104 protein-coding genes are annotated in these 115343 nt (G+C 63.4%); 49 read left to right on the forward strand and 55 right to left on the reverse strand.

Going from position 1 to position 115343, the window contains the following annotated elements:
- Positions 1-355: 355 nt before the first annotated feature.
- The 3 genes from BUA69_RS05480 to BUA69_RS05490 all read right to left on the reverse strand — a co-directional run bounded on the left by BUA69_RS05480 (position 356) and on the right by BUA69_RS05490 (position 2391).
- Positions 356-1147 (reverse strand): molybdopterin-dependent oxidoreductase, encoded by a 792-nt coding sequence (locus BUA69_RS05480; protein WP_046134531.1) that lies wholly within the window; start codon positions 1145-1147, stop codon positions 356-358.
- On the reverse strand, positions 1144-1992 hold the full coding sequence (locus BUA69_RS05485; protein WP_046134533.1) for a cytochrome b/b6 domain-containing protein: 849 nt from the start codon (positions 1990-1992) through the stop codon (positions 1144-1146). Before BUA69_RS05485 ends, BUA69_RS05480 begins: the two co-directional genes overlap by 4 nt.
- A gap of 87 nt (positions 1993-2079) precedes the next feature.
- Positions 2080-2391, reverse strand: coding sequence for a hypothetical protein (locus BUA69_RS05490; protein ID WP_046134530.1), 312 nt, complete (start codon positions 2389-2391; stop codon positions 2080-2082).
- Between the two features lie 168 nt (positions 2392-2559).
- Here BUA69_RS05490 and BUA69_RS05495 point away from each other — a divergent pair, with 168 nt between their 5' ends.
- Positions 2560-3111 carry a sigma-70 family RNA polymerase sigma factor gene (locus BUA69_RS05495; RefSeq protein ID WP_046134529.1) on the forward strand — a complete coding sequence of 184 codons (552 nt, stop codon included), beginning with the start codon at positions 2560-2562 and terminating at the stop codon, positions 3109-3111.
- On the forward strand, positions 3108-3746 hold the full coding sequence (locus tag BUA69_RS05500; RefSeq protein ID WP_046134528.1) for a DUF1109 domain-containing protein: 639 nt from the start codon (positions 3108-3110) through the stop codon (positions 3744-3746). Before BUA69_RS05495 ends, BUA69_RS05500 begins: the two co-directional genes overlap by 4 nt.
- Positions 3747-3749: 3 nt before the next feature.
- On the opposite strand, the gene BUA69_RS05505 is transcribed toward BUA69_RS05500, so the two are convergent.
- Positions 3750-4403 carry a ThuA domain-containing protein gene (locus tag BUA69_RS05505; RefSeq protein ID WP_046134527.1) on the reverse strand — a complete coding sequence of 218 codons (654 nt, stop codon included), beginning with the start codon at positions 4401-4403 and terminating at the stop codon, positions 3750-3752.
- Positions 4404-4664: 261 nt separating this feature from the next.
- On the opposite strand from BUA69_RS05505, the gene BUA69_RS05510 reads away from it, so the two are divergent.
- Positions 4665-6269 carry a bifunctional metallophosphatase/5'-nucleotidase gene (locus BUA69_RS05510; protein ID WP_046134526.1) on the forward strand — a complete coding sequence of 535 codons (1605 nt, stop codon included), beginning with the start codon at positions 4665-4667 and terminating at the stop codon, positions 6267-6269.
- A 69-nt stretch (positions 6270-6338) separates the two neighbouring features.
- Here the strand turns inward: BUA69_RS05510 and BUA69_RS05515 are convergent, their stop codons facing one another.
- From BUA69_RS05515 to BUA69_RS05545, 7 genes are all read right to left on the reverse strand, one after another.
- Entirely contained in the window at positions 6339-6590 is a 252-nt protein-coding gene (locus BUA69_RS05515) for a GlsB/YeaQ/YmgE family stress response membrane protein (RefSeq protein WP_046134525.1), read from the reverse strand.
- 481 nt (positions 6591-7071) lie between these two features.
- The gene (locus BUA69_RS05520) at positions 7072-8115 is read right to left on the reverse strand and encodes a Gfo/Idh/MocA family protein (protein WP_046135419.1); all 1044 of its coding nucleotides are present in this window, start codon (positions 8113-8115) and stop codon (positions 7072-7074) included.
- 155 nt (positions 8116-8270) lie between these two features.
- On the reverse strand, positions 8271-9053 hold the full coding sequence (locus BUA69_RS05525; RefSeq protein WP_046135418.1) for a ThuA domain-containing protein: 783 nt from the start codon (positions 9051-9053) through the stop codon (positions 8271-8273).
- A 248-nt stretch (positions 9054-9301) separates the two neighbouring features.
- Positions 9302-10306 (reverse strand): ABC transporter ATP-binding protein, encoded by a 1005-nt coding sequence (locus BUA69_RS05530; protein ID WP_046135417.1) that lies wholly within the window; start codon positions 10304-10306, stop codon positions 9302-9304.
- Between the two features lie 14 nt (positions 10307-10320).
- Positions 10321-11166 (reverse strand): carbohydrate ABC transporter permease, encoded by an 846-nt coding sequence (locus tag BUA69_RS05535; protein WP_046135416.1) that lies wholly within the window; start codon positions 11164-11166, stop codon positions 10321-10323.
- On the reverse strand, positions 11166-12146 hold the full coding sequence (locus BUA69_RS05540; RefSeq protein WP_046135415.1) for a carbohydrate ABC transporter permease: 981 nt from the start codon (positions 12144-12146) through the stop codon (positions 11166-11168). The genes BUA69_RS05535 and BUA69_RS05540 overlap by 1 nt, the downstream gene beginning before the upstream one ends.
- Before the next feature lie 88 nt (positions 12147-12234).
- Positions 12235-13503 carry an ABC transporter substrate-binding protein gene (locus BUA69_RS05545; RefSeq protein WP_046135414.1) on the reverse strand — a complete coding sequence of 423 codons (1269 nt, stop codon included), beginning with the start codon at positions 13501-13503 and terminating at the stop codon, positions 12235-12237.
- 489 nt (positions 13504-13992) lie between these two features.
- On the opposite strand from BUA69_RS05545, the gene BUA69_RS05550 reads away from it, so the two are divergent.
- Positions 13993-15009 (forward strand): substrate-binding domain-containing protein, encoded by a 1017-nt coding sequence (locus BUA69_RS05550; protein ID WP_046135413.1) that lies wholly within the window; start codon positions 13993-13995, stop codon positions 15007-15009.
- A 175-nt stretch (positions 15010-15184) separates the two neighbouring features.
- Here BUA69_RS05550 and BUA69_RS05555 read toward each other — a convergent pair whose 3' ends face one another.
- From BUA69_RS05555 to BUA69_RS05570, 4 genes are all read right to left on the reverse strand, one after another.
- Complete coding sequence (locus BUA69_RS05555; protein WP_046135412.1) at positions 15185-16276, reverse strand: DUF1513 domain-containing protein; 1092 nt, start codon at positions 16274-16276, stop codon at positions 15185-15187.
- Between the two features lies 1 nt (position 16277).
- Positions 16278-17384 carry an imelysin family protein gene (locus tag BUA69_RS05560; protein ID WP_046135411.1) on the reverse strand — a complete coding sequence of 369 codons (1107 nt, stop codon included), beginning with the start codon at positions 17382-17384 and terminating at the stop codon, positions 16278-16280.
- Positions 17384-18901, reverse strand: coding sequence for a di-heme oxidoreductase family protein (locus BUA69_RS05565; RefSeq protein ID WP_046135410.1), 1518 nt, complete (start codon positions 18899-18901; stop codon positions 17384-17386). Before BUA69_RS05565 ends, BUA69_RS05560 begins: the two co-directional genes overlap by 1 nt.
- 133 nt (positions 18902-19034) lie before the next feature.
- The gene (locus BUA69_RS05570; RefSeq protein ID WP_046135409.1) at positions 19035-20297 is read right to left on the reverse strand and encodes an imelysin family protein; all 1263 of its coding nucleotides are present in this window, start codon (positions 20295-20297) and stop codon (positions 19035-19037) included.
- 517 nt (positions 20298-20814) lie between these two features.
- Between BUA69_RS05570 and BUA69_RS05575 the strand changes: the two genes are divergently transcribed.
- The 5 genes from BUA69_RS05575 to sseA all read left to right on the forward strand — a co-directional run bounded on the left by BUA69_RS05575 (position 20815) and on the right by sseA (position 25925).
- A complete protein-coding gene (locus BUA69_RS05575; protein WP_425283944.1) occupies positions 20815-21888 on the forward strand; it encodes an ABC transporter substrate-binding protein in 1074 nt (357 codons plus the stop codon).
- A 156-nt stretch (positions 21889-22044) separates the two neighbouring features.
- Positions 22045-22932 carry an ABC transporter permease gene (locus BUA69_RS05580; protein ID WP_046135431.1) on the forward strand — a complete coding sequence of 296 codons (888 nt, stop codon included), beginning with the start codon at positions 22045-22047 and terminating at the stop codon, positions 22930-22932.
- Positions 22929-23720, forward strand: coding sequence for an ABC transporter permease (locus tag BUA69_RS05585; RefSeq protein WP_046135407.1), 792 nt, complete (start codon positions 22929-22931; stop codon positions 23718-23720). The genes BUA69_RS05580 and BUA69_RS05585 overlap by 4 nt, the downstream gene beginning before the upstream one ends.
- A 2-nt stretch (positions 23721-23722) precedes the next feature.
- Positions 23723-24790, forward strand: a complete 1068-nt coding sequence (locus BUA69_RS05590) for an ABC transporter ATP-binding protein (protein WP_046135406.1) — start codon at positions 23723-23725, stop codon at positions 24788-24790.
- A gap of 301 nt (positions 24791-25091) precedes the next feature.
- Entirely contained in the window at positions 25092-25925 is an 834-nt protein-coding gene (gene sseA, locus BUA69_RS05595; RefSeq protein ID WP_072866483.1) for a 3-mercaptopyruvate sulfurtransferase, read from the forward strand.
- A 326-nt stretch (positions 25926-26251) separates the two neighbouring features.
- On the opposite strand, the gene mmsB is transcribed toward sseA, so the two are convergent.
- The 3 genes from mmsB to chvE form a co-directional block, all read right to left on the reverse strand.
- Positions 26252-27493 carry a multiple monosaccharide ABC transporter permease gene (mmsB, locus tag BUA69_RS05600; protein ID WP_046135405.1) on the reverse strand — a complete coding sequence of 414 codons (1242 nt, stop codon included), beginning with the start codon at positions 27491-27493 and terminating at the stop codon, positions 26252-26254.
- Entirely contained in the window at positions 27490-29022 is a 1533-nt protein-coding gene (mmsA, locus tag BUA69_RS05605; protein WP_046135404.1) for a multiple monosaccharide ABC transporter ATP-binding protein, read from the reverse strand. Before mmsA ends, mmsB begins: the two co-directional genes overlap by 4 nt.
- 126 nt (positions 29023-29148) lie before the next feature.
- The gene (chvE, locus tag BUA69_RS05610) at positions 29149-30195 is read right to left on the reverse strand and encodes a multiple monosaccharide ABC transporter substrate-binding protein (protein WP_046135403.1); all 1047 of its coding nucleotides are present in this window, start codon (positions 30193-30195) and stop codon (positions 29149-29151) included.
- Between the two features lie 483 nt (positions 30196-30678).
- Here chvE and BUA69_RS05615 point away from each other — a divergent pair, with 483 nt between their 5' ends.
- From BUA69_RS05615 to BUA69_RS05685, 16 genes are all read left to right on the forward strand, one after another.
- The gene (locus BUA69_RS05615; protein ID WP_052950572.1) at positions 30679-31449 is read left to right on the forward strand and encodes a FadR/GntR family transcriptional regulator; all 771 of its coding nucleotides are present in this window, start codon (positions 30679-30681) and stop codon (positions 31447-31449) included.
- Between the two features lie 83 nt (positions 31450-31532).
- Positions 31533-32486, forward strand: a complete 954-nt coding sequence (locus BUA69_RS05620; protein WP_046135402.1) for a sugar-binding transcriptional regulator — start codon at positions 31533-31535, stop codon at positions 32484-32486.
- 161 nt (positions 32487-32647) lie between these two features.
- Positions 32648-33958, forward strand: coding sequence for an ABC transporter substrate-binding protein (locus BUA69_RS05625; RefSeq protein ID WP_046135401.1), 1311 nt, complete (start codon positions 32648-32650; stop codon positions 33956-33958).
- Between the two features lie 191 nt (positions 33959-34149).
- Positions 34150-35022: a carbohydrate ABC transporter permease gene (locus BUA69_RS05630; RefSeq protein ID WP_046135400.1), complete on the forward strand. Its 873-nt coding sequence runs from the start codon at positions 34150-34152 to the stop codon at positions 35020-35022.
- 8 nt (positions 35023-35030) lie between these two features.
- Entirely contained in the window at positions 35031-35861 is an 831-nt protein-coding gene (locus BUA69_RS05635; RefSeq protein WP_046135399.1) for a carbohydrate ABC transporter permease, read from the forward strand.
- Positions 35862-36035: 174 nt separating this feature from the next.
- A complete protein-coding gene (locus BUA69_RS05640; RefSeq protein ID WP_046135398.1) occupies positions 36036-37040 on the forward strand; it encodes an ABC transporter ATP-binding protein in 1005 nt (334 codons plus the stop codon).
- Between the two features lie 159 nt (positions 37041-37199).
- Positions 37200-38675, forward strand: a complete 1476-nt coding sequence (locus tag BUA69_RS05645) for a mannitol dehydrogenase family protein (protein WP_046135397.1) — start codon at positions 37200-37202, stop codon at positions 38673-38675.
- 36 nt (positions 38676-38711) lie between these two features.
- Positions 38712-39398 carry an HAD family hydrolase gene (locus BUA69_RS05650; protein WP_046135396.1) on the forward strand — a complete coding sequence of 229 codons (687 nt, stop codon included), beginning with the start codon at positions 38712-38714 and terminating at the stop codon, positions 39396-39398.
- A gap of 2 nt (positions 39399-39400) precedes the next feature.
- On the forward strand, positions 39401-40987 hold the full coding sequence (locus tag BUA69_RS05655; protein WP_072866484.1) for an FGGY-family carbohydrate kinase: 1587 nt from the start codon (positions 39401-39403) through the stop codon (positions 40985-40987).
- 213 nt (positions 40988-41200) lie between these two features.
- The gene (locus BUA69_RS05660; RefSeq protein WP_046135394.1) at positions 41201-44551 is read left to right on the forward strand and encodes a transglutaminase family protein; all 3351 of its coding nucleotides are present in this window, start codon (positions 41201-41203) and stop codon (positions 44549-44551) included.
- 4 nt (positions 44552-44555) lie between these two features.
- Positions 44556-46967 carry a circularly permuted type 2 ATP-grasp protein gene (locus BUA69_RS05665; protein ID WP_046135393.1) on the forward strand — a complete coding sequence of 804 codons (2412 nt, stop codon included), beginning with the start codon at positions 44556-44558 and terminating at the stop codon, positions 46965-46967.
- A 4-nt stretch (positions 46968-46971) separates the two neighbouring features.
- Positions 46972-47850: a transglutaminase family protein gene (locus BUA69_RS05670; RefSeq protein ID WP_046135392.1), complete on the forward strand. Its 879-nt coding sequence runs from the start codon at positions 46972-46974 to the stop codon at positions 47848-47850.
- Positions 47851-48098: 248 nt separating this feature from the next.
- The gene (locus tag BUA69_RS21400; protein WP_280136810.1) at positions 48099-48230 is read left to right on the forward strand and encodes a hypothetical protein; all 132 of its coding nucleotides are present in this window, start codon (positions 48099-48101) and stop codon (positions 48228-48230) included.
- A 34-nt stretch (positions 48231-48264) separates the two neighbouring features.
- Positions 48265-48423, forward strand: coding sequence for a DUF3309 family protein (locus tag BUA69_RS05675; protein WP_072866485.1), 159 nt, complete (start codon positions 48265-48267; stop codon positions 48421-48423).
- Between the two features lie 203 nt (positions 48424-48626).
- A complete protein-coding gene (locus tag BUA69_RS05680) occupies positions 48627-48989 on the forward strand; it encodes an ElaB/YgaM/YqjD family protein (protein ID WP_052950571.1) in 363 nt (120 codons plus the stop codon).
- Positions 48990-48994: 5 nt separating this feature from the next.
- Positions 48995-49438, forward strand: a complete 444-nt coding sequence (locus BUA69_RS05685; RefSeq protein WP_052950570.1) for a hypothetical protein — start codon at positions 48995-48997, stop codon at positions 49436-49438.
- 43 nt (positions 49439-49481) lie between these two features.
- Here BUA69_RS05685 and BUA69_RS05690 read toward each other — a convergent pair whose 3' ends face one another.
- The 3 genes from BUA69_RS05690 to BUA69_RS05700 form a co-directional block, all read right to left on the reverse strand.
- On the reverse strand, positions 49482-51002 hold the full coding sequence (locus BUA69_RS05690) for a sensor histidine kinase (protein WP_046135391.1): 1521 nt from the start codon (positions 51000-51002) through the stop codon (positions 49482-49484).
- Positions 51003-51164: 162 nt separating this feature from the next.
- Entirely contained in the window at positions 51165-52559 is a 1395-nt protein-coding gene (locus tag BUA69_RS05695; protein WP_052950568.1) for a sensor histidine kinase, read from the reverse strand.
- A 72-nt stretch (positions 52560-52631) separates the two neighbouring features.
- Entirely contained in the window at positions 52632-53387 is a 756-nt protein-coding gene (locus BUA69_RS05700) for a Crp/Fnr family transcriptional regulator (protein WP_046135390.1), read from the reverse strand.
- A gap of 101 nt (positions 53388-53488) precedes the next feature.
- On the opposite strand from BUA69_RS05700, the gene BUA69_RS05705 reads away from it, so the two are divergent.
- A complete protein-coding gene (locus tag BUA69_RS05705; RefSeq protein ID WP_046135389.1) occupies positions 53489-53860 on the forward strand; it encodes a response regulator in 372 nt (123 codons plus the stop codon).
- Here BUA69_RS05705 and BUA69_RS05710 read toward each other — a convergent pair.
- Positions 53852-54424, reverse strand: a complete 573-nt coding sequence (locus BUA69_RS05710) for an RNA polymerase sigma factor (protein WP_280136809.1) — start codon at positions 54422-54424, stop codon at positions 53852-53854. The two genes, BUA69_RS05705 and BUA69_RS05710, sit on opposite strands and share 9 nt — an antisense overlap.
- On the reverse strand, positions 54411-54623 hold the full coding sequence (locus BUA69_RS05715; RefSeq protein WP_425283943.1) for a NepR family anti-sigma factor: 213 nt from the start codon (positions 54621-54623) through the stop codon (positions 54411-54413). Before BUA69_RS05715 ends, BUA69_RS05710 begins: the two co-directional genes overlap by 14 nt.
- Positions 54624-54796: 173 nt before the next feature.
- On the opposite strand from BUA69_RS05715, the gene BUA69_RS05720 reads away from it, so the two are divergent.
- From BUA69_RS05720 to BUA69_RS05730, 3 genes are all read left to right on the forward strand, one after another.
- A complete protein-coding gene (locus BUA69_RS05720; RefSeq protein ID WP_046135387.1) occupies positions 54797-55591 on the forward strand; it encodes a response regulator in 795 nt (264 codons plus the stop codon).
- Positions 55592-55710: 119 nt separating this feature from the next.
- Entirely contained in the window at positions 55711-55875 is a 165-nt protein-coding gene (locus tag BUA69_RS05725; RefSeq protein ID WP_046135386.1) for a DUF1328 domain-containing protein, read from the forward strand.
- 148 nt (positions 55876-56023) lie between these two features.
- Positions 56024-56953, forward strand: coding sequence for a sensor histidine kinase (locus tag BUA69_RS05730; protein WP_160300130.1), 930 nt, complete (start codon positions 56024-56026; stop codon positions 56951-56953).
- Here BUA69_RS05730 and BUA69_RS05735 read toward each other — a convergent pair.
- A complete protein-coding gene (locus BUA69_RS05735) occupies positions 56938-57741 on the reverse strand; it encodes a YdcF family protein (RefSeq protein ID WP_046135384.1) in 804 nt (267 codons plus the stop codon). The genes BUA69_RS05730 and BUA69_RS05735 overlap by 16 nt on opposite strands.
- A 163-nt stretch (positions 57742-57904) precedes the next feature.
- Here BUA69_RS05735 and BUA69_RS05740 point away from each other — a divergent pair, with 163 nt between their 5' ends.
- From BUA69_RS05740 to BUA69_RS05760, 5 genes are all read left to right on the forward strand, one after another.
- A complete protein-coding gene (locus BUA69_RS05740) occupies positions 57905-58699 on the forward strand; it encodes an ABC transporter ATP-binding protein (protein WP_046135383.1) in 795 nt (264 codons plus the stop codon).
- Positions 58700-58797: 98 nt separating this feature from the next.
- Positions 58798-59550 (forward strand): transporter substrate-binding domain-containing protein, encoded by a 753-nt coding sequence (locus BUA69_RS05745; protein ID WP_046135382.1) that lies wholly within the window; start codon positions 58798-58800, stop codon positions 59548-59550.
- Between the two features lie 140 nt (positions 59551-59690).
- On the forward strand, positions 59691-60503 hold the full coding sequence (locus tag BUA69_RS05750; RefSeq protein WP_046135381.1) for an ABC transporter permease subunit: 813 nt from the start codon (positions 59691-59693) through the stop codon (positions 60501-60503).
- Positions 60503-61237 carry an ABC transporter permease gene (locus BUA69_RS05755; RefSeq protein WP_046135380.1) on the forward strand — a complete coding sequence of 245 codons (735 nt, stop codon included), beginning with the start codon at positions 60503-60505 and terminating at the stop codon, positions 61235-61237. Before BUA69_RS05750 ends, BUA69_RS05755 begins: the two co-directional genes overlap by 1 nt.
- 21 nt (positions 61238-61258) lie before the next feature.
- On the forward strand, positions 61259-62401 hold the full coding sequence (locus BUA69_RS05760) for a succinylglutamate desuccinylase/aspartoacylase family protein (protein ID WP_046135379.1): 1143 nt from the start codon (positions 61259-61261) through the stop codon (positions 62399-62401).
- A 98-nt stretch (positions 62402-62499) separates the two neighbouring features.
- On the opposite strand, the gene BUA69_RS05765 is transcribed toward BUA69_RS05760, so the two are convergent.
- From BUA69_RS05765 to BUA69_RS05780, 4 genes are all read right to left on the reverse strand, one after another.
- On the reverse strand, positions 62500-64902 hold the full coding sequence (locus BUA69_RS05765) for a putative bifunctional diguanylate cyclase/phosphodiesterase (RefSeq protein ID WP_052950566.1): 2403 nt from the start codon (positions 64900-64902) through the stop codon (positions 62500-62502).
- A complete protein-coding gene (locus tag BUA69_RS05770) occupies positions 64899-66770 on the reverse strand; it encodes an ATP-binding response regulator (RefSeq protein WP_052950565.1) in 1872 nt (623 codons plus the stop codon). Before BUA69_RS05770 ends, BUA69_RS05765 begins: the two co-directional genes overlap by 4 nt.
- Positions 66771-66910: 140 nt before the next feature.
- Positions 66911-68122, reverse strand: coding sequence for a mannonate dehydratase (uxuA, locus tag BUA69_RS05775; protein ID WP_046135378.1), 1212 nt, complete (start codon positions 68120-68122; stop codon positions 66911-66913).
- Between the two features lie 48 nt (positions 68123-68170).
- On the reverse strand, positions 68171-68788 hold the full coding sequence (locus BUA69_RS05780) for a trimeric intracellular cation channel family protein (protein WP_046135377.1): 618 nt from the start codon (positions 68786-68788) through the stop codon (positions 68171-68173).
- A gap of 90 nt (positions 68789-68878) precedes the next feature.
- On the opposite strand from BUA69_RS05780, the gene BUA69_RS05785 reads away from it, so the two are divergent.
- Complete coding sequence (locus tag BUA69_RS05785) at positions 68879-69499, forward strand: peptidase M15 (RefSeq protein ID WP_046135376.1); 621 nt, start codon at positions 68879-68881, stop codon at positions 69497-69499.
- A gap of 347 nt (positions 69500-69846) precedes the next feature.
- On the opposite strand, the gene BUA69_RS05790 is transcribed toward BUA69_RS05785, so the two are convergent.
- From BUA69_RS05790 to mdh, 16 genes are all read right to left on the reverse strand, one after another.
- Complete coding sequence (locus tag BUA69_RS05790) at positions 69847-70170, reverse strand: cupin domain-containing protein (RefSeq protein ID WP_143154432.1); 324 nt, start codon at positions 70168-70170, stop codon at positions 69847-69849.
- 16 nt (positions 70171-70186) lie between these two features.
- Positions 70187-70948, reverse strand: a complete 762-nt coding sequence (kduD, locus tag BUA69_RS05795) for a 2-dehydro-3-deoxy-D-gluconate 5-dehydrogenase KduD (RefSeq protein ID WP_082093837.1) — start codon at positions 70946-70948, stop codon at positions 70187-70189.
- Entirely contained in the window at positions 70948-71790 is an 843-nt protein-coding gene (kduI, locus tag BUA69_RS05800) for a 5-dehydro-4-deoxy-D-glucuronate isomerase (protein ID WP_046135374.1), read from the reverse strand. Before kduI ends, kduD begins: the two co-directional genes overlap by 1 nt.
- On the reverse strand, positions 71787-72548 hold the full coding sequence (locus tag BUA69_RS05805; RefSeq protein ID WP_046135373.1) for a FadR/GntR family transcriptional regulator: 762 nt from the start codon (positions 72546-72548) through the stop codon (positions 71787-71789). The genes kduI and BUA69_RS05805 overlap by 4 nt, the downstream gene beginning before the upstream one ends.
- A 4-nt stretch (positions 72549-72552) precedes the next feature.
- Positions 72553-73833, reverse strand: a complete 1281-nt coding sequence (locus tag BUA69_RS05810; RefSeq protein WP_046135372.1) for a TRAP transporter large permease — start codon at positions 73831-73833, stop codon at positions 72553-72555.
- Between the two features lie 4 nt (positions 73834-73837).
- Complete coding sequence (locus BUA69_RS05815; protein ID WP_046135371.1) at positions 73838-74365, reverse strand: TRAP transporter small permease; 528 nt, start codon at positions 74363-74365, stop codon at positions 73838-73840.
- A gap of 64 nt (positions 74366-74429) precedes the next feature.
- Complete coding sequence (locus tag BUA69_RS05820; RefSeq protein ID WP_046135370.1) at positions 74430-75407, reverse strand: TRAP transporter substrate-binding protein; 978 nt, start codon at positions 75405-75407, stop codon at positions 74430-74432.
- A 419-nt stretch (positions 75408-75826) separates the two neighbouring features.
- A complete protein-coding gene (gene lpdA, locus BUA69_RS05825; protein ID WP_046135369.1) occupies positions 75827-77236 on the reverse strand; it encodes a dihydrolipoyl dehydrogenase in 1410 nt (469 codons plus the stop codon).
- Between the two features lie 161 nt (positions 77237-77397).
- Positions 77398-78030, reverse strand: coding sequence for a LysE family transporter (locus tag BUA69_RS05830; RefSeq protein WP_046135368.1), 633 nt, complete (start codon positions 78028-78030; stop codon positions 77398-77400).
- Between the two features lie 98 nt (positions 78031-78128).
- Positions 78129-78521: an MAPEG family protein gene (locus BUA69_RS05835; protein ID WP_046135367.1), complete on the reverse strand. Its 393-nt coding sequence runs from the start codon at positions 78519-78521 to the stop codon at positions 78129-78131.
- A gap of 74 nt (positions 78522-78595) precedes the next feature.
- Positions 78596-79045, reverse strand: coding sequence for a hypothetical protein (locus tag BUA69_RS05840; protein ID WP_143154433.1), 450 nt, complete (start codon positions 79043-79045; stop codon positions 78596-78598).
- Positions 79046-79346: 301 nt separating this feature from the next.
- Complete coding sequence (odhB, locus tag BUA69_RS05845) at positions 79347-80588, reverse strand: 2-oxoglutarate dehydrogenase complex dihydrolipoyllysine-residue succinyltransferase (RefSeq protein ID WP_046135365.1); 1242 nt, start codon at positions 80586-80588, stop codon at positions 79347-79349.
- A 14-nt stretch (positions 80589-80602) separates the two neighbouring features.
- The gene (locus BUA69_RS05850) at positions 80603-83599 is read right to left on the reverse strand and encodes a 2-oxoglutarate dehydrogenase E1 component (protein ID WP_046135364.1); all 2997 of its coding nucleotides are present in this window, start codon (positions 83597-83599) and stop codon (positions 80603-80605) included.
- Between the two features lie 239 nt (positions 83600-83838).
- Positions 83839-84747 carry a succinate--CoA ligase subunit alpha gene (gene sucD, locus BUA69_RS05855; protein WP_046135363.1) on the reverse strand — a complete coding sequence of 303 codons (909 nt, stop codon included), beginning with the start codon at positions 84745-84747 and terminating at the stop codon, positions 83839-83841.
- A 53-nt stretch (positions 84748-84800) separates the two neighbouring features.
- A complete protein-coding gene (gene sucC, locus BUA69_RS05860; RefSeq protein WP_046135362.1) occupies positions 84801-85997 on the reverse strand; it encodes an ADP-forming succinate--CoA ligase subunit beta in 1197 nt (398 codons plus the stop codon).
- 214 nt (positions 85998-86211) lie between these two features.
- On the reverse strand, positions 86212-87174 hold the full coding sequence (gene mdh, locus BUA69_RS05865) for a malate dehydrogenase (protein ID WP_046135361.1): 963 nt from the start codon (positions 87172-87174) through the stop codon (positions 86212-86214).
- A gap of 254 nt (positions 87175-87428) precedes the next feature.
- On the opposite strand from mdh, the gene BUA69_RS05870 reads away from it, so the two are divergent.
- Complete coding sequence (locus BUA69_RS05870) at positions 87429-87755, forward strand: hypothetical protein (RefSeq protein ID WP_046135360.1); 327 nt, start codon at positions 87429-87431, stop codon at positions 87753-87755.
- Between the two features lie 58 nt (positions 87756-87813).
- Here BUA69_RS05870 and zapE read toward each other — a convergent pair whose 3' ends face one another.
- The 3 genes from zapE to BUA69_RS05885 all read right to left on the reverse strand — a co-directional run bounded on the left by zapE (position 87814) and on the right by BUA69_RS05885 (position 90125).
- Positions 87814-88989: a cell division protein ZapE gene (zapE, locus tag BUA69_RS05875; protein ID WP_244468757.1), complete on the reverse strand. Its 1176-nt coding sequence runs from the start codon at positions 88987-88989 to the stop codon at positions 87814-87816.
- Between the two features lie 133 nt (positions 88990-89122).
- Positions 89123-89743, reverse strand: a complete 621-nt coding sequence (locus BUA69_RS05880) for an AprI/Inh family metalloprotease inhibitor (protein WP_052950564.1) — start codon at positions 89741-89743, stop codon at positions 89123-89125.
- A 154-nt stretch (positions 89744-89897) separates the two neighbouring features.
- Positions 89898-90125 (reverse strand): hypothetical protein, encoded by a 228-nt coding sequence (locus BUA69_RS05885; protein ID WP_046135358.1) that lies wholly within the window; start codon positions 90123-90125, stop codon positions 89898-89900.
- Between the two features lie 206 nt (positions 90126-90331).
- Between BUA69_RS05885 and BUA69_RS05890 the strand changes: the two genes are divergently transcribed.
- From BUA69_RS05890 to BUA69_RS05910, 5 genes are all read left to right on the forward strand, one after another.
- Entirely contained in the window at positions 90332-91429 is a 1098-nt protein-coding gene (locus BUA69_RS05890) for a microcin C ABC transporter permease YejB (RefSeq protein WP_046135357.1), read from the forward strand.
- Positions 91426-92574, forward strand: a complete 1149-nt coding sequence (locus BUA69_RS05895) for an ABC transporter permease (protein WP_046135356.1) — start codon at positions 91426-91428, stop codon at positions 92572-92574. The genes BUA69_RS05890 and BUA69_RS05895 overlap by 4 nt, the downstream gene beginning before the upstream one ends.
- A 205-nt stretch (positions 92575-92779) precedes the next feature.
- Positions 92780-94369, forward strand: coding sequence for an ABC transporter ATP-binding protein (locus BUA69_RS05900; protein WP_046133514.1), 1590 nt, complete (start codon positions 92780-92782; stop codon positions 94367-94369).
- Between the two features lie 71 nt (positions 94370-94440).
- The gene (locus tag BUA69_RS05905; RefSeq protein ID WP_046133513.1) at positions 94441-96291 is read left to right on the forward strand and encodes an extracellular solute-binding protein; all 1851 of its coding nucleotides are present in this window, start codon (positions 94441-94443) and stop codon (positions 96289-96291) included.
- Between the two features lie 141 nt (positions 96292-96432).
- Positions 96433-97131 (forward strand): DUF1223 domain-containing protein, encoded by a 699-nt coding sequence (locus BUA69_RS05910; protein WP_046133512.1) that lies wholly within the window; start codon positions 96433-96435, stop codon positions 97129-97131.
- Positions 97132-97135: 4 nt separating this feature from the next.
- Here BUA69_RS05910 and BUA69_RS05915 read toward each other — a convergent pair whose 3' ends face one another.
- The gene (locus BUA69_RS05915) at positions 97136-101503 is read right to left on the reverse strand and encodes a translocation/assembly module TamB domain-containing protein (RefSeq protein WP_052950316.1); all 4368 of its coding nucleotides are present in this window, start codon (positions 101501-101503) and stop codon (positions 97136-97138) included.
- Complete coding sequence (locus BUA69_RS05920) at positions 101500-103350, reverse strand: autotransporter assembly complex protein TamA (protein ID WP_046133511.1); 1851 nt, start codon at positions 103348-103350, stop codon at positions 101500-101502. Before BUA69_RS05920 ends, BUA69_RS05915 begins: the two co-directional genes overlap by 4 nt.
- Positions 103351-103945: 595 nt before the next feature.
- On the opposite strand from BUA69_RS05920, the gene BUA69_RS05925 reads away from it, so the two are divergent.
- From BUA69_RS05925 to BUA69_RS05945, 5 genes are all read left to right on the forward strand, one after another.
- Positions 103946-104722: an SDR family NAD(P)-dependent oxidoreductase gene (locus tag BUA69_RS05925; RefSeq protein WP_046133510.1), complete on the forward strand. Its 777-nt coding sequence runs from the start codon at positions 103946-103948 to the stop codon at positions 104720-104722.
- Positions 104723-104767: 45 nt separating this feature from the next.
- Complete coding sequence (locus BUA69_RS05930) at positions 104768-105424, forward strand: hypothetical protein (protein WP_046133509.1); 657 nt, start codon at positions 104768-104770, stop codon at positions 105422-105424.
- A gap of 186 nt (positions 105425-105610) precedes the next feature.
- Positions 105611-106504: an aromatic ring-hydroxylating oxygenase subunit alpha gene (locus tag BUA69_RS05935; RefSeq protein ID WP_046133508.1), complete on the forward strand. Its 894-nt coding sequence runs from the start codon at positions 105611-105613 to the stop codon at positions 106502-106504.
- A gap of 113 nt (positions 106505-106617) precedes the next feature.
- On the forward strand, positions 106618-108381 hold the full coding sequence (locus BUA69_RS05940) for a Rieske 2Fe-2S domain-containing protein (protein WP_046133522.1): 1764 nt from the start codon (positions 106618-106620) through the stop codon (positions 108379-108381).
- A 202-nt stretch (positions 108382-108583) separates the two neighbouring features.
- Complete coding sequence (locus BUA69_RS05945) at positions 108584-109225, forward strand: glutathione S-transferase family protein (protein ID WP_046133507.1); 642 nt, start codon at positions 108584-108586, stop codon at positions 109223-109225.
- 31 nt (positions 109226-109256) lie between these two features.
- Here BUA69_RS05945 and BUA69_RS05950 read toward each other — a convergent pair whose 3' ends face one another.
- Entirely contained in the window at positions 109257-109697 is a 441-nt protein-coding gene (locus tag BUA69_RS05950) for a MarR family winged helix-turn-helix transcriptional regulator (RefSeq protein WP_160300082.1), read from the reverse strand.
- A 92-nt stretch (positions 109698-109789) separates the two neighbouring features.
- Here BUA69_RS05950 and BUA69_RS05955 point away from each other — a divergent pair, with 92 nt between their 5' ends.
- Positions 109790-110119 carry an antibiotic biosynthesis monooxygenase family protein gene (locus BUA69_RS05955; protein WP_052950315.1) on the forward strand — a complete coding sequence of 110 codons (330 nt, stop codon included), beginning with the start codon at positions 109790-109792 and terminating at the stop codon, positions 110117-110119.
- 101 nt (positions 110120-110220) lie between these two features.
- Here BUA69_RS05955 and BUA69_RS05960 read toward each other — a convergent pair whose 3' ends face one another.
- The 3 genes from BUA69_RS05960 to epmA all read right to left on the reverse strand — a co-directional run bounded on the left by BUA69_RS05960 (position 110221) and on the right by epmA (position 112860).
- Positions 110221-110619, reverse strand: coding sequence for a VOC family protein (locus BUA69_RS05960; protein ID WP_046133504.1), 399 nt, complete (start codon positions 110617-110619; stop codon positions 110221-110223).
- Positions 110620-110684: 65 nt separating this feature from the next.
- Positions 110685-111794 carry a lysine-2,3-aminomutase-like protein gene (locus BUA69_RS05965; RefSeq protein ID WP_082093667.1) on the reverse strand — a complete coding sequence of 370 codons (1110 nt, stop codon included), beginning with the start codon at positions 111792-111794 and terminating at the stop codon, positions 110685-110687.
- Positions 111795-111801: 7 nt separating this feature from the next.
- Positions 111802-112860 carry an EF-P lysine aminoacylase EpmA gene (gene epmA / locus BUA69_RS05970; RefSeq protein ID WP_046133503.1) on the reverse strand — a complete coding sequence of 353 codons (1059 nt, stop codon included), beginning with the start codon at positions 112858-112860 and terminating at the stop codon, positions 111802-111804.
- 151 nt (positions 112861-113011) lie between these two features.
- On the opposite strand from epmA, the gene efp reads away from it, so the two are divergent.
- A complete protein-coding gene (gene efp / locus BUA69_RS05975; RefSeq protein ID WP_046133502.1) occupies positions 113012-113581 on the forward strand; it encodes an elongation factor P in 570 nt (189 codons plus the stop codon).
- Between the two features lie 95 nt (positions 113582-113676).
- Here the strand turns inward: efp and BUA69_RS05980 are convergent, their stop codons facing one another.
- Together BUA69_RS05980 and BUA69_RS05985 are read right to left on the reverse strand one after the other, a co-directional pair.
- On the reverse strand, positions 113677-113901 hold the full coding sequence (locus tag BUA69_RS05980; protein WP_046133501.1) for a DUF2934 domain-containing protein: 225 nt from the start codon (positions 113899-113901) through the stop codon (positions 113677-113679).
- Between the two features lie 58 nt (positions 113902-113959).
- The gene (locus BUA69_RS05985; RefSeq protein WP_046133500.1) at positions 113960-114451 is read right to left on the reverse strand and encodes a YciE/YciF ferroxidase family protein; all 492 of its coding nucleotides are present in this window, start codon (positions 114449-114451) and stop codon (positions 113960-113962) included.
- Between the two features lie 136 nt (positions 114452-114587).
- On the opposite strand from BUA69_RS05985, the gene BUA69_RS05990 reads away from it, so the two are divergent.
- Positions 114588-115283, forward strand: coding sequence for a class I SAM-dependent methyltransferase (locus BUA69_RS05990; RefSeq protein WP_052950314.1), 696 nt, complete (start codon positions 114588-114590; stop codon positions 115281-115283).
- The last annotated feature ends 60 nt before the right edge of the window (positions 115284-115343 follow it).

Genomic DNA, 115343 nt, shown 5'->3' on the forward strand with positions numbered 1-115343 from the left:
TGGGGGATGGTTACGTGGGCAACAAAGAGAAGCGCATACGGAGTGGGCCCCCATCCCCCTTGAGGGGGCGGGGATGGGGTTTGTCGGGTAGCGGCCTCGATCACGATTTCATTTGCCGGGCTGCCCATGGGCCTGACCCGTGAGTCCCTGCCAGCGCGTGCCGTGGGGATAGTGGCCCACGGGTCAGGCCCGTGGGCAGCGCGGTGGATGGGGTGGGAGGGGGATGAACAACACGATCGGTGTCACACCGGCGGAAGCCGGGGGCCGGTTTGGGATGCCTGCAAAAGGAAACTGGATCCCGGCTTTCGCCGGGATGACGTGGATGGGGTATCTGGCGTCGAGCGGCACGCCCCGGCTAGATCCCGCCATACCAATCGTAGCCGAGGTCTTCCCAGTAGCCGCCCTTGCCGCGGCCGAAGGGGGTGAGGTCGTCGACCAGCTCGATGGTGTGCAGGTATTTGGGCTGCTTGTAGCCCAGCGCCCGTTCGATGCGCAGGCGGATGGGGGCGCCATTGGACACCGGCAGCACGGCGTCGTTGAGGCCATAGCTGAGGATGGTCTGGGGGTGGTAGGCGTCGATCAGGTCGGAGCTGGAATAATAGAGGATGTCCCCGGTCAGCGTGCGCTGGATATTGTCGTAGCAGTGGTAGACGCAGAACCGGGCGCCGGGTTTGACCCCGGCCTGGTCGAGCACCCCACCCAAAGGCGTGCCGCTCCATTTGGCAATGCAGCTCCAGCCTTCGACGCAATCGTGGCGGGTGATCTGGCTGCGCGCCGGCATATTGCGCAATTCATCGAGCGAAAAGCTCACCTCGCGCTCGACCATGCCTTTGACGGTCAAGCGGTAATCGGCGAAATTCTGGTTCTTGAGGAACATATACTCCGCCGTGGTCGGATCGGTGGAGCCGTTGGGGCGCTGGCCCTGGCGGATTTCGCTGGGTGCATATTCGCGCGCCAGGGTCTGCGCGCCAATCAGCCGGCGCTGCACCTGATAGGTCAGCACATTGGCCTGCTCCAGGACGGCGCGTACCTGATTGTCGCGCTGGCCGAGAAAATCGAACTGGTCGCACCCCGCCAGCACCAGGCCCGAAGCCGCAGTGGCCGAGACGCCGAGGAACTGACGGCGATTGATATTGAAGCCGCTCATGGCTTGTCTCCCGCGCTGGTGGGGGTGCCGGGGCTGGCGCGATACCAGCCGGTGATCATCGAGCGCAATTCATTGAGCGGCCCGGCGGCCAGCACCATGATGATGTGCACAATGAAGAAGGCGACCAGCAACACCATGACGCCGAAATGAATGGTGCGCGCCGTCTGCCGCCCGCCGAATAGGTCGAGCAGCCACGGCCAGGCCGCGTCCATGCCCGGGCTCATGGTGAGGCCGGTGAGGATGATCAGCGGGAACAGGATGAAGAACACCCCGAAATAGGCGAGCTTCTGCAGCGGATTATAGCTGCGGCCATGCTTGAAGCGCAGCCTGGCGTGATCGAGCGCATCGCGCGGCAGGCCTTTGATATCCTCGCCCTTGGGGATGATATCGCGCCTTATATGGCCATTAATGAAGCTGGCCAGGAACCAGACGAACAGCGCCGCCACGAACACCCAGCCAAAAAAGAAGTGGACCACACGGCCAGTCGCCAGATCCTGGAACGACGGAATGGTCACCGCCGCCGGAAAACCGCGGAATTGCGGTCGCGCCGCATCGCCGCTCATGCCCAGAACGCCGCTGGTATCGAATTCCTGCCCGAACACCCTGGTGCGACCGCGCGGGCCGGCATCGGTATTGACCGCATAGATTTCCAGCACCGCATTGTCGAACTCGAAGCCCGATTGCTGGCCGATATAGAGCGACGGATGGGCATTGAAAATCTGCAACCCGCTCAGCAGCAGGAAGAACAGCGCAATCGCCCAGATCCAGTGCGTCAACCGGGTGAAGATCGACTGGCGATAGATCAGTGGGCCTTTTTCAGGCGCCGTTCGGCTCACATCGCTCATCATTATCCCCTTGCGCGGCAGGTGCATTCGCCCCGCCACCATAAGCAACGGTAACCGGCGGGACGAATGACAGATATCACTTAAATGTTATTGCTTAGGCGCCATCGCGTCGCCGCCCATAGCCCCCATGGCATCGCCGCCCATTGCCCCCATGGCGCCGTTGTGGACGCCATGGCAGGCATCGGTTGCCGCCTGCATCGCAGCTGGGAAGGTGATTGCGGCGGACTGTTCGAGACAGAGCTTGAGTTCGGCATCGCTCATCATCGGCGCCATGGCATCGGCGGCCGGGGCCATGGCTCCGGCAGGGCTCATCGCATCCTGGGCAAAGGCCGCCGGTGCGGCGGCGAACGACAGGCTGACAAGGGCGGCAAGGGAAAGGCAGCGCAGGGAAAGGGTCATGATCGGCTCCTCGGTTCGACCACGCCCATCCGGCGCGGTTCATGCCCGGTCATTCGTCGCCGCCCCGCCCCGGGTTACAGCTTCACTCGCTCGTGATCGGCAAATCCAGGTTTCGCAAAAATGCGATGTGCATGTAACCTTTGCCCTGCAGGGAGCGAATGATGGTCAATGCAGACTGATTCAACCGAGTTGCGCTTGCGGAACCTGATGCTGGCTTCGCTCGACGGCGACGCTGCGGCATATCGGACACTGCTGGCCGAACTCGGCACGCATCTGCGACCCTATTTCACCCGAAGGCTGACGCCAGCCTTTGCAGCGCAGGCGGAGGACCTCGTGCAGGAGACTCTGCTGGCTATCCACACCCGCCGCATGACCTATGACCGGACGCGCCCGCTTACCGCCTGGCTGCATGCGGTGGCGCATCATAAATTCGTCGACCATGTGCGCCGCCAGTCCATCCGGCTGACCGTGCCGCTGGACGATGACGCCCCCTTCTTCGCACATGATGACAATGCCGATGCGCTGGCCCGCCGCGATCTCTCTGTGGTGCTGGACACCATGCCGGCCCGCACCGGCGACCTCATTCGCCGCACCCGCATCGATGGCGTCTCGGTTGCCGAAGCCGCCGCCGCCCATGGCATGAGCGAGACGGCCGCCAAGGTCTCCATTCACCGGGGGCTTCGATCGCTGGTCGCCCGCTTTGGCGGAGGTGAGAAATGACTGATGAGCTGATCGCGCGTCTGAGCGCTGACCTCAAGCCGGTGCGTCCGCGCGCCATGCAGCGCCTGCTGCTGGGGGCGGTCCTGCTCAGCGCCATCATTGCCATCACCGCGATGATTACATGGTTGGGCCCGCGCGCCGATATCGCCACCGCGCCGATGACCATGATGTTCTGGACCAAGTTCGGCTACACCCTGGCCCTTTCTATTCTGGGCGGGGCGGCAACGCTGGCGCTCGCCCGTCCGGACGGCGTGACGCGCTGGCCCTGGCGCACCGGTCTTGCCCTGCTGGCGCTGCTGCTGGTTGGGGCCGTCATCCAGCTGGCCAGCGCCAGCGCCGAGGAGATGCCGGTGCTGATCCTGGGGGGGACCGCGCTCGTCTGTCCGTGGCGGATCGTGGTGCTGTCGCTGCCGGTGCTGCTGGCAACCATGCTGGCGCTGCGCCGCTTCGCCCCCGCCAATCCGACCCTGGCCGGCTTTGCCGCCGGTATCATGGCCGGCGGCACCGGAGCCTGGGCCTATTCCTTCGCCTGCGGCGAAAACGGCATGATGTTCCTGGCGCTCTGGTACACGCTGGGCATCCTCATTGTCGGCGCGCTGGGCGCCGTGCTCGGCCGGCTGCTGCTGCGCTGGTAGCGGCTAGACCTGCTCGTCGCGCGCCGCCCAGTTGATGCCGCGCCGCAGGATCGTGGCCATTTCGGACACTTCGAACTCCTTGGCCTGATGGCCCAGCGTCGAATGGAACACCCGGCCCGCGCCATGCCGGCGCTTCCACACCACCGGCATCACCACGCCCTCGATCCAGGGCGCGTGTTCGCCGCTGAAAGTGGTTGTCGCCAGCACCTCGTTGGCGGGGTCGACATGCATGTAATACTGCTCGGAGGTATAGGGGAACGACTTGATCCCCGCCATGATCGGATCGTCCGGCTTGGCGATATCGACCGTGTAGTCGACGATATTGCCCGGATGGGCCACCCATTGCCCGCCAACCATGAACTGGTACTCGACCGCATCGCGAAACGCATCGCTCATGCCGCCGTGATGGCCGGCGAGCCCCACGCCGCCCTGCACCGCCCTGGTAAGGTTTTCGACCTCTTCCTTGGCGATCTTGGACATGGTGAAAATCGGGATGATCAGTGACAGATCATGGATCGCCGGATCGGCAAAGGCCGTGGTGTCGGTGGCCATGCGCACCGAAAAGCCGTCCTCGTGCAGCCAGCGGCGATAGATCGCCGCGCATTCTTCGGGTTCGTGCCCTTGCCAGCCGCCATAGACAATCAATGCTGTGCGCATGCCGTACCCCGCCAAATCAAACGGGCGGAGATTAGCGCACTGGGCCGGCTTTGAAACCCCGTCATGCCGCCGCAGCCCCAGGCCGGTACCTGACGGGCCCGACGAATTTGACCAAAAGGTCCACTTTCGCCCGTCACATATTCCTGATTAACTCCTGCCTCAGCGTGCAAGGGCGGGACCGGTTTGGGCGGTCCGACCTGAGAGCGGGACGCCCCGCGCGGACAAGGGAATGCAGTCGAAAATCAACAAGGGATAACAGGGATGAAGAAATTACTTCTCGGCGCCACGGCGCTGACCATGTGCGTCGGGTTTTCCAGCGCGGCCTATGCCGAATTCACACTCAATATCCTGCATATCAACGATTTCCACTCACGCTTCGATCCGATCACCGGCTCGGACTCCAATTGCGACGCCGAGACCGACGCCAAGGGCGAATGCTTCGGCGGCATTGCCCGCCTCAAGACCATTATCGACGACACCCGCGCCAAGTATGATGGCGCCAATTCGCTGCTGCTGTCGGCCGGCGACAACTTCCAGGGCTCGCTCTACTACACCACCTACAAATCCAAGGTCGTTTCGGACTTCTTCAACCAGATGGGCTTCGACGTCGTTGCCACCGGCAACCACGAATTCGATGACGGCCCCGCAGAATTCATGAAATTCATCGAGGCCGCCGAATTCCCCATCATTGGCGGCAATTTCGATGTCACCCGTGACCCCAACCTGGCTGGCAAGATCAAGGGCTCCATCGTCATCGATGTCGGCGGCGAAAAGATCGGCATCATCGGCGCCACCACCGAGGACACCCCTGAAATCGCCTCGACCGAGGACATCGAATTCCACGATGTCATCCAATATGTCCGCGGCGCGTCCGAGGCGCTCGACGCCGCTGGCGTCAACAAGATCATCCTGCTCAGCCATATCGGCTATACTATCGACCAGCAGGTCGCCGCGGCCCTGCCACTGGTCGACGTGATTGTCGGCGGCCACAGCCATACCCTGCTGTCCAACACCGCCGAAGGCGCCGCCGGCCCCTACCCCACCATGGTGACCAATCCCGATGGCGTGGAAGTACCGGTGGTGCAGGCCAACCAATATGGCAAATATCTGGGCGATATCGCCATTACCTGGGATGACAATGGCGTCGTCACCAAGGCCGAGGGCGAGCCGTTCCTGATCGACGCTTCGGTCAAGGCCGACGAGGCCTTCAAGACCGAACTTGCGGCCCTGCTGGGCCCGATCGAGGAAATGACCAGCCAGGTCATCGGCACCACCACCGCGCCGCTCGAAGGCTCGCGTGAAGTCTGCCGCGCCATGGAATGCTCGATGGGCAATCTGCTCGCCGACGCCATCCTGGATCGCGTTGCCAGCCAGGGCGCCACCATCGCCTTCCAGAATGGCGGCGGTATCCGTGCGTCGATCGACGCCGGTGAAATCACCGTCGGCGACGTGCTGACCGTCCTGCCGTTCTCCAATACCCTGGCCACCGTGCAGATCTCGGGCGCCGACGTCATCGAAGCGCTCGAAAACGGCGTCAGCGATGTCGAAAACGGAGCCGGCCGCTTTGCCCAGGTCGCCGGCCTCAAATATTCGTTCGACCTGAAGCAGCCGGCCGGCAGCCGCGTCAGCGACGTGCTGATCAAGGGCGAGGGTGACGCCTGGGTGCCGATCGATGAAGAAGCCACCTACACCATCGTCACCAACAATTACGTGCGTGGCGGCGGCGACGGTTATGGCACTTTTGCCGAAGGCGACAATCCCTATGACTTCGGCCCGCCGCTGGAACAGGTCGTTGCCGAATACATCGCCAAGCTGGGCGGCGAATACACGCCCTATACCGATGGCCGCATCACCGAGATCAAATAGGCTCTACTCCCAGGCCTAAACGGAAGGGGCGCCGCGCGGCGCCCCTTTTTTATGCCTCGATGGTGCCGATCAGACGCGGCGGGCGATCTGGGTCCAGGCCAAAAGGATGATCACTGCACCGACGATCGAGGCGATGAAACCGGCGCCGTCACCCTGCTGATACCAGCCGATGGCCTGCCCCAGCCAGGTCGCCAGCACGGCACCGACAATGCCCAGCACGGTCGTGAGAATAAAGCCGCTCGGCTTGTTGTCGCCCGGGGTGATCCACTTGGCGACCAGCCCTGCGAAGAACCCGACGATGATAGCCCAGAGAATGCTCATGGTGACGCTCCATTTTGATTACCTGGATAAGTCGTAAGTTCTTGGTTTGGTTGCAAGGGGTTGAGGGGTTTCTGTTGAGATGCGCCCGTCGCTGGACGAGATCTCCCAGTCGGCGTCCCCTCCCCCTTGAGGGGAGGGTTAGGGTGGGGGTGCTGCGGTTCTGGCTGGGCTTGGGGTGTGGGGCGGGCGCAGAACCCCCACCCTTGATCCCTCCCCTCAAGGGGGAGGGAGATGACTGCGGGCGTTGGCGTCAGATCAGGCAGCGTCCGCTACTCGTCGCCATCGGTATTTCCGCTGCTTGGTACGATCTCCCAGTCGGTCCCCTCCCCCTTGAGGGGAGGGTTAGGGTGGGGGTGCTGCGGTTCCGGCTGGACTTGGGGTGTGGGGCGGGCGCAGCACCCCCACCCTTGATCCCTCCCCCTCGAGGGGGAGGGAGATGACTGCGGGGTTTGGTGTCGAAGGACACGGCGTCCAGCATCCATCAGACCCGGTGTTCGGTCCGGTCGCGGTCGGTGACGGTGGCGAGGTCGAGCACCTTCTGGATATTGGTGGCGTGGCGGAAACTCGGCTCGAGATTCCGGCCGACGCGGAAGGCTTCGACGAAACGCATGTAATTGGTCGGGACCGGCTCGACGTCCACTTCGGTCCAGGTGCCGGTTTCGATATCGGGACCGCGGCAGGTGACCAGCTTGGACCAGTCGTGGCGGTGCTGGACTTCGACCGAACCCAGCTCGCCATAGATGCGCAGGCGCAGCTCGTTGAAATGGCCGGTGGCCCAGCGCGTCGCGTGGATCACGCCCAGCGCGCCGTTCTCCAGCTGCGCGGTCATGGCAAAACTGTCATTGGCGTCGAGGTCATATTCGCCGATGCGGTTGTTCTCGGCCTTGTCGAAGGTTTCCAGGCGGCAGAACACATTGGAGAAATCACTGCCGGCACCATAGGCGGCGAAATCGAGGATGTGCACGCCGATATCGCCGAGAACGCCGTTGGAGCCGTGCTTCTTGCTGAGGCGCCACAGCCACTGGCTTTCGGTACGCCAATCGCCCCAGGCCTTGCTGACCAGCCAGGACTGCAGATAGCTGGCCTCGAAATGCTTGACCTTGCCGATCTGGCCGGAGGCGACGATTTCGCGCGCCTTCTGCAATTGCGCGACATTGCGATAGGTCAGGTTGACCATGTTGATCAGGCCCAGCCGCTCGGCGGTCTCGGTCATTTCCATCGCCTTGGCATGGTCGGTCGCCAGTGGCTTTTCGCAGAACACATGCTTGCCGGCATTGAGCGCGGCCATGGTGGTCGGATGGTGGATGGAGTCCGGGGTGACATTGGCCACGGCATCGAACTCGCCCCAGGCCAGCGCCGCATCGAGCGAGCCGAAGCCGCGCTCGATATTATGCGCCTGGTTGAACGCCTCGACCCGCGCCGGATCGACGTCGACGCCACCCACCAGGGTTACCCCGTCAATGGCGGCAAAATGTTTGGCATGCTGGTTGGCCATGCCTCCGGTACCCAGAATGAGCAGCCGCATAATCTTATTCCCTGAGCGGCACTGGCCGCGATATTGCCTAAAACGCGGTGTCATGCCGGCGAAGGCCGGCATCCATGCTGCAGACGCACCACGCGTCCCACGCTTTCAGCATGGACCCCGGCCTGCGCCGGGGTGACCCTGTGGTTGGTATCGACTTACTTGAAGCCTTCCTCGCGGCCGTGATGCAGCTTGGGGCCGCGCTCTTCGATCTTTTCGGGGGCTTCGTCGACCGGGGTATTGGGGGCTTCGAGCAGGCCCGGATACTGGTTGGCATTATAGGCCCAGTTGACCGCATTGCGCAGCACGAGGCCGACCGTGTCGTCGTGATAGGTCGGGTAGGTTTCGTGGCCGGGGCGGAAGTAGAAGATATTGCCGGCGCCACGGCGATAGGTCAGGCCGCTCCGGAACACTTCGCCGCCCTGGAACCAGGAGACGAACACCGTTTCCAGCGGCTCGGGCACGCTGAAGGGCTCCCCATACATCTCTTCCATTTCCAGCTCGAAATAGGCCGGCAGGCCTTTGGCGATAGGATGGCCGGGATTGGTGACCCAGAGGCGTTCGCGTTCGCCCGCTTCGCGCCAGTGCAGCGCGCAGGGCGAGCCCATCAGGCGCTTGAAGATCTTGGAGAAATGGCCCGAATGCAGCACGATCAGGCCCATGCCTTCCCAGACCCGCTTGGCGATGCGCTCGACGATCTCGTCCTTGACCTCGCCATGGGCGGCGTGGCCCCACCAGATCAGCACATCGGTATTGGCCAGCGCCTCGACCGAGCAGCCATGCTCGGGGTCCTGCAGGGTGGTCGTCTTGGCCACGATATTGCTGTCGCTCGACAACAGCTTGGCGATCTGGTTGTGCATGCCCGTGGGGTAGTTGTCGGCGACGATCTTGTTTTTCTGCTCGTGAACGTTTTCGCCCCAGACCAGGGTACGGATCGGCATTGTTAGTCTCCTATGGATAGGTGCTGTCTTGTCGCCGCGCAGTCACAGGAGGGAGGCCCGTCCGCCACGGCAATGTCTCGTCGGTGCCGGTCACGGTGCCGACGTCTTTCGGTTCCCGCCAGGCCCCGGATATGTGGTTGGCGAGGTGATTAGAAATGGATCGTGGCAGGCTCGTGACCCCGCCGATCACATTGGCGGGGTGTCATCCCCCCGCCAGAGAGCACGGCGGGCAATGCCCGCCGCTTGCATCAGCGGATCGGCCTGCCGGCCGCATCGAAGCGGTGGATCTTGTCCTCCATCGGCGAGATGTGGACGGTTTCGCCACTGCGATATTCGCTCTTGCCGTCGAGGCGCACGACCACCGGCTCCTCGGTGCCCATCTCGAGATAGACATAGCTGTCGGCCCCCAGATTTTCGGTGTGGATCACCTGCCCGCTCCAGACGCCATCGCTGGGCTTGATCACCAGGTGCTCGCCGCGAATGCCGACGGTGCTGGCCCCGAACGGCTCGGCATGGCTGCCGCCGATGAAGTTCATCTTGGGCGAGCCGATGAAGCCGGCCACGAACATCGAGTCCGGGCGCTCATAGAGCTCCATCGGCGTGCCGACCTGCTCGATAATACCATCGCGCAACACGCAGATGCGGTCGGCCAGGGTCATGGCCTCCACCTGATCGTGGGTCACATAGACCATGGTGACGTTGTGCATGCTCTCATGCAGCTTGGCGATTTCGATGCGGGTGGCGACGCGCAGCGCCGCATCGAGGTTGGACAGCGGCTCGTCGAACAGGAAGACCTTTGGATCGCGCACGATGGCCCGGCCAATGGCGACGCGCTGGCGCTGCCCCCCCGAGAGCTGCTTGGGCAGGCGATCGAGATATTGCCGGATCTGCAGCATGTCGGCGGCCCGCTCGACGCGCTTGCGAATGTCGTCCTTGTTGCCCTTTTCGAGGGTCAGTCCGAACGCCATGTTGTCGTAGACGGTCATATGCGGATAGAGCGCATAGGACTGGAACACCATGGCGATGCCGCGCTTGGATGGGGCCAGGCCATTGACCAGGACGCCATCGAACACCAGTTCGCCCGAGGTGATGTCCTCGAGCCCGGCGATCAGGCGCAGCAGCGTGGACTTGCCGCAACCTGACGGACCGACGAACACCATGAATTCGCCCGAGCGGATATCGAGATCGACACCCTTGATGACCTCCACGACGCCGAAGGACTTGCGAAGATTCTTGAGCTGGATATTTGCCATTTCGTTTGTGTCCCTTAGCCCTTGACGCCGCCGGCGGTCAGGCCGCTGACGATTTTGCGCTGGAAGATCAGCACCAGCACCACGAGCGGCACGGTGACGATGACGGAGGCAGCCATGATGATGCCCCACGGGATTTCGTACTGCGAACCGCCCGACAGCAGCGCAATAGCCACCGGCACGGTGCGGGTGAGGTTGGACGAGGTGAAGGTCAGCGCGAACAGGAACTCGTTCCAGGCTGCGATGAAGGCCAGAAGGCCCGTGGTCACCAGCGCCGGCCACATCAGCGGCATGAACACGCGGGTGATGATCACCCAGGGCGTGGCGCCGTCGACAATGGCTGCCTCTTCGATCTCGATCGGCAGATCACGCATGAAGGTGGTGAGCACCCAGACGGTGAATGGCAGCGTGAAGATCGTGTAGGAGAAGATCAGCGCCCAGGGCGTGTTGTAGATGCCCAGGAACCGCACCACTTCGAACAGGCCCGCCAGCACCGCGATCTGCGGAAACATCGAGATGCCCAGAATGGTCATCAGCAGCAGTCCACGGCCCCGGAAGCGCACGCGGGACAGCGCGAACGCCGCAGTGATGGCGATGAACAGCGCCAGGATCACCGTGACCGAGGCCACAAAGATCGAGTTCCACAGATTGCGCGGGAAGCTGCCCTGGCTGAGTACGGAGAGGTAGTTTTCCCAGCTGAACGAGGTCGGCCAATAGGTGACGCGGAACAGATCCGTGCCGGTTTTGAAGCTGGTCAGGATGGCGTAGTAGAACGGGAACACCGAGACCACGACGATGAAGACCACCAGTGCGTAGAACAGCACCGTCTTGGTGAGGCCCCACAGATCGAATGTGCCGACCATCAGCGATCTCCCCCGTCAAATCGGACTTTGCCGAGCCAGATATAGAGGATCGTCATCCCGGCAATGATCAGGAACAGCAGCGTGGCTTGCGCCGATCCATAGGCGAACTTGTCGAAATCGAAGAGGTTTTCGCGCGCGAGGACCGACATGGTTTTGGTGGCGACGCTATTGGGCGTCAGCACATAGATCAGGTCGAAAATGCGCATCGCATCGAGCAGGCGGAAAATGATCGCCACCATCAGCGCCGGCCGCACCAGCGGCAGGGTGATCTTGAAGAACTGCTTGACCGGATGCACACCGTCGATCTCGGCGGCTTCGTAGATGTCCTTGGGGATCATCTGCAGGCCGGCCAGGATCAGCAGCGCCATGAACGGCGTGGTCTTCCAGATATCGACCACCAGCACCGCGGTCATCGCCGTCTCGGGCGAGGCGGTCCAGGCGACCTTCTGGCTCAACAGGCCGAGCCGCATGCCCAGGTCGTTGAGAATGCCGAACTGGTCGTTGAGCATCCAGCTCCACATCTTGGCCGAGACCACGGTGGGAATGGCCCAGGGAATGAGAATGGCGGCGCGCACAATGCCGCGCCCCTTGAACTCGGCGTTCAGGACCAGCGCCACGGCCATGCCGAACAGCGCCTCGAAGAACACCGAGGTGACCGCAAAACGGAGGGTATTCCAGACCGCGTTCCACCAGGCGGGATCAACCAGCAGGCCCTGGAACACCGTGCGGCCGCTCGCCAGCGTGGTCCAGCGCAGGTAATTGTTGAAGCCGACGAAATTGGCACCGACCAGATTGGTCAGCGACGCATCAGTGAACGAGAACCAGATGGAGCGCAGCAAGGGCCATCCGGCCACCACTGCCAGCGCAATCATCATTGGCACCAGGAACCATCGGGCGGCGCGCGCACGCTGCCGCATCAGTTCCGACTTGATGGCCCGGCCCGGCACGACTACCGGCGGTGCGATCGCTTCGGTCGTCATTGTCTACCCCCTTGATGGTCGAACATTGAGACAATGCGGGCGGCCAGGACGGTCCCAGCCGCCCGCATTGCTGGCTTGGCGGGAGGTCTTACCAGCCAGCACCCTTGAGTTCGGTCAGCTGCAGCTCGAGCATTTCGAGGTTTTCAGCAGCAGTGCCATTGCCGGAGAGGGTGTTGTGCACCGCGCTCCAGAACTGCGAGGAGACTTCGTTGTAATCGGTCTTGGTCGGAGCCGAAGGACGCGGCACCGCGTTCTGGAAGATTTCCTTCCAGTTCGGGATGATTGGCGCCGCCTTGGCGATATCGGCGTCATCATAGAGCGCAACCAGGGTCGGCAGGTTGGTCTGCTGGATGGCGCGTTCCTTCTGCACTTCCGGCGAGGTCAGGAACAGAGCCAGCTTGATGGCTTCGTCCGGGTCCTGCGAGTACTTGGACACGGCATAGTTCCAGCCGCCCAGCGTTGCGGCCGAACGTGCGCCTTCGCCTTCGCCTGCCGGCAGCGGAGCCACGTCGAACTTGCCGGCAACGGCCGAGTCGGCGCCTTCACCCAGAGCGTAGGCATAAGGCCAGTTGCGCATGAACACGGAATTTCCGAGCTGCCACACGCCGCGGCTTTCTTCTTCCTGATAGGCCAGGTTGCCTTCCGGCGAGATGGTGCCGATCCAGCTGGCAGCTTCGGTGATCGCCGCTGCGGCCTGCGGGTTGTTGATCGAGATGGAGCCATCGGCCTCGACGATCTGGCCGCCGCCATAGGACTTGACCCATTCCAGGGCGTTGCAGGTCAGGCCTTCATAGGCATTGCCCTGGAACACGAAGCCATACATGTCGGCATTGCCGTCAGCCCGCTCGCCATCCATGATTTCCTGGGCGGTTGCCTTGAGCTCAGCCCAGGTCTTGGGCACTTCCTTATTGTACTTTTCCAGCAGGTCCTTGCGGTAGAACAGGGCTGGCGCATCGGTATAGGCCGGGATCGCAACGAGCTTGCCGTCCACGGTCTGCGACTCGATGATCGAGGGGAAGTGGTCGCCGGCGACGTCCTTGGCCGCTTCGGTGAGGTCGAGGAACTGCTCGGCAAGCTGCGGTGCCCAGATCACGTCGGTGGTGTAGACGTCGATGTCGCTATTGCCGGCCGCCAGCCACAGGCGATACTGGCCGAACTGATCGGAAGTCGAAGACGGCATCGGCACAACGGTCACGGTATTGCCGGTCGCAGCCTCGAACTTGTCCAGCTGGCTGCGCAGGAACGCCAGGCCATTACCGGTATCGCCCGAAACGATCGACAGCTCGGCAGCCTGCGCCGCGCCGCCAACAAGCGCGACGCTCGTGAGCAGACCAGCAAGCAGCTTATTGATTTTCATAGAATCCTCCCGAATGAACCATGTTGCGGGGCGGATTACCAACGCAGCCGGGCGCCAATGGCGTCAGCTGATATCGGCATGTCCTCCCTCGAAAAACACAGTGGACGGTGGACTGTGCCACACGAGTTTCCAAAGCGCTTTGAACGAAAATCAACCAGAGCGCCAATTTTCTGTCAAGCACAGACTGCGAGCCTGTTTAGGAATTCTTGTCGGCATCTTTGGATTTTCTATGCATTTCAATAGCATACGAAGGTCCGCCCTGGGATTTATTAACAAGCAGCCCACCAGCAGCTGACGTACGCACCTCACCCGATTCGTGATAAATTCGGGCCTTGCGCCAAAATTTGAAATCGCTTTGAATGGCTTTGGAGGAGAGTTGCAGGAACCGCTTGTTCAACGCGGCCTGTGTGCCCTATGGCAATGCGCAGTTGAGCAGGTGGGCGCAATGGCCGCCGCATCAGCGCTAGAAACCCCGGGCCAATTCAGTCAATGAGACTCAAAGATCTCGCAGAACATCTCGGCCTGTCGCAGACGACCGTGAGCCGGGCCCTCAATGGCTACCCGGAAGTGAACGAGGCGACCCGCCTGCGCGTCGCCGAAACCGCCGCAAGGCTGGGCTATCGGCCCAATGCCAATGCATTGCGGCTGGCCACTGGCCGCACCGGCGCCATTGGCATGGTGTTGCGCGGATCGTCCGAGTTCGGCCCCCACACCAGCGAGTTTCTTGGCGGGGTCGGCGGCAGGTTGGCCGAGGAGGAGATCGACATCGTCGTCTCGACGGTGGAAACCTACCAGGACGAGATTGCCGCCTATCGCCGCGCCGCCGCCAGCCAGAAGGTGGACGCCTTCATCCTGCATTCGCCCCGGCTGGTCGATGAGCGGGCCGACCTGCTGATGGACCTCAACATCCCCTTCGTGCTGCATGGGCGCACCAATGGGCGCCGCCCCGTCGCCTGGCTCGACATCGACAATACCGGCGCCGTGGAGCGCGCCACCTCGCACCTGCTCGATCTCGGCCACCGCCGCATCGCCCTGCTCAATGGCGCCAAGGGGCGGACATTCTCCGAGCACCGCGAAATCGGCTATCTCGCGGCGCTGTCGGCGCGTGGCGTGCCCTTCGATCCAGCCCTGATGGCCAACTCGATCTTCACCGACGAAGTCGCGTTCCGGCTGGCCCAGGCCATGCTGCAGCTGAAGCCGCGCCCCACGGCGTTTCTGGCTGGCTCGATGATGACCGCCCTGGGCGTGTTCCGTGCCATCCGCCAGGCCGGGCTGACATTGGGCACCGATGTGTCGATGATCGCCCATGACGACGTCTTCCCCTATCTCAACGCCGACAACATGTACCCCACCATGTCGACCACCCGCTCTTCGATCCGCCTGGCCGGGGTGCGCATTGCCGAACTGATCCTGCAGGTGCTGGGCGGTAAGCCGGTAAGCGAGATCCATGAGCTCTGGCCGGTCGAACTGGTGCTGCGGGAGTCGTCAGGGCCGGCACCGCGGTAGTTTGTGAACGCTCCACACTGCTCAGAGCGCATCCGCACCCGCGATGTCATCCCGGCGCAGGCCGGGATCCATGCTGAGCCCTATCGAAAGACTGGATGGTGTTGATAGCCTTCAGCATGGATTCCGGCCTGCGCCGGAATGACCCGGTGGGAGAAATGGGCATAGGGCGAAGGCCCTACCCCACCCGCAACATGTGATTATCAAAGGCGAAATCGAACTTGCGGGCTTGCCGTTCCGCCCCGGCAAGGCCGATCATGTCACCCAGTCCACTGGTCGCCACGAAGCCGGCATTGTCGGCGGCCAGACCGCAGCCGCTGCGCAGGGTTTCGACCAGGACTGGCTTGCCGCCGGCCACATCGATGGCGACCAGCAGGTTCCCTCCCGGCGAGGAGATGGCGACCGTTTCGCCATCGGCTGAAACTGCAACCGAGCCGACGTAATTGCGCAGATCACGCAGCGTATCGGGGGGCAGTTCGACCAGCTGGATATCGCCATCCAATGTCGCATAGCCGACCAGTTGCGGGCTGGCGCTGGGCGCCCCCTTGTACTGGCAGCCGAACCAGACGCGGCCCCGGATATCGATTGCCATGTGGCGGATCGACAGCTGGTGCAGCCCCGCTTCGAGCCGCAATTGCCCGACCAGCGCGCCGCTGCCGGCATCGACGAACACCACTGACGGGTCCATGGTTTGAAGGTTCAGCTCGGCCTTGCCGAAATCGGGATGGGTCTCGATCCCACCATTGGCAATGACCAGCGTCTTGCCATCGGGCATCAGCAGCAGTTCATGGGGGCCGGTGCCATAGGTGGGATATTCGGCGATGCGTTTGTAGTCGCCGGTCGCGTCATAGACCCCGATGACGCCCTGCGCCGCCTCGAAATCGCTTTCGGTGGCGTAGAGCAGTTTTCCGTCCGGCGAAAACACGCCATGACCGTAAAAGTGACGGCCTTCGGGGCTGGTGAGCGTGATCGGCGCCGCCTGCCCCGCCGGATCGAACACCACGGCAAAGGTGCCCGGCTGGCGCGCGAACACCACGCCGCGCCCGGCCGCGCGGCTAAAGGTGATGTCATGCCCCCGATCCGGCAGGTCGATACTGGCGATCACATCGCCCCGCTCGCCCAGCAGCACCGCGCCGTAACCACCCGCCCTGGTCTGCACCGCCGAGGCAAACACCAGCTCATTGCGCTCCAGCGCCAGGGCCTGGCGGGGCAACAGACTGGCGGCAAACCCGGCGCCCGCAGCCTTGAGGAATGCCCGCCGCTGCCACATCTCAGCCGCCGTCGCCATCCAACGCCGAAAAGCCGACGCTGAGCCCCATGGCACCCGACAATTGCTCGCCGATCATGCCCTGCAGCGATTGGGTGACCAGCAGCAGATAATTGAGGGCAAAGGCCTGCTTTTCATCCTCGACCGCGGCCTCGACCGGCAGCGTTACGATCTCCAGCGCCCGCCCGGCATTGCGAAACTCGAAGGCAATGCTGTTTTCCAGCCCGATATCCCTGGTGCCGACCAGCTTGCCGACGCCCGAGCGCAGCAACAGGTCACGCAGACCCTCCAGATTGGCTCGCAGCATCGGCATGGTCAGCCCCGAACGCCAGAACAGCGCCTGCTTCGGCTTGGCCGCCGCATCGCCCTGCGCCAGAAACGGCCTCAACCGCTGGTCGCGCGCCGCCTCGACACCATGCGAAAGGATGCCGACCAGCTCTTCGAGTGCCTCGGTTTCGGTGCGGTAATCCGCATTGGCCGGATTGGGCGATGTCAGGTGCTGGACAATCCCATCGGGATCGTACCAGCCCACCGCCAGTTCCTGCGCGACGCGGGCAATGCTGGTGGCGATGGCCTTGCCATAGCGGCAGCGAAACGCCCCTTCGGGCCCCTGCAGCACCAGCGCATCGGTGCCGAACAGCACATATTCCAGCGCCCCCAGACCCTGTACCGCGACGCTTTTGTCGCGCAGGGTGTTTGGATCGGTCGCGGTCTCGTCGCTCTCGGCCAGGATCGCCTGCACCTGCCGCAGCGCAATGCCGCGCCGGTCCGGCCAGAACAACACCCGCTCGGCGCGATTGTCTTCCATCAGCGGGCCAATCCGGATTGGCTCGATCCGCCCATAGGCCAGAGCGGTCTGGCGGAACTGCCCCTTGGCGATCATCAACGCCCCCGGCGAGGGCACGGTGCAGAGCGCCGTCATGGCGCTGACCAGCCCGCTGGAGCGGTTCTTGAAATCCACCATGGCCGGGCGGATGACGCTGTTGACGGCAGCCTGCAGCACCGCAGTCGCCTGCGGCGTGACCGTGGCCGGCGCAGCGACCGTGGCCGGCGCCTGGGCCAGCACCGGCTGGGCGCAGAGCGCCAGGAACAAGGCAATAACGAGACGCATCAGAGCGACTCCAGGAAGGCGATGAGGTCATCGCGGGTGGATTTTTCCATGCCGGCAAAGGCATCCCGGGCCGCCTGCGCTTCGCCCCCATGCCACAATATGGCCTCGGTGGCGTTGCGCGCGCGTCCATCGTGGAGCAATTGGGTATGGCCCGAGACGGTCTGCGTCAACCCGATGCCCCAAAGCGGCGGTGTCCGCCATTCATAACCATCGGCCAGACCTTCCGGCCGGTGGTCGGCCAGCCCCTCGCCCATATCGTGCAGCAGGAAATCTGAATAGGGCCAGATCAGCTGGAATTTATGCGCCGGATTTTCCGCCGCCCGGCTGGTAACAAATTTTGGCGTGTGGCAGCTGGCGCAACCGGCGCCATAGAATGCCGCCTTGCCGCGCAGCACCGCTGGCTCACCCACATCGCGCCGCTCCGGCACGCCCAGGGTCTGCGAATAGAAGGTTACGAGGTCCAGCACCGGATCGGGGGCTTCGGAAACACCCAGCCGCGCTTGCTCGCCGGTCGGCAGGGCGAGGCATTCGGTCTGCCGCTCGGTGCAGTCGCCATGCGGCAGGTTTACCAGCGGCGTTGAAATGCCGATATCGCCGGCAAAGGCCGCCGCCGACTGGCTGCGGATCGTCGCCATGCCGGCTTTCCAGCCGAACCGGCCCAGCATGACACTGCCGCTTTCGGGATCGATGGTCCAATTGGCGCGTCCGGAAATGCCGTCACCATTGAGATCATCGGGATCGGCCAGTGCCAGGATATCCTCTGGGGGAATCTCTTCGACCAGCCCCAGCCCGATCATCTGCGGCGCCACGCGCGGCGAGAGCATCACGGCATCGGCCAGGGGACCATAGGCGAGATCGGCCACCGAATAAGCCGGTTGGCGCAGCATGACCACGCTGCCATCGCCCAGCGTCACCGGCAGGTCGGTATAGTCGACAACCATCCGCCCCTCGGCCTTCAGGCCGGGCACGGCGAAATCCTGCAATTGCGTGCCATAGACGGGATCGCCGATCTCCCCCGCCACGACGCCATCCAGCGCCAGTCGCGTGTCGTTGTCGCCCGGCGGCACGGAGAGCCGCAGGAACATCGAGACGCCGCTTTCGCGGGTGGCGTCGAACGGCGTGTGCCCGCGCCCATCCTTGAGATGGCAGCTCTGGCAGGCGCGCGCATTGAACAGCGGCCCCAGCCCGTCCGAGGCCTGCGTCGAGGAGGGCGAGCTGACCCAGAGCTTGCGGAACAGCGCATTGCCCAGCTTGAAGCTTTCTTCCTGCTCGAAGCTCAGATTGGCCATGAAATGGGAGAAGGCATCGGCATTGACGATCTTGGTCGTCGTGCCGGCGCCAGCCGATTTGGCCTCGAAGCTCTCGGGCTTGGAGAAATCTCTGGTCGGCGCCGTCACCGCCTGCACCCGCGCCAGATCCTTTTGCGTCAGGTCTGTGCGCGCGCCGGTGCCGGTCTCGGCAAAGGCGAGACCGGACGCGAGCAGGGCAACCAGGGCTATGGTGAGGCGAGCATGCATGGCAAATCCACAGTGTCATTCCCGCGCCGGCGGGAATCCATTCTTTGTCGGCTTGCCGCCGGTCCGGCAAGAGTGGATTCCCGCCTGCGCGGGAATGACTCCGGGTTTGTTTCGACGGCCGGGGCCGTGCCGATTACTGGAATACGGCATCCGGGTTGGACAGCGAGTCGCTGTCCTCGATGGTCACATCGGCCAGTTCCAACAGGGCAACGGCGCGCTCGATGCCGCGGGTCTGGGCGATCAGCCCGTCAATGGCGGCCTGAACCACCGCATTGCCCTCGACATTGCCTTCGCCGATCTGCTGGTCATAGGCCTCGCCGGCTTCGGCGCGGGCGACCATGACATTCATCCTGGCGACGGTGTCATCGAGCAGCGCGGTTATCTCGGTATCGAGCGCGGCGTCCCTGGCGGCGATCAGGTTGGACAGCGACGGGCCTTCAACCACCGTACCGTCAACGCGGGTATATTTGCCCTCATAGACATTGCGCACGCCGATGGCGTCATTGAGGTGGGACATGTGGGTATTGTCCGAGAAGCAGTCATGCTCTTCTTCAGGATCATGCAGCAGCAGGCCCAGCTTCATGCGCTCGCCAGCCACTTCACCAAAGGACAGCGAGCCCATGCCGGTCAGGATGGCCGCGATGCCCAGCTCGGGCAGCGCCGCGCGGGCGGCCCCATCGGTGGTCCAATTGCCAACCATTTCCTCAAGATCGCTGACCAGGAGGGTCGAGGCGGCCTTGAGATAGGCGGCGCGGCGATCGGCATGGTCAGCCGTCGAATAATCGGTGAACGGGCGATTGCCGGCGCCGGGGCCGGTGCCATTGAGGTCCTGCCCCCAGAGCAGGAATTCGATGGCGTGGTAACCGGTGGCCACATTGGCCTCGATCCCGGCGGCTTCCTGCAGGCTGTCCTGCAGCAGCGCCGGGGTGATCTCGGTCGCGTCGACCGCGACGCCATCGACGGTCAGGATGGGATTGGCGATGACATTGGCCACATAGAGCGCATTGCTGTCGCTCTCACTGCCATAGCTGGCATCGACATAGTCGATCAGGCCTTCATCCAGCGGCCAGGCATTCACGCGGCCTTCCCACTCATCGACAATGGGATTGCCGAAGCGGAACGCCTCGGTCTGCTGATAGGGAATGCGGGCGGCCTTCCAGGCGTCGCGCGCTGCGGTCAGCGTCGCTACGCTGGGATCGGCGATCAGCGCGTCAATGGCGGCGTCCAGTGTCCTGGCCGTGATCAGCGCATCCTCAAAGCCCGCATGGGCAATATCGGCATAGCTGGCGAGCACGGCGCTTTCGGCCGGCTGCTGCGCATAGGCAGCAATCGGGGCGACGGAAAGCGCAAGGGCGATGGCAAAGCTGCGCAGCGTGCGCTGGCCGGACGAGATCATGGGGCAGCCTCCTGAGTGATTTTTCAAACCGGACTACGCCTGTCATCTTAAAAAAGCAATTGCTTTCCAATAGTTTAGAATAAATCTAAAGTAACAGGACGACAGGCTTACCGTCAGCGGCAACTTCACCAATTGTTTCCGCGCATTGACTTGACGCGACCGGCCGGCTTGTTCGGCGTGGTCAATTCAGGGCCCTCTGTGCGGCACCTGCAAAGACAACGATATTTCCAACTCAATTTTTGACCATCTGGACGAAACTGTCACAAACGGGCACTGTCAGCTGCGCAACTGGGGGGGACGCAATGGATCGACGCGGCGGCATGACGCCAGGATAGACGGGCTTGCGAGCCCCCATCGGGTTGCTCGCTCCGCCTGCCAACGCGTCATTCGGCTGTCATGTCGGCTCACTACTCCACCGCAGTTCGCCGGGGTGCCGTCACGCGGTGCCTTCGAGAACGATATGTTTTCAGGGAGACTGAACATGACACTCAAGCATGCACTTGCTGCATCCGTCTCGATGCTCGCCGTGCTCTCCGTTACCGCCCCGTCCTTCGCCCAGACCGACCTCGCCGCGCTCTATGAAGCCGCCAAGGCCGAAGGTCAGCTGACCACCATCGCCCTGCCCCATGACTGGTGCGGCTATGGCGCCGTCATCGATGGCTTCAAGGCCAAGTATCCGGGCATCACCATCAACGAGTTGAACCCCGATGCCGGCTCGGCCGACGAAATCGAGGCCATCAAGGCCAACAAGGGCAATACCGGCCCCCAGGCGCCCGACGTGATCGACGTCGGCCTCAGCTTCGGCCCCTCGGCCAAGGCCGAAGGCCTGATCCAGCCCTACAAGGTCTCGACCTGGGACTCGATCCCGGCCGATGCCAAGGACGAAGAAGGCTATTGGTACGGCGACTATTACGGCGTGATGGCGTTCCTGGTGAACAAGGACCTCGTCTCTACCATGCCGACCGATTGGGCCGATCTGGCATCGGACGAATATGCCAATGCCGTCGCCCTCGCCGGTGATCCGCGCGCTTCCGCCCAGGCCATCCAGTCGGTTTACGCCGCCGGTCTTGCTGCCAATGGCGGCGACGACGCGACCGCCGCCGACGCTGGCCTCAAGTTCTTCGGCGATCTCAATGCCAAGGGCAATTTCGTCCCGGTGATCGGCAAATCCGCGTCGCTGGCCCAGGGCACGACCCCGATTGTTGTCGCCTGGGATTACAACCTGCTCGCCTGGCGCGACAGCTTCGAAGGCAATCCCGAAGCCGAGATCATCGTCCCCGCCAATGGCGTCGTCGCCGGTGTCTATGTGCAGGCCATTTCGGCTTATGCGCCGCATCCGAACGCTGCCAAGCTGTGGATGGAATATCTCTATTCGGACGAAGGTCAGCTCGGCTGGCTCAAGGGCTATTGCCACCCGATCCGCTTCAACGACCTGGCTGAAAAGGGCCTGATCCCGCAGGACATGCTCGACGCGCTGCCACCGGCTGACGCCTATGCCAAGGCCGTGTTCCCCACCATCGACCAGCAGAACGCCGCCAAGGCGACGATCACCGGCCAGTGGGACGCCGCTGTCGGTGCCAACGTTCAGTAAACCGATCTCGCCTCCGCCGCCCGGTGTGGCGGAGGCACCACAATTTCACCCACCGTCATTGCCCGGCTTGTCCGGGCAATCCATGGCGGCGAGATGGACCACCGGGACAAGCCCGGTGGTGACGATCGCCAAGGGTTCTGGGGCACCCAAGTCACGATGACCGATACGACCGCATCGCCGAAAGCCCGGGGCAAGAAACGGGCGATCTCGTTTGAATGGCTCGGCGTTGCGCCATTCATCGTCTTTGCCATCATGTTCCTGATCCTGCCGACGCTGTACCTGATCGGCGCCGCCTTTGTGGACCAGCAGGGCAATTTCACCCTCGACAATATCTGGGGGCTGGGCACCCCGCAGATCGTCGCCGCCTATTGGATCTCCATTCGCATTTCCGCCGCCTCGGCCTTCATTGGCGCCCTGATCGGCTTTGCCATGGCCCTGGCGCTGATCCGTGGCCGCCTGCCCGGCGGTGTCCGTTCCACCGTGATGACCTTTTCGGGCGTTGCCTCCAACTTTGCCGGCGTGCCGCTGGCCTTTGCCTTCATCTCGACACTGGGGCGACTGGGCCTCGTCACCATCATCCTCAAGACGGTGTTCGGTTTCGATATCTACAAGGCCGGCTTCAACCTCCTGAGCTTCTGGGGCCTGACCATCACCTATCTCTACTTCCAGATCCCGCTGATGATCCTGATCATCGCGCCGGCGGTGGACGGACTGAAGAAGGAATGGAGCGAGGCCGCGCAGACCCTGGGCGCCAGCCCCTGGCAGTTCTGGCGCTATGTCGGCCTGCCCATTCTGTGGCCCAGCTTTCTGGGCACCCTGTCGCTGCTGTTCGCCAATGCCTTTGGCGCCATCGCCACCGCCTACGCGCTGACCGGCTCCTCGCTCAATATCGTGCCAATCCTGCTCTATGCGCAGATCCGTGGCGATGCGCTGCAGAACCCCGGCCTCGGCGCCGCGCTGGCGCTGGGCATGATCGTCATTACCGGCTTCGCCAATGTCATCTACCTGGTCATCGCCAGCCGCGCCGAGAGGTGGATGAAATGAAGCCCTCCCGCTTCTGGCCCTGGTTCACGCTGCTCTTGGGTGCCAGCTATTTCATCATCCCGCTGATCGCCACCTTCGAGTTCTCACTGCGCATGCGGCGCGGCTATTACAGCTTCGACGCCTATCTCTCGGTATTTTCCGATCCGCGCTTCCAGGCCACCTTTGGCTATTCGGTCGTCATCGGCATCTTCGCCATCATTGTCGGCGTGCTGATCGTGGTGCCGGCGGTGTATTTCGTGCGGCTGCGCCTGCCCTGGCTGCGACCCTTCGTCGAATTCCTAACCCTGCTGCCGCTGATCATCCCCGCCATCGTCCTGGTCTATGGCTATATCCGGCTCTACAATTCGTCCTCACTGATCCCCTTTACCGGCTCTGCCCTGGGCACCGACGTGCTGCTGGTCTTTGCCTATGTGACGCTGGCGCTGCCCTATATGTATCGGGCGGTCGATACCGGCATGCGCACCATCGACGTGCAGACGCTGACCGAGGCGGCGCAGATTATGGGCGCCAATTCGGCCACCATCATCGCCCGGGTGATCCTGCCCAATGTGCTGGTCGCAGTGCTGTCGGGGGCCTTTTTGACCTTTGCCATCGTCATCGGCGAGTTCACCATTGCCAGCCTGCTGAACCGGCCGGCCTTTGGCCCCTATCTGCAGAATATCGGCGCCAACCGCGCCTATGAGCCGGCGGCCCTGGCCATCATTTCCTTCATCATCACCTGGGGGGCCATGGGCATGATCAACCTGCTCGCGCGCTTTGCGCCACGCACCTCCGCCCGGACGGACTGACCATGGCAGCAGAATTTCTCCGCGTCGAAAAACTGACCAAGCGCTTTGGCAACAATACCGTGGTGCATGGCGTCGACTTCGCCTTTGCCAAGGGCGAGTTCATCTCCCTGCTCGGCCCCTCCGGCTGTGGCAAGACCACGATCCTGCGCATGATTGCCGGCTTTGAAACGCCCACCAGCGGCTCCATCGAAGTCGAGGGCCAGGACATTACCCACCTCAAGCCCAACCAGCGCCAGCTCGGCATGGTGTTCCAGGCCTATGCGCTGTTTCCCAATCTCAATGTCGGCGACAATATCGGCTTCGGCCTCAAGATCGCCGGCATGGGCCGCGAGGAACGCCGCGCCCGCACCGATGAAATGCTGCGTCTGATCGGCCTGCCTGGGTTCGAGAAGCGCTTTCCCTATGAAATGAGCGGCGGCCAGCAACAGCGCGTCGCCCTGGCCCGCGCCATTGCCCCGCGTCCGCGCATGCTGCTGCTCGATGAGCCGCTGTCGGCGCTGGACGCCAAGATCCGCGTCTCGCTGCGCGAGGAAATCCGCGCCATCCAGCTCGATCTGGGCATCACCACGGTGTTCGTCACCCACGACCAGGAAGAGGCACTGTCGATCTCGGACCGCATCGTGGTGATGAATGCCGGCCATATCGAACAGCTCGGCGCGCCCCACGAAGTCTACAACAAGCCGGCCACCCGCTTCGTCGCCACCTTTGTCGGCACGCTCAACACCATCGAGGCATCAGTCGCCAGCGCTGCCAATCATCAAGTCACCATTGACGGCCAGACCGTCGCCCTGCCCAGCCTGCCCTCCGGCGCCGTCGATGGCAGCGCCATCTCGCTGACCCTGCGCCCCGAAGTGCTGAGCGTCGGCAATCGCCCGGGCAATGACATTGTCCTGGCCGGCACCGTTGCCGACGTCACCTTCCTGGGCTCCGTCATCCGCCTGCGGGTCGCGCTCGGCCAGAACACACTCAGCCTCGACACCTTCAACGACCAGCGCACCGCCCCACCCACCCGCGGCGAGCCGGTGACCATCAGCCTCGCCAGCAAGGACCTGCTGATATTGGGGGAATAAGGGGGCGGGCACGAACGGCAGTATCTGAGCCACAGAAATACGCCACCCACCGGGCTGCCCACGGGCTAGACCCGTGTGCCAATCGCCACACCTACAGCATCGCGGCGCTCCCACAGACCCGCGGGTCAGGCCCGCGGGCAGCTCCGTGGTCGAAAGACCTCAAGGGATGCCCTCCCTCCGGCCGTCATCCCGGCAAAGTCCGGGATCCATTTTTGCCACGCACCACCGCCATGCGGACGTCACAGCGATTGACCCCCGCTTCCCCACACGCCATCCTGCCGGATCACTTGGAGCAAGCGTCTTGACCACCCCCTTCGTGACCACCGACTGGCTCGCCCAGCATATGTCCAATCCCAATGTCGTCATTGTCGATGCCAGCTGGCACATGCCCGCAGCCGGCCGTGACGCCCATGCCGAATATCTCTCGGGGCACATTCCCGGGGCCGTGTTCTTCGATATCGACGCGATCGCCGACACCACCTCCGAGCTGCCCCATATGCTCCCCGCCCCGGCTGATTTTGCCCGCATGGTCGGCGCGCTGGGGATCAGCGAAGGCATGACCATTGTCGTCTATGACGAACTCGGCCTGTTTTCGGCACCGCGCGTCTGGTGGACCTTCAAGACCATGGGCGCCAAGGATGTGCGTATTCTCGAAGGCGGCGGCCCGAAATGGCGCGCCGAAAAGCGCTGGGTGGAAAATGGCCCGGTCGTGCGCGCCCCGCGCCAGTTCGAACCCAGCTTCAACCGCGCCCGGGTCGCCCACTTCGCCACGGTGCGCGATCGCAGCATCGACCGCGCCGCCCAGATCGCCGACGCCCGCCCGGCACCCCGCTTCAACGCCGAAGTGCCCGAACCCCGCGCCGGGCTCAAATCCGGCCATATCCCCGGCAGCCTCAACGTGCCGGTAAGCCTGCTCACCACAGACGGCAAACTCAAGCCGGCGGCGGAACTGCAGGCGCTGTTCGCCGAGCGCAAACTCGACCTGAGCAAGCCCATCATCACCACCTGCGGCTCCGGCATCACCGCCGCAACGCTGGCCCTGGCGCTGGAACAGGCCGGCGCCAAGACTGTCGCGGTTTATGATGGGTCGTGGACGGAATGGGGCGGACGCGCCGACGCGAAAGTCGAGAGCTGAGGGGCTCCCCTCCCAATCCTCCCCACCCACCGTGCTGCCTTCGGATCAAGTCCGAGGGCGGTCTGGTGGTTTTTGACGCGACCGAGAGAGCACTGGGATCGCCGGCATTCCGTCTTACCCACCGAGACATTCCCGCGCAGGCGGGAATCCATTCTTGCTCGTTTCTGCGCCCGTAAGAGTGGATTCCCGCCTGCGCGGGAATGACTCCGTGGTGTTGGAAATGTGTGGTTTAGGGTGCTTCCATCGCCCTCCCCTCGACCCCGCCTCCAAACAAAAAAGGCCGCCACGATCCCTCGTGACGGCCCCAATCCAAAAAACCCCAAAAATCAGGCCTTGTTCTTGTTGTAGACGTCGAACACCACGGCGCCGAGCAGGACGAGGCCCTTGATGACCTGCTGCCAGTCGATATTGACGCCCATGATCGACATGCCGTTATTCATCACGCCCATGATGAAGGCGCCGATGACAGCGCCCGCCACCTGGCCGACGCCGCCCATGGCGGAGGCGCCGCCGATGAACACGGCGGCGATTACGTCGAGCTCGAAGCCCTGCCCGGCCTTGGGCGTGGCGGTATTGAGGCGGGCTGCAAAGATCAGCCCGGCCAGCGCCGACAGCATGCCCATGATGACGAAAATGTAGAAGGTCAGCCGCTCGGTCTTGATGCCCGAAAGCTGCGCCGCCTTGGCATTGCCCCCCAAGGCATAGATGCGCCGGCCCAAAGTGGTTCGCTTGGTGAGGAAGACGAAGCCGGCGATCAGGATCGACATCACGATCAGCACATTCGGCAGGCCCTTATAGGAGGCCAGCAGATAGGTGAAGAACAGGATCAGCGCGCCGATCAGGGCGGTCTTGATCGCGAACACCGCGAAGGGCTCGGCCTCATAGCCGTGTTGCTCGCGGCGGCGGCGGGTGCGGATCCCGGAAAACACCATGGCGACAACGATCAGGATGCCGATGATCAGCGTTGTCGAATGCAGCGAAATCGGCGGCACGCCCTCGCCCTGCGGGATGACGATGGGACCGATGAAATCGGGAATGAAGCCGGCGCTGAGCAGCTGGAACTCCGCCGGAAACGGGCCGACCGAAGCGCCGCCGAGAACGGCCAGGCTCAAACCCTTGAACACCAGCATGCCCGCCAGCGTCACGATGAAGCTGGGGATCTTGAGATAGGCGATCCAATAGCCCTGCGAGGCGCCGATGACGCCACCAGCCAGGATGCACAGGATCGCGGCCGGGATCGGCGCTATGCCATAGCGCACCATCATGATGGCGGCGATGGCGCCGATAAAGCCCGACACCGAGCCCACCGACAGATCGATATGGCCGCCCACGATGACCAGCAACATGCCCAGCGCCATGATGATGATGTAGGAGTTCTGCAGGATCAGATTGGTCAGGTTGACCGGCTTGAACAGCACGCCATTGGTCGTGAACTGGAAGAACACCATAATGGCCAGCAGGGCGACGACGAGGCCATAATCGCGCAGATTGGTCTGCAGGATCGTGCGCATCGTCGAGGTCTGCGCCGGCGCGGGCGCGGGCGCGGGGGTAGCGGTTTCGGTGGTCATGCGGTTCTTCCTTCTGCACGCACGATAGCGCGCATGATCTTCTCCTGGCTGGCCTCGCTGCCCGCGAGTTCGCCAACGATGCGGCCTTCGTTCATCACATAGATGCGGTCACAGATCCCCAACAGCTCCGGCATTTCCGAGGAGATGACCAGGATGCCTTTCCCCTCCTCCGCCAGCTTGTTGATGATCGTGTAGATTTCATACTTGGCGCCGACATCGATGCCGCGCGTCGGCTCGTCCAGGATCAGCAGCTCGGGATTGGAGAACAGCCACTTGCTGAGCACCACCTTCTGCTGATTGCCGCCCGACAGATTCCCGGTGACCTGGAACACGCTGGACGAGCGGATATTGGTCTTCTTGCGATAGTCATTGGCGACATTCATTTCGGCGATGTCGTCGATCACCCCGCCCCGCGACACGCCCGGCAAATTGGCAATGGTGATGTTGTGCTTGATATGGTCGATCAGGTTGAGGCCATAGGTCTTGCGGTCTTCGGTGGCATAGGCCAGCCCCGCATCGACTGCCCGGCGCACGGTCGACGTATCGACCTTCCTGCCATGCATGAACACGTCGCCGGTGATGTTGCGCCCATAAGTGCGCCCGAACACGCTCATGGCGAATTCGGTCCGCCCGGCGCCCATCAGCCCGGCAATGCCAACCACCTCGCCCTTGCGGACCTGAATATTGACGCCCTTGATCACCTGGTGATCGGCATGCAGCGGGTGGTGGACCGACCAGTCCTTCACCTCGAGCAGCATTTCACCGATCTTCGGCGCGCGGGCGGGATAGCGATCATCGAGCGAACGGCCCACCATCGAGGTGATAATGCGGTCTTCGCTGATCTCGGCCTTGTCCATGGTCTCGATGGTACGGCCATCCCGGATCACGGTGATGCGGTCGGCCACCTTGCTGATTTCGTTGAGCTTGTGCGAGATCAGGATCGAGGTGATGCCCTGCTTCTTGAACTCCAGCAGCAGCTCCAGCAGCGCCGCGCTGTCCTTTTCCGAAAGGCTGGCCGTGGGTTCGTCCAGGATCAGGAGTTTGACCGCCTTGCTCAGTGCCTTGGCGATTTCCACCAGCTGCTGCTTGCCCACCCCGATATGGGTGATCAGCGTGTCGGGGTCCTCGTTGAGCCCGACCATCGACAGCAATTTGCGGGCGCCGTTGCGCGCCTCGTCCCAGTCGATAATGCCGAACCTGGCCTGCTCATTGCCCAGAAAGATATTCTCGGCAATCGACAGCAGCGGCACCAGCGCCAGCTCCTGATGGATGATGACGATGCCGCGATGCTCGCTGTCCCTGATGGATTTGAAGTGAACTTCCTCGCCCCGGTAGACGATCTGGCCGTCATAGCTGCCCGCCGGATAAACCCCGCTCAGCACCTTCATCAGGGTGGATTTGCCAGCGCCGTTTTCACCCACAATGGCGTGAATCTCGGCTTCCCGCACATCCAGGTTCACGTCCTGCAGGGCCTTTACCCCGGGGAAGGTCTTGGTGATGCCACGCATCTCCAGAATAGTGGTGTTCATTGACGACCCTTGTGAACTTGGGTTCAGGCGGCGGCACGAACAAACTGACCAGCCGCAGCCTACAAGAACGGGCATAAACCCGAAAGGGCCCCGCTTTGTCGCGAGGCCCCGGAGATATCGGCGCGCTTACTTCAGGTCGTCGGCCTTGATGTAGCCGCTGTCGACGACGCGCTGGACGTAGTTGTTGATGTCCACTTCGTACGGGGTCAGCAGGATCGACGGCACAACCTTGACGCCATTGTCATAGGTGGCGGTGTCCAAGCCGGCCGGGGTTCCGCCCGACAGCACGGTGTCGACGAGTTCGGCCGTGATCTTGGCCAGCTCGCGCGTGTCCTTGAACACGGTCGAATACTGTTCGCCGGCAATGATCGCCTTGACCGAGGGCACTTCGGCATCCTGGCCCGAAATGATCGGCCATGGCTGATCGGCGGTGCCATAGCCAACGCCACGGAGCGAGGAGATGATGCCGCGGCTCAGCCCGTCATAGGGCGACAGGACCGCATCGACGCGGCTGCCATCCGAGTAATTGGCCGAGAGCAGGTTATCCATGCGGGCCTGGGCAACCGCACCATCCCAACGCAGGGTACCAACGGTTTCCATACCGGTCTGGCCGGACTTCACCACCAGCACGCCCTGATCGATCAGTGGCTGCAGGACGCTCATGGCGCCATCATAGAAGAAAAAGGCGTTGTTATCGTCGGGCGAGCCGCCGAACAATTCGATATTGAACGGACCCTTGTTCTCGGGATAGCCGAGCCCCTTGAGCAGCGAGCTCGCCTGCAGCACGCCCACTTCGAAATTGTCGAAGGTGGTGTAATAGTCGACATTGCCGCTATCGCGGATCAGGCGGTCATAGGCGACCACGGTGATGCCGGCATCCTTGGCCTGCTGCAATACGGCGCTGAGCGTGGTGCCATCGATCGAAGCGATGACCAGGGCCTTGACGCCCTTGGTGATCATGTTCTCGACCTGCGCCAGCTGGTTTGGAATGTCGTCTTCGGCATATTGCAGATCGGTGCCATAGCCCTTTTCGGTCAGCGCGGCGACGAGCGCATCACCATCGCTGATCCAGCGCAGCGACGACTTGGTCGGCATGGCAATGCCCACGGTGCCCTTGTCCTGCGCGAAGGCAGAGGACGAAGCTGTCAGCGCCATGGCGCCCACTGCCAGCATGGTTGCGATTGTTTTTAGAACCTTCACGTCTCGACTCCCTTTGTGTCTTCGAATTCAGAAGCTCTGGATGGAAACTTATCGGCAGGGCAGCAGCGAGCAGTCATGGGCGAATGCGAACGCACCCGACCCGGCACGGCAGCCCGCCAGATCGCGTCGCTTTCGCGTCACGAACCTCCGTACGGGCGCCCCGAGGCGCACCGCCAGATTGTCTTGCATGAAAGTCCTCCTGCGTGACGGCATCGCCGCCAGGGCCCTCCCAAGCCCACGCCGGCAACGCTAGGATAATCAGATACCCCTGTAAAGCTGGATAAACTCGCACCAGCACTTTTTTCGAGTATCGAAAGTTAATGATACGGCTGTGAACTGGGCGTTGCACATCCGGTTCTCCGCCGTTATCGTGCCCTGACGAGGCAGAGCAATCCAACCGCATGAGCCTGGAATGGCAGCATTGGATGCTAGGGTATCAGATACCTTGGAGGGGACGTGGCAAATCAGGATCCGGAGCGGATCGATCAATCGAGCGCGGCGAGCAGCGTTGCCGACAGCCTGGCGCACCTAATTCTGACCGAATTGCCCCCCGGATCGAGCCTGCCCAGCGAAGCCGAGCTAGCGACACGCTACGATGTCAGCCGCCTGACCATCCGCGAGGCAGTCAAGATGCTGGAGGGGCGCGGGCTGCTCGAGATCGCTCGCGGGCGCAGGGCCGTGGTGCGCCAACCCGATGGCTCCGCTTTCACCGATTTTCTGAGCTCGGTCATCCGCTACGACCCCAAGGGCCTATTCGACCTGATCGAGGTGCGCCTGTCACTGGAGGTGCAATCGGCAACGCTGGCCGCCAAGCGCTCCGGCCGCGCCGGCATTGCCGCCATCGAAAATGCCTTGCAGGGCATGCGCGACGCCGCCAGCGCCGCAGACGGCATTGACTCCGAGGCGGGCGAACTGCGTTTTCACACCTATGATGTCGGCTTCCATGAGGCCATTGCCCTGGCCAGCGGCAATCGCGTGCTGGGCTATCTGTTCGAGGCCATGGCAGTGCCGCTGCGGGAGGGGTTTTACATCAGCCGCCGCGGTCACGAGCAGCGTGGCCACAGCATTCAGGACACCATCGAGGCGCACCAGCGCATCCTCGATTGCATCAAGGACGGCAATGGCCGCGCCGCTGCCGAGGCCATGCGGCTGCATCTCAAGGACACCGAGCGCGACATCCGCGCGGCGCTCAGCACCCTGTCCCATTCCACGACGCCCCGCACCTGATGCCGGAGCAATTGACCGAGAAACGGCTTGCAGCTTGGCGCAGCATGGCCGAATAATCCGCCCGAATTTATCGGGACCCGGATATGGCGCCACGACAGGACAGCAACAGCCACCGGCTGGACGACGCAGCTCGCGCCGGCTGGCTCTACTATGTCGCCGGCAATACCCAGGAAGAGATCGCCACCAAGCTGGGGATCTCCCGCCAGTCGGCACAGCGCCTCGTCTCGCTCTCGGTCAGCGAAGGCCTGATCAAGGTCCGGCTCGATCATCCCATTGGCCGCTGCATGGACCTGGCCAGCCGGCTCAAGTCGCGCTTTGCCCTCGACCTGGCCGAAGTCGTCCCCTCCGATCCGACCAGCGATTCCACCACTATCGGCCTGGCCGAGGCCGCTGCCACCGAGATCGAACGCTGGCTGAAGCGCTCCGATCCCATCGTCATGGCCATCGGCACCGGCCGGACGCTCAAAGCCGCCATCGAACAGCTGACGCCGATGGAATGCCCGCACCACAAAGTGGTTTCGCTGACCGGCAATATCGCGCCCGATGGTTCCGCCGCCTTCTACAACGTCATCTTCAACGTCGCCGATACGGTCAAGGCGCGCAGCTTTCCCATGCCGCTGCCGGTCATCGCCTCCTCGGCCCGCGAGCGCGAATTGCTGCATGCCCAGCCCATGATCCGCGAAACCCTGGCGCTCGCCGCCAAGGCTGACATCACCTTTGTCGGCATTGGCGATATCGGCCCCGATGCACCGCTCTATCTCGATGGCTTCATCACCGACAGCGAACTCAAAGCCCTGCAAAAGGCCGGCGCCGTCGGCGAGATCTGCGGCTGGAGCTTCGATGCCGAAGGCAAGCTGATCGATGGCCTCACCAATGAGCGCGTCGCTTCGGCCCCGATGCCGTCGCGCGAACGCTCGCTGGTGGTGGCAATTGCCATGGGAAAGAAGAAATTGCCCGGCATCCGCGCCACATTGAACCGACGCCTGGTCAACGGCCTGATCACCGACGAGCGGACCGCCGAAGGCCTGCTGGCTTGAGCTAAACGCCTGCTACTGCTGCGTTTACAACGAAAATCTGCACATTGCCGCATTATCCACGCGCCCATCTGACGCATGGCACACTTGACTCCTGCGCATAACGTGTGAGTATTTGCCCATCTTCGTGACAAATGCTCGATACGACTACTGGGAGGATTTTAATGAAACTGACACCCCTTTTTGTGGGCGCCTTCAGCTTGGCGCTTGCCGCTTCTGCTTCTGCACAGACCCTGACCATCGCGACCGTCAACAATGGTGACATGATCCGCATGCAGGGCCTGTCCGAGGCGTTCACTGCCGATACCGGCATTGGGCTCAACTGGGTCGTGCTTGAGGAAAACACGCTCCGCCAGAATGTCACCACCGACATTGCCACCAATGGCGGGCAATATGACGTGATGACCATCGGCACTTATGAAGCCCCGATCTGGGCCAGGCAGGGCTGGCTGGTCCCGCTCGATGCGCTGTCCGGCGATCCCGCCTATGATGTCGATGACCTGCTGCCCGCCATTCGCGACGGCCTGTCGGTCGATGGCAAGCTCTATGCAGCGCCGTTCTATGGCGAAAGCTCGTTCGTCATGTACCGCAAGGACCTGATGGAAAAGGCTGGCCTGACCATGCCGGAGGCCCCGACCTGGGAGTTCATCGGCGAAGCCGCCCGCGCCATGACCGACCGCGCCAATGACATCAATGGCATCTGCCTGCGCGGCAAGGCGGGCTGGGGCGAGAACATGGCCTTCCTGACCGCCATGTCGAACTCCTTTGGCGCCCGCTGGTTTGACGAGGCCTGGCAGCCCCAGTTCAACACGCCGCAGTGGAAGGACACACTCGACACCTATCTCGCCCTGATGGCCGATGCCGGCCCGACCGGCGCCTCGTCCAATGGCTTCAACGAAAACCTCACCCTGTTCCAGCAGGGCAAGTGCGGCATGTGGATCGATGCCACCGTCGCCGCCTCTTTCGTGACCAACCCGACCGATTCCACTGTCGCCGACCAGGTCGGCTTTGCCCTGGCGCCCGACAATGGCCTGGGCAAGCGCGGCAACTGGCTGTGGGCGTGGTCGCTGGCCATTCCCACCAGCTCGCAGCAGCAGGACGACGCGGCCAAGTTCATCAACTGGGCGACCAACAAGGCCTATCTGGAAACCGTCGCGGCGCAGGATGGCTGGGCCAATGTCCCTCCCGGCACCCGCACTTCGCTCTATGAGAATGCCGAGTACCAGGCCGCCGCGCCCTTCGCCAAGATGACGCTGGACTCGATCAACTCGGCCAATCCCAGCCAGCCGACAGTCGATCCCGTCCCCTATGTTGGCGTGCAGTTCGTCGCCATTCCTGAGTTCGCCGGTATCGCCACCAATGTGGGCCAGCTGTTCTCGGCGGCGCTTGCCGGCCAGATGTCGGCCGACGATGCCCTGGCCCAGGCCCAGGACGCCACCCTGCGCGACATGACCCGCGCCGGATACATCAAGTAGCTCACCTCCTGAGAACTATGCGGCCGGGCGCTCCGGCAACCGGCCGCAGACTTTTCGGGGAGGTTCGGACGCGTCGGCAGGTAGATACTCCTCCCTTGCGCTGCGTCCCACGCTGGAGCCGCCCGGCCAACGCCCCCCCCTTAGAGGTCGGGCGGCTCTGACGGATCGATGCAACCCTTGGGGATGACGAGATGGCGACCCAGCAAACCAATACGCTTGCCCGCGTGATGATGGCCCCGGCCGTCATCGTGCTGCTGATCTGGATGATCGTGCCACTGGTAATGACCATATGGTTCTCGTTCCAGAATTATAGCCTGATCAACCCGATGATGACCGGCTTTGCCGGCTGGGCCAATTACATCTACGTCATTGGCGACCCCTCCTTCACCCAGGCACTGGTCAATACCCTACTGCTGGTGGGAGGCGTACTGATCATCACGGTGATCGGCGGCACCTTCATTGCGCTGCTGCTCGATCAGCCGATCTGGGGCCAGGGGATCCTGCGCATCCTCGTGATCTCGCCCTTCTTCGTCATGCCCCCGGTCGCGGCGCTGATCTGGAAAAACGGCTTTCTGCATCCCGGCTATGGCATGTTCGGGCACCTGTTCAAGATGCTGGGCCTGCAGCCGGTGGACTGGTTCGCCCAATACCCGCTGTTCTCGATCATCGTCATCGTCGCCTGGCAATGGCTGCCTTTCGCCACCCTGATCCTGCTGACGGCGCTGCAATCGCTTTCCGAGGAACAGCGCGAGGCCGCCGAAATGGATGGCGCCAATGCGATCAATCGCTTCTGGTACATCATCATGCCGCACATGGCCCGGGCGATCACCATCGTGATCCTGATCCAGACCATTTTCCTGTTGGGCATTTTCGCCGAGATCCGCGTCACCACCGGCGGCGGCCCCGGCTATGCCTCCACCAACATCGCCTTCCTGGTATTCCGCACCGGTATCCTCAGCAATGACATCGGCGCCGGTTCGGCTGGCGGCGTGGTTGCCGTCATCATCGCCAACATCGTCGCATTCTTCCTGATGCGCGCTGTCGGCAAGAACCTCGACGCGTAGGAGGGATCATGGCCCGCAAAGTCTCGACGCAAACCCGGATCGGCTTCACCATCGGCGCCTGGGTGGTCGCGCTCCTCCTGTTCTCGCCCATTCTGTGGACGGCACTCACCGCCTTCAAGACCGAGGCCGAGGCCATCGCCTCGCCACCCACCTTCTGGCCGCAGACCTTCACCCTCGAGAACTTTTCGGCGGTGCAGGAGCGCTCCGACTACGTCAAGCACGCCATCAATTCGATCATCGTGGCGCTGGGCTCGACCCTGCTCGGCCTGGCCATCGGCATTCCCGCCGCCTGGGCCATGGCCTTCGCCCCCACCAAGCGCACCAAAGACGTGCTGATGTGGATGCTCTCCACCAAGATGATGCCGGCCGTCGGCGTCCTGATCCCGATTTACCTGATTTTCCGCGACCTGCGCCTGCTCGACACCGTGCATGGCCTGACCATCATCATGACGCTGATCAACCTGCCGATCATCATCTGGATGCTCTACACCTACTTCAAGGAAATCCCGGTCGATATCCTGGAGGCGGCGCGCATGGACGGGGCCGAGCTGTGGAACGAGATCGTCCATGTGCTGGTGCCCATGGCCATCCCCGGCATTGCCTCGACCCTGTTGCTCAACGTCATCCTCGCCTGGAACGAAGCCTTCTGGTCGATCACCCTGACCTCGGGCCGCGCCGGCACGCTCACCGCCTTCATCTCTTCGTTCTCGAGCCCGCAGGGCCTGTTCCTCGCCAAACTCTCCGCCGCCTCGTTGCTGGCCATCGCACCCATCCTGCTGATGGGCTGGTTCAGCCAGAAGCAGCTGGTCCGTGGCCTGACTTTCGGGGCGGTGAAATGATCTGGGCTCCCGCACCCCCACCCAACCTCCCCCTCACAGGGGGAGGAGCGCTCCTGTGGCTCACCGCCATCTCGACAAACACGGTTAGTCCCTCCCCTTCCCAGGGGGAGGCCAGGTGGGGGGCACGACAAGCTCTGACCATTCCACAATTGAACTCGACCAGAGGACTATGAAATGGGTTCCATCTCGCTCGAACACGTCAACAAGTCCTTCGGCGACGTCCAGGTCATCCCGGACATTTCGCTCGACATCAAGGATGGGGAATTCGTCGTCTTTGTCGGCCCCTCGGGCTGCGGCAAGTCCACCCTGCTGCGCCTGATCGCCGGGCTGGAAGACACCAGCAGTGGCACTATCCTGCTCGATGGCGTCGACATGACCGACGCACCGCCGGCGCGACGGGGCCTGGCCATGGTGTTCCAGTCCTACGCGCTCTATCCGCATATGAGCGTGCGCGACAATATCGCCTTCCCGCTCAAGATGGCCAAGCTGCCCAAGGAAGTGATCGACCAGAAGGTCGACTACGCCGCCCGCACGCTGAACCTCTCCAGCTATCTCGACCGGCGCCCGCGGGCGCTCTCGGGAGGGCAACGCCAACGCGTTGCCATCGGCCGCGCCATCGTGCGTGAGCCCAAGGCGTTCCTTTTCGATGAGCCACTGTCCAATCTCGACGCCGCACTGCGCGTCAACATGCGCCTGGAAATCACCGAACTGCACCAGCAGCTCAAGACCACGATGATCTATGTCACTCACGATCAGGTCGAGGCCATGACCATGGCCGACCGCATCGTCGTGCTCAATGCCGGCAATGTCGAACAGTTCGGCTCCCCGCTCGACCTTTACAAAAAGCCCGCCAACCGCTTCGTCGCCGGCTTTATCGGCAGCCCCAGGATGAACTTCGTCGATGGCGCCGAGGCAGCCAAGTATGACGCCCATTCCATCGGCGTTCGCCCCGAGCATTTCGTACTGACCCGCATCCCGGCACCGGGTTCGTGGGAAGGCGTGGTCAGCGTCGCAGAACAGCTGGGCTCCGATACGTTCCTGCATGTGCAGGTCGGCGAATTCGGGCTGATGACCATTCGGACCGATGGCGAGGAAACCTTCTCGCATGGCGACGACGTCTACCTGACGCCCGACGCCACCCGCATCTACCGCTTCGACGCGGACGGCAAGGCGCTCTAATATGCCCAAAACCCTCCATCCTTCGGTGCTTTTGCTCCCCTCCCCCTTGAGGGGAGGGGTAGGGGGTGGGGGTCCGTCAGCTGTTCACAAGACCACCCCCTCCCCAACCCTCCCCTCAAGGGGGAGGGAGGCCCGTGCCGAGGCACCGAGGACTAGACCATGACCACCAAGCTCTCCGCCGCCAACCTGCCCGAGATCACCACCGCGTCCGTTCCGGCCTATGGTCGAGGCGACCTCGCCGCGGGGATCCTGCATTTCGGCGTCGGCAATTTCCACCGCGCCCACCAGGCGGTCTATCTCGATGACCTCTTCGCCACCGGTGCGGATCGCGATTGGGCCCTGATCGGCGCCGGGGTGCGCGACGCCGACGAGGCCATGCGCCAGAAATTGCTGGCCCAGGACTGGTTGACCACCGTCGTCGAGCAGGAAGCCGGTGGCAGCAGCGCCCGCATTACCGGCGTGATGATCGACTATATCCGCCCCGGCGACAGCGCCGCCGTGATCGAGCGCCTCGCCGATCCCGCCATCCGCATCGTCTCGCTGACCATTACCGAGGGTGGCTATTACATCGATCCGGCCAGCCAGAAATTCGATCCGACCCATCCCGACATTGCCTATGACGCCGCCCATATGGATGCGCCCAGAACCGCGTTCGGGCTGATCCTTGCCGGCCTGCTCCGCCGTCGCGCCGAGGGCACGCAGCCCTTCACGGTGATGAGCTGCGACAACATTCCGGGCAATGGCCACGTCACCCAGAACGCCGTCGCTGGCCTCGCGGCCCTGGTCGATCCGGCACTGGCCAAATGGGTCCGCACCAGTATCGCCTTCCCCAATGGCATGGTGGATCGCATCACCCCCGCCACCTCCGACCGCGAGCGCCAGCTGCTGGCTGAGCAATTCGGCATCGAGGACAATTGGCCGGTATTCTGCGAGAGCTTCCGCCAATGGGTGCTGGAGGATAATTTCCCCGCCGGCCGCCCGGCACTCGAAACCGTCGGCGTGCAATTCGTCCGGGACGTGGCGCCCTACGAGCACATGAAGATCCGCATTCTCAATGGCGGCCACGCCACCATCGCCTATCCGGCCGGGCTGATGGACATCCATTTCGTCCACGAGGCCATGGAACATCCGCTGGTGCGTGCCTTCCTCGCCAAGGTCGAGCGCGACGAGATCATCCCGGTCGTGCCGCTGGTGCCCGATACCAATCTCGACGAGTATTTTGCCCTATGCGAACGCCGCTTCGCCAATCCCAAGATCGGCGACACCATTCGCCGCCTGGCACTGGATGGCTCCAATCGCCAGCCCAAATTCATCATCCCCTCGGCCGCCGACCGCCTTGCCGCCGGACAGTCCGTCGTCGGGCTGGCGCTGGTCTCCGCCCTCTGGTGCCGCTACTGCTTCGGCACAACCGATAGCGGCACCGTCATCGAACCCAATGATCCCAGCTGGGCCCGCCTCACGGCCCAGTCCCAGCTTGCCAAAGATGATCCCAAAGCCTGGCTGGCCATGACCGATATCTATGGCGACCTCGCCCGCAACCACACCTTCGTCACCGCCTTCACCCACGCCCTGACCTCGCTCTGGGCCATCGGCACCAAGGCAAGTCTGGAGCATTATCTGGAAGACCGGCTGTGACATGCCCTGTCTCATCGACATAGTTCGTTTCGCTGCATGACCAAGCCAGACCTCATTATCTTCGATTGCGATGGCGTGCTGGTGGATAGCGAGCCACTCGCCATGCGCGTGCTGATCGCCGCCATTGCCATGCAGGGCATCGATATCGATCCGGCCGTTGCCTACCGCGATTATCTCGGCCGCTCGCTGCTCTCCATCTCGGCCAGCCTGCGCGACAGCCACGGCATGCCGCTCGGTCCCCCGGCGCTGCAATCGATGCGCAATGACCTTTATGCACTCTATCGGCGGGAGCTGCGGCCGACGCCGAATATTGCCGAAACCCTGACCGCCCTCGCCATTCCCTTCTGCGTTGCCTCCTCCAGCCAGCTGGAACGCATCCAGCTCAGTCTCGAATTGACCGGCCTGCGCCCCCATTTCGGCCGCCGCATCTTTTCGGCCAGCATGGTCGAACACGGCAAGCCGGCGCCCGACCTCTTCCTCTATGCCGCCCGCCATATGGGCGTAGCGCCCGAGCGCTGTCTGGTCATCGAGGATAGCCCCGCCGGCATTCAGGCGGCCCGCGCCGCTGGCATGGCCGTGTTCGGCTATATCGGTGGCAGTCACATCGCGCCCAGTGGCCTGCGCCCTGTTATCCAGGCCCTGCAACCCAATGCCGTTTTCGACGATATGCAGGCCCTGCCCGATCTTGTAAGCTCGCTGCGAACCGACAAGAAGGCGCAGTAGCGTTGAAGCAAAGCCTGCTGGTGGCAGTGGATGTGGGCACGGGAAGCGCCCGGGCGGGCGTGATCACGACCGCGGGCGATCTGCTGGGTCGCGCCGAGCGCCCTATCGCCATGAACCGCACCGACGCCAATCATGCCGAGCATGACAGCGAACAGATTTGGGCCGCCGTCTGCGGCGCCGTGCGCGATGCCATGTCTGCCGCCTCGGCTCAGCCTGCCGATGTTGTCGGCATCGCCTTCGACGCCACCTGCTCGCTGGTGGTGCGCGACCGCGCCGGCGACCCGGTCACTGTCTCCACCAATGGCAGCGACAATTGGGACACCATTGTCTGGCTCGACCATCGCGCCCTGGCCGAGGCCGGGGAATGCACCGCGACCGCCCATGAGGTGCTCAATTTCATCGGCGGCGTCATGTCGCCGGAAATGGAAGTGCCCAAGCTGATGTGGCTCAAGCGGCATATGCCAGCGAGCTGGAGCCGCGCCGGCATGATTTTCGATCTGGCCGATTTCCTGTCCTGGAAAGCCACGGGCTCGCAGGCGCGCAGCCAATCGACCCTCACCTGCAAATGGACCTATCTTGCCCATGCCGAGGCAGGCTGGCGTCCCGATTTCCTCGCCCAGGTCGGGCTGGCCGATATGCTTGAACGCGCCGCTCTGCCCGATGCAGCAAGCCCTGTCGGCACCGATCTCGGCCCGCTGACCTTTGCCGCCGCCGCCGATCTCGGCCTCACCACCGATTGCCGCGTCGGCGCCGGATTGATCGATGCCCATGCGGGAGCGTTGGGTGTGCTCGGCGCCTTCACCCGCGAAGTCGATACCATCGACCGCCACCTGGCGCTGATCGCCGGCACCTCCAGCTGCGTCATGGCGCTCTCGGCTGAAGCGCGCCCGACCAATGGCGTCTGGGGCCCCTATTTCGGCGCCGTGCTGCCCGGCGTCTGGCTCAATGAGGGCGGGCAATCGGCCACCGGCGCACTGCTCGATCACATCATCCGCTGGCATGGCGCCGGCGGCGAACCCGACGCTGCCATGCATCGCCGCATTGCCGAGCGCGTCATGGAACTGCGCCGCCACGAGGGTCTCGCCCTCGCCAATCGCCTGCATGTCCTGCCCGATTTTCACGGCAATCGCTCGCCGCTGGCCGATCCGCAGGCGCTGGGCGTCATTTCCGGGCTCACGCTCGATAGCGATTTCGACAGCCTCTGCCGGCTCTATTGGCGGGCCGCCGTCGCCATCGCGCTCGGCGTTCGCCACATCCTCGAAACCTTTAACACCCGCGGTTACGCCATCGATACGCTGCACGTCACCGGTGGTCACACCAAGAACCCGCTGCTGATGGAACTCTATGCCGACGCCACCGGCTGCACCGTAGTCGAGCCCGCCGCCAAGGATGCGACACTGCTCGGCATGGCCATGGTCGCCGCCACCGCCGCCGGGCTTTATCCCAGCCTCGACCAGGCCTGCGCCGCCATGCAGCAAGGCGGCTGCGCCCATGCCCCCAACGCCGCCGCCCGCCCCCAATTCGACAAGGACTACGCGATATTCCTCGAGATGCACCGCCAACGCCAGGTGATTGAGGCGATGGCTTGAGACGGTGCCTCAAGGCCCGGCCACGCAAGCGGTGCCATCCCGGCGAGAGCCGGGATGGCACCGCGTGCGTTGAAAACCTGGGTGACACCCCACCCCATAGCAGCAGCGCCCCCAGCATTGCACCGAACCTGCCTAGCGGCGTCACCCAATCCCCGCTAAGCTCCTCTTTGGGAAGTCATAATTCGTGGCACTTGAAGCGAGCGACGCGTAAGCATGTCGATCAAAGCCGCCGTCTACCATCTGACTCACTATAAATACGACCGTCCGGTCGTTCTGCAGCCTCAGATCATCCGGCTTCAGCCGGCGCCTCACTCCAAGACCAAGGTGCTGAGCTATTCGCTGCGGGTGTCGCCGGGCAATCACTTCGTCAATGTGCAGCAGGACCCCTACGGCAATTTCCTGACGCGCTTCGTCTTTCCCGAGCCGGTTTCCGAGCTCAAGATCGAAGTCGATCTGGTTGCCGATATGACGGTCTATAATCCGTTCGATTTCTTCGTCGAAGAGTCGGCCGAGATTTGGCCGTTCCAATATCCCGAGGATATCCGCAGGGATCTCTCCATCTATATGCAGCCCGAGCCGGCCGGCCCGCTGCTGGGCCAGTTCCTTGCCAATATCGACCGCACTTCGATGAACACGGTCAATTTCGTCACCGGCCTCAATGCCTCGCTGCAGCAGCACATCGCCTATATCGTGCGCATGGAAACCGGCGTCTGGTCGCCCGAGGAAACCCTGGGCAATCGCCGCGGCAGCTGCCGGGATTCCAGCTGGCTGCTGGTCCAGCTGCTGCGCCATCTCGGCCTCGCCGCCCGCTTCGTGTCCGGCTACCTGATTCAGCTCAAGCCCGACCTGGTCGCGCTCGATGGCCCGGCCGGCACCGATCATGATTTCACCGACCTGCACGCCTGGTGCGAGGTCTACCTGCCCGGCGCCGGCTGGGTCGGCCTCGATCCCACTTCGGGCCTGCTCACAGGCGAAAGCCATGTGCCGCTGGCCGCCACCCCGCATTATCGCAATGCCGCGCCGATCTCGGGCTTTGCCTCCTATGCCGAAGTCGATTTCGCCTTCGACATGCGCGTCGACCGCGTTGCCGAACATCCGCGTATCACCAAGCCCTTTTCCGACGCCGCCTGGGACGAACTCAACGCACTGGGCAAGCAGGTCGATAGCGTCCTCGCCGCCAATGACGTCCGTCTCACCATGGGCGGGGAGCCGACCTTCGTCTCCGTCGATGATTTCGAGGCCGATGAGTGGAATACCGGCGCTGTCGGCCCCACCAAGCGCGCGCTGGCCGATGACCTGATCCGGCGCCTGCGCACCCGTTTCGCGCCCGCCGGTCTCCTGCATTACGGCCAGGGCAAGTGGTATCCCGGCGAAACCCTGCCGCGCTGGACCTTCTCGCTCTATTGGCGCGTCGACGGCAAACCGGTCTGGCAGGACGAGGCGCTGGTGGCCCGCGAAGGGGTCGAAACATCAGCAACCCACCACGATGCCCGCAAATTCCTCGAGGCCTTTGCCCGCAATCTCGGCCTCACCGGCGACACCATCGACGAGGCCTATGAGGACCCCGGCGAATGGCTGCTCAAGGAGGCCAATCTGCCGGTCAATGTCGACCCGGCCAATTCCGAGCTGGCTGATCCCGAAGCCCGCTCCCGCATCGCCAAGGTGTTCGAGCGCGGGCTGACCAATCCCACTGGCTATGTGCTGCCGGTGCAGCGCTGGAACGCCGCCGCCTCCAGCCCGTGGCTGACCGAGAAGTGGAAGACCCGCCGCGGCAAGCTGTTCCTCGCCCCCGGCGACAGCCCGGCAGGCTATCGCCTGCCGCTGTCCGCGCTCAAGCATATCGCGCCCACATCCTATCCCCATGTGGTGGCGCAGGACCCCGGTGCGCCGCGCGGCGTGCTGCCCGATCCCGCTGATATGCTGGCCCCGCGCCAGCTGGGACTTCAGGCCGATCCCCGCGCTCAGGCCCAAGCCGATTTCACCGCCGCGACCGAACAGCAGGAGCGGATCGAGCAGGAAATCAGCGAAATCGAAGGCGAGGTGCGCACTGCCGTCACCGCTGAAATCCGCGATCATCGCCTCTGCGTCTTCCTGCCGCCGGTCGAAAAACTCGAGGACTATCTCGAACTGATCAGCGCCGTGGAAGCCGCCGCCCGAACCATCGGCCAGCCGGTGCATCTGGAAGGCTATGCGCCGCCACACGATCCGCGCCTCAATGTCATTCGCGTTGCCCCCGATCCCGGCGTCATCGAGGTCAATATCCATCCCGCCTCCAGCTGGGATGATTGCGTCGCCACCACGTCAGCCATCTACGAAGAGGCCCGCCAGTCCCGGCTCGGTGCCGATAAATTCATGATCGATGGCCGCCATACCGGCACCGGCGGCGGCAATCACGTCGTGGTCGGCGGCGCGACCCCGCATGACAGCCCGTTCCTGCGCCGGCCCGATCTGCTGAAATCGCTGGTGCTGCATTGGCAGCGTCATCCGGCGATGAGCTATCTGTTTTCCGGCCTGTTCATCGGCCCCACCAGCCAGGCACCGCGTTTTGATGAGGCGCGTCATGACAGCCTCTACGAACTCGAAATCGCCATGGCGCAGGTGCCCCATCCGCAATCGGGGGAGCCGGCGCCGCTGCCCTGGCTGGTCGATCGGCTGTTCCGCAACCTCCTGGCTGACGTCACCGGCAATACCCATCGCTCCGAGATCTGCATCGACAAGCTGTTCTCGCCCGATGGCCCGACCGGACGGCTCGGCCTCGTTGAATTCCGGGGCTTTGAAATGCCGCCCAATGCCCGCATGTCGCTGGCCCAGCAGGTGCTGATCCGGGCGCTGATTGCCCGCTATTGGGCAAACCCCGCCGATGGCAGCTTTGTGCGCTGGGGCACCACGCTGCATGACCGTTTCATGCTGCCCCATTATGTCTGGGCCGATTTCCTCGACGTACTGGCCGATCTCGACCGCCACGGTTTCAAACTCGATCCGGCCTGGTTCGCCGCCCAGCTCGAATTCCGCTTCCCGTTCTGCGGCGAGATTGAATATGAGGGCGTCAAGCTCGAACTGCGCCAGGCGCTGGAACCCTGGCACGTCATGGGCGAACAGGGCGCCATCGGCGGCACCGTGCGCTTCGTTGACTCGTCGGTCGAGCGCCTGCAGGTCAAGCTCGACGGCATCAATCCCGAGCGCTATGCCGTCACCTGCAACCAGCGCCCCGTGCCGCTCCGGCAAACCGATACCGCCGGCACCGCCATTGCCGGCGTGCGCTTCAAGGCGTGGCAGCCCGCCTCGGGCCTGCATCCCGCTTTGCCGGTCAATACGCCGCTGGTATTCGACATCTATGACAAGTGGAGCCAGCGCCCGATTGGCGGCTGCGTCTATCACGTCGCCCATCCGGGCGGGCGCAGCTACGATACCTTCCCGGTCAATGGCAACGAGGCCGAGGCCCGCCGCCTCGCCCGCTTCGTACCGCAGAATTACACCGGTGGCGGCTTTGTGCTCCGCGACGAAAGACCCGCGGACGAATTCCCGCTAACGCTTGACCTGCGGCGTCCGGCGCGGTTCACGTAGCGCCATGACCACCCGCAGCCAGCAGACCCGCGGCAAGCCCCCCTTCGGCCCCAGCATTATTGCTGATTACCAGCTGAAGCCCGGCGTGCCCGACGAAATGATCGACCCAGACGGCAAGATTCGGCCGGGCTGGGCGGCGCTGATGGCTGCCTTCGATGCGCTTGGCCCCACCGAGCTCAGCGCCCGCTTTGAACGCGCCGATCAATATCTGCGCGATGCCGGGGTGTTCTATCGCAAATATGACGGCGCTGCCGGCAAGGAACGCGCCTGGCCGCTGGCCCATATTCCGCTGCTCATCGGCGAGGATGAATGGACCCGCATCAGCGAGGGCCTGGTGCAGCGCGCCGAACTGCTCGAGCAGATCGTCGATGACGTCTATGGCGACAATACCCTGGTCAGCCGCGGCCTGCTGCCGCCCGAACTGGTCGCCCGCAATGCCGAATTCCTGCGCCCCCTGGTCGGGGTCCCGCCAGCCAGCGGCCATTACCTGCATTTCTGCGCCTTCGAGCTGGGCCGCGGCCCCGATGGGGCCTGGTGGGTGCTGGGCGATCGCACGCAGGCGCCCTCCGGCGCCGGCTTCGCCTTGGAAAACCGCGTCGCCACCACCCGGGCGCTGTCGGAAATCTATGCCGATCTCAATATCGAGCGGCTGGCGGGCTTTTTCCGCGGCTTCCGCGATCACCTCTTCGCGCTGGGCAAGCGCGACGGCGGCGGCGTCGGTATCCTCACGCCCGGCCAGCTCAACGAAACCTATTTCGAACACGCCTATATCGCCCGTTATCTCGGGCTGATGCTGCTCGAAGGCGATGACATGGTCATCGAGGGCGATCAGGTCATGGTGCGCACCGTGGCCGGCCTCAAGCCGGTCAGCGTGCTCTGGCGCCGCATGGACGCCTCCTTCGTCGACCCGCTCGAACTGCGCTATGACAGCCGCATCGGCACCCCAGGCATGGTCGAGGCGCTGCGCCATGGCTCGATCTCGATGATCAATGCCATGGGCACCGGCATACTCGAAACCCGCGCCCTCGCCGCCTTCATGCCCGCCCTCTCCAAGGCCCTGCTGGGCGCGCCGCTCAAGCTGCCCGCAATCGCCACCTGGTGGTGCGGACAGGAAAAGGAGCGCAACCACGTCATCGCCAATTTCGACAGGCTGATGATCGGCCCGGCCTTCGCCACCACCCTGCCCTTTGACGATGTCCGCGGCACCGCCTTGGGCTCATCGATGACACCAGAGCAGAAGGCCCAGCTGATCGAGCGCATTCGCAGCAATGGCGCCGATTATGTCGGCCAGGAACAGGTGCAGCTGTCGACTGCCCCCGTCTATGTCGATGGCAAGCTGCAGCCGCGCCCGATTACCCTGCGAGTCTATGCGGCACGCACCGAGGCCGGCTGGACCATCATGCCCGGCGGCTTCGCCCGCGTCGGCTCCACCGAGGACACCAGTGCCATTGCGATGCAGCATGGTGGCCAGGCCGCCGACGTCTGGGTGGTCTCATCCAAGCCGGTCGAGCGCGTCTCGCTGCTCCCCCAGGATGGCCAGAAGCTGGTGCGCAATTCGCCCGGCAGTCTGCCCAGCCGCGCCGCCGACAACCTGATCTGGCTGGGCCGCTATGCCGAGCGCTGCGAAGCGACGGTGCGCATCTTGCGCGCCTACAATGCCCGCCTTGCCGAGCTCAGCAAGCCCGACCTGCCCATTCTTACCCATACCCGAACCTTCCTCGAAAGCATCGACGTCGATGCCACCGAGCCGATGCCGCAGGGCCTCTTGTCGAGTATCGACAGCGCCGTGCACAGCGCCGGGCAGATCCGCGACCGCTTCTCTCCCGATGGCTGGCTGGCGCTCAACGATCTGCAGAAAACCGCGCAGCGCTTCGCCGTCATCATCGATTCTGGCGATGACGCTACCCGTGCCATGACGGTGCTGCTGCGCAAGCTGGCGGGCTTCTCCGGCCTCGTGCATGAGAACATGTACCGCTTTGCCGGCTGGCGCTTCCTCGAACTCGGCCGCCGTCTTGAACGCGCCATCCAGATCGCGCGCATCACGGCCTGGCTGACCGATAAGGACGCCCCCGAAGGCTCGCTCGAAATGCTGCTGGAGATCGGCGACAGCGTCATGTCGCATCGCCGTCGCTATTCGGTCAGCGCCGGCCCCCAGAGCGCCATTGATCTGCTGACCCTCGATCCGCTCAATCCGCGTTCGGTGCTGTTCCAGCTGACCGAATTGCGCGCCCAGATCGAAATCCTGCCCGGCGGTGTCGATGACGGGCAACTTTCCCCGGCGGCCAAGGCGGCGCTGCAATTGCACACCGATCTGGTCATCGCCGAACCCGAAGACATGACGCCTGAGCGCCTCGACAAGCTAGCCGCCGATATAGGCCTGCTGTCCCGCCTCGTGGCCTCCGCCTATTTTGTCTAGCGCCATGCTCTACGATGTCCGCCTCGCCCTCAAATACGAATATGAAGCGCCGGTGCAGGGCGGCCGTCACCTGATCCGCGTCGCGCCGGTCTCGATTGCCGGGGTGCAGCGCGTCATTGCTGCCGGGCTGTCTTTCGATCCCACGCCGCAGCGCAAGAGCACGTTCACCGATTTCTTCGGCAATTCGGTCACCACTATTTCCTATCATGCGCCCCATGATCACCTGACCATCCGCCTGACCGCCCGCGTGCAGGTCGAAGACACCCAGCCGCCCGCCGACCTGTCGCCGAACCGCATGGCCCTGCGACAGGAAATCGCCCGCACCTGGTCGGTGGCACCCGATAGCCCGCACCATTTTCTGGCCGCTTCGCCGCGCGCGCCGCTGATCGCGGAAATCTCCGCCTATGCCGAGACCGCCGCCACCGGCACCGTCTCTGTGCAAGCCGCCGCCATGGCGCTCTGCCTCGCCATCCACCGCGACTTCACCTATGACCCACGCGCCACCGATGTCGAAACCAAGCCCGACGAAGCCTTCGCCCTGCGCAAGGGCGTCTGCCAGGACTTTGCCCATGTGATGATTGCGGGCCTGCGCGGCCTCGGCATTCCCGCCGGCTATGTCTCGGGGTTTCTCCGCACCATCCCGCCCGCCGGCAAACCGCGACTGGAAGGCGCCGATGCCATGCATGCCTGGGTGCGCGTCTGGTGCGGCCAGCATACCGGCTGGATCGAGTTCGACCCGACCAATGCGATGATCGCCGGACCCGATCACATCGCCATCGGCCACGGCCGCGACTACGCCGATATTTCCCCGATCATCGGCGTGCTGCGCACCCATGGCTCACACGAGACCACCCAGTCCGTCGACGTCATCCGCGTCGAATAGGGCCACCCGGCCGCAACCCATCGGCCTGCGTCCCCTTCTCCTTGAGGGGAGTGGCCAGGGGGCTGCGGCTTCAACCCGCGCGACCCCACCACTCGAGCATCTGCCAACTCAATAAAATCCACGCAACTGGTCGATGGAACCAAAGTCCTTCTCACCCCGTTCAATTGGCAAGCGCAACAACGCGCCGGTCAACTCAAACGTAGCGCCTGTCAATGCTTGGCAGTGACAGCAGAACGGTGGGGGATGGAATGCACCAGACACGGACGATTTCGGCTCAGGCCTATGATGGCCGTACGCATTACGCGCAGGTTCTGATCGCCTTGACGCCTGCATTCCTCATCCTGCTCGCCGCCACAGGTTTGATGCTGGCCATTCTTTAAGCGTCTCTAGACACGTCAAAAGAAGGGGAACCCCATGACGTTAGGTACAATTCTCATCATCGTCCTGATCCTGCTGTTGATCGGGGCACTGCCGAACTGGGGCTACTCGCGTGGATTTGGCTACTTCCCCTCCGGCATTCTGGGCGTAATTCTCGTGGTGATCCTGATCCTGGTTTTGATGGGTCGAATTTAGCGAGTGCAGGTAATGGGCGCACCGGTTTACCGGCTTCACTTTAGTGGAACGCGCCCAGCGGGTCGAAGGTCGCCCCCCTTTCGTCCCGCCCCTTGCCACCCCGGTGCGCTCAATGCGTGCCGGGGTGTCTTTTAGCTTGGTAATGGGGGTGCGGCCGACCGTATCCCGTTCAGTCTCGAATTGATCATCAAGGAGCGTCTCTCATGGCAACTACCCCCGATCTCGCCCCCACCGCACCAACCCGTCGCAAGCCTGCCGCCCCGCGCAACAACCGCGCCAAGGAACAGCAGCTTGAAGACCAGGTCGCCCAGTTGCAGAACGATATCAAGGCCATAGCGAACACACTGGCCCGTCTCAGCAATGAGAAGGTGGCCGAAGCCCGCGAAGTCGCCAAGTCGGAGGTCAAGAACCTGCAGCAGCAGTCGCAGCACGTGATTGACGATGTGCAGGAACAGGCCGGGGCCCTCGAACAGCAGCTCAAGGATACTATCCGCGAAAAGCCGCTGGCCGCGGTAGCCACCGCCATCGGTCTCGGCTTCGTCCTGGCCCTGCTGTCGCGGCGCTAGGAACCATGAACGCCCTCTTCCCCCAAATTGCGGCCCTGCTCGGCTTCGAAATAGAAGCGATTACCGACCGCGCCAAACGGCTGACGGTAGCCTATGGGATCATCGGCCTGTTCGGGGTGATCGCGTTCGTGTTCCTGCTGGTGGCAGGGTTTCTTGCCCTTGCCGATTGGCTGGGCCCGATCTATGCGGCCCTGATCCTTGCCGGCAGCTTCTTGCTGCTGGCCCTGGCGACGTTTCTGGGCACCAGGATCGGCGAAGGCGAGCGCAGGCGGCGCGAGGCCGAACGCCGGCGCGCCAATCAGACCAGCGCTGCGGTGACCACGGCTGCGATGACGGCCCTGCCGGTGGTGATGAGTTCGCCAACCGCACGCATCATCGCCCTGCCGGTCGTGGCGCTCGGCGTCTATTACCTGCTGCGCGGCGGCTCAACGCCGCCAAAGCGGGACTGATAGCGACCGCCTCCCTAGGCCGCGGAGGTCGGCTCCGCGCGCCTCAATAGGCCAGTGCCGGCAGTGGCATCCAGATATCGGCCGCTACGCCGTCGGGTGCAAAGTCCAACTGCACGCTGCTGTCGAGCACCTTGGCGAGGCTCCGCTCGATCAGCTTGGCGCCCAGCCCATATTCCTGCGGCCGCTGAACCGCAGGCCCACCGCGTTCGCGCCAGCGCAGCGACAATCCGCGACTGGGCTGGCTGCGCACTTCCCAGTCGATGCTCACCACGCCGTTCTGATCCGACCAGGCCCCATAACGATGCGCATTGGTCGTCAGCTCATGCAGGATCAGCCCCAGCCCCAAAGCGTGGTCGGCCGGCAATGTCATGTCCTCGCCGCGGATCTCGGCCCGATCCGGATTATCCAGGAAGCGCGGCCCCAATTGCGAGGCGACCACTTCATAGAGCTGCACCCCGGACCAGTCGCGGTCGGCCAGCAGCACATGGGCATCGGAAATGGTGCGCAACCGCCCCGAAAACGCATTGATGAATTCGCGCGGGTCCGGATTTTGCCGAATGGTCTGACGCGCCACCGACTGGATCATCGCCAGCGTATTCTTGACCCGGTGATTGAGTTCACGCAGCAGCAGCCGCGTCTGCTCGGCACTGTGCTTGCTTTCGGAGATATCCAGGCTGACCCCCATCATGATCAGCGGGCGCCCCTCGGCATCGCGTTGATAGACCCTGCCCCGCATTGTCACCCAGCGGTTGTTCTCGGCCAGCCGGGCCTCCACGTTGAAATCATAGCCATCCCGGAAGCTGGCGCCGAGCGCCCGCCGCATCATGTTGCGGTCATCGGGGTGCGTTGTATCCAGCACCTGCTTGACGTGGATGGGCCCGGCCTCGGGCAGCTCATACATGCGCCGGAATGTGTCATTGCACGACACTTCGCCGCTGCGCAGTTCCCACACCCAGCTGCCAACCTTGCCGGCCTCGAGCGTCAGGGCATGGCGCCACTCTTCCTGAAGCAGAGCCGCCGCCGTGCGGGCCCGCACCCGCGCTTCGTCCTTGAGCGCCAGAAGGCTGGACGCCACTTCCGCCAGGTCTTCCAGTTGCACCAGCAGCGCCGGATCGACATGGTCGCGCGCCTTGGAACCCAGCACGCACAGCGTACCGAGCCGCTGGCCGTGCACTGTCACCGGCACCCCGGCGTAAAACCGGATTGCCGGCCAACCGGTCACAAAGGGATTGGTCTGGAAACGCGCATCGCGCTGCATGTCGAGCACGACCATATGGGGGCTATCGGCAGCGAGGGTATGGGCGCAAAAGGAAACGTCGACATCGGTTTGCGCCGGGGCGCCAGGTAGTCCGAAGCAGGAGCGAAACCATTGTCGTTCGGCATCGACCAGGGTCACCTGCGCATATTCAGTGCCGAACAGCCGGGCCGCGATGCGGGTCAGTCGATCAAAGTCGGCATCCGCCTCGGAATCAAGAACATTGAGAGCGGCTAAAACTTCGAGCCGCCCGGGATCGTCTAATACCCTGCGGACCTTATCCGGTAAGGGCTTATTCAGGTCTGTCACTTCTCGTCCTGACGCTTACGCGGCAAAAATGCCCTGATATTCCAGCTGAAATGCTATCCTTAACTTCCAGCAACGCCCGACCTTGGTTTTGGTTGCGCGCTGCGGCGATTTTTTTCCCTGCGGTGCGGGCCAATGCAAAGGCGGCCCCGATATCGTCCGGGCCTATGCCCCGGCGGCTGCCAGTTCAGGCAGTGCCACGGTCACCGCCAGGCCCCCTTCAGCACGTCGCTCATAGAGTGGCGCGCCACCAAACTGCTGCGCCAGCTGCCTGATGATCACCGAGCCCAGCCCACCCTCGCCCAGATCCTGCTTGTCCGGCACGCCGATGCCATTATCAAGCACGACCAGCGTGGCCACACCCTCGGTGTTGCGCTGCAGGCGCACGATAATATTGCCACTGCGTCCATCGGGAAAGGCGTGCTTCATGGCGTTGGTCACCAGCTCGCCCACCACGATGCCCAGGGTCGTCGCATCGCGCGCACCAATGACGATCGGCTCGACCTCGCCGACCAGCGTTACATCGCCAATATCGGTGGCCCCGGTTTCCAGATCCTCCAGCACGGCCGTCAGGAACTCGTCGGCCTGCGTGGTTTCAAGATCGCCCCCCAAGCGCAACCGCCGATGCGCCGACGCCACGGCATGCACCCGCGATCGCGCCGCCTCCAGAGCCGCGCGTACTTCTGCGGAATCCGAACGCATCAATTGCAGCCCCAGCAGCGACGATACCGTCGCCAGCGAATTGCCGATCCGGTGATTGGTGTCCTGCAGCAGCGCTTCCACCCGTTCGCGTTCCCGCTCGGCATGGGCGGTCGCCTCGGCCAGGGCCTGCGTCCGCTCGCTCACCCGCGCCTCGAGGCTTTCATTCTGGTCCTTCAATTCACTCTGGCTACGCGACAGCGCCGTCACCTGCTGCTGGGAGCGATTGAACAGCGAAAACGCCAGGATCGCCGCCCCTGCCAGCGCCGACAGCACCGCCGCCACCAGCCAGCGCCGCGAGCGCTCGATCGCCTCGTTGCGCGCCAGCAACTGAGCGTCTTCATTGGCAATGAAGCGCGCCAGCGAGCCGCGCACATCGTCCATCAGCCGCATGCCCATGCCCGTTTCCACCAGAGAGCGCGCTTGCGACGGACGGTTGGCGGCAACCAGTCCGATGCTGTGATCCATCTCGGCGGTCTTGGCCCTGATCTCCTCGCCGATGCTGGCGACCTGGGCCGCCTTGCTGGCATCGTCCGCAACCAATGCGCTCAGCCCCGCCAGATCCTGTTCGATGTCGCGGGTCGCGTTGCGATACGTCGCCAGATATTCATCGTTCTGGGTCAGCACATAGCCGCGCTGGCCACTCTCGGCCTCGGCCAGGCCGATCGACACTTCACGCGCCTGCAGCCGTGTGTCGTAGGTCCCGATCACATCCTGCAATTGCCGGTCGACGCCCTGGACCAGAAACAGCGCTGCCGCGACCGCTACCAGCACGAGAGCCAGCGAAACCAGAACGGCAAAGCGCTGCCCGCTGCGCGGCGGCGACAATGCAAAGCTGACCGCTTCGGTGGCGTTGGTCACGACAGGTACCCTTTGTCTGGTGGCTGCATCTATTGGGCTAACGTGGAGCAATGGCGGTTTTGAGGCTGGTTTCTAGATCAATGGGCGCTTGATGTCGGGCAGCCCCTCCCAGCCGGCCACCGCCATCAAGCCCTCGACATCGAGGACCTCGCAGGCCCGGTCCAGCCATCTGATATATTGACGCTCCGCCAGTTTGCGCAGGGTCTTGTTGGTATGAACGATGGACAGTCCCAGCGTATCGGCAACGTGCAATTGCGAGATCGGAATATGCAGCCGGCTCGTCGCCGATAGCCCGACGCTGGCTGCCCGTTGATGCAGGAAGGCCAACAGGTAAGCTGCCCGCTCGATTGCCGTCCGGCGCCCAAGGCTGAGCAGATGATCGTCGAGCATGCGTTCTTCGCGCGCCGCCAGCCAGGTAATGTCAAAGCCCAGCCCCGGATGGTTGCGGAACAGCGTATCAAGCCGATCGCGCTGGAACACGCACAGCACCAGCGGCGACAGCGCCTCCACCGAATGCTGCATCTCCCCGATCACCGAGCCCTGCAAGCCAACGAGATCGCCCGGCAGCATGTAGTTGAGGATTTGCCGGCGCCCATCCGGCAGCAGCTTGTACCGGAAGGCCCAGCCGGACAGCACCGTGTAGAGATGGGCGCTATGCGCGCCTTCCGACAGCAGCGTCGCGCCGGTTTCCGCCTGCAATTCCCCGGTTTTGAACGAGGAAACGAACTTGAGCTCGGCCGGTTCGAAGGCGCGAAACTGCGCCATCGTGCGCAGCGGACACTGCTCGCAGGGCACGCGACGCGCTGAGCTGGGCAGGACCACGCTCATGCCACGCCCCCACTCATATCTTTTCCGGCGCATGTCTTTGTTAAATGACGCCCGTCCGCCAAACGCGCAGGAAAGCCCCCTTCTGTATCGAGGGACATGCTGTGCCGATCAATAAAATCGCCCTGTTGGTTGAGGAAGAATTCCTCATCGCCATGGACCTCGAGCGCGTTCTGGAACACTTCGCAATCACCGAAACCGTGATCGCCCGAACCGCCCAGGAAGCATTGGCGCTCCAGACCGATTGGAATGCCTTCGCCCTCGCCATCGTTGACGTCGGCCACGCCCCTCATGCCGGCCTTGAACTCGCGCACCATTTGCTCTCCACCGGTGTACCGCTGGTGCTGACCACCACTGACCTGTCGCTGGCCGGCGGGATACCCGACCTGCCAAATGTGCCCGTTGTCACCAAGCCGGTGCCTGAAACGGTGCTGGTGGGCGCCCTGCAAAGGGCGCTCTCCGTGATTTCAGAATGAGTGATTGTGCGTCGTCACCTGCGTCGACACGGCATCGGGACCGTAATCGGCCTCGCCGGTGACCTGAAGAATATCCTGCAACCGCGTTCTTGCCCGGCTGACCCGGCTCTTCATCGTGCCAATCGCGCAGGAGCAGATCTCGGCTGCCTCCTCGTAGGAGAACCCGGACGCCCCGATCAGTATCACCGCTTCGCGCTGGTCATCGGGAAGCTGCGCCAGGGCCTTCTTGAAGTCCTGCATGTCCATCGAGCCATATTGGGCTGGATGCACGGACAGGCGCTCGGTGAATGCACCATCGCTATCCTGCACTTCACGGCCACGCTTGCGCATCTGGCTGTAGAATTCATTGCGCAGGATGGTGAACAGCCACGCCTTGATATTGGTGCCCATTTCAAAGCTGGATTGCTTGGCCCAGGCCTTCATCACGGTGTCCTGCACCAGATCATCGGCCTTGTCGTGCTTGCCCGTCAGCGATACCGCGAAAGCGCGCAGCGATGGGAGGGTAGCCAGCATCTCGCGCTTGAACGTCGTCGGCTCGCCGGTCACGTCCTTATTCTCCGCCACGAGCGCTCTTCCCTTTTTGCGCGTCGACCTGCGCAGCTTCGGCATTATCGAGTTTTTCGAGCAGGTCGAGCAGCTGGTCCGGGACGCCCTCGTCCTGTACCGAGCCATAGAGAGCACGCAGACGCGCGCCGATGTCCGAATTGGGACCCAGCCCGTCGTCAGCCCGCCCAGCCTGCATTCGTGTACGCTGCTGGGACACCAGTTTATCCTTTATCATACCTTTTGAGACCGCCAGATGTATGTTTCAGCCCATGCTTGCCGGAGAAATGCCCGGCGCAACAAAAAGTTCCGTGCGCATTGGAACTTTTGCTGACCGATCCCGTTAATCGGGCTCATGAACTCGAATTCTGTAGCGTCACTGGGGAGTATACCATGACATTGTCGACGCGGATTGCACCGCACCTGCCGTATCTGCGGCGGTTTTCCCGCGCCACGACCGGCTCGCAGACATCGGGCGACGCGTATGTCGCGGCCACGCTTGAGGCGCTGATCGCCGATGTGTCGCTGTTCCCTGAAGCGTCCAACGACCGGATCGCCCTGTACAAGCTGTTCTCGGCGCTATTCTCCAGCTCGGCCGTCAAGGTGCCCGAGCCCACCTCCACTTTTGCCTGGGAAAAGCGGGCCGCCCACAATCTGGCAACGCTCTCCCCGCGTCCGCGCCAGGCCTTCCTGCTCGTTGCCGTAGAGGGTTTCACTCACGGCCAGGCCGCCGAGATTCTCTCGGTTTCCGAACCCGAATTCGCGGCGCTGCTGGATGAGGCCTCGGTCGAGATTTCCCGCCAGGTGGCGACCGAAATCATGATCATCGAGGATGAGCCGCTGATCGCCATGGATATCGAGCAGCTGGTCGAAAGCCTCGGTCACAAGGTCGTTTCGGTGGCCCGCACCCATAAGGAAGCGGTCCATTTGTTCGGTCAGACCCATCCGCGCATGATCCTGGCCGATATCCAGCTCGCCGATGGCAGTTCAGGCATCGACGCGGTCAACGACATCCTCAATACCCACTCGGTACCGGTGATCTTCATTACCGCCTTCCCCGAGCGTCTGCTGACCGGTGAACGTCCTGAACCGACCTTCCTCGTGACCAAGCCGTTCAATCCCGACATGGTCAAGGCGCTGATCAGCCAGGCGCTGTTCTTCAATGAAGGCTCGCGCGCCGCAGCCTGATCCCCCGCCGATCACAATCGCTTCAAAAGGCCGGGTTTTCCCGGCCTTTTTTGGTTCTGTCCGGAACTCCCCCATGGGCTGACCGTTGTCATTACACGCGCTGAAATCGGAGATTTGACATGCTTTATTACGCACTGGTCTTTCTCGTCATCGCCCTGATTGCCGGGGTTCTTGGATTTAGCGGCATTGCCGGTGCCTCCGCCGGCATCGCGCAGATTCTGTTCTTCCTGTTCCTGGCCTTCCTGGTGATCTCGTTGATCGTCGGCCTCATTCGCCGCGTTTGATATCCCATCGTCGGCTCATCCTTCGTGTACAGCAGCCTTGCCTGAGGTGGGGCTGTTGTCGTCTGCGCAGGGTCCCGCAAGTGATTAAGCAATAGCCCTGATGTTTCCTGAGTCCGACCACCTCCCGCCCCAGACCCGATTGCGCGCCATGAGCGTGGGATTGCGCCAGACTGGCACGGGCCTTTTGCATCAGGATCAGGACTGTCGCTACGATCTCGCCGAAAACCTGCCCTCGGCCTGGCCAGTAAGCGCCACGCTCGGACTGACCGACGCCGAGATCCTGCCCCCCGACATTGCCGAATTGTTCACGGCCACGGGCGCGCTCTGCCGCAGCAGCCAGGAAGAACAAAGCATCGAATTCCATCTCAGTGTCGGCAAGCGCCGCCAGCTGATCGAAGCGCGCTTCGTGCCGGACGGCGACGGCCTCATTATCGTGCTGGTCGACGTCACCGATGAGCGCAGCCGTGAAGCCGCTGTTAACGCGCTGCTGCGCGAAGTCAGCCACCGGTCCAAGAACCTGCTGGCCATTGTCCAGTCGGTCGCCATGCAAACGGCCCGTCACAGCGACAGCATCCAGGACTTTCTCGACAAATTCCGGGGGCGCCTGCACGCCCTCTCGTCAACCCAGGACCTGGTGACCGAGAGCAATTGGCAGGGCACCCATTTCCAGTCGCTGGTCACCTCGCAACTGTCGCGCGTCGTGCCCTCATTGCTGCGCGAATTGCGCATCACCGGCGACAATCCCCTGCTCGGCCCCAATGCCGCGCTCCATATCGGGCTGGCGATCCACGAACTGGCCGCCAATGCCGTCATCCATGGCGCGCTGTCCACCGGATCGCCTGGCCATGTCTGGGTCGATGCCAGGATCGAAACCCGGCCTGGCCGGCCGCGCAATCTGACCATCGAATGGCAGGAAACCGGCATCGAGACCGGAAAATCCCCGCAGCCTCCCCGCTTCGGCACCATGGTCCTGGAGCGCATCGTGCCGCTGTCGGTTGGTGGCAAGGCCAGCTTCAGTCTTGATCAGGACCATCTGAGCTATCGGCTGACGGTCCCCGGCGATCAGTTCGAGATATGAGGCGCCGGTAGCAGTTCATCGATCTTGCCGGTCCAGTGATAGACCAGCAGGCCGATCCATTCCTTGAGCGCTGTCGTCGCCGTGGACAGGTTGTCGACCGGATTACGGATGTCAAACCCCACGCTCTCCTGGCCGGTACTGCGATAGTCGGTCGGCCAGGGCAGCATTTCCAGGCCGACCTTGCGGAACAACCCCATCGATCGCGGCATATGGAATGCCGAGGTTACCATGATCGCCGGGCCATCGAGTTCCCCCAGCAGCGCCGCAGTGAAATCGGCATTCTCGGCCGTATTGCGCGCCTGATCCTCCAGCACCAGCCGCTCGGGCGCGATGCCGAGCCCGATAAAGAACCGCTCTGCCGTCGCCGCTTCGGTTTCGCCCTCGGACTCGATCGAGCCGACTCCACCGGTTATCACCACCTTAGCCTGTGGATAAAACTGGGCCAGCCGCAGCGTCTCGACAAAGCGGTCCCCCGCCACCGTCAGCTCCGTTGTGCCACGCGCCGCGCTGACCGTGCCGCTCGATGCCCCGCCGAGCATGACGATGGCGCTGACAGTTTCGGGCAATTGGGCCGGCCGCCCGAACCGGTCCTCGAGCGGGCCAATCATCAACGCGCCCAAGGTGGTAAAGCCCGCCAGGCCCAGAACCAGCGCGCCCAGCGCGCCCGTGACCAGCCCCATCCGGCGCTTGCCGAAAGCGATGAGGATGCCCCCAAGAACCACCAGCAACAAGGCGGCGCTCAGCGGCTGGACCAACGCCCAGAAAACTTTTGAAATCACAAAGAACATCGCGCGACATTGCTGAGGCGGGCCCACCCGCGCAAGTCTCTGCGTGATTTACGCTTGCTAAACTGCTCACTTCTGCTTTTCTAGGGAGCGGTCAAGATTGCCAGCCTCAAAAAAAGGCAGTCGCCGGACGGAAACTGGCCTGCGCAGCAGGCACACGGAACATATGACGCAAGCCGAGCCCCTGGTCAGCAAACCATCTGTGGTGGCCATCCGCGACCTGCATAAATCCTTTGGGGCGCTCGAAGTGCTCAAAGGCATCTCATTCGAGGCCCGCGAAGGCGAGGTCGTATCGCTGATCGGCTCGTCCGGCTCCGGCAAGTCGACACTGCTGCGCTGCATTAACATGCTCGAAGTGCCCGACCAGGGCAGCGTCAGCATCGATGCTGAAGAAATCCGCCTGCGCGGCAGGCCGCCCCACCGCCAGATCGCCGATGAGCACCAGATCCGCCGCATCCGCTCCGAACTGGGCATGGTGTTCCAGTCATTCAATCTGTGGGCGCATCTGTCCATTCTCGACAATGTAATGGAAGCGCCGCTGGTGGTGCAGAAGCGCCCGCGCGCCGAGGTCGAAGCCGAAGCCCTCGCCATGCTGGCCAAGGTTGGCATTGCCGAAAAAGCCCATGCCTATCCCAACCAGCTCTCGGGTGGCCAGCAGCAGCGAGCCGCCATTGCACGCGCCCTCTGCATCAACCCGCGCGTCATGCTGTTCGACGAACCCACCTCGGCGCTCGATCCGGAGCTGGAAGTGGAAGTCCTGCGGGTTATCAAGCTGCTGGCCGACGAGGGCCGCACCATGATCCTGGTCACCCACGACATGGAATTCGCCCGCTCGGTGTCTGACCGGGTAATCTTCCTCCATCAGGGGCTGATCGAAGAAGAGGGTACGCCCGACCAGGTGTTCGGGGCCACCCGCTCGGCCCGCCTCAAGCAATTCCTCAACGCCGCCAGCCATACCTAGACGACAACGTCCGCGTGAGCGGGCAGCATGATGACAAGGCCCCGCCAGTGGGTCCGCCAAGAACAACCAACAACAACAAGACTAAACGGAGAACCACGATGAAGAAGATCATCCTTGCCGCTGCAGCGGTTCTGGCACTGAGTGGCGCCGCCACCGCGCAGGAAACCGTGCGGATCGCCACCGAAGGCGCCTATGCGCCCTGGAACTTCCTCGATGACGCCGGCAAGCCGGCCGGCTTCGAAATCGAGCTGGGCAATGCCATCTGCGAAACCGCTGGCCTCACCTGCGAATTCATCATCAATGACTGGGACTCGATCATTCCCAACCTGCTCGCTGGCAACTACGACGTGATCATGGCCGGCATGTCGATCACCGACGAGCGCCTCGCGACCATCGACTTCACCGCCAACTACTTCCCGCCCGATCCGTCCAGGTTCGTTGCCGCCGGCAGCGATCAGATCGATATCGCCGCCCTGTCGGGCAAGCGCGTCGGCGTCCAGGGTGGCACCATCCAGGCCGCCTATGCCGAGGAAAACCTGGCTGGCGCCAACACCGTCGTCTCGTTCGGCACGGCTGACCAGGCCATGGCCGACCTTGCCGCCGGCAATCTCGATACCATCATCGCCGATGGCGCCTATCTCGAGCCCGTCGTCGCGGCCTCCGGTGGCGCCATCGTCTTCGTCGGCGAGGATGTGATGATCGGCAATGGCGTTGGCGCCGGCCTGCGCAAGGACGAAGCCGGGCTCAAGACCAAGTTCGACGACGCCCTCACCGCCCTCAAGAAGGACGGCACCGTCGACACCCTGATCGCCAAGTGGTTCGAAGGTCGCGGGCCGTACTTCGCCGAGTAATCAATCCCCCACCTCGCCTAACAGGGGTGGGGCTCTCGTCACGGGTGAGGAGGTCGCGACACCTCCTCACCAACCCGCCCTCAAGGGGGAGGGCACTGCTTTGGGGATAACCAGATGATATTGCCCACCAGGACCAGTCCATGAGCGACGACCTCGCCTTCTGGCTGGGCTATCTGACCAATGGCAAGCACCTCACCTGGTATGCCAGCTTTCAGTTCACCATCTTCGCCGCCCTGCTCGGGGGGAGCCTCGCCGTCATTTTCGGGCTGATCGGCGCCACCCTCAAGAATTCACGCTACCTGCCGCTGCGCCTCATTGGCAGCTTCTATTCCTCCATCGTGCGCGGCGTGCCCGATGTGCTGTTCTTCCTGTTCTTCCCGCTGGCCTTCGAGCAGGCCGTCGAATGGCTGGTCGCCACCCAGGTCTGCACCCCCGAATTGATCGCCGCCCAGTCTGCCGCCTGGCCCCCCTGCCAGGCCGCCAACTGGTATCTGGGCACGCCCGAATACCTGATCCTGGCCAGCGTCTCGCTCGGGCTTGTCTATGGCGCCTTTGCCACCAATGTCATCCATGGCGCGCTGCGTGCCGTACCCAGGGGCCAGCTGGAGGCCGCCCGCGCCTATGGCATGAGCGCCAGCCAGGTGCTGTGGCGCGTCCATATCCGCCAGATGTGGGTCTATGCACTGCCCGGCCTGTCCAATGTCTGGATGCTGGTGGTGAAGGCGACATCGCTGCTCTCGCTGCTGCAGATCGCCGATATCGTGCTCTGGGCCGACCGGCTCGGGGCGCCCAATTTCCTGCCCACCGTTGGCCTCGTCCATGATGACTGGCGCTGGCGCTATTATCTGGTGCTGTTCGTCTTCTACATCATCGTCACCCTGCTCTCCGAACGCGGCTTTGAAGCCCTGATGCGCCGCGCCGGTCGTGGCATTCTCAGCGAGAGGACCAACTGATGCAGGTCCTCCTCAACGAGATCGTCGCCTTCTGGCCGGCCGTATTGTTCAATCTCTATTTCGCCGCTGCCTCGATCCCCTTCGGCTTCGTTTTCGCCGTGCTGCTGGCGCTGGGCAAGGCATCCACCAATCCCTGGATTTCGCGGCTGTCGCGCGGCTACATCTATGCCTTCCGCGGCTCGCCGCTTTTCATCCAGTTTTTCATGTTCTATTCGCTGGCCCTTTCGCTCAATATCAGCGTCTGGAAGCCCATGGGCGTATCCTGGTTCGTGCTGCACCCGCTGTTCATCGGCCCGCTGGTGCTGATGCTCAATACCGCCGCCTATACGGCCGAAATCTTCTATGGCGCCCTGCGCGCCGTGCCGCGCGGCGAGGTCGAAGCGGCCCGGGCCTACGGCATGAGCCGGTTTCAGCAATTTCGCTCGGTGATCTGGCCCAATCTGATCCGCCTCGCCTGGCCCGCCTACACCAATGAGGTCGTCTTCCTGTTCCACGCTACCGCCATCGTCTACTTCGCCCTGCCGGTTATCGGCGCGCAAAAAGATCTGATGATCACCGCCAAGGAATTCTTCGAGCGCGACTACAATGCCTTCCTGCATTTCTCGGTCGCGGCGCTGTATTTCCTGGCGGTGACGCTGGTGGTGTTCTTCCTGTTCGGGCTTGTCTATCAGCGCCTGATGCGCCACATGCCCGCCCCACCCCGCCTGCGCTACGCTCCCAGATGGATGCGTTAGGCCCCTCAATCGAGTTTTCAGATGAGCTTTCAGCAACACCGTATCGCGCTGGCCGGCGACACCCCCGGCACGTCAACCGATCTCTATTCCTACACAGCCGGCCCCGATAGCGCCGACACCAAGGTCTATCTGCAGGCTGCGCTTCACGCCGATGAGCAACCCGGCACCATGGCGCTGCATCACCTGCTGCCAATGCTGCGCGATGCCGATGCCGCCGGCACGCTCAGGGCCCGCTTCGTGGTGTTCCCCTCGGTCAATCCGCTGGGTCTCGCCAACCGCTCGCTGCGCCACCATATCGGGCGCTACGACACCGAAAGCGGCGTCAATTACAACCGCCGCTGGCCCGATCTCTATCCCGCCATCGCCGACACCATTGCCGGCCGGCTGACTGCCGACCCTGCGGCCAATGTCGCTGTCATCCGCGCCGCCGTCGCCGCCTGGATCGATGCGCAACGCCCCGGCTCGGCCGCCCAGCAATTGCGCATGCTGACGCTCAAGGCGGCCCATGATGCCGACCTGGTGCTCGATCTGCATTGCGACGACGAAAGCCTGATGCACATCTTCACCTCGCCCGACCTGATGCCGGGCCTCCAGGACCTCGCCGACTGGATGGGCGTCGCCGCTACTCTCACCGCCGAGGACAGCGGCGGCGGCTCCTTCGATGAGGTCCTGCCCGCGCTTTACCGCAAGGCCCAGCGCGCCAATGCCGACCACCCGATCCCGCTCGCCACGGCAGCCGCAACCCTCGAATATCGCGGCCAGGCCGATAGCTTTGACCATTTCGGCAAGACCGACGCCGCCGCCCTGTTCGGCTTTCTCGCCGGTCGCGGACTGATCGCCGCCGATGCCGGCCAGCCGCCCCAGACGGCGCCGGGCCCCACCGCGCTGGAAGCGACCGAAGTCCTGCGCGTCGACCGCCCCGGCCTGCTTGCCTATCGCGTTGAGCTGGGCGAGCATGTCACCGCGGGTCAGCCCGTCGCCGATCTCATCGCCATGGACGGCCCCGAAGCCTTCCTCGCCCGGACCCCGATCCTGGCCGGCACCGATGGCTTCATCCTGTCGCGCTCATCGGCCAAATATGTTCGCCGCGGCACCAGCATCGCCAAGATCGTCGGCACGCAGATTATCCCCAGCCGCGCCGGTGGGTACCTGCTGGAGGACTGAAGCGGTAGTCGCGCTGCGCTGGCTGGGTCAAGCCAGCGCTTCCAAAACCCATGGCGCCATTCCCGCGCAGGCGCGAATGACCGCTGAATGGGCGGGCTCTACGCCCGCAGCGCCGCCAGCGTTTCCTCCACCTCGGCTTTGGCTGCATGGGTGCGCGCCAGCACATGGGTCAGCAGGTAGTGCGGCAGATCGACCGGCTCGATCGGCCGGGCGAAATAGAACCCCTGTAGCTGGTGATAGGCCATGTCGCTGAGCAGCTCCGCCTGTTCGCGCGTTTCCACGCCCTCGGCGGTGATCTTGAGCTTGAGCGTCTTGCCCATCAACGCAATCGCCTTGAGCGTATCGCGCGCTACCGCATCGACATTGGACGCCGCCACGAACGAGCGGTCGATCTTGATCTTGCCGATTGGATATCGCAGCAGATAGCCGAGGCTGGCATAACCAGAGCCGAAATCGTCAAGCGCGATGGTCACCCCCAGTGCATGGATTTCCGCCAGTTTCTCGGCGACCCCATCGGAGTTCTCCATCAGCAGGCCCTCGGTCACCTCGATCTCCAGCCGCTCCGGTGCGATGCCCGAGATCGACAGGGCCCGCTTGATCACCATGGCAATGTCCGAGCGGCGGAAGTGCCGGCTGGACAGGTTGACCGCCACGCTCAGATGCGCCGGCCAGTCGGCTGCGGCCAGACACGCCTGCGCAATGCTCCAGTCGCCAATCTCGACAATCAAGCCGGACTGTTCGGCCAAGGGGATGAAATCGGCTGGGCACACCAGCCCGCGTGTCTTGTGGTTCCACCGCAGCAGCGCCTCGAAACCGGTCGGCTCTCCATCCACCGCCGAGACCAGCGGCTGATAATGCAGCACCAGTTCGCCTTGATCGATCGCGTCACGCAATTGAGCTTCCTGCTGGCGCCGCTCGGTCGCCAGCATATCCAGACCACTCTCGAAGAACCGATAGCCTGAGCGTCCGTCCGCCTTGGCCCGCGCCAGCGCAATATCGGCATTGCGCTGGATCAGGTCGGGCCTTTGCCCATCCATCGGAGCCAGCGCGATGCCGATGCTGGTGCCGATCTGCAGCGCCTGGCCATCGACCACAAAGGGCTGGTTGATCGCCGCGATCAACCGCTCGGCGATCATCGCTACGCTTTCGGCGACCCCGACACCGGGCAGGATCACCGCAAATTCGTCGCCCCCGATCCGGGCCGCCAGGTCGGTCGCCCGCACCGAGCCTTCAATCCGCCGCGCCACATGCTCCAGCAGACGATCGCCCGCCTGGTGCCCGTGCCGCTCATTGACCTGCCGGAACTGGTCGAGATTGAGCACCAGCAGCGTAAACGGCGCGCCATAACGCTCCAGCCGTCCGACGCACTGGCTGAGTTGATCGACGAATTTGGTGCGGTTGAGCAACCCGGTCAGCGGGTCGTGATGCGCCAGGATGGTAATCCGGCGCTCGGCCGTCCGCCGCTCGGTCACGTCCGACCCCGTCCCGATATAGCCCAGATACCAGCCGGACTCATCGAATGCCGGCTTGCCGGTCAGCGTCCACCAGCATTCGCGCCCATCGGCGATGACCCGCAATTCGATATCGCGAAACGACTGCCGCGCCGCAATATCGGCTTCCAGATGTGCCATCAGCGGATCATCCGGCACCGTCAGTGCGCGCAGGAAATGCACGAAACCCGCCCCGGTCAGCGCCGCTTCGCTCACACCCGTCGCCGTATTGAAGCCCGCAGAAATCCGGTTGATCCTGCCTTGCTCGTCAAAGCCCCAGATCCAGTCCGACGTCGTCTGCTCGAATTCGCGCAGCAGCAACGCAATGATCTCGCGCTTCTCGGCGACCTGGGTTTCGGAGGCACGATGCGCGACGAACTCGGCGGCATGGCGCAGTGAAACAATGAACATGCCGATGGCCACGCCCAGGATCATCGGCACCTGGATCCAGCTGGCCGCCTCGCCCGTCACCTCGGCGAGCGACAGCATCGCCCCCACGACCAGCGGCCCGGCAAAGGCCAGCATGGCCTGCGGATAATTGACCACTGCGGTCATGGTGATGCACAGCAATCCACCAACCCCGACAATAGCCGCCGATTGAATTGCCAGGCTCCCATCGACCGGCAGGATATTGAGCATGATGCCCCAGAGCGCCCCCTGCACCATGCAGGAAACCATGGTCCAGACAGCCGCCGCCACGATCCTGTTGTCGCTCTGCGGCGCTGGCCGGCGCGTCCGCTGCACCCCATACAGATAGAGCGCGTTGATCAGCAGGCCGCACAGGACGGTCGGTGCCAGCTCCTTCTGCCCCCAGGTCAGCAACGCAAAGCACAGCGTCACCACCAGCCCGCTGACAAATAGCGCCGGTGTCATCTGGGCGATCGAAGCCAATTGCTGCCGCATCAGCGCCTTGCGCACATGCGGTGCAAGGCCACCGGCACCGATGCCGTCGTCGATCCGGCGGTCAACTGCCTGCGCCCAGCCAACCAGGATTGCCAGGATGCGATTCATGCCGACACCATGCTGCGGCGTTGCCTGTGGCCGCGCGTCGCCGCCAGCCCGGCCAGCGCCGCCTTGATCTTGGACGCATCGAGCGGCTTGGCTATGACGCCTGCCGCCCCGGCATCCAGCGCCGCTGCACGTTCCGACTGCACGCCCAACATGAATACCGCAATATCGGCGGTTTCAGGATCGCCCTTGAGCGCCGCCAGCACGTCCCAGCCGCCGAAGCCGGGCATCAGCGTATCGAGGAAAATCACCGTCGGCTTGCTCGTCCGCGCCATCTGCAGCGCCGCATGGGGCGCGTCGGTGCAGATCGGCGTATAACCGGCCGCCACGAACAGCCGCTCCGCCGTTTCGAGAAATGCCAGGTCATCGTCGATGATCAGCGCCAGCACCTGCGCCGGCTCGAGGATCGGCCGCGACACCGCATCGCCCTCGGCCTCGACCGGGAGGGCCCGCGCGTCACTGATCGAGCGTCGATGCAGCAGGCGCGCCGGGACCGGATCCGCCGTTTCCGTCTCGGTCTCCAGTTCGCGCACCGGCAGACGGATGGCAAAGCGGCTGCCCCGTCCCGGCTCGCTCTGCATCTCGATGCATCCGCCCATCAGCCGGCAGATATTCTGGCTGATCGCAAGCCCCATGCCACCGTCACCGGCGTTCGCCGCCATGCCCTGTGCCAGCGTGGCCGTCAGCGCCAGCTGCAGGTCATGCGTCAAGCCGGTGCCGGTATCGGCAACCGCAATCTCGATCCACGCCTCGCCAGCCACCACCTGGCGGACCCCGCTCAACGTAATCTGCCCATCCCGGGTAAACTTGCCCGCATTGGCCACAAGGTTGTCGATGGCCTGCCGCAGGCGCGTCGCATCGGCCGCCATGAAGCCCAGCCCGCCGCGCTCCAGCACGAACGTGTTGCCATTGCGCTCGGCCAGTGGCCGCGCGTCTGCCGCCACCCTATCGAGCAGTGCGTCGACATCGACATCCTCCAGATGCAGCGTCATCTGCGCGCGCTCGATCCGCCCGATATCGAGAATATCGCTGACCACCCCCAGCATGTGCTGGCTGGCACCGCTGATCATCTGCAGGTCGCCGACCCGCCCTTTGTCCGGCTCGGTCGCAATCAACAGGTCGGAGTAACCGATCACCGCATTGAGCGGGGTGCGCAGTTCCTGGCTGACTTTGGCGAGGAATTCGGACTTGGCCAGATTGGCCTGCTCGGCCCGCTGCCGCGTCTCCTCCAGCCCGGTGATAACGCCCTGCTGCCGCGCGATCTCGGCCAGCAGGTCCGATTGGCTGGCCACCACATTGGCGTAGTAAATCCCCATCATGAAAACGAAGAACGTGATACCCGGTGCCGAAACCATCCCGGCCAGCAGCAGGTCCCCTGGCGCAATGTGCTGGGGCATGACAGTCCAGCTCTGCAGCCCGAACAACAGCGCCAGCCCACCCAGCAACATCAGGAAGATATGCAGCTGCGAGGCCCGGTTGGAGCCCAGCGTCATGAAGCCCAGCAGCGGCGTCAGAACCAGCCACATGAGGAAGGGCGAGCCGCTGCCGCCATAATGATAGGCCGCCCAGATGATCGTCGCCGTCAGGTTGAACCCCGACAGCATCGCCACCGCGCGATAGGCGCCGGGAAACAGCCGCACCAGGGCGATCAGCCCCCAGAACCCATAGATCGCCGCCGCCAGGATCGGCACATGTGGGTTTGGATTGGGATCGACGCTCCACAGCAGGATGGGAATTGGCGTCGCCAGCAGCGGCCCAAACAGATGGCTGACGACAAACAGCTGCATCCGTTGCCGGAGGTACAGATCGCCAGTCACCTTGCTTGGGGTCAACCAGGCGATAAAGCGCCCCACCCCAGCCCGTTCCGCCATGCGCCCGCCTCATGCGCTGCTGTCGGACGTTAGACTGGGCTCAACACTTTGATAACTCGTAAAATTTGGTTCCGAACTTAGTAAATTCGTCCAGCGGCGGGCGAATGGCCCCTCCCGAGTAAGGGAGAGACCCGAACCGGCTAAAGCCCCAGTTCCCTGTGCTCGAACGCCGCCATCACGCCGCGTAGTTCCGCCAGGCCCTTCATTCGGCCAATGGTCGGGTAGCCCGGCTGCGAGCGGCGATTGAGATCATCGAGAATATCCTGGCCGTGGTCGGGGCGCATCGGAATGGTGTGGTCCTTGCGGCCCGCCGCCTTGCGCTTGTTTTCCTCGCGCACGATCGCGGCAATCACCGCCACCATATCGACATCGCCAGCCAGATGCTCGCTCTCGAAGAACGAGCCGATGACATCGTCATTGTCGCGCTTGACGTTGCGCAGGTGCAGGAAATGCACCCGGTGCCCCAGCCGCTCCATCATGCCGGGCATGTCATTGTCCGGGCGCGCGCCGAGCGATCCCGTGCAATAGGTCATCCCGCTGGCCGGGCTATCGACGGCATCCAGAATGTACTTGTAGTCCGCCTCGGTCGACATCACCCGCGGCAAGCCGAGCAGCGCGAACGGGGGATCATCCGGATGGCAGCAAAGCCGCAGACCGAGATCTTCCGCCGTCGGCACCACGGCTTCGAGGAAATCGACAAAATTGGCCCGCAGCCGCTCGCGGCTGATGGCGCCATATTCGGCCAGGTGATCACGCACATCGTCCAGCGTCATCGCTTCGGTCGAGCCGGGCAGGCCCATGGTCACATTGCGCGCCAGCCGCTTGCGGGCCGGCTCGTCCATCGCGGCAAAGCGCCGTCCGGCCTCGTCGACGATCGCATTGGTATAGTCGGCGCCCGCGCCTGGCCGCTCCAGCACATTGATGTCGAAGGCAGCGAAATCATTGATGTCGAAGCGCATGCAGGAGGCGCCATTGGCCACACTGTAGCGCAGGTCGGTGCGGGTCCAGTCCAGCACCGGCATGAAATTGTAGCAGATCACCTCGATGCCGCTATCGGCCAGGTGGCGCAGCGAAATCTTGTAGTTCTCGATATGGGTGCGCAAGTCGCCCTTCTGCTTCTTGACGTCTTCGGAAACCGGCAGGCTTTCCACCACGTCCCAGGTCAGGCCCGATGGCGTGCCATCCTTGCGGGTGCCGATCTCGCGATGCCGCTTGGCAATCTCTTCGGGCGTCCACACCGCCCCATTGGGCACATGGTGCAGCGCGCTCACCACGCCAACGGCACCCACCTGAGTGATGTCATCGATGCTGGTCAGGTCATGGGGCCCGAACCACCGCCAGGTCTGTCGCAAGATCAGTCTCCGTCCTTGTATGGTAGACCCATGCCACAAGCCGCGACCCTAGCGCCAGTCCTTTTCATAGACGAATTTCGGCATGCTCCACTTGTAGATGATCGAGAGCAGCCGCAGCGGGAAACCCACCGCGAAAGCCGCAATGATCAGCAGGTCTGACTCAAAGCCCAGATGACGCCCCAACAGGTAAATCGCCCCGGTCACAATCGACACGGTGGCATAGAGTTCGCCCGAAAACACCAGCGGCACGTCATTGCACAGGATATCGCGGAGAATGCCGCCAACGATCCCGGTCAGCATACCGGCAACGATGACGATGACAGGATGCAGGCCCATCTCGATACCGATATTGCAGCCGATAATGGTCAGCGCCACCAGCCCCAGCCCATCCAGCACCAGGAACGGCCAGCGCAGCCGGTCCACCACGCGCGCTATGGCAATCGTGGCCATGGCCGCCCCGCAAACCAGGATCAGCAGATACGGATTTTCCACCCAGGTCAGCGGATAGTGTCCCAGTAACACATCGCGCGCCGTACCACCGCCGAGCGCAGTGACGCAGGCCAGCATGCAGACGCCGAACCAGTCCATCTGGCGCCGCCCTGCCGCCAGTGCCGCCGTCATAGCTTCGACCGTCACGGCGATATAGAATACGATTGTCAGTAACATGGGGGTCCCGCTCCGGTGGTGGAAACCGGGTTGTGCCACCGCGGTCATGGCCAGACACTGCCACGCCCGCACTGATCCCGGAAGGCCGCCATGCACAAGCCCCAAAGCGTCAAAGCCCTTGAGCGCTTCGGTCGCGTTCGCCTGTCCGAGAGCTTCTTCATGCGCGATTTTCTCTATTCGGAAATCGCCGCCGTCAATGGCTTTGCCAATATCCCCGACGATCCCGACCTCGCCATCGCCGCAGGCACGGCGCTGTGTGAAAACCTGCTCGAACCGCTGCAGGCACGCTTTGGGCGCATCTCGGTGCGCTCATCCTATCGCTCGCCCGAAGTGAACCGCTTCGGCAACGAACACGACCTCAACTGCTCGATCAACGAAAAGAACTTTGCCGGCCACATCTGGGATCGCCGCGACGCCGAGGGCCGCATGGGCGCCACCGCCTGCGTCATCATCAACGCCGCCATCCCCTATTACGAGCGCACTGGGGACTGGGAAGCCATCGCCTGGTACGTGCACGATCACCTGCCCTACCACGACATGGAATTCTTCCCCCACTATGCCGCCTTCAACCTGCAATGGCGCGAAGCCCCCACCCGCTCCATTTACAGCTTCATCCCCCCTCGTCGCGGCCGCCTGACCAAGCCGGGTCTGCCGAACTGGGAAGGCAGGCATGAGGGGGCATATGCGGGACTATTGGAGGAGATTGGGTAAGGGGGGGCCCTCGGGGTCATTCCCGAAAGCATCGGGCGGTCCACATTCCTGCAGAAAACCACGGGAATGACTCCGTGAGACTGTCTACGACCCAGCGGAACCAGCCCCCCATCTCACCCACCCACAGCGCTGCCCCCGGACTTGATCCGGGGGCCACTCTCCCCCCGGTCGCGCGACGAGTGACCCGCGGGTCAAGCCCGCGGGCAGCCGGGTGTAGGACTGAGACGACGACGACCAACACCCACCAGCCGTCATCCCGGCGAAAGCCGGGATCCAGTTTCCTTGCTACCCGTCGCTCAGGACTGGAACCTGGCTTTCGCCGGGGTGACGCGGCGTGCCTTACGTCCCTACAAAAAATCCGCCCGCATCGGCGTAAACACGTCCACCAGCCGCCCGGCCTCCAGAGCGACGACGCCATGCACCAGCCCGCTCGGCACGATGAAGCTGCCACCCTGCCCGACCACTTCGGTCACCCCATCGATCGTGACTTCAAACGATCCCTCGGCGACATAGCTCACCTGAATATGCGGATGCGAATGCAACGCGCCGACCGCCCCCTTGTCGAAGCCGAATTCCACCTGCATCAGCTCGGGCGTATGGATCAGCACCCGGCGCCGATTGCCCGGTGCCAGTTCGATCCAGTCGCTGGCATTGGCTTGTGCAAAGACCATGTGTTCACTCATCTCGTTACCGCGCCAGCCACCCGCCATCGACGGGGATGACAGCGCCATGCATGTAGTTGGAAGCGCGCGACAGCAAAAACACCGCCGCATCGCCAATGTCGGAAGGCTCGCCCCAGCGACCCGCCGGGATGCGCCCGAGAATGGCGGCCGACCGGTCAGGATCGGCCCGCAACGCCTCGGTATTGTTGGTTTCGATATAGCCGGGGGCAATCGAATTGACGTTGATCCCCCTGGCCGCCCATTCATTGGCCAAGAGCCGCGTGATCCCCAGCACCCCGCTTTTAGAGGCGGTATAGCTGGCGACACGAATACCGCCCTGAAAGCTCAGCATCGAGGCGATATTGACGATCTTGCCAGCGCGACCGGCACCCAGCGCCTTGCGCCCGAACGACTGGCAGAGAAAGAACATCGCCTTGAGGTTGACGTCCATGACGCTGTCCCAGTCATCCTCGCTGACATCGACCGCATCGACCCGCTTGATGATCCCGGCATTGTTGACCAGCCCGTCGATAGGCCCGTGCTGGTCCCAGGCCGCGTCGAACATCGCCTGCGCCACCTGGGTCGAGCCGATATCGGCACTGACCGGCACCAATTCCGCCCCGATCTCGTCAAACAACCGCGCCGTCTCTGCCATCGACGAGCGCGCCACCCCGATCACCCGCCCGCCAGCCCGACCGATCGACAGGGCGATGCCCTGCCCGATCCCGGTATTGGCGCCGGTCACCATCACGCTCTGGCCGGCGAGGCTGAAAGCCGAATTGTCCATCAGCGCAGCTCGTCCATCCCGACCTTGTCGACATCGGTATAGTCGACATTGTCGCCCGCCATCGCCCAGATGAAGGTGTAATTGGCGGTGCCGACACCCGAATGGATCGACCAGGATGGCGACAGGATCGCCTCTTCGTTCTTGACGATCAGGTGGCGGGTTTCGTCATATTCGCCCATCAGGTGGACGACGCGCGCATCCTTGGCCAGGTCGAAATAGAGGTAAGCCTCCGAGCGCCGGTCATGATAATGGCTCGGCATGGTGTTCCACACCGATCCGGAGGCCAGCGTCGTCATCCCCACCACCAGCTGGCAGGTCTTGGCGCCTTCGGGGTGGATGAACTGGAAGATCGAGCGCTCGTTGGAGGTTTCCTGGCTGCCCAGATCCACCCGCTTGGCATCGCCGATCTTGATCAGCTTGGTCGGATGGCTGGCATGCGCGGGCGCGCTCAGCAGATAGAACTTGGCGGGATTGGCGACATCATTGGAGGCAAACTGCACATCCTTGCTGCCCATGCCGACATAGAGCATGTCGCGATTGGCCAGCCCATGGTCCTGCCCGTCGACGCTGATGCTGCCATCGCCGCCCACATTGACCACGATCATTTCGCGGCGATCGAGGAAGTTCGGCGTACCGGTCGGTTTGATCGCTTCCAGCACCAGCGCCGTCTCGCCCGGCACCGCGCCGCCGACCGACAGGCGATCATAATGGCTATAGGTCCAGTTGACCCCGCCCAGCAGGAACAGGTCCTCGATCAGGAAATGCTCGCGCAGTTCGTCAGTGTTCATCGTCGCCGCCGTGACGGGGTCGATGGCGAAGCGGATGTCGAAATCGGTGCTCATTGGTCACTAAATCCTAATTCATGTCGGTATCGGTCCCCGCACAGCCGGGCGCGGTAGCGCTCCTGGCTGAGGGAGAGGTGCTGGCGCATCGCTTCGCGTGCGGCCTCGGCATTCTGGGCTGAAATGGCGCCGAGAATTCTGAAATGCTCGCGCTGCAGCCCCGCCTGATACTCGTAGGTGAGCACGCTTTCGGTGCCCCAGGGCGAGGCGACATCGCACGGAATGGTGCGGCTCCCCAGCGCGTCGAGCACTTCGATATAGAACGGATTATTGGTCGCTGCCGCGATCGCCCGGTGAAAGGCGAAATCGGTCTTGCCGGTCGGCGTGCCATTTTCGAGCAGCCGCTCGAATTCGTAATAGGCCTCCTGGATCGCCGCATCCTGGGACGCACTGCGCCGCAGTGCCGCCAGCCCCGCCGACTCGATCTCGATACCCATGCGCACCTCGAGCACATTGAGCGCTTCGGAGATCTTGTTGCCGCGATCCCCGCCAATGGCGTTGAAGGTCGAAGTGGCATTGGCGATGACGAACGCGCCTGCGCCCTGGCGCGATTGCACCAGCCCGTCGGCCGCCAGCGCGGCCAGCGCCTCGCGCACCACCGTCCGGCTGACCCCGAACTGCTTGGTCAGCTGGCTTTCGGTGGGCAGTTTCTGGCCGGCGACATATTGGCCGGCCATGATCGACTTCCGCAGGCCACCGACGACCAACTCCGCCAGCTTGGGCTTGCGCGTCGCAGGGGTGACATCATCAACACTCATTGGATCACCTGAACACGCTGGGCAGCCACAAGGACAGCGCCGGGATATAGGTCACCAGACCCAGCACCACCAGGCCGGCCACATAGAACGGCCAGACGCTCTTCATCGCCTCCCAGACTGATATTTTTCCCACCGCCGCCGCCACGAACTGCACCGGTCCCAGCGGCGGCGTATTGAGCCCGATGCCGAGATTGAGGATCATGATCACCCCGAAATGCACCGGGTCGATACCGAATGCCTTCACGATCGGCAGGAAGATCGGCGTGGTGATGATGATCAGCGGTCCCATATCCATGAATGTGCCGAGCAGCAGCAACACGATGTTGATCATCAGCAGCACCAGTAGAGGATCGGAGGAAATCGCGGCAATGCCGGCCGTCAGGTGCGTCGCCACCTTGAGATAGGCCATCAGCCAGGCAAACGAGGCCGCCGCGCCGATGATGAACAACACCATCGCCGTGGTCCGCACCGCACCCAGCACCGAGTGAATGAACGCCTTCCAGCTGAGCGAGCGATAGACCAGCAGTGTCACCAGCAGCGCATAAATGACCGCGATGCACGAGCTTTCCGTCGCCGTGAAAATCCCCGACCGCACGCCGCCAAAGATGATGGCAATCAGCATCAGGCCGGGGATGGACACGATGAAGAAGTACCCCGCCTTGCGAAAACCCGGAAAGGTCTCGGTGGGATAGCCGCGCTTCACCGCCACGACATAGGCGGTGATGCTCAAGGCCAGCGCCAGCAGCAGGCCCGGAATGATGCCGGCGGTGAATAGATCGGCGATGGAAATATTGCCGCCGCCCGAAAGCGAATAGATGATCATGTTATGGCTGGGCGGCAGCAGCAGGGCGATCAACGCCGCCATCGAGGTCACGTTCACCGCATAGTCGGCGCCATAGCCGCGTGCCTTCATCTGCGGGATCATGATGCCGCCAACGGCTGCAGCTTCCGCCACGGCCGAGCCGGAAATCCCGCCGAACAGCGTCGATGCCGCGATATTGACCTGTCCCAGCCCACCCCGCACATGCCCGACTACCGCGCTGGCGAACGAGATGATCCGCGCCGCGATGCCACCCCGCATCATCAGGTCGCCGGCGAAAATGAAGAAGGGAATCGCCAACAGGCTGAAGGCCGAAACGCCCGAATTGAGCTGCTGGAACACCACGATGGCCGGGCGCCCCAGATAGACGATGGTGGCAAAGCTGGCGATGCCCAGGCAATAGGCGATCGGCGTGCCGATCAGCATCAGCAGGGTGAATACGCCAAACAGAATCCAGTATTCCATAGCCCTACGCCTCGGTAATGGTGGGTTCGGCGGCGATCTCGTCGACCGGCTCGCCGGCGAGGCGCAACACCAAGCGTTCAAGGGAAAACAGGCACATCAACACGCCCGACGTCACGATGGGCAGATAGGTGAACGATGTTGGCAACCCGAGCACGGGGATGCGGGTCGACCAGTAGCGGATGACCAATTCCCCACCATAGAACACCATGCCAAAGGCAAACCCGAAGACGAAGACGTCGCTGATGCCGCGCAGCCAGGGCTTGGCCCCGGGCGGCAGCACATAGAGCAGCACGTCAAAGCCCATATGGAAGTTTTCGCGCACCCCCACGGCGGCGCCCAGGAAGATGAACCAGGTCATGATCATGATCGAGCCGCTCTCGGTCCAGGCCGGCGAGGCGTTGATCACGAAGCGCATGAACACCTGGTAGGCGACAACAACGGTCATCGTGACCAGGCCCAGGCCTGCCAGCCACAATGCCAGATTTGATAGAAGTCCCAGCCCGCGGCTGATGGACAAAAGCCTGTCTCTCACGACATGTCTCCCGGCAAGCCAGTCCGGACCGGCGCCTTGCGGCCCCGGCCCGGGGATGACGTGATTACTCGGTGGCCTGGATGCGGGCGACCAGGTCCTGCAGCTTGGGATCGGTGACATACTTTTCGTACACCGGCTTCATCGCGTCGATGAAGGGCTGCTTGTCGACGGTATTGATCTGGGCGCCGAGCGCTTCGACCGCAGCCTTGGATTCCACTTCCTTGGCAGCCCAAAGCTCGCGCTGCCTGGCCACGGATTCCTTGGCGGCTTCACGGAACAGCACCTGATCCTCGGGAGTCAGGCCATCCCAGACGACCTTGGAGATCACCAGCACTTCGGGCACCATCAGGTGCTCGTCGAGCGAGTAGAACTTGGCAACTTCCGCATGGCCGGCAGTGTCATAGCTGGGATAGTTGTTTTCGGCGCCGTCGATGACGCCGGTCTGGATACCCGAATAGACTTCGCCATAGGGCATCGGGGTGGCGTTGCCGCCAAAGGCGGCGACCATGTCGACAAAAATGTCCGATTGCATCACGCGCAGCTTCATCCCAGCCATGTCGGCCGGCGAGTTGATCGGCTTTTCGCTGTTGTAGAACGAGCGGGCGCCGCCGTCATAGTAAGCCAGCGCCACCACGTCCACGGCGTCGAAGGCGGCCAGGATTTCCTCGCCAATCGGGCCATCGAGCACAGCGTGCATATGGTCGGCGGAACGGAAGATATAGGGGAGCTGCGTCACGGTGGCTGCGGGCACCTGGGTCCCAAAGGCGCCGATCGAGATGCGGTTGAGATCGATCACGCCGAACTGGGTCTGCTCGATCGTGTCCTTTTCTTCGCCCAGCTGGGCGGAGTGAAACACTTCGACCGAATAGCGGTCGCCGGTCTTTTCACTCAGGAGCTCGCCGAAATGCTTGACCGCTTCGACGGTTGGATAGCCATCCGGATGGGTATCCGAAGAGCGCAATACGGTTTGTGCGCTGGCGGTCCCCACCATCAGCGCTGCAGCGACGATGGCGGTCACCGCCAGTTTAGGCAGATGAAACATGTAGTCCTCCCAAAGGTCCTCGCCCACCGCCGGCTCGGCGCCTTGCTGGCGCTCCTGACGGTGCCTGTTGCCCGGCCACCGGCCTTGCCGGCAGCACACAAGGCCAGCAGCGCCCTCCTCTGGACTCGGCTTTGCCTTGGTGCAAAACTGGTATGGAAGATGAAAAAGGAAGTCAACATACAATAATACCGAACTTGTATGATGACTTTTCGGAGCCCTAAGCCGTCATCCCGGCGAAAGCCGGGATCCAGCTCCTCCCCCTCGCAGCATCACCGCCATCAGCCCGCGTCCCCTCCCCCTTACGGGGGAGGGCCAGGGTGGGGGTGCTGCAGTTCCCTCGCACCCATCCCAGCCAATCCCAATAACAAAAAGAGCCCCGGCATCAGCCGAGGCTCTCGTCATCAAAAGCGCATCCAGCCCTAGATGTGGATCGCGCCATCGCCCAGCGACAGGGCCGCTTCGCGCACCGCTTCCGACAAGGTCGGATGCGCATGGGTGGAACGGGCCAGATCCTCGGCCGCACCGGAGAACTCCATCAGCACCACCAGTTCATGGATCATCTCGCCGGCATTCTTGCCCACGATATGGGCGCCCAGCACCCGGTCGGTTTCCACATCGGCAAGGATCTTCACAAAGCCCTGCGTCGCCAGCATCGCCTTGGCCCGGCCATTGGCGGTAAAGGGGAACTTGCCGATCTTGTAGTCGATGCCTTCGGCCTTGAGTTCGTCCTCGGTCTTGCCGACCGTGGCGATCTCGGGATTGGTGTAGACCACCGCCGGCATCGCCAGATAGTTCACATGGCCAGCCTGGCCATTGAGGATCTCGGCGACGGCAATGCCCTCGTCCTCGGCCTTGTGCGCCAGCATCGGGCCGGCGATCACGTCGCCAATCGCATAGATGCCGTCGACCGAGGTCTTGTAGTGCCCGTCAACGCGCACGCGGCCACGCTCGTCCAGCGCCACGCCGACGATATCCAGGCCCAGCCCTTCGGTGAACGGCTTGCGGCCAATGGCGACCAGCGCCACGTCGGCGTCGAGCAGTTCCATGTCGCCACCCTTGGCCGGCTCGATCCGCACCTTGAGCGAACCGTCGTCCTGCTTGTCGATGCCGGCAACCTTGCTCGACAACTTGAATTCCATGCCCTGCTTCTGCAGCATGCGCTGGAACTGGCGTGCCACTTCGCTATCCATGCCCGGCAGGATGCGGTCGAGATATTCGACCACGGTGACCTGCGCGCCCAGACGCGCCCAGACCGAGCCCAGCTCCAGCCCGATCACACCGGCGCCGATGACTAGGAGCTTGCCCGGCACCTTTTCCAGCGTCAGCGCGCCGGTCGAGGTCACGATCTGCTTCTCGTCGATCTCAATGCCCGGCAGGTTGGCCGAAACCGAACCCGAGGCGATGACGATATTCTTGGTTTCCACTTCCGTGGTCGGCCCGCTCTGCGGCGTCACCAGCACCCGGCCGGGCGCAGCAATCGAGCCGATGCCACGGAACACGGTGATCTTGTTCTTCTTGAACAGATAATCCACCCCGCCGACATTGGCCGCGACGGTTTCTGTCTTGTGGTTCATCATCTGCGGCAGGTTGAGCTGCGGCGTCGGAATGTCGATACCCAGCGCCTTCATGCCATGCCCGGCTTCTTCGAACATCTCGGACGCATGCAGCAGTGCCTTGGACGGAATGCAGCCAATATTCAGGCAGGTGCCGCCCAGCGTTGGCCACTTCTCGACCACTGCGACCTTCATCCCAAGCTGCGCCGCGCGGATGGCGGCGACATAGCCGCCCGGGCCCGAGCCGATGATGGTGAGATCGAAAGCGTCTGACATGATTGGATGCCTCAAAAAGGAAGGTGTGTTGAGATTTAGGTCAGGGTGAGTCGAGAGGGACGGTCTTCGAGAACCGGAACGCAGCGTACGTTCGGTACGTGAGTACCGGAAGCGCAGAAGACTGTCACTCGCAGGCCACCATCACCTAAATCCCAATACACCTAGTGCTGCTGGGCGAGTGCGACACGCACCGCCAACAAGATGAATGTAATGCCGGTCACACGATTAAACCACCGGCCGAAGCGGAAAAAGCCCTGTCGGACACTGGCCGTTGTAAAGAAGAGCGAGACCAGTGCGAACCAGGCAAAAAGCATAAGGCTCATGCACAGCACGTAGATCACCTTGACGTGGCCGCTCGTGCGCGCCGAAACCAGCGTGGTGAACAGCGCCAGGAAGAACAGCACCGCCTTGGGATTGAGCAGATTGGTCAGAAAGCCCAGCGCAAATGCCGCTGCATCGCCGCGCCGCGCGCCGGCGAGGTCACCCTCTTCCGGCGGCGTCGGCGGCGGACTGCGTAGCGCCGAAATCGCCAGCCAGACGAGATAGGCGGCCCCCGCCCATTTGAGCAGGTTGAACAGCATCAGCGACTGCCCGACAATCACCCCGACGCCCAATAGCGTGTAGCTGCCGTGCACGAGGATCGAGGTGGCAATACCGGCCGAGGTGAACAGGGCTGCCCGCCGGCCATGGGCAATGGATTGCCGCAGTACCATGGCGAAATCGGCGCCCGGGATGACCGCATTGATGCCGAAGGCCAGCATCAGGCCGGCAAATTCAAGCCAGGGAAAGCTCATCGCGACGTCTCACATCGGGCGCCTGACCGCGCAGGGTCAGCCCCGCGGCTGCGGGACCTCCTGTTTAGCGAATACTACGGATTTTCCAATCGGAATCCCTAGCTGACCGCGCCCACGAACATCAGCACCAGCCCGATGGCCGACACCATCCATATCCCCGAGCGCAGGAACGGGATCGCCGAGAGATAGGCCGGCAGATAGGCGACACGCGCCCAGAAATACAACTGGCTGCCCCAGACGGTCAGCCCGTCCGAACGCCCAGCCAGCTCGATCACCACCACAAGGGCAATGAACGCCGCATAGGTCTCAAGGAAATTGCGCAGCGCCCGCTCGGCGCGCGAGGTCAGCAGGCTCTTGGGCGCCCGCTCATTGTCGCGCGCACCACCGGCATGGATCACGCCATATTCGATTCGATAAAACAGCGATTGCGCCGCAATATAGAGGACCGCGAGCGCAAAGCTCCACAGCAACAGGGTCAGTTCAAGGCTCATGGGGAATCGGCTCAATCGGGTTTGGGGTCAATCCGCCCAGGCTAGACGATCCTGCCCGGAAGCCAACGCAATAACTACTCGGCGGCGATGGCCTGCGCCTGTTTCAGCGGCCCCGGCAATTGCTTGTCGATATCGAGCGCGCCAGTGTCGACCTGTTCCAGAAAGCCGCGGCAGAAGCTGTCCTTGTCGCCAGCCTGGTTATAGGCGCTCATGATCTGCTCGCCGCCATAGGTCTCGGCCGCCTGTTGCGCTCCGGCATTGCCGCCGCCCAGCCGCGCCACCACCCGATCGGCAAGGTCGAGAAACCCGATATTGCGCAGATACCAATTGTCGTAGGCGCTGTGATAGGCCGGATCGAGCCCGGTGGTTTCATAGCAATGCGTGGTCATCGCCGAAACAATGGCCTTGGAGCCATGGAAGGCCATCAACTCCCCGACCAGTTCGGGATTGGCTTCCTGCGCCTGCGCCGCGCTCGCTCCGAGCGCCAGCAGCACCACACCGGCAAAACACCTAAAAACCGTCAACCAAACAACTCCAGAATTCACCGTGCATCCCAAACGAATGCCGCGTCATAGCCGCAAAATTTTGGCTGCGCCCCGTCCTATATACGTCTCGCCGATCACTTTCGGCGGAGCCCGGGGGATTGTGCCCATTGTCACCAGTATCCACCGCCCACAAAAAATCGGGCCCGCCAGAGCGGACCCGATGCAATTCTTTAACCTGTCTCGGTTTTCGCGAGCCCCGATCTGTTCCCTCCCCCTTGAGAGGAGGGCCAGGCTGGGGGTGCTGCGGCAACCGCGGCGCCAGGATTCCGGCTGGTCGAACCTACAGGTCCAGCACCAGCCGCTCGGGCGCCTCGAGGCTTTCCTTGACGCGCACGAGGAAGGTCACCGCTTCCTTGCCGTCGACGATCCGGTGGTCATAGCTGAGCGCCAGATACATCATCGGGCGGATCACCACCTGGCCACCGATCGCAACCGGACGCTCCTGGATCTTGTGCATGCCCAGGATACCCGACTGCGGGGCATTCAGGATCGGCGTCGACATCAGCGAGCCATACACGCCACCATTGGAGATGGTGAAGGTGCCGCCCTGCATGTCGGCCATCGACAACTGGCCGTCACGGGCCTTCTTGCCTAGGCCATTGATCGACTTTTCGATCTCGGCAATCGACATCTGGTCGGCATTGCGCACCACCGGCACGACCAGGCCCTTATCGGTGCCAACGGCCACCCCGATATGGGCATAGCTCTTGTAGATCAGCTCGTCGCCATCGATCTCGGCATTGATCGAGGGGATTTCCTTGAGCGCGTGGACCACGGCCTTGGTGAAAAAGCCCATAAAGCCCAGCTTGACGCCATGCTTCTTCTCGAACAGGTCCTTGTAGGATGCGCGCAGGTCCATCACCGGCTTCATGTCCACCTCGTTGAAGGTGGTCAGCATGGCGGCGGTGTTCTGTGCGTCCTTGAGGCGACGCGCAATGGTCTGGCGCAGACGGGTCATCTTGACGCGTTCTTCGCCCTCGGCATCGGCCGCATTGGACGGCGCACGCGGTGCAGCCGGAGCCTTGGCAGCGACCGGAGCGGGCGCAGCAGACGGAGCCGCCGCCGCACGGCTGACAGCCGCCTGCACGTCTTCCTTCAGCACCTGGCCGCGCTTGCCCGAACCGGCAATGGCGGCTGCGTCGAGATTGGTCTCGGCCAGCAGCTTGGCAGCCGACGGAGCCGGCGGCATCGTGCCAGTGGTGGCCGCGGCAGGCGCAGCAGCAACCGGCGCAGCGGCCGCAGCGGCGGCCTTGGGCGCTTCGACCGGCTTGGCGGCAGCGGCGCCGGCTGCGGCAATCGCGCCCAGCAGCGCGCCGACATCGACGGTCTCGCCCGGCTTGGCCATGATGGCCTCCAGGACACCGGCAGCGGGGGCCGGCACTTCGATGGTCACCTTGTCGGTTTCCAGCTCGACGATCGGCTCGTCGGCTGCAACGCTATCGCCAACCTGCTTGAACCACTGGCCGATCGTCGCTTCGGTAACGCTTTCGCCCAGCGTCGGCACACGGATTTCTGTCGACATTTGCTTGGTCCTTTTTAGTTCGCGAAGGCTTCGTCGAGGAAGGCTTGCAATTGTGCGAGGTGGGTCCGCATCAACCCGGTGGCGGTCGAGGCCGAAGCCGGCCGGCCGATATAGCGCACGCGCTGGCCCGTACGACCCATCTGGTCGAACACCCATTCCACATAGGGCTGGATAAAGGCCCAGGCCCCCATATTCTTGGGTTCTTCCTGGCACCAGACGATCTCGGCGTTCGGGAACCGGTTCAGCTCATCGAGCAGCGCCTTGGCCGGGAACGGATAGAGCTGTTCCAGGCGCAGCAGATACACATCGTTGATGCCGCGCTTCTCGCGATCTTCGAGCAGGTCGTAATAGACCTTGCCGGTGCACAAGACGACGCGGCGGATCTGCTCGTCGCTGGTCAGCCGGATCGTGGTCTTGGGCGCGCCCGGTGCCTCGGCATCGTCCCAGAGCAGGCGATGGAAGCAGGAGTCGAGACCCATTTCGGCGAGACCAGAGGTTGCCCGCTTGTGGCGCAGCAGGCTCTTGGGCGTCATCAGGATCAGTGGCTTGCGGAAGGCGCGGGTCACCTGCCGGCGCAGGATATGGAAGTAATTGGCCGGCGTGGTGCAGTTGGCGACCTGCATATTGTCCTCGGCGCACAGCTGCAGGAAGCGCTCAGGACGCGCGGAGGAATGCTCTGGCCCCTGCCCTTCATAGCCATGCGGCAACAGCATCACGAGGCCCGACATGCGGAACCACTTGCGCTCGCCCGAGGAGATGAACTGGTCGATCACCACCTGAGCGCCGTTGACGAAGTCGCCGAACTGGGCTTCCCAGATCGTCAATGCCTTGGGCTCGGCCAGCGAATAGCCATACTCGAACCCCAGCACGGCCTCTTCCGACAGCATCGAGTTGATGACTTCGTAGCGGCTCTGGTCGGGGCTCAGATTGTTGAGCGGGGTATAGGTATGATCGTCCTTCTGGTCGTTCAGCACCGAGTGGCGCTGGCTGAACGTGCCGCGTTCGCAATCCTGGCCGCTCAACCGCACCGGATGACCTTCGGTCACCAGCGAGCCGAACGCCAGCGCTTCGGCGGTCGCCCAGTCGATCCCCTCGCCGGCCTGGATGGCCGACAGGCGGTTGTCGAGGAAGCGCTTGACCGTCTTGTGGACGTTGAAGTCAGCCGGAACCTTGCAGAGATCGGCGCCAATCTGGGCCAGGTCTGCCACGGCGACGCCGGTGTCGCCCCGGCGCGGGCCTTCCTGCTCGGCCGGGCGGAAATCCTTCCACGCGCCATCGAGCCAGTCGGCCTTGTTCGGGCGATAGTCCTGCCCGGCCTCGAATTCGGCTTCCAGCTTGGCGCGCCATTCAGCCTTGAGCCCTTCGATGGCCTCGGCCGTCATCAGGCCCTCGCCGACGAGCTTTTCCGAATAGAGCTCGAGCGTGGTCTTGTGCGCCCGGATGCGCGAATACATCAGCGGCTGGGTGAAGCTTGGCTCGTCGCCCTCGTTGTGACCGAAGCGGCGATAGCAGAACATGTCGATGACCACCGGGCGCCCGAAGCGCTGGCGGTACTCGATCGCCACCTTGGCGACAAACACCACGGCTTCCGGATCGTCGCCATTCACATGCAGCACCGGCGCTTCGATCATCTTGGCGACGTCGGTCGGATAAGGCGACGAGCGCGAATAGAGCGGCGAGGTGGTGAAACCGATCTGGTTGTTGATCACGAAATGGATCGACCCGCCGGTGCGGTGCCCCTTGAGACCCGAAAGCCCCAGGCACTCGGCGATCACGCCCTGGCCGGCAAACGCGGCATCGCCGTGCAGCAGCAGCGGCAGCACCATGGACCGGTCGGGCCTGCCATCGGCGATGTTGACCAGCTTGCCGTCGGGGGCAATGTGCTTGTCCTGCTTGGCGCGGGACTTGCCCAGCACCACCGGGTCGACGATTTCCAGATGGCTTGGATTGGCCGTCAGCGACAGGTGGACCTTGTTGCCATCGAAGTCGCGGTCCGACGAAGCACCCAGATGGTACTTCACGTCACCCGAACCCTCGACGTCCTCGGGGTAGAAGGCCCCGCCCTTGAATTCGTGGAACAGCGCCCGGTGCGGCTTCTGCATCACCTGGGTCAGAACGTTCAGGCGACCGCGGTGGGCCATGCCCAGCACGATGTCCTTGATGCCCAATGCGCCACCGCGCTTGATGATCTGCTCCAGCGCGGGAATCAGCGATTCCGAGCCATCCAGACCGAAGCGCTTGGTGCCGGTGAACTTGACGTCGAGGAACTTCTCGAAGCCCTCGGCCTCGATCAGTTTGCTGAGGATCGCCTTCTTGCCCTCGGGCGTGAAGCTGATTTCCTTGTCCGGACCTTCAATGCGTTCCTGAATCCACTGCTTGGCTTCCGGATCGGAGATATGCATGAATTCGATGCCGACGGTGCCGCAATAGGTGCGTCGCAGGATCGCCAGCATTTCCGGGAGCGTGGCGTATTCCAGACCCAGATAATTGTCGATGAAGATCTTGCGGCTGTAATCGGCTTCGGTGAAGCCATAGGTCGCCGGATCGAGTTCGGGCGCCGGCTCGTCGGCCTTGAGCTTGAGCGGATCGAGATCGGCGTGCAGGTGACCGCGCATGCGGTAGGCACGGATCATCATGATGGCGCGGATCGAGTCGCGCGTCGCCTGCAGCACGTCGGCGGCCGAGGCTGCGGGTGCACCGGCGGCTTCGGCCTTCTTGGCGATGGCCTTCTCGGTCTTGACGGCGATCTCGCCCCAATTGCCGTCCAGCGCGCTGACCAGCTCGCCGGTCACGGCCTGCGGCCAGTCCTTGCGGCCCCAGCTCGGACCGTCGGCGCTTTTCTGCGCGTCGCTCTGGCTATCGTCGAGCTTGGCGAAGAAGGCCGCCCAGGTGTCATCGACACTTTCGGGATCGGTCTTGAACCGGGAATACAGCTGCTCGATATAGTCGGCGTTTCCTCCATAGAGGAAAGAAGTCAGCAAGAACGTGTCGTTCTTTTCCTGTCGTGTCATCGCTTTTGTTGCGAGGCCCACGCCCCGCCTTCCTTCTCAACGAACTGGCCTGGGCCAGTCTCAAACGCGGTCAAAAAACAGTTTCGACGATATTGACCGCTGATCCTTTGTATCCTGTTAAGACTTGCGGCGCCCCCCACGGCGCCACGGCTTTCTCGGTAATGTGATCGTCAACCCCGGGGAGGGATGGCCGACCATCCCTGTATCCCCGAAGCATGACAGACCTTCGGCCTACTGGCTTAGCCCTTGAGGACTTCGGCCAGCGTGCGACCGATGCGGGCTGGAGACTTCGACATCCTGATGCCAGCCGCTTCCATCGCCGCGATTTTGTCTTCGGCCCCGCCCTTACCGCCTGAAATTACGGCGCCAGCATGGCCCATGGTGCGCCCCTTGGGCGCAGTCAGGCCGGCGATGAAGCCAGCCATTGGCTTCTTGCGGCCCTTCTTGGCTTCATCGATCAGGAACTGGGCGGCGTCTTCTTCGGCCGAACCACCGATTTCGCCGATCATGATGATCGATTTGGTCGCATCGTCAGCCAGGAACATTTCCAGCATGTCGATGAATTCGGTGCCTTTGACCGGATCGCCACCGATACCGACGGCCGTGCTCTGGCCCAGGCCTTCATTGGTGGTCTGGAACACCGCTTCATAGGTAAGCGTGCCCGAGCGGGAAACAATGCCCACCGAGCCCTTCGAGAAGATCGAACCGGGCATGATGCCGATCTTGCATTCTTCCGGCGTCAGCACGCCCGGGCAGTTTGGCCCCAGCAGGCGCGACTTGGACTTTTCCAGCCGGGCCTTGACCCGCACCATGTCGAGCACCGGAATGCCCTCGGTGATGCACACGATCAGCGGGATCTCGGCATCGATGGCTTCGATGATCGCGGCGGCGGCGCCGGGAGGCGGCACATAGACCACCGAGGCAGTGGCGCCGGTGCGCTCCTTGCCTTCGGCAACCGAGGCGAACACCGGCAGCGAGGCCGAAGCATCGAGCCCGCTGGTCCAGGTTTCCCCGGCCTTCTTGGGGTTCACGCCGCCCACCATCTTGGTGCCGTAATAGGCCAGCGCCTGTTCGGTATGGAATGTCCCGGTCTTGCCGGTCAGCCCCTGCACGAGAACCTTGGTGTCTTTGTTGACGAGGATCGACATTACTTCTGGTCCTTCAGGATGTGTTTGATTTCGTGGAACTCAAGGCGCATGGCCTAGTGCCCCTTGACCGCCGCCACGATCTTCTGGGCGGCATCGTCGAGATCGTCTGCCGAAATCACGTTGAGGCCGGACTGGTCGAGGATTTCCTTGCCTTCCTTGACGCGGGTGCCTTCGAGGCGAACCACCAGCGGCACCGTCAGCCCGACTTCCTTGACCGCGGCGATCACGCCTTCGGCGATGACGTCGCAGCGCATGATGCCGCCAAAGATGTTGACCAGGATGCCTTCGACGGCGGGATCGGCCGTGATGATCTTGAAGGCCGCGGTGACCTTTTCCTTGGTGGCGCCGCCACCAACGTCGAGGAAGTTCGCCGGCTCGGCGCCGTAGAGCTTGATGATGTCCATGGTCGACATGGCCAGGCCCGCGCCATTGACCATGCAGCCGATATTGCCGTCGAGGGCGACATAGGCCAGGTCATACTTGGACGCTTCGATTTCCTTGGCGTCTTCCTCGGTCATGTCGCGGAGCGGCTTCAGCTCCTCGTGACGGAAGGCCGCGTTGTTGTCGAAGCTGACCTTGGCATCGAGAACCCGCAGGTGACCGTCCTTCATGACGATCAGCGGATTGACTTCCAGCATGCTCATGTCGGTTTCGACAAAGGCCTTGTAGAGCACCGGGAACAGGCTCTGCGCGTCGCTCGCAGCCGCGCCGGTCAGGCCCAGTGTCTCCACCAGCTTGGCGGTATCGGCAGCGGTCACGCCGGTATCGGGATCGATCGACAGCGACACGATCTTGTCGGGCGTATGCTCGGCGACGGCCTCGATGTCCATGCCGCCTTCGGTCGACACCACGAACGCCACGCGACCGGTTTCACGATCGACCAGCAGCGAGCAATACAGCTCGCGCTCGATATCGGCACCGTCTTCGATATAGAGGCGGTTGACCTGCTTGCCGGCGTCGCCGGTCTGCTTGGTCACCAGGGTATTGCCCAGCATTTCCTTGGAGAAGGCAACGACTTCCTCGACCGACTTGGCCAGGCGCACGCCGCCCTTGGCATCGGGACCGAGTTCCTTGAACTTGCCCTTGCCGCGGCCGCCGGCATGAATCTGGCTCTTGACCACATAGAGCGGACCCGGCAGCGACTTGGCCGCGGCTTCCGCTTCGTCAGCCGAAAAGATCGCCACGCCAGCGGCAACCGGGGCACCGTAGGTCTTCAGCAGCGCCTTGGCCTGGTGTTCATGGATGTTCATTCAAAGTCCCCTTGGATGGGTAAAACTTGGCCAGTCACGGAGCGCCTTGCTCCCACCGGGTCATTCCCGCCGAGGCGGGAATCCATTCTGATCTCGCGCCATCACCCCGATCTTGCCGGGGATATGATCCCCGCGCCAGCGGGGACAGAACCCTCGCCTTTGCGGGGGTGAGGTCGCGAGAAGGGCCCCACCTTGCAGTGGAGCCCCGATTTCCTTACGCCAGCTTGGGCGCGATTTTCTTGCAGGCCTCGATCAGCCCTTCGACCGATGCGACCGACTTGTCGAAAGCCTTCTGCTCGGCCGAGTTCAGCGAGATCTCGATGATCTTCTCGGCGCCACCGGCACCGATAACCACCGGCACGCCAACATAGGTCCCCTTCACGCCATATTGGCCATCGAGGTAAGCAGCAGCTGGCAGCACGCGCTTCTTGTCCTTGAGATAGCTTTCGGCCATGGCGATGGCCGAGGTGGCCGGCGCGTAGAATGCCGAACCGGTCTTGAGCAGGCCGACGATTTCGGCGCCGCCATCGCGGGTGCGCTGGATGATGGCGTCTAGCTTTTCCTTGCTCATCCAGCCCATCTTGACGATGTCGGTCAGCGGAATGCCGGCAACGGTCGAGTAGCGGGCCAGCGGCACCATGGTATCGCCATGGCCGCCCAGCACGAAGGCGTTGATGTCTTCCACCGACACGTTGAGCTCGTCGGCAATGAAATGCACGAAGCGCGAGCTATCCAGCACGCCGGCCATGCCGATCACCTGGCTGGTGGGCAGGCCGCTGAACTTCTGCAGCGCCCAGACCATGGCGTCCAGCGGGTTGGTGATGCAGATGACGAAAGCCTTGGGCGCGTATTTGGCAATGCCTGCGCCAACCTGCTCCATCACCTTGAGGTTGATTTCCAGCAGATCGTCGCGGCTCATGCCGGGCTTGCGCGGCACGCCGGCGGTGACGATCACCACGTCGGCATCCTTGAGGTCTTCATACTTGGACGTGCCCGAGATCTTGGCGTCATAGCCTTCGACCGGAGCCGACTGGGAGATATCGAGCGCCTTGCCCTGCGGAACTCCATCGACGATATCGAACAATACGATGTCACCGAGGTCCTTGAGAGCCGCCAGATGGGCCAGGGTTCCACCGATCTGTCCCGACCCGATAAGAGCGATCTTCTTGCGCGCCATAAGCTGTCATCCCCGACTGCGTTGAATTGGCGCACCTCTTAGCCTCTCGGTCCCCCGCGAGCAAGTGAACCCTTCGTCTAAACGCGGCATCACCCCATGCTGATGGGCGATGGGGTGATGCCGGCCGGGCAAGGAGCGCAGGCACGGATGGCGGGCGAACCGGGCCCGGCAAGTATATTTCAAATCACGGCTTGCGGATGTCCGTTGGGTTGAACTAAGCAAACCGCCGGGCGAGCAACGCCCTGAGGAACAACATGAAAAAGATTGCAGCGGGCCTTGCGCTCGTCTTGGCGATGGCCAGCGTCACTGCGGCCTCGGCCCTGGATCGGCGCGTGCAGATCAACAATGTGTCGTCATACGACATCTATGAATTCTATGCCTCCAATACCGGCACCAGCGCCTGGGAGGAAGACATTCTGGGCAAAGACGTTCTGCTGGCCGGCAGCAGCGTCATGATCAATATCGATGATGGCAGCGGCTACTGCAAATACGACTTCAAGGCCGTGTTCGAGGACGGCGACGAGGTCGTCTCGGAAAACAACAATGTCTGCGAGCTGGCCGAATTCGACTTCACCGACTGACGCCCATGCATGGCGGTCCCTGTCCAATCCGGGGCCGCCATGCCCGCAGTGCCGCCGATCACCCGTTCGGCGCCAGGACCGGCTCGGATGCGCCATCGTCACGCAGACCCTGCGCCAGGTAGTCAGCCGACTGCATCTCGATCAGCCGCGAAATCGTGCGCTCGAATTCGAACGCCGTCCTGTCGTCCTTGCCCAGTTGTTCGAGCGGCACCGCGAAACTGGCGCCCAGTTTGACGCCGCGGTCATAGAGATTGTCGATCAGCAGGATGAAGCGTTTGGCCGCATCGGACCTGCTGCGGTCCATCTGCGGCACGGCATCGATGATGAGACTGTCAAAGACATGGGCCAGCCGCACGAAATCACGCGAGCCCAGCGGCACCTCGCAGAGATCGGCAAAATTGAACCGTGCCGCGCCCATTGCCGCAAGTGGCACCGGAATGTGCCGCCCGACGCTCTCGACGCTGGTCGGCGCGCCGCCTTCGCCACCGGTGATGCGCAGCCACAGCCGGTCCATCGCCGCCCGCGCCTCGGGCCCGGTGCCGATATGGTAGACATCCTGCCCGGCAAATTTCAGCCGCCGATAATCCTGCGCCGCCGGCAGCGCCGCCACGATCGTCCGCTGTTTCAGCAGCTTGATGAAGGGCAGGAACAGCGCGCGATTGAGCCCATCCTTGTAGAGCCCGTCCGGCGTCACATTCGATGTCGCCACCAGCACCACGCCCGCCGCGAACAGCTTGTCGAACAGCCGGTAGAGCAGCATCGCATTGGTGATGTCATGCACATGGAATTCATCCAGGCACAGCAATTGCAGCCCTGACTTGATGATCGGCTTGACCACCGCCTCGATCGGATCCCCGCTATCGCCCTTGGCCTTGGCCTTCTTGCGGAAGGCGGCGATGCCGATATGGATCTCGTCCATGAATTCGTGGAAGTGCACGCGCCGCTTGTGCCGTGTCGGCGCGGCGGCAAAGAACAGGTCCATCAGCATGGTCTTGCCACGCCCGACTTCGCCATAAAGATAGACGCCCTTGATTGGCTCCGGCTTGTCCAGCAACCGCGCCAGCAATCCAGCATGCTTGCGCTTCGCCAGCCCCTCGGCCACCCCATTGAGCAGCGCCGCCGCCTCCCGCTGCGCCGGATCCGCACTCAGCACCCCGCGCTCCACCAGCGCCGCATAAGCAGCACTGACTGGCCCGTCAGCTTTGGGAGATGTCTTCTTGCTGGTCACTGGCACGAGGAACTCGGTCCGTATTTGGGTCAGGCCGAGCCGAAAATGGTGGCTTTCGAGAACCGGAGCGGAACGTACTTTCGTACGTGAGCACCGGAAGCGCAGAAAGCCGCCATTTGCAGGCCGGCATCACCCAATACTAGCGCTGCATCGAGATGCCCTGGCCGCCGGCCAAAGTACCGATATAGCGGCCGCCGCTCTGGGCGACTGCAGCGACGATATTGTTGTTCTCGTCGAAGATCTGGACCTGGTTGCCGATCTGCTGCCAGGAGGACACGGTAGCCAGACCCGGCAGGGTGCAGCCCGGAGCCGAAGCGCGGTAGCGCGACGTGCCTTCCTTGGTCGTCAGCGGCAGGTTCAGGCGGCACTGGTTGGCGCCGGACACCACGGTCCACACGCCTTCAGGCCCGGTGCTGACGCCGCCGGCAGCCGGCTGGGCCAGCGGATCGAGGGTCACGAACGAACCATTATTGGCCGTCTGGGTGGTGGTGCCCATGGCGGGAGTGCCGAAACCGGCCGGCGTGGCCGGGACGCCGCCGAGCACGGGCTGGCCCGAAAGGCCGGGAGCCGGCGTGCCGGTTGCGCCAATCGGGGGAAGCGTCCCTTGCGCGACAGTCGAGCTCTGCACCGGCTGCAGCTGCTGCGGCGCGCCGATTGTATTCAGGTTAGAGGTATTGCTCGTCGAGGAACAACCGGCGACGACCAACGCCATTGCCGCAAATCCCGCAACGGACATCGTTCCGCGCTTCCAAACCATCATCGGCCTGCTCCTGCCCAAAGGCTTAATATTGGTTAATAGTTTGGCTGGCTTATAGCCAAACCCCGCCTTCTGTTCAACCGCCGGCACCCATTGTACGTCAACTGATCAATGTGGCGGTTTTACGCGCCGGCGCTGGTGTTCCCGCTGCGAACGACTACGGGGCCAGCATTTCTTTCAACAACTCATTGGCCAGAACGGTTGCATCTTCAGCCTCTTCGTCTGGCACCTGCACCGGCACGCCCTTGTCGCCAAACACTGCGGGCACCCCCGGCAAGCCGCCATCGCCACCCTCCAGCGGATGAAAGCCATGGGCCCTGAGCGCCACCACCAGCACCCGCGCCATGGACGGATCCTCAACTTGGGCGATGGTCTGAAAGGTCATGGCTGGCTCCGTCCGCGTTCCCGGCAATCCTGAACAACATGGCCCGCCTGCGCAAGGGCGGCGCTGGAATGGCCTGTGGAGCCGGACGCTTGCGTTACCATCGTCAAAATGATGCACTTCGCGCTAAGCTGTTTCACTGTATGGTGATTTGCCGCCACCGCCGACGGTGCGTTTAGCTCACGCAATGCTTGCCGCCTGGAGACCGAATGGGCGCCTATATTCTACGCCGTCTGCTGCTGATGATCCCGACCGTGCTGGGCATCATGGCCATCTCCTTTCTGGTGGTCCAGTTTGCTCCCGGCGGCCCGGTCGAACAGGCTTTGGCCAATATCAGCGGCCAGAACGCCTCCATTTCCGATCGCATTACCGGCAGCCAGGCCGGCGACTTTGCCGGCCAGCCTGGTCAGGGCGGCAATGGCGCCTCCTATCGGGGCTCGCGCGGCCTGTCGCCCGAGCTGGTCGAGCGCATCGAAAAGCAGTTCGGCTTCGACAAGCCCCCGCTTGAGCGCTTTGGCCTCATGCTGTGGAACTATGCCCGCTTCGATTTCGGCGAGAGCTTCTATCGTGACATATCGGTGATCGATCTGATCAAGGAGAAAATGCCGGTCTCCATCTCGCTGGGTTTGTGGATGACGCTGATCGCCTATGGCATCTCCATCCCGCTCGGCATTCGCAAGGCCATTTCCGATGGCTCGCGCTTCGATGTCTGGACCTCCACGGTCATCATCATCGGCTATGCCATTCCCGGATTCCTCATCGCCATTGCGCTGATCGTATTGTTCGCCGGCGGCAGTTTCTGGTCGATCTTCCCGTTGCGCGGTCTCACCTCGCCCGGCTTTGACAGCTTCCCCTGGTATCGCCAGATCGCCGACTACTTCTGGCACCTGGCCCTGCCGATCACCGCCATGGCGTTGGGCGCCTTCGCCACGACGACGCTTTTGACCAAGAATTCCTTCCTCGACGAAATCGGCAAGCAATATGTCGTCACCGCCCGCGCCAAGGGCCTCACCGAAAATCAGGTGCTTTACCGCCACGTCTTCCGCAACGCCATGATGCTGATCATTGCCAGCTTTCCCGGCGCCTTTGTCGGCGCCTTCTTCGGCGGCTCGCTGCTGATCGAAACCATTTTCTCGCTCGATGGCCTGGGCCTGCTCGGCTTCCAGTCGGTCGCCAATCGCGATTATCCGGTGGTCTTTGCCACCCTCTATATCTTCTCGCTACTCGGCCTCGTCATCGCGCTGATTTCCGACCTCGCCTATATGTGGGTCGATCCGCGCATTGATTTCGAAAGCCGCCAGGTATGAGCGCGCACGCCCCCGATGCCGCCGCCGCCGAACCTGCTGCGCCACGCCGCGACTGGCTGTCGCCGATGAATCGCCGCCGGCTGGAAAACTTCCGCCGCAACCGGCGCGGACATTGGTCCCTGTGGATCTTCCTCATACTCTTCGTCGTCACCCTGGGCGCCGAATTCATCGCCAATGACCGCCCCATCGTCGTCAGCTATCGTGGCGAACTGCTGTTCCCAGCCTTCAACGATTATCCCGAGGCCAAGTTTGGTGGCTTCCTCGCCACCACCAATTTTCGCGACCCGTTCATCGCCGACGAAATCGCCGCCAATGGCTGGGCCATCTGGCCGCCGGTCCGCTTCAGCTACGACACCGTCGATGGCACCCTGCCCTATTCCGGCGCCGTGGCCCCCAGCTGGACCATGGACCGCGCCGAAATCTGCCAGAACTTCCCCATGGGCGTCGAAGACGTCGATTGCCACTGGGGCAATTTCCACTGGCTGGGCACCGATGATCGCGGCCGCGACGTGCTGGCCCGCCTGATCTATGGCTTCCGCCTCTCGATCCTCTTTGGACTGGTGCTCACCATCGCCTCCTCGGTCATCGGCGTCGCCGCCGGCGCGGTGCAGGGCTATTTCGGCGGCTGGACCGATCTGTTGTTCCAGCGCTTCATCGAGATCTGGACCTCCATTCCCGCCCTCTATCTGCTGCTGATCATCTCCAGCGTCATCGCGCCCAGTTTCTGGGTCCTGCTGGGAATATTGCTGCTGTTTTCCTGGGTTGCGCTGGTGGGCATCGTGCGCGCCGAATTCCTGCGCGGCCGCAATTTCGAATATATCGCCGCAGCCCGCGCCCTCGGCGTGTCCAATGCCAAGATCATGTGGCGGCACCTCCTGCCCAATGCCATGGTCGCCACCCTGACCTTCATGCCCTTCATCATGTCCGGTTCGGTCGCCACCCTGACCTCGCTGGATTTCCTCGGCTTCGGCCTGCCGCCCGGCTCACCCTCGCTGGGCGAATTGCTGGCCCAGGGCAAGAACAACCTCCAGGCCCCCTGGCTCGGCCTCACCGGCTTTTTCACCATCGCCATCATGATGACCCTGCTGGTCTTCATCGGCGAAGCCGTCCGCGACGCCTTCGACCCGCGAAAGACCCTGGCATGAGCCTCCTGACCGGCACCGCAATCCGCCAGCCCCGATCCGCTCCCTCCCCCTTGAGGGGAGGGCCGGGGTGGGGGTGCTGCGCTACCCCTCTGCCCCATGCCCACCATTCAGCCCAACCCGCCTTCAGCACCCCCACCCTAACCCTAACCCTCCCCTCAAGGGGGAGGGGACCAGATCGCGGCCATGACCCGGATCGAGAAGTGGCATGAGCGCCCCCCTGCTCTCCCTCCGCGACCTCTCCGTCCGCTTTGGCGCTCACACCGCAGCCAAATCCATTGCCTTTGACATCGCCCCCGGCGAAACCCTGGCGCTGGTCGGCGAAAGCGGCTCCGGCAAATCCGTCACCGCGCTCTCGGTCCTCAAGCTCCTGCCGGCCACCGCAGCCCTTTCCGGCCGCATCCTGTTCAAGGGCCAGGACCTGCTCACCGCGTCCCCGGCCGAATTACGCGCCGTACGCGGCAATGACATTTCAATGATTTTCCAGGAGCCGATGAGTTCGCTCAATCCGGTCCACACCATCGAGCGCCAGATCGGCGAAGTGCTGGCCATTCACAAGGGCATGCGCCCCAATGCCGCCCGCGCTCGCACCCTCGAACTGCTCGACCAGGTCGGGATCCCCGATCCGCAGGGGCGTCTCGCTTCGTTTCCGCACCAGCTTTCGGGCGGCCAGCGTCAGCGCGTCATGATCGCCATGGCCCTCGCCAATGAGCCCGACCTGCTGATCGCCGACGAGCCCACCACCGCGCTCGACGTTACCGTCCAGGCACAGATCCTCCTCCTGCTCAAATCGCTGCAACAGCGCCTCGGCATGGCCATGCTGTTCATCACCCACGACCTTGGCATCGTCAAACGCATCGCCGACCGCGTCTGCGTCATGACCAATGGCGAGATCGTCGAGACCGGCCCGGTCGATACCGTCTTCGCCGATCCCCAGCACGCCTATACGCGCCACCTGCTTGCCGCCGAACCGCACGGCACCCCGCCCGCCACCGATCCCGCCGCCCCGACCGTGCTCGAAGCAACCGATCTGCGCGTCTGGTTCCCCATCAAGCGCGGCCTGTTCCGCTCGGTCGTCGGCCACATCAAGGCTGTCGATGGGGTCAATCTTTCCATCCGCCAGGGCGAAACCCTCGGCGTTGTCGGCGAAAGCGGCTCCGGCAAATCCACCCTCGGCTATGCGCTGCTGCGCCTGATTTCCTCGCAGGGCCGGATCGTCGTCCTCGGCAATGAGGTCCAGCAGCGCTCGTGGAAAGCCATGCGCCCGCTGCGCGCCGATATGCAGATCGTTTTCCAGGACCCCTATGGCTCGCTCAGTCCCCGCATGTCGGTGGCCAGCATCATTGCCGAAGGGCTGGAAGTGCACGCCCCCCATCTCGGCCAGGCGGAGCGCGATGCCAAGGTGATCCGCGCGCTGGAGGAAGTCGGCCTCGCCCCCGAAACCCGCTTCCGCTATCCCCACGAATTCTCCGGCGGCCAGCGCCAGCGCATCGCCATCGCCCGCGCCATGGTGCTCGAACCCAAATTCGTCGTGTTGGACGAACCCACTTCGGCGCTCGATGTCTCGATCCAGGCCCAGGTCGTCGACCTGCTGCGCGATATCCAGCAGCGGCGCGGCCTCACCTATCTGTTCATCAGCCACGATCTCAAGGTCGTCCGCGCCCTCGCCAATACACTGATCGTCATGCGCGATGGCAAGATCGTCGAACAGGGCCCAGCCGCCGATATCTTCGCCGCCCCGCAAAGCGACTACACCAAGGCGCTGATGGCCGCCGCCTTCGACGTGGCGGTGATCTGATGCCCCTGTTGCGCCGGCTCCATTCCGCCTAGTCTGTCCGTCAAAACCGAAATCTGCCCTCGGAGTTCACCATGAAATTCGCTGCCCTCCTCGCCGCTGGTTGCGTCCTTCTCGGCCTCGCGGCTCCCGCCATGGCCCAGACGCCGACCGACACCTGGACCCATGCCTTCACCATGCAAGGGCAGCCCAAATACGGTCCCGACTACACCCATTTCGATTACGTCAATCCGGATGCCCCCAAGACCGGCACCGTGCGCATGGGCGCCATGGGCGGCTTTGACACCTTCAATCCGATCCTGCCCAAAGGCGAGCCCGCTGGCGGCATCGGCCTGCTCTACGAAACCCTGATGACGCCATCTCTGGATGAGCCCAATACCTATTACGGGCTGCTGGCCGAAAGCCTCAAGATCGCGCCGGACTATGGCTCGGTCATCTTCCGGATCGACCCCGCCGCCCGATGGAACGATGGCGTGCCGGTATCGGCCGAAGATGTCGTCTGGTCCTTCACCAAGCTCACCGAGCTCAATCCCGACCGCAAGCAATACTATATCAACGTCACCAGGGCCGAGGTCACCGCCCCCGGCGAAGTGACCTTCACCTTCGACCAGACCGGCAATCGCGAACTGCCGCTGATCCTGGGGCAATTGATTGTACTGCCCCAGCATTGGTGGGAAGGCACCGACGCCGCCGGCAAGCCGCGCGACATTGCCAATTCCACGCTTGAGCCGCCTTTGGGCTCGGGCCCCTACGAGCTGACCAACTTCGATGCCGGCCGCACCTTGACCTTTTCGCGCGTCCCCGATTACTGGGGCCTCAACCAACCCACCCAGGTCGGCACCAACAATTTCGACACCTACAAGATCGAGTATTTCCTCGACCTGACGGTGCAGTTCGAAGCCTTCAAGGGCGACCAGTTCGATTGGTGGTGGGAGAATACCGCACGCCGCTGGGCCACCGGCTTCGATTTCCCCGCCGTCAAGGAAGGTCGCATCGTCCTCGAGCTCTTCCCGCAGGACTATAATGGCAATGGCATCGGGCTGGGCTTCGTCCCCAATCTGCGCCGGGAAAAGTTCCAGGACCAGCGCGTCCGCGAAGCGCTCAACTACGCCTTTGATTTCGAGGAGCTGAGCAAGACCCTGTTCTTCGGTCAATATGCGCGCATCGACAGCTATTATTTCGGCCTGCCCTTCCGCTCCTCCGGCCTGCCGGAAGGCGAGGAACTGGAAATACTCACCTCGATCAAGGATCTGCTCCCCGAACGGGTTTTCACCACGCCCTATACCAATCCGGTCAGCGGCACACCGCAGAAGCTGCGCGCCAACCTGCGCACTGCGCTCGGCCTCCTCACCGAGGCCGGCTACAGTCTCGATGGCAACCGCCTCGTCGATGCCAATGGCCAGCAGCTGGCCTTCGAGATCCTGCTCAATGGCCCCACCATCGAGCCGGTGGCGCAGAACCTGGTCACCAATCTCGCCCAGATCGGCGTCGCAGCTACCCTGCGCACCGTCGACAGCCCGCAATATATCAACCGCCTGCGCTCGTTCGACTACGACGTGATCTATACCGGCTGGACCCAGTCCTTCTCGCTCGGCAACGAGCAGCGCTTCTTCTTTGGCTCATCCACCGCCAATGAACAGGGCTCCCAGAACTATGCCGGGATCGCCGATCCGGGCGTCGATGCCTTGATCGACAAGCTGGTCTTGGCCGATGACCGCACCACCCAGGAAGCCATCAGCCGGGCACTCGACCGGGTCCTGCTGGCCCACCACTTCATCGTTCCCAGCTATTCCCTCCGCAATTCACGCATTGCCCGCTGGGATCGTTTCAGCCACCCCGATCCCCTCCCCGAATTCTCCAGCGCCTTTCCTACCATCTGGTGGTGGGACGAAGCCAAGGCCACCAAAACCGGCGGCGCCAGCTAGCCGCCGTCTGGGATCGCAGCAATCAACCCGGAGTCATTCCCGCGCAGGCGGGAATCTCCTTGCCGCGCACAAACCCTGTAACCATCCCGGGCTTCCCCGCGAATATCTCCCCGAGACCGTTCAGTCCCGCGGAGAACCACCATGACCCGAACCTCAACCATGCTGTCCGGCATCGTCCTGGCCCTGACCGCCGCCGGCATCGCCCCCGCCCTTGCCGGCCCCACCCCTCCCGTGGTGATCGAGCTGTTCACCAGCCAGGGCTGTTCGTCCTGCCCGCCCGCCAATGCCAATCTGATCACGCTGAGCCAGCGCCCCGATGTGCTGGTGCTGAGTTTTTCGGTGACCTATTGGGACCGGCTGGGCTGGAAAGACACATTCGGCAAGCCCGAATTCACTGACCGGCAGGTGGTCTATGAACCCGCCCTCAACCAGTTCGGCCCCTATACCCCGCAAATGGTGGTCAATGGCCGCGCGACCGTGGTCGGCAACCGGCTCGACGCAATCGATGCCCTGATCGCCAGCACGGCTCCACTGGATGGGCCCGCGCTCGATCTCGGCACCGCCATGCTGACCATCGGCACCGGCACGGCCCCGGCCAATGGCGCCGATATCTGGCGCGTCACCTATGATCCCAATGTTGTCGAAGTGCCCATTGCCCGCGGCGAGAATACCGGCAGCACCCTGGCCCATACCCATGTCGTGCACACGCTGGAAAATCTGGGCACCTGGACCGGCGCCATGCTCGACCTGCCCCTGGGCCCGGCAGCGCAGGGCCTGCGCACGGCGATCCTGCTACAGGGCCGCAATGGCGGCCCCATCCTGTCGGCGACGACGAATTGAGCCGCTAGTAATCCCGTTCGTAGAACACGCCGAGACTGGAATTACCGTCCTGCCCGGCCGCCCCGGTGATCTTGAGATCATTGGTCACGTCGAGATTGATCGTCACCTTGCTCTGGCCATTGCCGCCGGCGGTGACGCCCAGATAGATATTGTCGCTGAGATAGGTGCCGGCCTGCACCGCCACATTGCCCTGCGCATCGGTGACGATGTCGAGGTCATCGAGCCCGATGGCACCGCGCAGGCTGTCCATCAGCGAGCCATTGCCGCCACCGCCCACCAGTTCTGCCGCCGCCGCTGCGAGCCGCGCCAATTGCAGCGGCGTCAATTCGTTCATCGAGCGATTGAAGATCAACCGCGCCAGCACTTCGTCCTGCGGCAGCGGCGGATTGGAGGTGAAGTTCACATCGATATTGGAGGCGCGGCCCGACACCGTCACGAACACGGTGATGCCTTCGCCTTCGGTGCGCGCCACGAAATTGAGTCGGGGATCGAGATCGCCGACCAGCGTCACCTCGCCGCTTTCAAAGGTGATGCGCTGCCCCAGGATCGAGAGCCGGCCACGATTGAGCGAGAACCCCCCCACCGGCTGGATATCGTTCAGCGGACCGAGCAGCCGCACCGAGCCCCCCACTTCTGCATCCAGCCCACGGCCACGAATGAAGATCTGGTTGGGCGCATTGACCATCACATCGAGGATCACGCCCGCCGGGCGGCTCTGCGGGATCGGCGCGCCGGTACGATCATCGACCTGCGCCCGCACCAGCGTTTGCACTACGGGCCGCGACGGCTTGATATGGTCGACATCGATCAGCGTGGCGCCACCGGCTAGGTTTTCCGGCACGGTGATATTGGCCTCCTGCACCAGCACTGTGCCCGACAGCAGCGGATTGGCCGTCAGGTTGCCGGTCAGCGCCAGATTGCCCGAGACCGTCGCCACAAACAGCGCACCATCGGCATAGCGCGCCGAATTGAGCGCCACCTGCAGATTGGCGGGGAAGCCATTGGTCAGCCCGATTGAGCCGGTGGCCGAAACCGAGCCGCCCGTCGACAGGCCGGCCGAAAGGCTCTCGATCACCACGCGGGTGCTGTCGAGCCGCGCACGGCCGGTAATATTCTGCAGCCGCAGATTGAGGATCGGGTCGACATAACCAGCCCCGCTCGTCGCTACCGTGCCGCTGAACTGCGGCGCGTTGATGCTGCCGCTGACGCGCGCATCGAGCTGCACGGTGCCGCCGAACTGGCCGCCCCGATCAGCCACGAACTGATTGGCCAGCGCCAGGGGTGCCGAACCATTGAGGCTGACATTAAGCCCGTTGCCAGACAGAGGTACCGTGCCGGAACCGGTCACCCGCAGACCCTGCGCCCCAGAGGCCGAAACCGAAGCCAGCGTCACCACATTATTGGCAAAGGTGCCATTGGCCGCCACCGTCAGTGGCGCAATGCCGAACGGGGCAATCGCCGTCGCATTGATCCCCGCACCACGCGCGTCGAACGCCACCCGCGGCGCGCCCCGCGCCCCGCTGACGGTCGCGGTGCCATCAATCGTACCAGCCAGACCCAGGTCAGGCATGATCGCATTGGCGATCGACAGCGGCAGCGCCCGGACATCAAGCCGCACATTCAGCGCCTCGCCCGCCGTGCCCGTCGCAGTAATGCTGCCCGATCCGACATCGAAGCGCAGCGCATCCAGCGACACATCCGAACCACTGACCGTCAGCACCGTCGGCTGCGCCAGTCGCGCCGTCAGCGTGCCCTGTTGCAGCAGCACCCGGTCCAGCGCCAGCCGATAGCCCTTGTCGATCGGCGTCAGCGAACCGGCCAGGTCCAGATCGGTCCCCGTCGCCAGCCGCGCCTGGGCGTCGAATGCTGTCGTATCGCCGGTCTGCGTCGCCTTGGCATTGAGCGTATTGATGACCACGCCGGCCGCCGCCACATCGCTGGCATTGGCCGAGCCATTGATGACCGGCACGCCAAACAGATCGCTGATCGTCGCATTGATATCGGCCGCACCAACCCGGATGTCGCTGACCGTCAGGCCCTTGACGTCGCCGCGCAGCGTCGCACCCTGCTTGCCATCGAGCGGCGTCAGCGTCAGCGCTGCATTGACCGAACCCTGCGCATCCAGCAGCGCCAGCGCCGCCGCAACCGACACGTCGGGCGAAACCATTTCCAGCGAACCGTCCATCAGCCCGGTGGTGACATTGCGCGTCACCCCGCCGGTGATCCGCGTGCCCGCCGCCTGGAAGTCAATATCGCTCACCACCTGCTGTTCCGGCGTGACGATAAGGCCGGCCGCCAGAGAGGTGCGATAGCCATCAAGGCTTCCCTCGCCGGCAATGCTGCCATTGAGCGAGCCGGCATTGTACTGCCCGGTAAAGCCGATCTGGCCATCGCGCAACGCCCGATCTGCCAGCTTGCCGCTCGGCACCTTGGCGGTCAGATTCAGATTGATGACGTCTTCGACGCCCTTGGCCGTGCCCACCACCGCCAGCGCGCCGCTGGCCTGGTCCGACAGCAGGGCCAGATCGGCCAGATTGAGATTAAAGGTGAAGTCGGCTTCGGCACTGGAATAGGTGCCATTGGCCAGGAGCTGCACCTGCTGGTTTTCGATGCGGAACTGGTCCGCCTTGAGCCCGTCCTCGGTGCGCGCCACCAGGCCCGATAGCTGCACAGTCCCCTCCAGCAGCCGATCCGCAGTTTCCTCGCCGATGGAAAGATTGGTGCCCGTGCCGTCCAGCGTCAGGCTGAACCCGCCCGAAAGCGGCATGATCGAGCCCGATGCCTTGAGCGACAGCGCCCCATCCAGCTGGCGCCCGGCGATGTCCGAGAACGGCGCGATGCTGCTGGTTTCCAGCGCGATATCGCCATTGAAATCCAGGCCATCGAGCTGCCCGTTCATCACCGCCGTCAGCGCCTTGCCGACCACGCGCAATTCCGCCAGCTGTACCGGCTCACCCGCATTCCACAGGCCCGCAATGCCAAAGCCGATACTGTCACCCAGCGCCGCTTCCACTTCCGGGGCCGCCGAAATGCCGGCCACCGTGCCGTCGCCGTTGAACGTTACCCGCCGCGTTGCCGGATCGGACAGATTGGCCGCCACGCCGCCAACGCTCAGCGCCACGCTATCGGCGGCAAAGCCCGTGGTTTCGAGCTGGCTGATGGCCAGGTTGGACGTCCAGTTTTCCGAATTCTCGGCCCCGAAATCGATCGACAGCTGCGCCGAACCAACCCGTGTCGCGTTCCCCGGCACCGGCAGCGTCACCGCCTCACCGGCGGGATCGGCAATCACCGCATCCAGCGTCAGCTGACGCAGGAAATTGTCCGGCGTCGTCTCGGCCGCCGCTTCCAGCGACAGCTGGCCGCCTGTCACCCGCAGCCCGCTGATCGACACCCCGCCGCCATTGCGCACCAGCGCATTGGCCGACAGCGCCGTCTCGGCGCCAAAGAATTTGCGATACTGCTCCGCCATCAGGATCGACAGCGGCCCGCGCAGGTCGGCCGCCACCGAAAAGCCCTCGGCCACCTGGTTGATTGTCGCCACGCCCGCCAGCGCCACCTGGCCATTGGCCTTGAGCTCCAGCTCGGTGCGCAGATCGGCAACCGGTCCGCTGCCTGCCAGCGTCAGCTCCACGGCCGGACGGCCCTCGATATTGAGCAGATTGGCGATAACGCCATTTTCGGGCTCGACCAGCGTCAGGCCGAGATCGATGGTATTGCCTTCGCGCTGATAATTCAGATTGAGGTCCAGCGTGCCCCCGGGGCCATCGAGGCGCACGATATTGAGCTGGGTGACAAGATTGCCCCCCTCCAGCCGGAACGAGCCATTGAGCGAGATCGCCGAGCCCAGCCCGAACACGTCCTCGCCGAAATTGACCTGTGGCACCGCGATTTCGTCGACGATGATCGCCACCGGAAATTCGGGAATGCTGAAGCCACCCGCTTCTGGCGAGGGCAGGTCCGGCTGGTCGCTGGGAACCGCATTGCGGATGTAATCGATGCTGTCGGCGCGCAGCGAGCGCACCTGCAACCGGCCCAGGAACAGCGCCGCCTGGTTCCAGTCCAGCACTGCATTATTGACCCGCAGCCAGACGCCCTCGGCGTCCGAAATGGTGATCTGGCGGATCGAAACTTCCGAGCCCAGCACGCCATCGATATTGGAGAGGCGGATCTGCCGCTCTGGCGTCGACAGGCGGTCCTGCACGAAACTCGTCAGCCAGTCCTTGTCCTCGTCGCTGCTCTGCCCGGTTGCGGCTTCCGCCTGCGCCTGGTCCTGTCCCTGCACCACCATGGCGGGCACGATGATGGCCAGCGCCAGCAACGCAATGATGACGGCGACGAAGCGGCGCGGCAGTGAGACGAGGCGGGCGATCAAAACGACTGTCCTATACCGACATAGATTGCATAGTTCGGATCGCTTTCCCGCTTGTTGAGGGGAAAGGCCAGGTCGAGCCGCAGCGGCCCCAGCCCGGTAAAGTAACGCGCACCGATACCGGCGCCGAGCCGCAATTCGTCAAAGCTGGGGAACCTGTCCGCCGCGACATAGCCGCCATCGAGGAAGGCCACGACGCCGATATCCTCGGTCACCTTGGCCCGCGCTTCGAGCGATCCTTCCAGCACATAGCGCCCGCCGGTCACCGTGCCATTGCCGTCATCGACGCCGATGGACTTGAACGCATAGCCACGCACCGAGCCACCGCCGCCGGCAAAAAACAGCTTGTCGGGCGGGATTTCACCGAGCGAGGGCCCCACCAGCGCGCCGGCCTTGAGCCGCCCCGCCAGCACGAAATCGTCATTCTCGCCAAAGCCGAAATAGGTCCGCCCTTCCAGCACGAGCCGGGCGGCCGGGTTGCCGTAATGGAATTCGTAGAATGGCTCGACATTCCCCGCGAGGTAGAAGCCTTCCGTCGGGTCGACGGAACTGTCGCGCCCGTCATAAACCGCCCCGGCATAGACACCCAATGTCGAGAAGTCGCGGGTGCCGAACACATCATCGAACCGGCTGCGTTCGAACACCGCCCCGCCCTCGACCGTCAGCTGGTCGGAGAACACATGGGTCAGCCCCAGCCGGCCATTGGCCGAGGTTTCGGTATAGGTCGGATAGATCGTCCGCTCGGCCGAAATTGCCGCCACAAGGTCGGTATCGGGCGTGAACACCCCCGGCTTGGTAAAGGTGCCGCCGAAATAATAGTCGAACTGGGCAGTATCGATCGGGAAGGCAATGCTGGCCAATCGCGCGTCCAGCCGCAGGCGCTCGGCCTGTCCGAACAGGTTCCGCCACAGATGGAAGGCTTCCAGCCCCAGTCCGTCGATGGTCGAATAATTGGCGCCAGCGCCGAAGCGCGCGCCCGGCAATTCCTGCACGATCAGCTCGAACGGCAATTGTCCGTTCATGTTGATGGCATCGGCCGCCTGCAGCCGTGCTGAACGGAACACTTCGAGCCGATCGAGGCGCTTCTGCGCCAGCGTCAACGCATCGGGGTCATATTCTTCGCCCACGGTCAGCCCGGTCTGGCGCCGCACGAAATCGGGGTCCATGCGCTCGGTACCGGTGACGCGCACGTCGCCAAACGTGGCATGGCGGCCCGGATTGACCGTAATGGTGACATCGACCGTGTTGGTCGGGTGGTCAGCCACCACATCGCGGCTGACAATCGCCGCCTTGGGATAGCCCAGCTGCCGCCAGGCTTCGAGCAGCAATTGCTCGGCGCGCAGAACGACGCTGGAGCGCGCCACTTCGCCCGAGCCGAAACCGCGCATCGAGGGCAGGTCGACAAAATCATTGGGATCGTCGGTCGGCGGCGCCTGATTGACGACGTTGAGACTGTTGAACCGGAACAACGGCCCCGGATTGACCGAAATCGCCACATTGATCGGCTGGGTCAGCCTGGTATCCGGCTGCAGTTTGGACGCTTCCGCGCCATTGACGGCGATGCTGATGACCGGGCCGTAATAGCCTTCATTATACAGCGCCGCCAGAATCCGCCGGTAATCGCCCCGCGCCATCGCCAGAAGGCCCGCCGCGCCGGAGGCCGGCTCCGCCTGATCGGCAACCAGCACCGAGGCATTGTTCACGACGCTTTCCAGCGCCGGATTACTCACCGCGACCGTCACACTAAAGGGCTGTGGATCGACAATGACGGCTTCGGCGTCCTTGTCGCTCTGATCTTCGAACAGCTTGATGCCAAAGATCTCAAAGGCATGAGCAGCGGGGGCCAGCATCGTGCTTGTCAGCAGGACACCAACACAGAGAGCGCAGAGACTCGATACAAAACGCGCGCGTTGCAGTTGACCAGTTCCCGCCTGTTACGCATCAACCCACCAAGGGGCGGAAGACGTACCCTAATACAAGAGCCAGAAGATTCCGTTAAGCGACTGCACTTTAGCGCCGCCTGCCCGCCCAGGATCTCCTCACCTGGCCAGCAGTGTAAGGCGGCAAGCAGTATGCGACAACCTCATCGGCGATTTGCTGTAAATTGTCATGACCGCCGTTGCCGATGGGCTACAGTTACCCAAGCGTTAACCCCGCCGCGCCCCCCCTGACGGCCCAGCCGCGCAAGCCGCCTGATCGGCGCTCCAGCCCTGCCCCGCGCACTCTCGCCCTTGCGCTGATCGCCGGTGATCATCCCGTCGACATTTTTCCCGCCGATCCGCGTCATGGGCGGCGCCCCGTGCGAAGTGGCGCCAGAACGTGTAAGGTTGCAAATGCCCCGCCGGGCTTGCTGCCCGCGGAAACAAAAGCATAGGCCGCCCAAAGGCTTGACGCAGAAGCCCCACGGGGTTCACCTAATGGCATCTGCCCTCGAAGGACCTTCAAATGTATCAGACGCTCGACCCCAAAACCCTGACAGTCTTCATCACCGGGGCGACGTCCGGCTTTGGCGCCGCTGCTGCGCGGCGCTATGTCGCCGCTGGCGGCAAGGTCATCGCTACCGGCCGCCGCGGCGAGCGCCTCAAGGAACTGCAGGACCAGATCGGCGCTGAAAACTGCCACATCATCGAGTTGGACGTGCGCGACCGCGCCGCCATCGACGCCGCCATATCAGCCATCCCCGCCCCCTTCGCTGGCATCAATGTCGTGCTGGCCAATGCCGGCCTGGCGCTCGGCCTGCAGCCCGCCGCCGAGACCGACATCACCGACTGGGAAACCATGATCGACACCAATGTCACCGGCTTTGTCTACACGGTGCGGGCCCTGCTGCCCGGCCTGATCGAACGCGGCGGCGGCCATGTCGTCACCCTGGGTTCGGTCGCCGGCGACTATCCCTATCCGGGCGGCAGCGTCTATGGCGCCACCAAGGCCTTCGTCAAGCAGTTCGCCCTCAACCTGCGCGCCGACCTGCAGGGCAAGAATGTCCGCGTCACCAATATCGAGCCCGGCCTGACCGAAACCGAATTCTCGCTGGTCCGCTTCAAGGGCGACGAGGGCCAGGCCAACAAGCCCTATGAAGGCACCACCCCGATGAACGCCGACGACATCGCCGAAGCCATCTTCTGGTCCACCACCCTGCCGGCGCATGTCAATATCAACCGCCTGCAGATGATGGCCACCACCCAGGCCTTCGCCCCCTTCGACATCTACCGCCGCGGCTGACACGTCGGGGGGCCCGGCCACCCCCAAAAAACAGCGGAGACCCCCATGAAACTGCCCCTGCTCGTCGTCGCCACCTCCCTGCTGCTCGCCGGCGGCCCCAGTGCCGCCGCGCCGCTCAAGCTCGCCGAGATCGCCACCACCTGCCTTGCCAGTCCCCTCACCGACTGCACCGTGCAGACCGCCGGCTTCATCAATGCCGACTATGCCGACCTGCCATCGCGTCTCGCCTGGCAAACCCAGGCGGGCATCTCGGCCACCGATGGGAGCGTCGGCGGCTTCGTGCTGTTCCAGAATATCGATGGCGAATGGACGGTGCTCGATTCCGCCTTTGATGCGGCCGTTTTCCTGCTGCCCCGCCAGGCCAATTGGGGCCTGCTGCACATCCCCGGCTACACGGCTGGCACCGGCAGCTTCAATGCCGACCGGCTCTACCAGCAGGGTGAGACGGGCTGGACCGCCATCGATCTGGACAGCTGGCAGAGCGCTATCGGCCCCTTGCTCCCCAAGGGTCTCGAAATCTGGAAGGGCGTCGCCTACGACTTCACCAGCTTCTATGACGATCTCAACGCCCATACAGCGCTATGGGCCTCCGACGACGCCAATTGCTGCCCGACCGGCGGCGATGCCGTCATCCACTTTGTCATCGAGGATGGCGCGCTGGTCGCCACCAAACTCGATTACACCGCCTCCAGGACGGAGTAACTGCAGCGGGCTGGCTTCACGTCAGCCCCACAAGCCCGGCCCGCAAACCCATGGGCGTCGGGGTCGATGGCTGTTGCTGGCGCCCTGCACCCACCCCTGCGACCCAAATGCGCGGCCTGAACTTTATGCTGGCGACAGCGCGCCCTGCCGCACTATTGTGGCAGGCAGACAAAATGGAAATGCCCCATGACCGCCATTGACAAAGTAACCCGCGACCTCTGGCAAGTGATTGCCGCTATCGATGAAACCCCGCCCGGCATCGTCCAGGTGACGCTGCTGCTCGACCAGCAGCTGGCCTTTACCCGCGACGCCGCCCTGCGCCCCGTGGTCTGGCGCCGCAATGGCGAGCAGATCGGCGATGTGGTGGATTTCGAGGCCATTGGCGAGCGCCTGCCGGTCATCGAGGGCTATGGCTATATCTGGACCAGCTTTGGCAATCCGCCCGCCGAACTGTTCCCCATTCCTGAATATGCCGAAGCCGACCGCAAGAATATGAGCTGCGGCTCCATCGGCCTGCATGTCTCGGCGCCCCGCGCCGTCGAAAACTTCCTCGATATGGGCCACTTCCCCTATGTCCATACCGACATTCTGGGCGCCGAGCCGCATACCGAGGTCAAGGAATACGACGTCGAGGTCTCCGAGGAGCGCGACGAAGTGCTGGCCACCCGCTGCCGCTTCTTCCAGCCCCGTGCCGCCCTCTCGGCCACCGAAGGCCAGGAAGTGGAATATGTCTATCGCGTGCCGCATCCATTCTGCTCGGTGCTCTACAAATCCTGCCCCGAGGACGACACCCGCCGCGACGTCATCGCCATCTTCCTGCAGCCCATGACCGAAGAACGCTGCCGCGCCCATTTACTGCAATCCATGGTGGACTCGGTTTCGACCATCACCGAGCTGCGCCGCTTCCAGCAGACTATTTTCGGCCAGGACAAGCCGATCCTGGAAAACCAGTATCCCAAGCGCCTGCCGCTTGATCCGCGCTCGGAAACCCCGATCCGCGCCGACAAATCCGCCATCGCCTACCGCCGCTGGCTCAGCCAGAAAGGCATCACCTACGGCGTCATTCCCCAGGCAGGCTGATGCTGACTGCGGGGCGCCCCACAGATAGAAATGCACCCCGCCCCGTACGCCAGGGCGGCTGACCCGACCTCATCCGATCGTGGCGCGATCCCAATATTTCTCGGATGACCAATATGGCTCTCAGTGTTTCCGACCCCACCTGGTTTCCCATCGCCAGTTCGGCCGATCTGCCGCTCCGCCACGTCTATCATGGCCAATTGCTGGGCCGTGAACTCGCCGTCTGGCGCGCCGACGACGGCAATGTGAACGTCTGGGAAAACCGCTGCCTGCATCGCGGCGTGCGCCTCTCCATCGGCGTCAACGAGGGTGCCGAGCTCAAGTGCCAGTATCATGGCTGGCGCTATGCCAACCGTTCGGCCGGCTGCACCTATATTCCCGCCCATCCCGCCGATGCTCCAGCCCGCCGCATCACCAACAAGACCTATCCGGCCGTCGAGGCCTTTGGTCTCGTCTGGTCGGCCGGCAATGAGGACGTCCCCTTCGCGCCCTTCCCCGGCGCCGACAGCGGCGACTGGTTCGCCCTGCGCCCGATGCCGCTCAATGCCCCGGCCGAAGCCGTGATGGCCGCGCTCCTTGGTTACGCCTTCCAGCCCGCCACTGCCCTCGATGCACCGGCAGCCGACATGCAGGCCGAGCCCCTGCCCGGCTTTGCCGTCCGCCTCACCGCCCATGCCGGCGCCGAGCGTCAGGCCGCAATCTTCTTCGTCCAGCCCGTCGATGCCGCCCGTTCGGTCATTCGCGGGCTGCTCGATACCACCCCCGCCGACCGCCTTGCCGTGCTGCGCCACCACAATGAACGTCTCGACAAGCTGCGGACGCGTCTCGAGCGCGAAGCCGCCCGCCAGCCGGCTCCCGCGCCACTGCAGCCCAGCTTTGACAAGGTCTCGGTCGAACTCTCCACCATGCCCGAAATCGCCATTCCGCGCGGCACCACGCTCAATGTCGTGGTCAAGCGCAAATGGACCACCGCCGATGGCATTATCGGCTTCGAGCTGGCCGGGATCGACGACAACCACCTGCCCACCTTCCAGCCCGGCGCCCATATCGACGTCCACCTGCCCAATGGCCTGATCCGGCAATATTCGATCACCAATGGCCCCGGCGAACTGCTGAGCTATGTCATCGGCGTCAAGCAGGAGAATGCCGGCAAGGGCGGCTCCAAGGTGCTGGCCGAAACCGTGCGCGAAGGCGACGTGCTGGCCATTTCCGAGCCACGCAACAATTTCCCGCTGCGCCGCGACGCCACCCGCACCGTGCTGCTGGCGGGCGGCATCGGCATCACCCCGCTGCTGTCGATGGCCCGCTTCCTCGACAAGTCGAGCCTGCCCTATGAGCTGCATTACTTCGTCCGCTCGGGCGAACATGTCGCCTTCCGCGAGCAGCTCGATCTGCTGGTCGGCAAGGTCATCATCCATACCGGCCTGCCGCCCGACGCGGTCGGCACCACCATCGCCACGACGCTTGGCGCCCATAGCCGCGCCCAGCACGTCTATGTCTGCGGCCCCGGCCCCATGCTCGAAACCGTGCGCAATACCGCCGCCGGTCTCGGCTGGCCCGAAGAGGCCGTCCACTTCGAATATTTCAAGAACGACAAGGTCATCGACGCCTCGTCCACCTTCGAAGTCGAATTGGCCCGCTCGGCCATGACTCTGCAGATCCCCTCGGGCAAGACCATCCTCGAAGTCATGCGCGACAATGGCCTCATCGTCCCCAGCTCCTGCGAACAGGGCGCCTGCGGCACCTGCCTCACCACCGTCATGGAAGGCGAGGTCGACCATCAGGACGTCTATCTCAACGAGAGCGAAAAGCGCTCCAATACCTGCATGATGACCTGCGTCTCCCGCGCCAGATCCGCCCGCCTGGTACTGGATATCTGATGATGCTCATCTCAACCGTACCGTCAGTCGCCTCCCCTTCACCTCTCCCCCCGGGGGAGAGGTCGGCGGCTTTGCCGCCGGGTGAGGGGGCCTTCCTGCGCCCACTGCCTCACAGGCCCCCTCACCCCACCCCTCTCCCCCCAAGGGAGAGGGAGCCACATCGTGGCGTGACCGGACCATCGAGCAATGAGGAGCGCCTGCAATGACCACGCTTTACGATTTCGAACTCTCGGGCAATTGCTACAAGCTGCGCCTGCTGATGAGCATCCTCAGGGTCCCCTATGACGTGGTGCCGGTGGATTTCTATCCCGGCCGCCAGCACAAGGCCGACTGGTTTTTGAAGCTCAATCCCTTCGGCCAGCTCCCGGTGCTGGAAGACGACGGCCTCGTGCTGCGCGATAGCGGCGCGATCCTGGCCTATCTCGCCCGCAAATATGACCCCAGCGGCCTGTGGTTCCCCACCGATCCGGCGACGCTGGCAGACGTGCTCAAATGGCATGCCGTGGCCGATGACATTACCGCCACGTCTTCGGCGGCGCGCCTCAATCTGGGCATGTTCTATGATTTCGATCTGGAAAAGGTCCAGCAGGGTGCCCACCGCATCTTCCGCATCATGGACGAGCATCTCTGGTTCGGCGAACAGCAGGGCCGCGACTGGCTTTGCGCCCCGGCGCACCCCACCACCGCCGATATCGCCTGCTTCCCCTATGTGATGTTGAGTGAAGAGGGCGGCATATCCCGCCAGGACTATCCGGCCATCCGCCGCTGGACCGATCGCGTCCGCCGCGTTCCCGGCTTCGTCGTCATGTCGGGCATTTTCCCCGCCGGTCGCGCCGCCGAGTAATCCGGCTGCAGGGGGGATGCGCCCCCCGCGCCTATCCCCGCAGCTTGCGCAGCAGCCCCCGCAGCACATCACGCTCGGCCGCATCCAGCGGCGCCATCGCCTGCGCCTGCGCCACCTCCAATGCTGCCGCGAGTTCGGCCAGCCGGGCACGCCCGGCCGCGCTCAGCGCCACCACATTGCGCCGGCGATCCGTGGCATCCACGTCCCGCACCACCGCACCCGCCGCTTCCAGCCCGCTCAGCGCCGCCACCATATCGCTGCGGTCGATCCGGGTGCGGCGCGCCAGGTTCGCCTGACTATCGGGTCCATACTGGTCCAGCGTCGCCAGCACCGCAAAGTCGTGCTTGGTCGCGCCCCGCGCCTCCAGCGCCGCGCCCACCTGCCGGCCAACAAGAACAGCCACCTGGCTCAGCAGCCGGGAATCCTGGCGCTCCAGCAAATCGGCGGTCTCGTGCGGGTCGGTCATGTCCATCATTCACCCCTAGCAAAAACCGTTGACAGCACCAACGAAATATAATTCGTTGGAAGCGCCAATGTTGGCTAAACCAACGAATGAGCCAAACCATGACTTCACCCGTCTTCCGCATCGACAGTTTCGCCGTCCCCGCCGCTGCCATGGCTGATTTCCAGGCCCAGGTCAGCCAGACCCTTGCCGTGCTGCGCACCCAGCCGGGCTTTGTTCGCGATCAGGCTTTCGAGCGCATTTCCGGCCCCGGCCGCTTCAACATCGTCACCATGGTCGAATGGCAGGACGAAGCCTCCCAGGCCCCCGCCATCGCCGCCGTGCAAGCGCTCCATCGCCAACTCGGCATCAATTCCACCACCCACAGCCAGCTCGGCATCGAAGACAGCAAGGCCAATTACGTCCCCCTGACCCTCAACCCCGCCGCCTAGTCCGGCAATGCCGGGATAGTGGAACGCCTCCATCTCTCCCCACCGTCACCACCCGGCTCGTCCGGGTGGTCCATACGATGCCTCGAACCAGCCTGCCCTGATCAGGCGAACCGCCCACCCTGCTGGATCACTTCAATCTTGTAGCCATCGGGGTCCGTCACGAAGAAGAACTGCGCGAAGAGCTTTCCCTCATGGTTGAAATCCCGCAGTGGCCCGGGGTTCAGCCCCTCGGCCACAAAGCGCTGATGCTCACCCGCGAGATCGTCCACCACCACCGCCAGATGCCCATAGCCATCGCCCAGCTGATAGGGCTCGGTCCGGTCGAAATTGATCGTCAGCTCCACCTCGAAGCTCGATGCCGTCGGGTGCCGCAGATAGACCAGCGCGAACCCCTCGAACCCCAGCCGCTGCGCCACCTCGAGTCCAAATGCCCGCCGATAGAAATCGCAGGACCGCGCCTCATCGAGCACGCGGATCATCGAATGAACAGGTTTTGCCATGGGAGAGCCAATCAGGTTGAAAGAGAAGGCCGACAGTTACCGAAAACCACCGGCTCAGTTCAACCCTAAACCTCCGGCGGATACCGGTGTTCGACGCCGCGGAAGTCGCGGACGCTGAAGCAGCCGTCACCATTGGCGGCAATGCTGGAGGCGCCGATATCGGCCTTGCCGTGCCCGCCGGGAATATCGAGGATATAGGTCGGCTGGCACAGCCCCGAAATCCGCCCCCGCAGCGCCGCCACCAGCGCCTGCCCCTCGGCAATGCCGATGCGGAAATGGCTGGTGCCCGGTGCCAGGTCCGGATGATGCAGGTAATAGGGCTTCACCCGGTTCTCGACAAAGCCGCGCATCAGCGCCGCCAGTGTCTCGACATCGTCATTGACGCCCTTGAGCAGCACCGATTGGCTGAGCATCACCACGCCCGCATCCACCAGCCGCGCGATCGCGCCGCTCGCCGCGCCGGTCAATTCGCGCGGGTGATTGGCATGCAGCGCCAAATACGTCGTCTTGCCGCTGGCCTTGAGCGCCGCGATCAATGCGCTATCCACCCGCTCCGGCTCCACCACCGGCACCCGGGTATGAAACCGCACGACCTTCACATGCGCAATATCCGCCAGCCGCTCCATGATCGCGCTCAGCCGGCGCGGCGACAGCACCAGCGGATCGCCGCCGGTCAGGATCACTTCCCAGATTTCCTCATGCGCCGCGATATAGGCAAAGGCCGCGTCCATTGCCGCCGGCGCCAGCGTACCCAGCCCCTGTGGTCCCACCATTTCGCGGCGAAAGCAGAACCGGCAATAGACCGGGCAGACATGCACCGCCTTCAGCAGCACCCGGTCGGGATAGCGATGCACGATCCCCTCGACCGGACTATGGGTCAGATCGCCAATCGGATCGGCCCGTTCGTCCGGCGTCGTCACCAGCTCCGCCAGCTCCGGCACGAACTGGCGCGCAATCGGATCATTGGGATCGCTAGGGTCAATCAGCGCCGCAATCGTCGGCGTTATCGCAATCGCATATTTCTGCGCAACGGCGTCGAGACCGCTGGCTTCCGGTACCAGTCCCGCCTCAACAAGGCTCTCCACGGTCTTTAAAGACTGGGCGGATCGTCCCCTCCCCCTTGAGGGGAGGGCCAGGGTGGGGGTGCTGTGGCCCGTGTTGATCACGTCACTCATTCCGCACTCATTCCGCCACCGGCGCCCAGATCACCTGGTCAATCCGCGGCGCGCCCGTCGCCAGCATCACCAGCCGGTCAAAGCCCAGCGCCACGCCGCTCGCCGGCGGCATCAGTTCGAGCGCCCGCAGGAAGTCCTCGTCCAGCGGATAGCGCTCATCATAGAGCCGCTGCTTCTCGTCCATTTCAATGGCGAAACGGCGGCGTTGCTCGTCCGGATCGGTCAGCTCGCCAAAGCCATTGGCCAATTCCACCCCGCAGGCATAAAGCTCGAACCGCTCGGACATCCGCCGGTCATCGCTCGCCCGCCGCGCCAAAGCCGCCTCAGCCGCCGGATAGCGATCAAGGATCGTCACCCGCCCCAGCCCCAGATTGGGCTCGATCTTTTCCACCAGCACCCGGCTGAACAGGTAGGACCAGGTCCGATCCTCCGGCACGTCGATCCCCACAGCCGCCATCTGCGCCGCCAGTGCCTCGCCATCGGTGCGCCCCTCGGCATCCATCGTCGCCAGCAGGTCGATCTGCCCATAGCGCATGAATGCGTCGACCACGCTCAGCCGCTCCGCCTCGGCAAACGCATCGGCTTCGCGGTCGCGATAGCGCAGCTTCTGCGTGCCCACCGTCTCCGCTGCCAGCCGGATCATCGCAAGGCAATCGGCCATGATCGCCTCATAGGGCTCCTCCACCCGATACCATTCCAGCATGGTGAATTCGGGATGGTGCAGCGGCCCGCGCTCGCGATTGCGCCAGACATGGCCAAGGCTGGCAATCCGCCGCTCCCCCGCCGCCAGCAGCTTCTTCATGGTGAATTCGGGCGAGGTGTGCAGATACATCGTCTGCCCCAGCCCATCATTGCCGATGGCCGTGGTGGCAAAGGCATGCAGATGCGTCTCATTGCCCGGCGAGCGCTGCAGCCCCGGCGGATCGACCAGCAAAAAATCTTCCCTCGCCAGGTAACCGCGCAACGCCGCCTCGACACGATTGCGCGCCAACAGGATCGGCCGGCGGTCGGCATGGATACTGGGCATCCACCACGGGGATTTTTCGCTCTTGGAATGGCTGCTCATCACGATGAACCCACGATGCGCCGGTGACCTTTATGACGGTCGGGCTGGAGATTTTCCCAGAACTAGGGTAGTTGGCGCACGAAACCGCTATTCTGGCGTCGCGACGGCCCTGCCTCTACGACGCGTCTACTGATCGAACAAGGAAGAATTCATGGTCAAGGTCATCGCCTCGTCGCTGCGCAAAGGCAATGTTGTCGAGCAGGACGGCAATCTGCACGTCATTCTGACGGCGGAAAACGTCCACCCCGGCAAGGGCAACTCCATCACCAACGTCAACATGCGCCGCATGTCGGATGGCGTGAAGGTGGTTGGTCGCTGGCGCACCGTCGAAATGGTCGAAAAGGCCGATGTCGATGAGCGCGAATATGACTATCTCTATTCCGACGGCGAAGGCCACCACTTCATGGAGCCGGTCAGCTACGAGCAGATCACCGTCCACGATGACGTGATCGGCGATCAGAAGGCCTATCTGACCGACGGCATGAAGGTCTATCTCAAGACCTTTGAAGGCAATGCAATTGCCATGGAACTGCCGCAGCGCCTGACCTTTGAGATCGTCGAGACCGAGCCCGTAGTGAAGGGCCAGACGGCCTCCTCGTCCTACAAGCCCGCCGTGCTCAACAATGGCCTCAAGGTCATGGTTCCGCCCCATATCGGCGTCGGCACCCGCATCGTCATCCTCACCGAAGACAATTCCTACGTCGAGCGCGCCAAGGACTGATGAGCGGAGCCTGCCCCGGCGAAGGCCGGGCTCGCAGGGCTCAGGCTATCCCAGCATTCGATCCATACCAAAACGGGCCCGTACGGGCCCGTTTCTCATTGATTGTTGTCGATCTCACCGGCAGCATCGCGCCAATGCGCTTCGGCTCGATCCGGCGGCGCCCCTTCCGCCAGCCACTTGTCATAGGCGATCTGGCGCAGGTGCATGTCCTTGGCGCGGAGCCAGTAGTCGAAGCTCCGCCCCTCTGGACGCCCATCCTGCTCCCACAGGAAATAGGCTGTATTTCGGATCATCTCGGCCAAAGCCGTGTTCTTGTACATAAGATGGTTCGCTGGCTACGACCCCATTCTGGCTCGCCTGGGGTCGCGCAACCTTCCGTCATGCTGCCTTGCGATTGGCGTCGGCGACCGCCAATTGCGAGAGCTTGTTGTCGGTCGCCACCTCTTCCTTGAGCGTGGCGTCGAACAGCGCGACGGCTTCGGTCATGCCCAATTGCTCAGCCCAGCTTTTGAGCGTGCCGTAGCGGGCAATTTCGTAATGCTCGACAGCCTGCGCCGCCGATACCAGCCCGGCATCAAGCGCAGCCGTGCCCTTGAAGTCGTCCATGATCGACTTGCCTTCTTCGAGAATGCCCAGGATCGCGTCGCAGGTCTTGCCGCGCGGGGCTTTCCCCAGCAGCTCGAACACCTGTTCCAGGCGATCAACATGGCCTTCGGTTTCGGCCATATGCTGTTCAAAGCCGGCCTTGAGGTCAGGCGATTGCGCCGCCTTGGCCATTTTCGGCAGGGCTTTCAGGATTTGCCGTTCGGCAAAATAGATGTCCTTGACGGTATCGAGAAACAGATCGTTCAGGGATTTGTCTTCAGCCATTTGTTTGCTCCAGTGATAGGTAGGACGCTGCAGCGATGAACGGCCACACCCCGCTGAAGTTCCCCGATTGTGAAGCACACTTTGCCGCGATTTCGCGACTGCCCTATAAGGGTCTGCAATCACAGCAGGAACCGCCATGACCGCGTCCGTCTATCCTCCCGGCTTCTATGAAAATCGGCGCGCCCAGACGGCCCATGCCGCCACGACCATCCTCGCCACCCTGCCGGATTTCCTGCCCCGCGCCTCCCTTGCCGATATCGGCTGCGGCACCGGCACCTGGCTGGCCGCCGGTCTCGCCAGCGGCGCTACGGATGCTTTCGGCATCGAAGGCGATTGGGTGAAAACCGAAATGCTGGACGATCCGCGCATCGCCTTCCAGCCGCACGATCTCGAACAGCCCTTCACCGGTCCGCGCGTCGATCTCGCCATGTCGCTGGAAGTGGCCGAGCACCTGAGCCCCGCCCGCGCGCCAAGCTTCGTCGCCGATCTGGTGGCGCTGGCGCCAGCCGTATTGTTCGGCGCTGCCATCCCCGGCCAGGGCGGCGTCAATCACCTCAACGAACAATGGCAATCCTACTGGGCCGGCCTCTTCGCCACCCATGGCTATCAGCCCTTCGACGTCGTCCGCCCGGCGATCTGGACCGATGCGGCCATCCCCGCCTGGTACAAGCAGAACACTTTGCTCTACCTCAACCCGGCTCTCGCTGCCGAAAGCAACCTGACACCGGAAACCGCCCGCCTCGACCTGGTCCATCCCCTGTTCTGGGAACGCGCCAATCGCGAACTCAAGCACGCCAATGCCCTGCCCGAGTCAGCCTATCTCGAGGGCTAGAGGCATCTCCTCGATCATCGGGTGATGCCCCCGCAGGACCCCCCCATTTGCAGGCCAGCC

Source organism: Devosia limi DSM 17137, assembly GCF_900128975.1.
Lineage (GTDB): Bacteria > Pseudomonadota > Alphaproteobacteria > Rhizobiales > Devosiaceae > Devosia > Devosia limi.

Bases quoted from the DNA above. Each gene is read 5' to 3' on its own strand.
- BUA69_RS05650 (WP_046135396.1), top strand. From the start codon at position 38,712: ATGACCAAGCCAGACCTCATTATCTTCGATTGCGATGGCGTGCTGGTG.
- BUA69_RS05895 (WP_046135356.1), top strand. From the start codon at position 91,426: ATGAGCGCGCACGCCCCCGATGCCGCCGCCGCCGAACCTGCTGCGCCA.
- BUA69_RS05520 (WP_046135419.1), bottom strand. From the start codon at position 8,115: ATGCGGCTGCTCATTCTGGGTACCGGAGGCATGGCCAACCAGCATGCC.
- BUA69_RS05820 (WP_046135370.1), bottom strand. From the start codon at position 75,407: ATGTTTCATCTGCCTAAACTGGCGGTGACCGCCATCGTCGCTGCAGCG.
- BUA69_RS05935 (WP_046133508.1), top strand. From the start codon at position 105,611: ATGACCGCCATTGACAAAGTAACCCGCGACCTCTGGCAAGTGATTGCC.
- BUA69_RS05510 (WP_046134526.1), top strand. From the start codon at position 4,665: ATGAAGAAATTACTTCTCGGCGCCACGGCGCTGACCATGTGCGTCGGG.
- BUA69_RS05685 (WP_052950570.1), top strand. From the start codon at position 48,995: ATGAACGCCCTCTTCCCCCAAATTGCGGCCCTGCTCGGCTTCGAAATA.
- BUA69_RS05740 (WP_046135383.1), top strand. From the start codon at position 57,905: ATGACGCAAGCCGAGCCCCTGGTCAGCAAACCATCTGTGGTGGCCATC.
- BUA69_RS05930 (WP_046133509.1), top strand. From the start codon at position 104,768: ATGAAACTGCCCCTGCTCGTCGTCGCCACCTCCCTGCTGCTCGCCGGC.
- BUA69_RS05585 (WP_046135407.1), top strand. From the start codon at position 22,929: ATGAAGCCCTCCCGCTTCTGGCCCTGGTTCACGCTGCTCTTGGGTGCC.
- BUA69_RS05565 (WP_046135410.1), bottom strand. From the start codon at position 18,901: ATGCATGCTCGCCTCACCATAGCCCTGGTTGCCCTGCTCGCGTCCGGT.
- BUA69_RS05555 (WP_046135412.1), bottom strand. From the start codon at position 16,276: ATGTGGCAGCGGCGGGCATTCCTCAAGGCTGCGGGCGCCGGGTTTGCC.
- BUA69_RS05745 (WP_046135382.1), top strand. From the start codon at position 58,798: ATGAAGAAGATCATCCTTGCCGCTGCAGCGGTTCTGGCACTGAGTGGC.
- BUA69_RS05495 (WP_046134529.1), top strand. From the start codon at position 2,560: ATGCAGACTGATTCAACCGAGTTGCGCTTGCGGAACCTGATGCTGGCT.
- BUA69_RS05770 (WP_052950565.1), bottom strand. From the start codon at position 66,770: ATGGCGGAACGGGCTGGGGTGGGGCGCTTTATCGCCTGGTTGACCCCA.
- BUA69_RS05835 (WP_046135367.1), bottom strand. From the start codon at position 78,521: ATGAGCCTTGAACTGACCCTGTTGCTGTGGAGCTTTGCGCTCGCGGTC.
- BUA69_RS05665 (WP_046135393.1), top strand. From the start codon at position 44,556: ATGACCACCCGCAGCCAGCAGACCCGCGGCAAGCCCCCCTTCGGCCCC.
- BUA69_RS05575 (WP_425283944.1), top strand. From the start codon at position 20,815: ATGCTCGCCGTGCTCTCCGTTACCGCCCCGTCCTTCGCCCAGACCGAC.
- BUA69_RS05940 (WP_046133522.1), top strand. From the start codon at position 106,618: ATGGCTCTCAGTGTTTCCGACCCCACCTGGTTTCCCATCGCCAGTTCG.
- BUA69_RS05645 (WP_046135397.1), top strand. From the start codon at position 37,200: ATGACCACCAAGCTCTCCGCCGCCAACCTGCCCGAGATCACCACCGCG.
- BUA69_RS05640 (WP_046135398.1), top strand. From the start codon at position 36,036: ATGGGTTCCATCTCGCTCGAACACGTCAACAAGTCCTTCGGCGACGTC.
- BUA69_RS05750 (WP_046135381.1), top strand. From the start codon at position 59,691: ATGAGCGACGACCTCGCCTTCTGGCTGGGCTATCTGACCAATGGCAAG.
- BUA69_RS05485 (WP_046134533.1), bottom strand. From the start codon at position 1,992: ATGAGCGATGTGAGCCGAACGGCGCCTGAAAAAGGCCCACTGATCTAT.
- BUA69_RS05515 (WP_046134525.1), bottom strand. From the start codon at position 6,590: ATGAGCATTCTCTGGGCTATCATCGTCGGGTTCTTCGCAGGGCTGGTC.
- mmsA (WP_046135404.1), bottom strand. From the start codon at position 29,022: ATGAACACCACTATTCTGGAGATGCGTGGCATCACCAAGACCTTCCCC.
- BUA69_RS05620 (WP_046135402.1), top strand. From the start codon at position 31,533: ATGGCGCCACGACAGGACAGCAACAGCCACCGGCTGGACGACGCAGCT.
- BUA69_RS05500 (WP_046134528.1), top strand. From the start codon at position 3,108: ATGACTGATGAGCTGATCGCGCGTCTGAGCGCTGACCTCAAGCCGGTG.
- BUA69_RS05900 (WP_046133514.1), top strand. From the start codon at position 92,780: ATGAGCGCCCCCCTGCTCTCCCTCCGCGACCTCTCCGTCCGCTTTGGC.
- BUA69_RS05925 (WP_046133510.1), top strand. From the start codon at position 103,946: ATGTATCAGACGCTCGACCCCAAAACCCTGACAGTCTTCATCACCGGG.
- mdh (WP_046135361.1), bottom strand. From the start codon at position 87,174: ATGGCGCGCAAGAAGATCGCTCTTATCGGGTCGGGACAGATCGGTGGA.
- efp (WP_046133502.1), top strand. From the start codon at position 113,012: ATGGTCAAGGTCATCGCCTCGTCGCTGCGCAAAGGCAATGTTGTCGAG.
- BUA69_RS05505 (WP_046134527.1), bottom strand. From the start codon at position 4,403: ATGCGCACAGCATTGATTGTCTATGGCGGCTGGCAAGGGCACGAACCC.
- BUA69_RS05760 (WP_046135379.1), top strand. From the start codon at position 61,259: ATGAGCTTTCAGCAACACCGTATCGCGCTGGCCGGCGACACCCCCGGC.
- BUA69_RS05905 (WP_046133513.1), top strand. From the start codon at position 94,441: ATGAAATTCGCTGCCCTCCTCGCCGCTGGTTGCGTCCTTCTCGGCCTC.
- sucD (WP_046135363.1), bottom strand. From the start codon at position 84,747: ATGTCGATCCTCGTCAACAAAGACACCAAGGTTCTCGTGCAGGGGCTG.
- BUA69_RS05550 (WP_046135413.1), top strand. From the start codon at position 13,993: ATGAGACTCAAAGATCTCGCAGAACATCTCGGCCTGTCGCAGACGACC.
- kduD (WP_082093837.1), bottom strand. From the start codon at position 70,948: ATGGACAATTCGGCTTTCAGCCTCGCCGGCCAGAGCGTGATGGTGACC.
- BUA69_RS05790 (WP_143154432.1), bottom strand. From the start codon at position 70,170: ATGGTCTTTGCACAAGCCAATGCCAGCGACTGGATCGAACTGGCACCG.
- BUA69_RS05675 (WP_072866485.1), top strand. From the start codon at position 48,265: ATGACGTTAGGTACAATTCTCATCATCGTCCTGATCCTGCTGTTGATC.
- BUA69_RS05625 (WP_046135401.1), top strand. From the start codon at position 32,648: ATGAAACTGACACCCCTTTTTGTGGGCGCCTTCAGCTTGGCGCTTGCC.
- BUA69_RS05805 (WP_046135373.1), bottom strand. From the start codon at position 72,548: ATGAGTGTTGATGATGTCACCCCTGCGACGCGCAAGCCCAAGCTGGCG.
- BUA69_RS05880 (WP_052950564.1), bottom strand. From the start codon at position 89,743: ATGATGGTTTGGAAGCGCGGAACGATGTCCGTTGCGGGATTTGCGGCA.
- BUA69_RS05870 (WP_046135360.1), top strand. From the start codon at position 87,429: ATGAAAAAGATTGCAGCGGGCCTTGCGCTCGTCTTGGCGATGGCCAGC.
- sucC (WP_046135362.1), bottom strand. From the start codon at position 85,997: ATGAACATCCATGAACACCAGGCCAAGGCGCTGCTGAAGACCTACGGT.
- BUA69_RS05700 (WP_046135390.1), bottom strand. From the start codon at position 53,387: ATGAGCGTGGTCCTGCCCAGCTCAGCGCGTCGCGTGCCCTGCGAGCAG.
- BUA69_RS05910 (WP_046133512.1), top strand. From the start codon at position 96,433: ATGACCCGAACCTCAACCATGCTGTCCGGCATCGTCCTGGCCCTGACC.
- BUA69_RS05670 (WP_046135392.1), top strand. From the start codon at position 46,972: ATGCTCTACGATGTCCGCCTCGCCCTCAAATACGAATATGAAGCGCCG.
- BUA69_RS05830 (WP_046135368.1), bottom strand. From the start codon at position 78,030: ATGAGCTTTCCCTGGCTTGAATTTGCCGGCCTGATGCTGGCCTTCGGC.
- BUA69_RS05885 (WP_046135358.1), bottom strand. From the start codon at position 90,125: ATGACCTTTCAGACCATCGCCCAAGTTGAGGATCCGTCCATGGCGCGG.
- BUA69_RS05985 (WP_046133500.1), bottom strand. From the start codon at position 114,451: ATGGCTGAAGACAAATCCCTGAACGATCTGTTTCTCGATACCGTCAAG.
- BUA69_RS05660 (WP_046135394.1), top strand. From the start codon at position 41,201: ATGTCGATCAAAGCCGCCGTCTACCATCTGACTCACTATAAATACGAC.
- BUA69_RS05720 (WP_046135387.1), top strand. From the start codon at position 54,797: ATGACATTGTCGACGCGGATTGCACCGCACCTGCCGTATCTGCGGCGG.
- BUA69_RS05990 (WP_052950314.1), top strand. From the start codon at position 114,588: ATGACCGCGTCCGTCTATCCTCCCGGCTTCTATGAAAATCGGCGCGCC.
- BUA69_RS05850 (WP_046135364.1), bottom strand. From the start codon at position 83,599: ATGACACGACAGGAAAAGAACGACACGTTCTTGCTGACTTCTTTCCTC.
- BUA69_RS05920 (WP_046133511.1), bottom strand. From the start codon at position 103,350: ATGCTGGCCCCCGCTGCTCATGCCTTTGAGATCTTTGGCATCAAGCTG.
- BUA69_RS05785 (WP_046135376.1), top strand. From the start codon at position 68,879: ATGCACAAGCCCCAAAGCGTCAAAGCCCTTGAGCGCTTCGGTCGCGTT.
- BUA69_RS05730 (WP_160300130.1), top strand. From the start codon at position 56,024: ATGAGCGTGGGATTGCGCCAGACTGGCACGGGCCTTTTGCATCAGGAT.
- BUA69_RS05570 (WP_046135409.1), bottom strand. From the start codon at position 20,297: ATGATCTCGTCCGGCCAGCGCACGCTGCGCAGCTTTGCCATCGCCCTT.
- BUA69_RS05560 (WP_046135411.1), bottom strand. From the start codon at position 17,384: ATGCGTCTCGTTATTGCCTTGTTCCTGGCGCTCTGCGCCCAGCCGGTG.
- BUA69_RS05490 (WP_046134530.1), bottom strand. From the start codon at position 2,391: ATGACCCTTTCCCTGCGCTGCCTTTCCCTTGCCGCCCTTGTCAGCCTG.
- epmA (WP_046133503.1), bottom strand. From the start codon at position 112,860: ATGAGCAGCCATTCCAAGAGCGAAAAATCCCCGTGGTGGATGCCCAGT.
- BUA69_RS05630 (WP_046135400.1), top strand. From the start codon at position 34,150: ATGGCGACCCAGCAAACCAATACGCTTGCCCGCGTGATGATGGCCCCG.
- BUA69_RS05755 (WP_046135380.1), top strand. From the start codon at position 60,503: ATGCAGGTCCTCCTCAACGAGATCGTCGCCTTCTGGCCGGCCGTATTG.
- BUA69_RS05535 (WP_046135416.1), bottom strand. From the start codon at position 11,166: ATGGTCGGCACATTCGATCTGTGGGGCCTCACCAAGACGGTGCTGTTC.
- BUA69_RS05955 (WP_052950315.1), top strand. From the start codon at position 109,790: ATGACTTCACCCGTCTTCCGCATCGACAGTTTCGCCGTCCCCGCCGCT.
- BUA69_RS05945 (WP_046133507.1), top strand. From the start codon at position 108,584: ATGACCACGCTTTACGATTTCGAACTCTCGGGCAATTGCTACAAGCTG.
- BUA69_RS05980 (WP_046133501.1), bottom strand. From the start codon at position 113,901: ATGTACAAGAACACGGCTTTGGCCGAGATGATCCGAAATACAGCCTAT.
- BUA69_RS05950 (WP_160300082.1), bottom strand. From the start codon at position 109,697: ATGGACATGACCGACCCGCACGAGACCGCCGATTTGCTGGAGCGCCAG.
- BUA69_RS21400 (WP_280136810.1), top strand. From the start codon at position 48,099: ATGCACCAGACACGGACGATTTCGGCTCAGGCCTATGATGGCCGTACG.
- BUA69_RS05810 (WP_046135372.1), bottom strand. From the start codon at position 73,833: ATGGAATACTGGATTCTGTTTGGCGTATTCACCCTGCTGATGCTGATC.
- BUA69_RS05680 (WP_052950571.1), top strand. From the start codon at position 48,627: ATGGCAACTACCCCCGATCTCGCCCCCACCGCACCAACCCGTCGCAAG.
- BUA69_RS05960 (WP_046133504.1), bottom strand. From the start codon at position 110,619: ATGGCAAAACCTGTTCATTCGATGATCCGCGTGCTCGATGAGGCGCGG.
- BUA69_RS05765 (WP_052950566.1), bottom strand. From the start codon at position 64,902: ATGAATCGCATCCTGGCAATCCTGGTTGGCTGGGCGCAGGCAGTTGAC.
- odhB (WP_046135365.1), bottom strand. From the start codon at position 80,588: ATGTCGACAGAAATCCGTGTGCCGACGCTGGGCGAAAGCGTTACCGAA.
- BUA69_RS05545 (WP_046135414.1), bottom strand. From the start codon at position 13,503: ATGAAAATCAATAAGCTGCTTGCTGGTCTGCTCACGAGCGTCGCGCTT.
- mmsB (WP_046135405.1), bottom strand. From the start codon at position 27,493: ATGACCACCGAAACCGCTACCCCCGCGCCCGCGCCCGCGCCGGCGCAG.
- chvE (WP_046135403.1), bottom strand. From the start codon at position 30,195: ATGCTGGCAGTGGGCGCCATGGCGCTGACAGCTTCGTCCTCTGCCTTC.
- BUA69_RS05890 (WP_046135357.1), top strand. From the start codon at position 90,332: ATGGGCGCCTATATTCTACGCCGTCTGCTGCTGATGATCCCGACCGTG.
- BUA69_RS05725 (WP_046135386.1), top strand. From the start codon at position 55,711: ATGCTTTATTACGCACTGGTCTTTCTCGTCATCGCCCTGATTGCCGGG.
- BUA69_RS05965 (WP_082093667.1), bottom strand. From the start codon at position 111,794: ATGAGTGACGTGATCAACACGGGCCACAGCACCCCCACCCTGGCCCTC.
- BUA69_RS05580 (WP_046135431.1), top strand. From the start codon at position 22,045: ATGACCGATACGACCGCATCGCCGAAAGCCCGGGGCAAGAAACGGGCG.
- BUA69_RS05590 (WP_046135406.1), top strand. From the start codon at position 23,723: ATGGCAGCAGAATTTCTCCGCGTCGAAAAACTGACCAAGCGCTTTGGC.
- BUA69_RS05525 (WP_046135418.1), bottom strand. From the start codon at position 9,053: ATGCCGATCCGTACCCTGGTCTGGGGCGAAAACGTTCACGAGCAGAAA.
- BUA69_RS05735 (WP_046135384.1), bottom strand. From the start codon at position 57,741: ATGTTCTTTGTGATTTCAAAAGTTTTCTGGGCGTTGGTCCAGCCGCTG.
- BUA69_RS05530 (WP_046135417.1), bottom strand. From the start codon at position 10,306: ATGGCAAATATCCAGCTCAAGAATCTTCGCAAGTCCTTCGGCGTCGTG.
- BUA69_RS05780 (WP_046135377.1), bottom strand. From the start codon at position 68,788: ATGTTACTGACAATCGTATTCTATATCGCCGTGACGGTCGAAGCTATG.
- kduI (WP_046135374.1), bottom strand. From the start codon at position 71,790: ATGAGCACCGATTTCGACATCCGCTTCGCCATCGACCCCGTCACGGCG.
- BUA69_RS05480 (WP_046134531.1), bottom strand. From the start codon at position 1,147: ATGAGCGGCTTCAATATCAATCGCCGTCAGTTCCTCGGCGTCTCGGCC.
- BUA69_RS05635 (WP_046135399.1), top strand. From the start codon at position 35,031: ATGGCCCGCAAAGTCTCGACGCAAACCCGGATCGGCTTCACCATCGGC.
- BUA69_RS05540 (WP_046135415.1), bottom strand. From the start codon at position 12,146: ATGACGACCGAAGCGATCGCACCGCCGGTAGTCGTGCCGGGCCGGGCC.
- lpdA (WP_046135369.1), bottom strand. From the start codon at position 77,236: ATGTCAGACGCTTTCGATCTCACCATCATCGGCTCGGGCCCGGGCGGC.